Source organism: Streptomyces violens, from assembly GCF_000717745.1.
Classification (GTDB): Bacteria; Actinomycetota; Actinomycetes; order Streptomycetales; family Streptomycetaceae; genus Streptomyces; species Streptomyces violens.
Genome location: NZ_JOBH01000020.1, coordinates 1 through 114487, shown reverse-complemented (window position 1 = coordinate 114487; position 114487 = coordinate 1). Strand labels below are relative to the sequence as shown.

The window sequence follows — 114487 nt, the reverse complement described above, 5'->3', positions numbered from 1 at the left end:
TCGAGACCACGGCCGCCGACCTGGTCGCCGCGCACGGCGGCCGGCTCATCAAGACCCTGGGCGACGAGGTGCTGTACGCCGCGGACGACGCGGGTACCGCCGCCGAGATCGGGCTGCGCCTCATCGAGACCATGGCCAATGACGAGACCATGCCCGAGCTGCGGGTGGGCATCGCCTTCGGCACGGTCACGACCCGCATGGGCGATGTCTTCGGCACCACGGTGAATCTGGCCAGCCGGCTCACCTCCATAGCGCCGAAGGACACCGTCCTGGTCGACGAGGCGTTCGCCGAGGAGCTGAGCCGGACCGGTGAGGCCCCGGTCTCCGAGGCCGAGGCGGCAGCGGCGGAGAAGGAGGGCGACGGCCCGGTCCCCGCGTACCGCTTCGCCCTCCAGCCCATGTGGCAGCGCCCGGTCCGCGGCCTGGGCGTCGTCGAGCCGTGGCTGCTGACACGGCGTCCGCCGAGACCCTGACGCCCGGTGCCGCCGGCCCGCCCGGTTACGATCGCGCGTAAGCGATCGTTAACCGGGAGGGGTGGCCATGGCCGACCAGGACGCACAGCGGTACGGCGAGCACGTAGTAGTCAGGCGACACGGCGACCACGTCGCCGAGCTCGCCATGGACCGCCCCAAAGCGATGAACGCCGTGTCCACGGACATGGCCCGCGCCCTCACCGCCGCCTGCGACGCCCTCGCCGCCGACCGCTCCGTACGGACCGTCGTGCTCACCTCCACCCACGACCGCGCCTTCTGCGTCGGCGCCGACCTCAAGGAGCGCAACTCCTTCACCGACGCCGACCTGATGCGCCAGCGCCCCTACACCCGCGCCGCCTACACCGGCGTGCTGGAGCTGCCGATGCCCACCATCGCGGCCGTGCATGGCTTCGCGCTCGGCGGCGGCTTCGAGCTGGCGCTCTCCTGCGACCTGATCGTTGCCGACCGCACCGCCGTCGTCGGCCTCCCCGAGGTCTCCGTCGGCGTGATCCCCGGCGGCGGCGGTACACAGCTGCTGCCGCGCCGGGTGGGCGCGGCCCGCGCGGCCGAGCTGGTCTTCACCGCGCGCCGCGTCGAGGCCGCCGAGGCCGCCGAGTTGGGCCTGATCGACCAGCTCGTGGACGCGGGCGAGGACCGTACGCAGGCGCTGGAGCTGGCCGCGCGCATCGCCCGCAACTCCCCGGTCGGGCTGCGCGCCGCCAAGCGCGCCATGCGCCTGGGGCACGGCCTGGACCTGCGGACCGGCCTGGACCTGGAGGACGGCGCCTGGCGCAGCGTCGCGTTCTCCGGCGACCGGGCCGAGGGCGTGGCCGCGTTCAACGAGAAGCGGACGCCGGACTGGCCGGGGGAGTGATCCCCGCCGTACTCGCGCCCGTACTCCGATAGCGCTCCGTGACCCCATAAGGGGCGGACCGTGGCAAACCTTCCTACTCTGTAAGGTCAAGGCGCGCCTACGGTGACGGATTGTGAGGGCCGGTGACGGGCGAAGCGGTGGGCGGGGGCGAATACGGGTGCGACGCCCGACTGCGGGCCGTCGTGGCGCTCGCGCAGGCCATGGCCGCCGCCCACCACCCCGAGGAGTCGGCGCGTGCCGCGGCGCAGGGCGCGTGCCGGGCGCTGGGCGGCTCTTTCGCGGCGGTCTCCGTCTGGGAGCGTCAGCTCGGCCGGCTCCGGGTCCTGGTGAACGTCGGCGACCTGGCCGACGGCGAGCAGGAGTACCCGGACGACGAGTCCTATCCGGTGCACGAGTTCCCCGAGATCGTCGGCTTCCTGCACGAGCGGTGGGCGGGCGGCGGCGAGCCCGAAGCCTGGGTGGAGACCGCCGACGGGCCGCACGAGGAGGGCTCGTACTGTCACCAGCGCGTGGCCGCGCTGCGCCGCCGCGGCCGGGGCAGCTGCGTGGTCGCGCCGATCGTGCTGCACGGCCGGGCCTGGGGCGAGCTGTACGTGGCCCGGCCGCGCGGCGCGCCGGTCTTCGGCCGGGACGACGCGGACTTCGCGACGGTCCTGGCCGCGGTGGCGGCGGCCGGCATCGCCCAGACCGAGCGGCTGGCCGAGGCCCGCAGGCTGGCCTTCACCGACGCGCTGACCGGCCTGGCCAATCGGCGCGCGGTCGACATGCGGCTGGACGAGGCGCTGGAGCGGCACCGCGCCGAGGGCACCGTCGTCAGCCTGATGATCTGCGACCTCAACGGGCTGAAGCGGGTGAACGACACCCGGGGGCACGCGGCGGGCGACCGGCTGCTGGAGCGGTTCGGGTCGGTGCTGTCGCTGTGCGGCGCGATACTGCCGGGCACCCTCGCGGCCCGCCTCGGCGGCGACGAGTTCTGTCTGCTCGCGGTCGGGCCGCAGGCCGCGGACGTGGAGCGGGTCGCGGCGGAACTGTGCCGCCGCGCGGGTGCGTTGGACCTCGGTGAGGGCGTGGCGGTGGGCGTCGCCTCCACCGGGGACCCGGTCGGTGAGGTGCGGTCGGCGCGCCGCCTCTTCCGGCTCGCGGACGCCGCGCAGTACCGCGCCAAGGAGGCGCGTTCGCCGGGCCCGGTGGTGGCGGGCCGGGCCGGCGGCGAGGACGACCCGGTGGTCCGGATGGCCGACGCGCCGGACCGCGGCCCGGCGGCACCGCACGGGGAGCGCCGCCGGTTCCGCCGCTGAACCGGTGCGTCCCGCGAGGTAAGGGGTGCAGCCGTACCCCGCTGATGACATCTGCGCTTTCACTCTCTAGGGTGCCTGAATATGGATATGCACACCGTGGTGCTGGGGACGACCGGCACGACCGCTCAGGACGTCATCGACGTGGCCCGTGGCGCCGCCCGGATCGAGGTTTCCGCCGACGCCCGCGAGGCCGTCGCCGCCTCCCGCGCCTTCATCGACGACCTCGCCGCCAAGCCGGACCCGGTCTACGGCGTCTCCACCGGCTTCGGCGCGCTCGCCGTCCGGCACATCAGCCCGGAGCTCCGCGCCCAGCTGCAGCGCAACATCGTCCGCTCGCACGCGGCCGGCATGGGCCCGCGCGTGGAGCGCGAGGTGGTCCGCGCGCTGATGTTCCTGCGCCTGAAGACCCTGGCCTCGGGCCGTACGGGCGTACGCCCCCTGGTCGTCGACACGATGGCGGAGCTGCTGAACGCGGGCATCACCCCCGTCGTCCACGAGTACGGCTCCCTCGGCTGCTCCGGCGACCTCGCGCCGCTCTCGCACTGCGCGCTGACCCTGATGGGCGAGGGGGAGGCCGAGGGCCCCGACGGCGTCGTACGGCCCTCCGCCGAGCTGCTGGCGGCCCATGGCATCGAGCCCGTCGAGCTGCGCGAGAAGGAGGGCCTGGCCCTCCTCAACGGCACCGACGGCATGCTCGGCATGCTGGTCATGGCCTGCGCCGACCTCGCCCGCCTGTTCACCTCGGCCGACATCACCGCCGCGCTCTCCCTGGAGGCGCTGCTCGGTACGGACAAGGTCCTCGCGCCCGAGCTGCACGCCATCCGCCCGCACCCGGGCCAGGCCGCCTCGGCCGCCAACATGCTGAAGGTGCTGACCGGCTCCGAGCTCACCGGCCACCACCAGGACGACGCCCCGCGCGTCCAGGACGCCTACTCCGTGCGCTGCGCCCCGCAGGTCGCGGGCGCGGGCCGGGACACCCTCGCGCACGCCCGCCTCGTCGCCGAGCGCGAGCTGGCCGCCGCCGTGGACAACCCCGTCGTCCTGGAGGACGGCCGGGTGGAGTCCAACGGCAACTTCCACGGCGCCCCGGTCGCCTATGTCCTGGACTTCCTCGCCATCGCCGCCGCCGACCTCGGCTCGGTCGCCGAGCGCCGCACCGACCGGCTGCTGGACAAGAACCGCTCCCACGGCCTGCCCGCCTTCCTGGCCGGCGACCCGGGCGTGGACTCCGGCCTGATGATCGCCCAGTACACGCAGGCCGCGCTGGTCAGCGAGATGAAGCGGCTCGCGGCCCCGGCCTCGGTGGACTCCATCCCGTCCTCCGCCATGCAGGAGGACCATGTCTCGATGGGCTGGTCGGCGGCGCGCAAGCTGCGAACCGCGATCGACAACCTGACCCGGGTGGTCGCCGTCGAGATGTACGCGGCGACCCGCGCGGTGGAGATGCGCGAGGGACTGGCCCCGTCGCCCGCCACCCGCGCGGTGCTGGACGCCGTACGGGCCGAGGGCGTGCAGGGCCCCGGGGAGGATCGTTTCCTCGCGCCCGACCTGGCGGCGGCGTACGAGTTCGTGCGCGGCGGCAAGCTGGTCGCGGCCGTGGAGTCGGTCACGGGCAAGCTGGACTGACGCGTGGAGCGGACGGCCTGGAAGCCCCGCGGGGTCTCGCGGGCTCTCAGGCCGTCTCGCCGCGCGAGCGGCGCACGGCGAGGGTGACCAGAGCGGCCCCGATGCCGAGGAAGGCCGTGCCGCCGACGGCGTACGGGGTGGTGTCGAGGGAGCCGGAGTCGGCGAGCCGGACCTCGCCGGTGCCCTGCGTGCCGTCGGTGCCGGCGGCGACCTGTGTACCGGGGGCGATCCGCCCCTGCTGACCGGCGCCCTCTTCGGCCCCCGCGGCCGCATCCGTACCGGCCCGTACGTCCTGGCCCACGGCCGGGGCTGCGGAGTGCCGCATTCCGTCGTCGTGCTCGGCCGTGGCGTTCGCCGACGGTACAAAACAGAGCGCGATCAGCACCGAACCGGCCGCAGCGGCAGTCACCAGTGGTCGGCGTGCGGTCACGGAACGATCCCCCTTCACGGCTCGGCGGTTGGGCCGTTACCCAGATGTTAGTAACAGCCGCGGGTCGTGGGGAAGCCAGGGGCCCGACGTGCTTACCCTCCGTGGCATGAGCAACGGTGACACATCACGCTTTGTCCGCCTGCGCGTCGACCTGGTCATGGAGATCACGGATCCCGACCTGCTGACCGGCGCGGCCCTCGACGGGATCAGCGACGAGGACCATCTCTCCGATCAGGAGCGCAGCCACGCGCGGCAAGCGGTCCAGGCGGAGCCGGCCGAGGCCGTCGCGCACCTCGTCGACCCCTTCGACCTCGTCAACGACGTACCGGGCGTCGAACTGACCCAGGCGTCCTGGACCAGCGAGGAGACCGAGTACGACCCCGAGGCCGAGGAGTGGGACCTCGGGGACGCGGGGGACGACGAAGAGCTCGTCTGAGCCGCGGCTCCAGGGCCTGAAGGGCCGGTACGGGCGGCCGTCCGCACGCCCGTACCGGCGGGTGTCCTTTCCCACACTTTCCGGGCGAATGGAACGGGAAATGGGGAACAGGTGTTCATCATGGGAGCGACTGGGACGTAGTGCGCCCAGTCCGGCTCGGGGAACCTTCAGGTTCAGTAAGCAATGGAGTAGTGACTGATGACGGACAGCAAGCGCCGCAGGGGCTTCATAGCCACCGCCGCTCTGCTGGGCGGGGCGCTGACGCTCGCGGCCTGCGGCGGCGGTGCCGACAAGGCGAGCGGCGACAGCGGCGGCTCGGGGCCTCCCCAGGAGCACCAGAAACAGGAACAGGTCGACAGGGCGGCCGCCAAGGACGCCTCGGACGCCAAGATCAAGATCGCTCCGAAGAGCGGCACGGACGACGCGGGCATCAACAGCGACACCAAGGTCACCGTCGCGGACGGCAAGCTGACCGACGTCACGATGACCTCCGTGGAGTCCAAGGAGCAGGTGGCCGGCACGCTCTCGCCCGACGGCAAGTCCTGGCAGCCGCAGTCCCCGCTGAAGCGCTCCACGAAGTACCGGATCACCGCGCACGCCGAGGACTCCAAGAGCCGCACGGCGGTCGAGCACTCGACGTTCAGCACCGTCTCGCCCACCAACAGCTTCATCGGCAACTTCACGCCTGAAGACGGCTCGACCGTCGGCGTGGGCATGCCGGTGTCGCTGAACTTCGACAAGCCGGTCAAGAACAAGGCCGCCGTCGAGTCGAAGATCAAGGTCGCGGCGAGCAGCAACCAGAAGGTCGTCGGCCACTGGTTCAGCGACACCCGCCTGGACTTCCGCCCGCAGGAGTACTGGAAGGCCGGCTCCAAGGTCACCATGGACCTCGACCTGGACGGCGTGGAGGCGTCGCCCGGCGTGCAGGGCATCCAGGACAAGACCGTCAGCTTCGACGTGGGCCGCTCCCAGGTGAGCACCGTCGACGCCAAGACCCACCAGATGACCGTGGTGCGGGACGGCAAGACCGTCAAGCAGATCCCGATCTCGGCCGGCGGCCAGGAGAACCCGACCTACAACGGTCAGCTCGTGATCTCCGAGAAGTACCTCCAGACCCGCATGGACGGCTCGACGGTCGGCTTCAAGAAGAAGAACGGCAAGGGCGAGTACGACATCCCCGATGTCCCGCACGCCATGCGGCTGTCGGACTCCGGCACGTTCATCCACGGCAACTACTGGGGCAAGGGCATCTTCGGCAAGGCCAACACCAGCCACGGCTGCATCGGCCTCGAGGACGCGAAGGGTGCCAAGGACGACAAGACCGACGGCGCCTGGTTCTACGACCACTCCCTGCTCGGTGACGTCGTGGTCATGAAGAACTCCCCGGACAAGACCATCCAGCCCGACAACGGCCTGAACGGCTGGAACATGGACTGGTCTCAGTGGACGGCGGGCAGCGCCCTGCAGTGACGCGGGCGACCTGACCCGACCGACAGCTCACCGACCTGACGGCTTCCCCGAGCCGTGCGCGGGCGGCACTCCGGACACCGGTCCGGGTGCCGCCCGCCACTGTTTCCGGCCGCACCGTACGCGTCCGTACAGTGATCCGGTGGGCAACAAGGGCGAGGGGCGCGGCGGGCGCCGGGAAAGCGGGGCCGCGCACGGCGCCGAGGAGACCGTGGCACGCGTACTGGGCGCGGTCCGGTACGCCGCGGACGGCAGGCCCGCCGAGGACGCCGTCGAGGCCGGCGCCTCGGCGCTGAGCGCGGACCCGGCCGGCCCCGAGGCCGTGGGCCGGGCCCTGCTGACCGCCGCTGCGGCGACCGTGCGCGGCTGCTGGGAGGGCGGCTGGCACCCCGCCGACCTGGTACGTCTCGTACGGCGCGCGGGTGCGGCGCCCGAGCTGGCCGCCGACCTCGTCGCCGCCGAGCTCCGCCGCTACCCCGCCGGGGAACTCCCGCCGCGCTGGCCCGCACAGCTCCGAGAGGCGGGCGCCGAGGTCTGGTGGCCCGACGACGGCGGTTATCCGGACACGCTGGCCCGGCGCCGCCGCACCACCCGCTTCGAGGCGCTCTGCGCGGTCCTGGAGGTGCTGCGGGTCCTCGGCCGGCTGCCCCGGGTCACGCCTACGGGGCCGGTGCCGGGGGCGCGGGGCGCGCGGACGGCCGGTACGGCGCACGCCGAGGCGCGCCCGGCCGACGAGCCGCGCGTCCTCGGTCGCATCCGCGGCCTGCTCGCCAAGGCCGAGTCCACCGCCTTCCCCGAGGAGGCCGAGGCGCTCTCCGCGAAGGCCCAGGAACTGATGGCCCGGCACAGCGTCTCCGAGGCGCTGCTCGCGGGCGCCGCCCCCGACGGCGGCCCGGAGACCCTGCGCATCGGCGTCGAGGGCCCCTACGAGAACGCCAAGGCGCTGCTCCTGGACGCCGTGGCCGTCGCCAACCGCTGCCAGGCCGTCTGGTCCCCGGACGCCGCCTTCACCACCCTCGTCGGATTCGCACCGGACCTGGACGCCGCCGAACTGCTCTACACCTCGCTCCTCGTCCAGGCCACCACCGCCATGAACCGCGCCGCCGACTCCCACCACGCCCGCGGCAAGTCCCGCCGCACCAAGGACTTCCGCCAGTCCTTCCTCGCCGGCTACGCCTCCCGCATCCGCGACCGCCTCACCGACGCCGCCGACCACGTCACCGCCGAGGCCGCCGAGGGGACGCCGGACCTGCTGCCGGTACTGGCCGCCCGCGACCTCGCGGTCCAGGAGCGGACCGGCGCGCTCTTCCCCGAGACCACGGCGGTACGGATGCGGGGCGTACGGGACGCGGAGGGCCTCCACCAGGGCGCGGCGGCCGCGGACCGCGCCCGGCTGGACCACGGCGGGTCGTAGGGCTCGTTGGGCTGCCGCCTCGCTGGCCGTGGGGCTGCCGCCCCGCAGGCCCCAACTCCCCCACTGGTAACGTCACTTACCGGTGGCCCGGTACGCCCCGGTACCGGCCCGGAGGGGAACGGACACACCGTATGGCGGACGGCGACGGGCACGCAGAGCACATGTCCCGGATCAACACCGAGGTCGCGCACAACGCCCGGGTCTGGAACCACTGGCTCGGCGGCAAGGACAACTACGCCGTCGACCGCGAGGTCGGCGACCACATCACCGGCCTGTACCCGAGCATCGGCGAGGTCGCACGCGCCGACCGGGCGTTCCTCGGCCGCGCGGTGCGCCATCTCGCGGGCGAGGCCGGCGTCCGCCAGTTCCTCGACATCGGCACCGGCCTGCCCACCGCCGACAACACCCACGAGGTCGCCCAGCGCGTCGCGCCCGACTCCCACGTGGTCTACGTCGACAACGACCCCATCGTCCTCACACACGCCCGCACGCTGCTGACCAGCGCGCCCGGCGGCGCCACCGACTACATCGACGCGGACGCGCACGACCCGGACGCGATCCTGCACGCGGCCGCCCGGACCCTAGACCTCGACCGGCCCGTCGCGATCATGCTCCTCGGCATCCTCAACTTCGTCCTCGACACCGAGCGGGCGCAGCGGACCGTGGACCGGCTGCTCGCCGCCGTACCGTCCGGCAGTCACCTCGTCCTCACCCACCCCACCCTCGAACTGGGCGGCGAGGGCAACGCCGCGGCCATGCGCTTCTGGAACGAGAACGCCACTCCGCCGATCACCGCCCGCACCGGCGCGGAGATCGCCCGCTTCGCCGCGGGCCTGGAGCTGCTCCCGCCCGGCCTGGTCTCCTGCACCCACTGGCGCCCGGACCCCGCCCCGGACGGCACCCCCACCCAGCCCCCGCAGGTAGCCCAGTACGCCCTGGTGGCCCGGAAGCCCTGAGAGCCGGTGTCATCACTCTCCCTTCCTTTGACCCCGGACGTTGACGGTCTGGTGTCACCGGGCGTTGAGCGGGCACACCAAGGAAACGCACCCGACAAGTGATCAAGTGATCAGCCGGCGCGGCCGCCGCAGTTCCGGGCCCGCCGCCGGCGCGGAGAGGAGCAGCGGTGGCCAAGACGCTCGTGATGGTCGGTGCCGGGCCGGGGCGGGGCATGGGGGTGGCCCGCGCGTTCGGGCGCCACGGCTACCGGGTCGGGCTCGTCGCCCGTACGAAGGACCGGCTGGACGCCCAGGTCGCCGAACTGGCCGGGCTGGACATCCCCGCCGCCGCGTTCCCCGCGGACATCCGCGACCGCGACGCGCTGGCCGCCGCGCTCGCGCAGGCGACCGAGACACTGGGCCCCGCCGACGTACTGGACTACGCCCCCGGCCCGTCCGGCCCGGTCACCCACGCCGCGCAGACCACCGCCGCCGCGGCCTCCGCCCAGTTCGACCTCTACGTCCTCGGCGCGATCACCGCCGTGGGCCAGGTCCTCCCGGACATGCTCGCCCGCGGCTCCGGCACGCTCCTGATCACTACCGGCGCCGCGGCCACGGTCCCCACCCCGTCCCTCGCCAACGCCGGCCTGGCCATGGCCGCCCTCCGCAACTACGCCCAGACCCTGCACGCCGAACTCACCCCGCACGGCATCCACACCGCCACCATCACGATGACGTCCCCACCGACGTCCCCCACCGCAGCGGACACAATCGGCGCGGCCTACTACACCCTCCACGAACGCCACACCCCACCCGAAGCGGTGATCGGCCCTACGGGAGTTGTGACCCCCCGGCCTCCTCAGTCCTCCGCCTGAGCCACCCCCACCGGGCAGGAGACGCCCGTGCCGCCGATGCCGCAGTAGCCTGCGGGGTTTTTGTCGAGGTACTGCTGGTGGTAGGGCTCGGCCGGGTAGAAGGGGGCGGCCGGGAGGAGTTCGGTGGTGATGTCGGCGTAGCCGGACGCGGCGAGGACCTTCTGGTAGGCGTCGCGGGAGGCTTCGGCGGTCTGCTGCTGGGCGGGGGAGTGGGTGTAGATCGCGGAGCGGTACTGCGTGCCGACGTCATTGCCCTGGCGGAAGCCCTGGGTGGGGTCGTGGGACTCCCAGAAGACCTTGAGGAGGGCGGCGTAGGAGACCTTCGACGGGTCGAAGACGACGCGGACTGCTTCCGTGTGGCCGGTGTGGCCGCTGCAGACCTCTTCGTACGTGGGGTTCGGCGTGTGGCCGCCCTGGTAGCCGACGAGGGTCGTCCATACGCCGTCGGTCTGCCAGAACTTGCGCTCGGCGCCCCAGAAGCAGCCCAGCCCGAAGTCGGCGACCTCCAGGCCCTCCGGGTACGGGCCGAGCAGGGCGTTGCCGAGGACGGTGTGGCGGTCGGGGACCGTGAACTCCGGCTCGGGGCGGCCCTTCAGCGCCTCGTCGGCGGAGGGGAGGTGGTTCTTGAAGCGGGAGAACAGCATCGTGATCAGGCTCCGGGGAGGAGAGGAAGGGACGGGGGCGGGCGGTGACTCGGTGTCCGGTGAACGTGCCGGGGGCGTCGGGAATTCCGGTCAGAACGGGGGGCGGTCCGGCGGGAGCGTTGCCGGGGTGCCGCCCTGGGACTCCCAGCCGGCGACGGCGAGGGCGCGGTACGTGGCGTATGCGGCGGCCGGCTGCGGGTGGAACGACCAGGGCACCGCGCCGACATGGCCGTCCACCAGGCGCAGCTGCTCCATGGCCTCCGCATACCGCTCCGCCTGGACGAGGAACCAGATGAGGAGGTGGCGGACGTGCGGCGCCACCGGATGGGCGGCGGGCGCCTTGCTCAGCGCGTAATGCGCGCCCTCGATCGCGCGCTCCACGACCGCGCTCTGGAAGAGGCTGCGGACCATGTTGGCCTCGGGCAGGTGGTCGTACACCGAGAAGAGCGGGAGGGCGGGGAGGAGCGAATCGGCGGCCGCGCCGGCGGCCGCGCGCTCGGTGAACGCGTCGGCGTCCTCCTTGGAGCCGTGCCACTTCTCCGACCAGTACGGCAGCGCCGCGAGGTGCGCGCCCATGTGCTGCGGCGCGCGCTGGACGACCTTGGACCACAGCTCTTCGTAGTCGGGGCGGCGGTCGCCGAGGCCGCGGGCCGCGGCCAGCTCGATGATGTACGGGACCGGGCTGCCGGGGGCCAGCAGCCGCGCTTCCTGGCAGACCGTGCGGGCCTCTTCCAGGATCATGCGGAAGTCCTGCGAGCCGGGGTCGCGCATGGCCTGGACCACCAGGAACTGCGCGTGCGTCTGGGCGGCGCCGGAGTCCTTGGGCTTCTCGGAGCGCCAGGTGCGCAGCCAGATGCCGCCCCGGCTGCCGCTCGGCGCCTCACCGGGCGCGCCCGGCGCACCGTCCCCCGCGTGCGCCGACGCGAACGCCGCGGCGCCCGCCAGCGACTGCACGCGCTGCCAGCGCCGCTCGTCGCCCTCGGGGGTACCGGCCAGCAGCCGGGACGCCGGCCGCCAGTCCTGTGTGCGGGCGATCTCCTCCAGCGCCTCCGTCAGCTCCGGGTCGGGTCCGGGCAGCCGCGCGTCCAGCTGCTCGGCGGGGACGAAGCCGTACCCGGCCATGGGGTCGGCGACCGACGCCAGGCCCCGGCCGGCCTGCTGGAGCGCGCGCCGGCGCCGCGCCAGGGGATAGCCGATCAGCCCCGCGATCGCGAGGAGGGCGATAAGGACGAGCAGTGCTTCCATGAGCAGTCAGTCGTTTCCAGGTCGGGTCGGGTCGGTGGGCTCGGTCGGTGGGGGCGGATCGGCCGCGTCGGACGGATGCGGCACGGTGTCTTGTTCTCTTTCCACTCTCCAGCGAAGCAGAAAGTTCCTGACCGCGTGCAAGCCTGTGGACGACTACCCTCGTCAGCCATGAGTGATCAGCGCGGACAGCGCCATCAGCACTTCGAAACCCTCGCCATTCACGCAGGTCAGGAGGCCGACCAGGCGACCGGCGCGGTTTCGGTCCCCATCTACCAGGTTTCCACGTACAAGCAGGACGGCGTGGGCGGGCTGCGCGGCGGTTACGAGTACAGCCGCAGCGCCAACCCGACCCGGACGGCCCTGGAGGAGAACCTCGCCGCCCTGGACGGCGGCCGCCGCGGCCTCGCCTTCGCCTCCGGCCTCGCCGCCGAGGACTGCCTGCTGCGCACCCTGCTCGTCCCCGGTGACCACGTCGTCATTCCCGACGACGCGTACGGCGGCACGTTCCGCCTCTTCGCCAGGGTCGCCGAGCGCTGGGGCGTCGAATGGTCGGTCGCCTCCTCCTCCGACCCGCGGGCCGTACGGGAGGCGGTCCGGCCGCGTACGAAGGCGATCTGGGTCGAGACGCCCAGCAACCCGCTGCTCGGCATCACCGACATCGCGGCCCTCGCCGACGTCGCGCGCACCGCGGGCGCCAAGCTCGTCGTGGACAACACCTTCGCCAGCCCCTACCTCCAGCAGCCGCTCGCGCTCGGCGCCGATGTGGTCGTGTACTCGACGACCAAGTACATGGGCGGCCACTCGGACGTGGTGGGCGGCGCGCTGGTCGTCGACGACGACGCGCTGGGTGAGGAGCTGGCCTTCCACCAGAACGCGATGGGCGCGATCGCCGGGCCGTTCGACGCCTGGCTGGTGATGCGTGGCATCAAGACGCTCGCGGTACGGATGGACCGGCACAGCGCCAACGCGGCGCGGATCGCCGAGCTGCTGGCCGCGCACCCGAAGGTCACCAAGGTGTACTACCCGGGGCTGCCGGACCACCCCGGCCACGAGACCGCCGCCAAGCAGATGCGGTCCTTCGGGGGCATGGTGTCCTTCCAGGTCGCAGGCGGGGAGCAGGCCGCGGTGGACGTCTGCGACCGGGCGCAGCTGTTCACGCTGGGCGAGTCGCTGGGCGGCGTGGAGTCGCTGATCGAGCACCCGGGCCGGATGACGCACGCTTCGGCGGCGGGCTCCGCGCTGGAGGTACCGGCCGACCTCGTACGCCTCTCGGTCGGCATCGAGTCCGTCGACGACCTGCTCGCGGACCTGACGCAGGCGCTGGGCTAGGCGGTACCTGCGGACGTACCGGCAGGGGTACCCGCCGGCGTACCCGCAGAGGTACCGGCAACGGCGCTCCGGTGCGCCGCCCAGCGCGCGGCGGCGTCCCGGAGGCCGAACGTCCAGTCGTTGGGGTACTCGTCGGCCATGGCCTGCCAGTAGCCGGTGTGGGCGAGTGCGAAGCGGTCCAGCGACCGGGCGGGCGCGGCGGACCAGGACGGGACCTTGGCGGCCCACTGCTCGGCCTGCTGCGGGGTGTGCCCGCAGAAGACCATCCAGACGACCCAGCACGCCGGGTCGATCCAGGCGGCCCCTCGGGTGGGCCAGGCCCAGTCGATGAGGCGCGCGCGGTCCGGGCCGGTGACGAACACGTTGGTGTAGAACCAGTCGGTGTGCAGCAGCGCATCGCCCTTGAAGAGCGTGGCATCGGCGGGGTCCGCGGCGTGCTTCGCCCATCGCTCCTCGGCCCGCTCCACCTCCACGCCCTCGGGGCAGGCGATCCCGCCGAGCTCGGTCAGGATGTCGACGACCAGGGGGATGTCCGGGGACCCCGGGCTGTAATCGGCGCTGCGCCCGGTGACGTGCTCGAAGCCGAGCAGGTCCCAGCCGTCCGTGGTGACGCGCCACAGCGTCTTCGGGCTGAGCGGTACGACGTACGGATTGATCGCCGCCTCGCGCCCGTGCGTCCAGGCCAGCTCGCCTTCCTGCCGCACGCCCTTGACGAAGACCCGCCCGCTCGCGGTCTCCAGCGTGGCCGTGAACTGGCTGCTGAAGCTGTCGCTCACGGGCACGACACCGGTGAGGGGACCGGTGTGTTCGAGTACGGCGGTACGGACGGCGTCGGGGAGCTCGTCCCAGGTCTGTCGGGGCATGGCGGGGAAGCATAGGGGGCGCCCGGCCGGGCGCGGCGGATTCGGGTCACCACCCCTCCAGTGGGGGCGTCGTCCGTGTCGGCGGTGGCATCCACGGCTGCTGGGTGATGGCCCAGCACGTGAACGCCACGGCCGCCAGGAAGAGCAGCAGCCAGCCGGCCCGTTCCAGCCGGCGCCGCCGCAGCAGCAGCCGGCGGCCGCGCGCGGCGGCTCGCAGTGCGAGGTCGGGCGGGACGAGGGGGTGCGGCCCGTCGAGCATCCGCCGCACCTCCGCCTCCTTGCGGTCGGGCGGACTCACGACGCCACCGCCCCGGCCGCGGCGCGCGGACTCACGACGCCACCGCCCGCGGCCCGGCGCCGTGCCCGGTGCTGCGCATTTCCGCGATCGCGTGCAGGCACAGCGCGTGCACGCGCTCGGCGGGCAGTCCCAGCAGGGCCGCGGTCTGCTCCTCGGCGACGCCCTCGTACAGCCGCAGGACGAGAACCAGCCGTTCCTGCGGGGTGAGCCGGTCCAGCAGGCCGCCGCGCGGCCTCCGGTGGCGCCACGCCGTACGGGCGAAGTGCCCGGCCAGCTCCTGGCGGGTGCGGTCGTAGGGGTCCTCGCCGCGCAGCCGGTCCCAGGACGCGTACGTACGGGACAGCGCGGCGGTCAGCAGTGCTTCGGCGGCGGGGGCCGGGGCGCCGGACGGTTCTCCGGTCAGCAGCGTGGCCGTGTGCAGCAGCCGGCCCGCCGCGCCCGCCACGAAGGCTTCGAATTCCTGGGCGCGGCGGTGCTCCAGTGCTGCCCGCCGCTCTCGCACAGCGCCTCCCGGCTCGCGGGCCCGGCGGCCCGGCCATGGCTCCATGGCACGGCAGCGCGGGCAGGAGGTCAAGAGCCGTGCGGCAGGCGGTGCGCGCCGAGGAGCCGCGCCCGCACCCGCCTCAGGACGCGGGCGTCCCCGGGGACAGCGACGCCGTCACCGTCGAGAGCGAGGTGTTGAAGCGGGTCAGGAGCGTGGTGAAGGCGTTGCGCTCCTCCTCGCTCCACTCCTCCGTGACCAGCGCCATCAGCTCGCGGCGCGAGGCGCGTACCTCCTCCAGGCGGGAGCGGCCGCGCTCGGAGAGCTGCAGGACGACCGCGCGTCCGTCCTCGGGGTGCGAGGCGCGGGTGACCAGGCCGGCGTCGACCAGCGGCGCGACCTGGCGGGTGACCGTCGAGGAGTCGATGCCCATGCCGGCGGCCAGGGCCTTGACGCCCATCGCGCCCTCCTGGTCGAGCCGGTTGAGCAGCAGGTAGGCGGCGCGGTCCATGGAGTTGCGCGCCTGCCCGACCCCGCCGAGCCGGCTCTGCTCGGCGCGTCGGGCGAAGACGGCCACTTGATGTTGCAGCGCGTCAAGAAGAGCGGGGTCGGTGTGGGTCGTCATGTCCGAAGAGGTGGGCATGGCCGGTTGCTCGCTTCATGGGGGTGCGTACGGATTGGGGGACAGAGTACGCGGCCCGCGCGGGGACCGTACCGGCGCTGACCAAAGATGTACGGCTGCGGGGCGGCTCTCCGGGCCGCGGGGGCCCGCAGCGGCGCGAGCTGTAAGACTGGCGCCATGGCCGATCACACGCCGCAGACGCCCGCTTCCACCGCATCCGGGGCCACCGGTCCCGCGGCGGCCACCGCCGTTCCGCGGGCCGCCGCAGACGCAGGGGTGCTTCCCGCCGTCACGCTTGACGACATCCTCGGAGCGCAGAAGCTGCTGTCCGGGGTGAGCCGGTCCACCGCCATGGAGGGCAGCCGTTACCTGTCCGGGCTGGTGGGCGCGCCGGTGCACTTCAAGTGCGAGAACCTCCAGCGCACCGGCTCGTTCAAGATCCGCGGGGCGTACGTGCGGATCGCGGGGCTCTCTGCGGAGGAACGTTCCTGCGGAGTGGTGGCGGCGAGCGCCGGCAACCACGCGCAGGGTGTGGCGCTGGCCGCCTCCCTGCTGGGCGTCCGCTCGACCGTCTTCATGCCGGAAGGGGCCCCGCTGCCCAAGGTCGCCGCGACCCGCGACTACGGCGCCGAGGTGCGGCTGCACGGTCAGGTCGTCGACGAGACGCTGGCCGCCGCGCAGGAGTACGCCCGTGAGACGGGCGCGGTCTTCATCCACCCCTTCGACCACCGCGACATCATCGCCGGGCAGGGCACCGTCGGTCTGGAGATCCTGGAGCAGTGCCCCGAGGTCCGCACGATCGTGGTCGGCATCGGGGGCGGCGGGCTCGCCGCGGGCGTCGCGGTCGCCGTGAAGGCGGTACGGCCCGACGTACGGATCATCGGTGTACAGGCGGCGGGCGCCGCCGCGTACCCGCCCTCACTCGCCGCCGGGCGCCCCGTCTCGATCGAGTCGCCGGCCACGATGGCGGACGGCATCAAGGTCGGGCGGCCGGGCGACGTACCGTTCGGGATCATCGGCGACCTGGTCGACGAGGTCCGTACGGTCTCCGAGGACGCGCTCTCCAGCGCCCTGCTGCTCTGCCTGGAACGGGCCAAGATGGTCGTGGAGCCGGCCGGCGCGAGCCCGGTCGCCGCGCTCCTGTCGGAGCCGACGGCCTTCCAGGGGCCGGTCGTCGCGGTGCTCTCCGGCGGCAACGTCGACCCGCTGCTCACCCAGCGCATCCTGCGGCACGGCATGGCCGCGGCCGGCCGCTACCTGTCGCTGCGGCTGCGCCTGACGGACCGCCCGGGCGCGCTCGCGACGCTGCTGGGCGTGCTGTCCGAGGCGGACGCCAATGTGCTCGACGTGAGCCACGTACGGACCGATCCGCGGCTCGGCATCACGGAGGCCGAGGTCGAACTGCACCTGGAGACGCAGGGCCCGGAGCACTGCACGGAGGTCGGCACGGCCCTCCAGAAGGCGGGATACACGGTGATCGCCTGACCTGGGCGCGCACGCCAGAACACGACATACATCGCTGCGGCCGATGTCCTCCGGGGCATCGGCCGTTGGCATGCGTACGCATAGCCGCACGGAACCGTATGGCTATCGCGATGTATCGCGTTTCGGGTAACATCCGGGGAACGGTCGCTGAAAGGCGTGCCGGAACGGCCTCCTCCTGTGGCGCAATCGTGGCGTCCTGTGACGCCGGCCGCCCGCTGAGCAGGCGAAGTCCGGCAAACGTAAGATTTCCCTCGAAACCAACCCCGGGAGTGCCTACATGCCAGGCGCTATTCACGCCGAGGGTCTCGTGAAGACCTTCGGCGAAGTCAGGGCTCTGGACGGCGTCGACCTCGACGTCCCCGAAGGAACCGTCCTCGGTCTGCTCGGCCCGAACGGCGCCGGCAAGACCACTACCGTCCGGGTCCTGACGACCCTGCTGCGGCCCGACCGCGGCACGGCGGAGGTGGCCGGGATCGATGTACTGAAACACCCCAACGAAGTGCGGCGCGCGATCGGCCTGTCCGGCCAGTTCGCCGCCGTGGACGAGTACTTGACCGGCCGCGAGAACCTGACCATGGTCGGCCGGCTGTACCAGATGGGCGCGAAGGCGGCGAAGGCGCGGGCCGGCGAACTGCTCGACCGCTTCCACCTCGCCGACGCGGGCGACCGGCCCGCGAAGACCTACTCCGGCGGCATGCGGCGCCGCCTCGACCTGGCCGCGGCGCTGGTCGTCAGCCCGCCCGTGATGTTCATGGACGAGCCGACCACCGGCCTGGACCCGCGCAACCGCCAGCAGCTCTGGGACGTCATCCAGGAGCTGGTCGCGGGCGGTACGACGTTGCTGCTCACCACCCAGTACCTCGAAGAGGCCGACCATCTCGCGCACGACATCTGCGTGGTCGACCACGGCCGGGTCATCGCCCGCGGCACCTCCGACCAGCTCAAGGCGCAGACCGGCGGCGAACGCGTCGAGGTCGTCGTGCACACGCCCGAGCAGCTCGGCACCGCCGACGAGGTGCTGCGCGGCTTCGGCAAGGGCGGGACCAAGGTCGAGCCGCACACCCGCAGAATCACCGTGCCGGTCAGCGGCGGCGCGAAGCTGCTCGCCGAGGTCATCCGCGAGCTGGACACCCGGGGCGTCGAGATCGACGACATCGGGCTGCGCCGGCCGACCCTGGACGACGTCTTCATCTCGCTGACCGGCCACGCGGCCGAGACGCCGACCGAAGAGGAGGAGGACGCATGAGCGTCATCACGGAGGCCTCCCGGCGGGCCGGTGCACCGCAGCCGGGCGGCATCGGACGGTCCGTACGGGACTCGCTCGTGGTCGCCCAGCGCAACCTCATCAGGATGCTGCGCATCCCGGAGGTGGTGATCTTCGGACTGGTGCAGCCGATCATGTTCGTCGTGCTGTTCAGCTACGTCTTCGGCGGCGCGATCCAGCTCCCGGGCCAGCAGGGGCCGATCGACCCCGCGCAGTACCGCGCCTTCCTGATGGCGGGCATCTTCGCGCAGACCGTCACCTTCGCCACGGCGGGCGCGGGCGCGGGCATCGCGGACGACATGCACAAGGGCCTGATCGACCGCTTCCGGTCGCTGCCGATGGCCCGCGGCGCGGTCCTCACCGGGCGCACGCTCGCCGACCTCGTACAGACCGCGCTCACCCTCGTCGTCATCGCGGGCGTCGCGCTGATCATCGGCTGGCGCACGCACGAGAACTTCGGCAAGGTACTGGCCGGATTCGGCCTGCTGCTCCTGCTGGGGTACGCCTTCTCGTGGATCGGCGCGCTGATCGGGCTGTCCGTGCGGACCCCGGAGGCGGCGACCTCCGGCGGCCTGATCTGGCTGTTCCCGCTGACCTTCGTCTCGAACGCGTTCGTGCCCTCGGACTCCATGCCGACGTTCCTGCGGCACCTCGCCGAGTGGAACCCCTTCAGCGCCACGGTGCAGGCCACGCGCGAACTCTTCGGCAATCTGCCGCCCGGCTATCCGGTGCCCGACGCCTGGCCCATGCAGCACCCGGTCCTGGCCTCGGTGCTGTGGTCGGTCGCCATCATCGCGGTCTTCCGCACGCTGGCGGTACGGAAGTACCGGTCGGCGACGGCGTGAGGGGGCGCGGCGCGCGCCGTCTGCGGGTACGTCCGGGCGTGGCGCGCGGCGCGTGCGGGCACGTCGAAGGGCCCGGGTCGCCGACCCGGGCCCTTCGGTGCTGCTGTGCGGCCGCCGCGCGTCACGGGCGCGGCCGTGCGGCCGTGGCCGTGGGGCTCAGCCCGTGTAGGGCTTGGCCTCCAGGATCTTCACGGCTGCCTTCTTGCCGTTGGGCAGCTCGTACTCCGCGGTCTCGCCGATCTTCTTCCCGTTGACCCCGGTGCCCAGCGGGGACTGCGGGGAGTAGGTCTCGATGTCCGAGCTCGCGTACTCCCGCGAGGCCAGCAGGAACGTCAGCGTGTCGTCCGGGTCTCCGTCGAACGCGATGGTGACGACCGTGCCGGGGGCCACGACACCGGCGGCGGCGGGCGCCTCGCCGACCTTCGCGGTTTCCAGCAGCTGCTTGAGCTGGCGCATGCGGAGGTCCTGCTTGCCCTGCTCTTCCTTGGCCGCGTGGTACCCGGCGTTCTCCTTCAGGTCACCTTCCTCGCGGGCCGCCGCGATCTTTTCGGTGATCTCGACGCGTGCGGGACCAGACAGGTACTCCAGCTCGGCCTTGAGCTGGTCGTACGCCTCCTGGGTCAGCCAGGTGACGTTGTCGCTGGTCTGGGTCACAGGTGCTCCTCGTCGGTACTGGGGATAAATCAAACGCCCTACCAGGAAGGCTTGCGCCTTCTCGGGTGGGCGAAACCACGAGCCTAACAATTACGGCACAAAAGGGGGAGCGGTAAACCGCAAAAAACACGTCACCGCTGGTCAGCGCGGCCGGGAGGCGATTCCGGGCGAGTCCCGGAACGGGCGCCGGGCGCCGGCTTTCAGGTACTTGCGCCCGGGGCGTCCGAGGTCGTGCAGCCGACCAGCTCGGCGTTGGTCGCCCGGGCCGTGGTCCGGATCGTGATCACCGTGTCGACCTGGCTCTTCGCCTGATCCACCGGGACGTCCTTGCGGCCGACCTCGGCGCCGTCGGCGGACTGCGAGCGGAGCGTGCACACGCCCTTGGTGCCGGGGTCCTTCACGACCTCCAGGTGCGCCTGCACCGTGGTGTCGGAGACGACCTTGTACGTGACCAGGCGGCCGCTGAGGTCCTGTCCGGTGATGTAGGAGATGCCGAACCAGGCGACCATGGCGACCAGCGCGGCGCCCAGCACCGCGCCGATGACCTTGAGCTTGCGGTCGGCTCGCTCGTCGGCGGTACGGCCGTACCGTCCGTCGGGCAGTCCGTCGCGCACCGCGGCCATGATCTTCCTCCTGGTACGGGGACCTGGAATTAAATGCCCCCTCGCTTCGGTCACTATAGAAGGCGTCGTTCAACGGCGTCCCATGACCCTTGACTGAGGATCGAGTCTTGACTGAGCAGCTGCGAATGATGGCGGTGCACGCCCACCCCGACGATGAGTCGAGCAAGGGCGCGGCCACCATGGCCAAGTACGTGTCCGAGGGGGTGGACGTGCTGGTCGCTACCTGCACCGGGGGAGAGCGCGGCGACATCCTCAATCCCAAGCTCCAGGGCGACCCGTACATCGAGGCGCACATCCACGAGGTGCGCAAGAAGGAGATGGACGAGGCCCGGGAGATCCTGGGCGTCAAGCAGGAGTGGCTGGGCTTCGTGGACTCCGGGCTGCCCGAGGGCGACCCGCTGCCGCCGCTGCCCGAGGGCTGCTTCGCGCTGCAGGACGTCGAGGCCGCGGCCGAGCCGCTGGTGAGACTGATCCGTTCGTTCAAGCCGCAGGTCATCACGACGTACGACGAGAACGGCGGCTACCCGCACCCCGACCACATCATGACCCACAAGATCTCGATGGTGGCCTTCGAAGCGGCCGGTGACGCCTCGAAGTACCCGGACGCGGGCGAGCCCTACCAGCCGCTGAAGCTCTACTACAACCAGGGCTTCAACCGCCCGCGCACGGTCGCGCTCCACGAGGCGCTGCTGGAGCGCGGCATGGAGTCGCCGTACGGCGAGTGGCTGGAGCGCTGGAAGTCCTTCGAGCGGGCCGAGCGCACGCTGACCACGTACATCCCGTGCGCGGACTACTTCGAGATCCGGGACAAGGCGCTGATCGCGCACGCCACGCAGATCGACCCCGACGGCGGGTGGTTCCGCGTCCCGATGGAGATCCAGAAGGAGGTCTGGCCCACCGAGGAGTACGAGCTCGCCAAGTCTCTGGTGGACACCTCCCTCCCCGAGGACGACCTCTTCGCGGGCATCCGCAACAATTGACCTCATGATGAGCGCGACCAGCACCCTCGCCATGACTCATCTCGTCCCCCTTGCCAAGGAGCTGGACGAGAACAAGGTGACCCCCGGAGTCCTTGGCTTCATCGTCTTCGCGGTCATCGGCGGCGCCGTCTGGCTGCTGATGAAGTCGATGAACAAGCACATGCGGAAGGTCGACTTCGAGCAGCAGCCGGACGCGGCGACCGCCAAGAGCGACGCCGGAGACGGCGCGGACGGCGGTGACGGCCAGGAGCCGTCGGCGAAGAGCACCGCGGCGCCGGCCACCCCGGCGAAGGGCGCTCCGAAGACCACCTGAGCGGGGCGGGTGGCGGCCTCCGGCTGCCGCCGTCCCGCACGGCGCCCGTCCGGCCCGGCATTGCCGCCCGGCCGGGCTTCGCGCTGCCCGGGTGCCGTTACGCCGGCGTCGTCCGCGGCCGGTCCCGCCTGCCTATCGCCTCCAGGGGGACGCCCATGATCTCGCGGGCGTGGCGGGTCGGGACCATGCCCAGGCGCCAGGCCTGCCAGCCGGCCTCCGGCTCGACGCCGCGGCCCAGCAGTACGGCGAACGCCTCGGCGCAGTCCTCCAGCTTGGAGTCGCGGGCCGGGTGCGGGGAGCGCCGCAGCTCGGCCAGCTCCTCCTGGGCGACAGCCGTGCCCACCACCGAGCCGCCCGGCGAGGCCAGCGGCAGCAGCGTGCAGCGCAGGAAGCGGGCCCAGTCCTCGCCGCGCCGGTCGCCGTAGCCCGCGAAGATCTCCGCCGCCTCGTCGGCCAGCGCCAGGGCCGGCGCGCTCCTGCCGTTCCCCGCGTCGATGACCGCCAGCTCCAGGCAGGACCACGCCTCGCTGTGCGGCACCCCGATCCGCTGGAAGTCCCGGCGGGCGTCCTGCAGCAGCTGGCGCGCGAAGCCGCTGTTGCGCAGCGAGCCGGTCTGCGCGGCCCGCACGTCACGGGTGATCCGCCCGGAGTGGTGCCGGGCGCACGCCAGGCCGTACGCGTCGTGCATCCGGCTGAACATCGTGCGCGCCCGGTCCAGCTGTCGCACGCCCTCGTCCTTGTCGCCGTTCTCCTCCAGGGCCTGGCCGAGGTAGTACAGCGTCCACGCCTCGCCCCGGGCGTCCTCGTGCCGGCGGTGCAGCGGGAGGGCCTGGCGCAGCTGGTCCACCGCGGGGCCCGGGTCGCCGTCCACCAGCCGGGCCCGGGCGAGCTGGGTCATCGCCCACGCCTCGCCGCGCTCGTCCTGCGTGCGGCCGTACAGCTCCAGCGCCTCTTGGAGCTCGCGCTCGGCCCGCGGCACATCGCCCTGGCGCAGACACGCCTGGCCGAGCTGGAAGTGCGCCCACGCCTGGCCGTGCAGGCTCTCGCTCTCCCGGTGCAGCTCCAGCGCCTCGTCGAGCAGCGCGAAGGCCTCGGCCAGCTGCGCCCGGTCCCGCTCCACCGCCGCCAGCGCGTGCAGCGTCCACGCGCGGTCGCCGCGCATGGCGTCCCCGCTCTGCATGGCCAGGGCCTCCCGCAGCTTCGCCGCCGCCTCGGTGAGATTGCCCTGCTGCTGGAGGGTGATGCCCAGGTCGCGCAGGGCGCGCGCCGCGCCCGCCGGGTGCTCCGCCTCGAAGTACAGATCGACCACCGAGGACAGCGTCGTACGGGCCCTGTCCAGCTCGCCGAGCTGACGGGCCGCGACGCCGGTGCGCCACTGGACCGAGCGGGCCAGCAGGCCCTTGTCGGCGGCCTTCGTCAGCTCGTTCAGCTCGCCGAGGCGGTACAGGTCGCCGCGGAGCAGGCAGTAGTCCGCGAGCGCGCCGAGGAGGTGGGAGAGGGTGGCCTGGTCCACGTCCTGGTCGGCGTGGCGCAGCGCGGCCGTGATGAAGCTGGTCTCGTCGTCCAGCCACTGCAGCGCCGCGTCGAGCGAGGTGAAGCCGTGCGAGCCGAAGCGGTCGGCGCGGGTGGAGGTGTTGCCGTCGACCAGGCGGATGACGGAGTCCGCGAGCTCGGCGTAGCTGCGCATCAGCCGCTCCTGGGCGGTGGACCGCTCGGCCGGGTCCTCCTCGTCCAGCAGCCGGGCGTGCGCGAAGCGGTGCACTTGGGAGTGGAGGCGGTACCGGCTGCCGCGGACGTGCTCGACCAGCCCGGCCTCGGCCAGCCGGCCCAGCCGCCGCTCCGCTTCCTCCTCCTCGACGCCCAGCAGCGCCGCCGCCGCTGCCGCGCCCAGGCTGGCCCGGCCGACCAGCGCCAGCCGGCGCAGCAGCCGCCGCTCGGCGTCGGACTGGTCCGTGTACCGCAGCCACAGGGCCCGCTCCACGGCCGTCACCGGGCCGTACGCCGCGAGGTCCGCCGCCAGCGTGGCGGGGTCGCGCCGGTCCAGCGAGGAGCCCGCCACCCGCAACGGCAGCGGCAGCCCCGCGCACAGCTCACCGATCCGGTCCAGGGCCTGCGGGTCGTACGGCCCGGCCGCGCCCGCCACCCCGGTGCCGCGCAGCAGCTCCTCGACGCCCGCGGTGTCCAGCGGGCCCACCGGCAGCTGGTGCACCCACGCCGGCAGCCCGTCGGGCAGCTCCAGCGGCTCCCGCGCCGTCACCAGCACGAGGGACTCCGAACGGTCCGGCACCAGCGTGCGGACCTGCTCCGGGTCGGTGGCGTCGTCGAGCAGGACCACCACCGGGAGATTCGTCAGATGCTGGTGGTACAGCTCCGTCAGCCGCTTCACGTGCTGCTCCGGCGAGGGCCGCTCGCGGAACAGCAGCTGCTCGCGGGGCGCCCCGAGGCGGTTCAGCAGGTGCAGCAGCGCGTCCCGGGTGGGCAGCGGGGTCTCGCCCGGGGTCTCGCCGCGCAGGTCCACCACGCACGCCCCGCGGAACTGGTCGCGCAGCTGCCGCGCGGCCCGCACCGCGAGCGCCGTCCGCCCCGAGCCCGGCTCGCCGTGCAGCACCACCACCGTCGGCTTGGTCTCCGTACTGGCGCGGGCGGCGTGCACCCACTGGGTGATCTGCGTCAACTGGGACCGGCGGCCGGCGAACGGGCCCTGCGGGTCCGGGAGATGGTGGAAGGACTCGGCCAGCACCGACCGCCGGCGGGCCGCCGCGCTGCGGTCGCCGCCGCGGAGCTGCGGCCCGCGCCCGGCCGTCCCGGCGCTCTTGCCGCTGCCCGCCCCGCTGTTCCGCGTCGCCGCAGACAGCATCCGCTGCTGGTCCAGGAACGGGCGGATGCCGCGCACCTCCAGGGCCGTCAGCCACTGGAGCCGCAGCTGCTCGGGGCCGCCCGGCTGGCCGCGCATCCCCGCCTGCTGGTGCGCGGCCGGCCAGTGCCCCGCCGTCAGCTTCAGGACCGTCGCCGCGGCTCCCGCGACCGCGACCGCGGCGCCCGTGCCCAGCGCGGTCCCCGGGCCCGTGCCGTACGCGAGGTCGGCGGCGACGGCGGTGACCGCCGCGACCAGCGTGACCACCGCGGGCGTGCCCGTCTCCTTGCGCGTCAGCCGCTCCGTCAGCGGCCGGCGCGCCGCCGCCGCCTCGTCCAGCGCGCGCACATACGCGCCGTACTCCTCGGCGGCGCCGGCCGCGAGCTGGTCCAGCGCGTCGCGGGCCCTGCCGAGCAGGACGCCCCCGTCGACGCGCCCGCCCGAGCGGCGCACCTCTTCCTCGACCGCGCGCGCCAACAGCGCGTCCGCGTCCGCGCGATGGGCGTCGCGCAGAACAGCCGGTGAGCCCGTCATCTGGATCCCCCTCCAGCGATGATCGCTTTGTACGCCCAGTGTTCCGTCTCCCCGCCGAATCCGGCAGCCCTGTGGATAACTCCGCCCGGACGTGTCACACGGACCGTGAAACGTCCGCCGTGCCGGGTATTGCGGGCCCCCGGCGGATCCGCCACGCACCTTCCGGGCGCACCCGTGAGAGAGGATGGCCCCATGCCGAACCGCCTGGCTCATGAGACTTCCCCGTATCTGCTCCAGCACGCCGAAAACCCGGTCGAGTGGTGGCCGTGGTCCACCGAGGCGTTCGAGGAGGCGCGGCGGCGCGGCGTCCCGGTGCTGCTCAGCGTCGGATACAGCAGTTGCCACTGGTGCCACGTCATGGCGCACGAATCCTTCGAGGACGAGGCCACCGCCGCGCTGCTGAACGAGAACTTCGTGTCGGTGAAGGTGGACCGCGAGGAGCGCCCGGACGTCGACGCCGTGTACATGGAGGCCGTGCAGGCCGCCACGGGGCACGGCGGCTGGCCGATGACGGTCTTTCTCACGCCGGACGCCGAGCCGTTCTACTTCGGTACCTACTTCCCGCCGGCGCCGCGCCACGGCATGCCCTCGTTCTCCCAGGTCCTGGAGGGCGTGAAGAGCGCCTGGGCGGACCGCAGGGAGGAGGTCGGCGAGGTCGCGGGGAAGATCGTGCGCGATCTCGCCGGCCGCTCGCTGACCGCGGGCGGCGTGCAGCCGCCGGAGCGCGAGGACCTGCTCGCCGCCCTCATGCAGCTGACCCGGGATTTCGACGCGAACCGCGGCGGATTCGGCGGCGCGCCGAAATTCCCGCCGTCGATGGTGCTGGAATTCCTGCTGCGCCACCACGCCAGGACCGATTCCGAAGGCGCGCTGCAAATGGTGACGGCCACCTGCGAGGCGATGGCGCGCGGCGGCATTTACGACCAGCTCGGCGGCGGTTTCGCGCGCTATTCCGTGGATGCGGAATGGGTGGTTCCGCACTTCGAGAAGATGCTGTACGACAATGCGCTGCTGTGCCGGGTGTACGCCCACCTGTGGCGCGCCACGGGCTCCGGCCTCGCCCGCCGTATCGCCCTGGAGACCGCCGACTTCATGGTCCGCGAACTCCGCACCGACCAGCTCGGCTTCGCCTCCGCGCTGGACGCCGACAGCGACGACGGCTCGGGGCGGCACGTCGAGGGCGCGTACTACGTATGGACGCCCGAGCAGCTCACCGAGGTGCTGGGGGAGAAGGACGCGCAGGTGGCCGCCGAGTACTTCGGCGTCACCGAGGAGGGCACCTTCGAGGAGGGCGCCTCCGTGCTCCAGCTTCCGGACACCGACGGGCTGCTGGAAGCCGACCGGATCGCGGGCATCAAGGAGCGGCTGCGCGCCGCGCGCGACGAACGGCCCCGCCCCGGCCGGGACGACAAGGTCGTGGCCGCCTGGAACGGCCTGGCCATCGCCGCGCTCGCGGAGACCGGCGCGTACTTCGACCGCCCGGACCTCGTCCAGGCCGCGACCGACGCCGCCGACCTGCTGGTCCGCGTGCACATGGACGGCCGGGCGCGGCTGCACCGCACCTCGCGCGACGGCACCCCCGGCACCAACTCCGGTGTCCTGGAGGACTACGCGGACGTCTCCGAGGGGTTCCTGGCGCTGTCCCAAGTCACCGGTGAGGGCGTGTGGGCGGACTTCGCGGGTCTGCTCCTGGACACCGTGCTGGTCCACTTCCGGGGCCCGGACGGCTCGCTGTACGACACCGCGGACGACGCCGAGGCGCTGATCCGCCGCCCCCAGGACCCGACCGACAACGCCACGCCCTCGGGGTGGACCGCGGCGGCCGGCGCCCTGCTCTCGTACGCGGCGCTCACGGGCAGCTCGCCGCACCGGGAGGCCGCGGAGAGTGCGCTCGGCATCGTGAAGGCGCTCAGCGGCCGCGCCCCGCGCTTCATCGGCTGGGGGCTCGCGGCCGCCGAGGCGCTGCTGGACGGCCCGCGCGAGGTCGCGGTGGTCGGCTCGTACGACGACGAGGCCACCCGTGAACTGCACCGCGCCGCGCTGCTGGGCACCGCGCCCGGCGCGGTGGTCGCGGTCGGCGAGCCCGGGAGCGAGGAGGTGCCGCTCCTGAAGGACCGTCCCCTGCTGGACGGCCGCCCCGCCGCCTACGTATGCCGCGACTTCACCTGCGAGCGGCCCACCGCCGACCCGGGCGAACTGGCGGAGCGCCTGAAGCAGCACTGACCCCGGGAGCGCGCCCGTCTCCGTCGCCGTAAGAATTCGTACAGATGTGCGGAATCTCAACGTCGTACGGAGACGGGACGCTAGCGTCGACTCCATGACCATCCGCAGTGAAGTGCCCACCACCCACCGCGAAGTCCGGCTGGCCGCCCGTCCCACGGGCGCGGTCACCGACGACCTCTTCGAGATCGCCGAAGTACCCGTACCGGAACCGGCGCCCGGTCAGATCCTCGTCCGCACCACCACCATGGGTGTCGCCGCCGTGATGCGCACCCTCATGGACGAGCAGAGCGCCGTACCGATGCCGTCCTACGAGGTCGGCGCCCCGTTGCACGGCTCCGCCGTGGGCGAGGTGGTGGCCGCGCCCGGTACCGACTTCACCCTCGGTGACCTGGTGGAACACCGCCTCGGGTGGCGGGAGTTCGCCGTCATGGACGCCTCTCAGGCGCGGCGCCTGGAGCCGGACCTGCTGCCCGACCCCGGTGCCTACCTCTCGCAGGGACCCACTGCCCTGATGGGGATCGGGCGGGGCGCGGAAGTGCGTCCCGGGGACACCGTGTTCATCACCGGGGCCGCCGGCGGTGTGGGTTCGCTGGCCGGGCAGCTCGCCAAGCAGCGCGGTGCCGCCCGCGTCATCGGCAGTACGGGCTCCCGCGCCAAGGCCGAGCGGCTCATGGACGGGCTCGGTTACGACGCCGTGGTGATCCGGGGCGAGGGGCCGATCCTGGACCAGCTGCGCAAGGCGGCGCCGGACGGCGTCGACGCGCTCTTCGACAACGTCGGCGGCGAGCAGCTGCAGGCCGCCCTCGCCCTCGCCAACCGCGGCGCCCGGATAGCGATCGTCGGCGCGCTGGCCGCCCAGCTGTCCGCCGCCGAGCCCGCCACGACTGAGATCGACACGCTGTCGCTCCTCTCGCGCGGCATCACGCTGCGCGGCATGGCCCTCTTCGACCACCTGGACCTCGTCCCGGAATGGAACCGGCAGTTCGGCCGGGGGCTGCGTGACGGCACGCTCACCTTCCCGCACACCCGCTTCCAGGGCATCGAACAAGCGCCGCGCGCACTGCGCGAGTTGACCGAGGGCCGCCACCTCGGCGCGGTACTCGTGGACCTGTAAAGCAGCCTGCAAAAAGCAGCCCGGTCGCCTCCCGCAGCCAGCCCAACCACCCCAGCCCCCTCCGGCGGTCTCCCCGTTGTCAGTGGGATGTGTAACGCTCTAAGAGCGCGCAGTCACATTCAGTGAGAGCTGGAGGGGGTGTTGCGGATGCGTACTGCCATGCACGGAGCGGTCGTTGCGGCCGCCGCGGCGTGTGTCGGCGGCTACTTGGTGGGCGGCACGGCGGTCGTCCTCGCGCTGGTACTGGCCGGGGTGACCGCCGTGACCTGGCAGGTGGCCGCGGGGTCAGGCGTGCGAATAGGCAACCAGCGAGATGCCCACGTAGTGCACGACGAAGGCCGCGAGGGTGAAGAGGTGGAAGACCTCATGGAAGCCGAACCACCGAGGTGACGGGTTCGGGCGCTTGATCCCGTAGATCACGCCGCCCGCGCTGTAGAGCAGCCCGCCGACGATCACGAGCACGAGGACGGCGATGCCGCCCTTCTGCAGAAAGTCCGGGAGGAAGAAGACCGCCGCCCAGCCCATCGCGATGTAGCACGGTGTGTAGAGCCATCGCGGCGCGCCGACCCAGAAGACGCGGAAGGCGATGCCCAGGGCGGCGGCCACCCAGATGCCCCACAGCAGGAGGTCCCGGCGGCCGTCCGGGAGCAGCAGGATCGTCAGCGGCGTGTAGGTGCCCGCGATGATCAGAAAAATATTGGCGTGATCCAGCCGGCGCAGGATGCCGAGGACCCGTGGGCCCCAGTTGCCCCGGTGGTATATCGCACTGACGCCGAAGAGCAGGCAGGCGGTGAGCGTGTAGACGCCGCACGCCACCCTGCCCCGGGTGCTGTCCGCCAATGCGGTGAGCATGACACCCGAGAAGAGGACCGCCGGGAACATCCCGGCGTGCAGCCACCCCCGCAGCTTTGGTTTGAAGGGGGCGGCCAGCGCGGAGACCGCGTCGGTCACGGCCTGAGCAGGGCTTTCGGCAGTGCGGCTGTCGGCGGCTTCGGGCGCGGAAGACATGGCCGCCAGCCTACCGACGCCACCGTAAGTTACGGATCAGTCCGCTGAGTGGTGACGGTCACGAGGGGGCCCTCTGGACAGAATCCGGTCGGCGACGGATGATCATATGAGTGCGGTCGGCACCGGATGAGCGGTCACGAAGCATCCGGGTCGCAGCCCCCAAGGGGCCAACATCTCCAAAAGCGGACATTGTGCTGATGTTCGTAAAAACCCCTCATCTAGGAGCGATCGTGGCGCGCGACAACGCGGCTCCCTCCCTCAAGCACCCGACCGACCACCAGGAGCTCATCGCCTGGGTCGATGAGATCGCGTCGATCACCCAGCCGGACCGCATCGTGTGGTGCGACGGCTCGGAGGCGGAGTACGACCGCCTGTGTGAGGAACTGGTCGCCAAGGGAACGTTCAAGAAGCTCGACCCGATCAAGCGACCCAACTCCTACTACGCGGCCTCCGACCCGAGGGACGTCGCCCGTGTGGAGGACCGCACCTTCATCTGTTCCGAGAAGGAGGAGGACGCGGGCCCGACGAACCACTGGAAAGCCCCCGCGGAGATGCGGGAGATCTTCTCCGGTGAGCAGGGCATCTTCCGGGGCGCGATGCGCGGCCGGACGATGTACGTCGTCCCGTTCTGCATGGGTCCGCTGGGCTCGCCGCTCTCCGCGCTCGGCGTGGAGATCACCGACTCGGCGTACGTCGCCGTTTCGATGCGCACCATGACCCGCATGGGCCAGCCGGTCCTGGACGAGCTCGGCTCCGACGGCTTCTTCGTCAAGGCCGTGCACACCCTCGGTGCCCCGCTCGCGGAGGGCGAGCAGGACGTGCCGTGGCCGTGCAACTCCACGAAGTACATCTCGCACTTCCCCGAGGACCGCGAGATCTGGTCCTACGGCTCGGGCTACGGCGGCAACGCCCTGCTCGGCAAGAAGTGCTACGCGCTGCGCATCGCCTCCGTCATGGCGCGTGACGAGGGCTGGCTCGCCGAGCACATGCTGATCCTCAAGCTCACCCCGCCGCAGGGCGAGTCGAAGTACGTCGCCGCCGCGTTCCCGAGCGCCTGCGGCAAGACCAACCTCGCGATGCTGGAGCCCACGATCTCCGGCTGGACGGTCGAGACGATCGGCGACGACATCGCCTGGATGCGCTTCGGCGAGGACGGCCGGCTGTACGCGATCAACCCCGAGGCCGGCTTCTTCGGCGTCGCGCCCGGCACCGGCGAGCACACCAACGCCAACGCCATGAAGACCCTGTGGGGCAACTCCGTCTTCACCAACGTCGCGCTCACCGACGACGGCGACGTCTGGTGGGAGGGCATGACGGAGGAGACCCCCGCCCACCTGACCGACTGGAAGGGCAACGACTGGACCCCGGAGTCGGAGACGCCGGCGGCCCACCCCAATGCCCGGTTCACCACCCCGGCCGGCCAGTGCCCGATCATCGCGCCCGAGTGGGAGGACCCCAAGGGCGTGCCGATCTCGGCGATCCTCTTCGGCGGCCGCCGCGCCAGCGCGGTACCGCTGGTCACCGAGTCCTTCGACTGGCAGCACGGCGTCTTCCTCGGCGCGAACGTCGCCTCCGAGAAGACCGCCGCCGCCGAGGGCAAGGTCGGTGAGCTGCGCCGCGACCCGTTCGCCATGCTGCCGTTCTGCGGTTACAACATGGGCGACTACATGGGTCACTGGGTCAAGGTCGGCAAGACCGCCGACGCGGCCAAGCTGCCCAAGATCTACTACGTCAACTGGTTCCGGAAGAACGAGGCGGGCAAGTTCGTCTGGCCCGGCTTCGGCGAGAACAGCCGCGTCCTGAAGTGGATCGTGGAGCGCCTGGAGGGCAAGGCCGAGGGCGTCGAGACCCCCATCGGCATCCTGCCGACCAAGGAGTCCCTGGACACCGAGGGCCTGGACCTCCCGGAGGCGGACCTCGACTTCCTGCTCAGCGTCGACAAGGACGTCTGGCGCGACGAGGCGTCGCTGGTCCCCGAGCACCTCAACACCTTCGGTGACCACACGCCGAAGGAGATGTGGGACGAGTACCGCGCGCTGGTCAAGCGCCTCGGCTAGCCGTCACGGCTGACTTCACGAAAGGGCCCGTCACCGGCAGGTTACGGGCCCTTTCGTGGTGGAGCTCCAGGGGCGGACGGGATGAGCACCACGGCCGCCCCCGGAGGAATGGGGGCGGGGGTCAGGCCGTGGCCAGCTTCCCCGCGTCGGCGTGGCGCCGCAGCAGCTCGGCGGCGAGCTCCGCGGCCGCCTTGTCGGACCGGGAATTGGCCACGACCAGGGCGTTCCCGGCGAGGGTGTGGACGCGGCGGTGGAGCGAGGGGATGCGCTCCGGGGCGCCGCCGGACGGCCGGGCGCGCAGCGGGAAGTCGCCGCCGCGGAGCCGGGCGACCTGCTCGGCGAGCCGGTCGGCGGCGTCGTCGAGCGAGCCGTCGGGCGTCAGCGCGCGCAGCTCGTCGAGGGTGGTCAGCAGTGCGGTCAGATGCCCGGCGAGCCGGATGTCCAGTTCCTCCTCGCGCGAGCGGTGCGGAAAGTCATCCTGCTCGGCCATGGTGTGGACCGACTTGGTGCGGATCGGCTCGTACATGGAATGGCCTCCTGGCAACGTCAGGAGACCATCCTACATTGGACTGAGTCTAAAGTTGTCCCGCGTACAGAAAAAGGATCCGTTCAGTACTGACCGTAACCGTCCAGGAAGCTGCCGATCCGGGTCACAGCGTCCGTCAGATCGTCCTTGTTCGGCAGCGTGACCAGGCGGAAGTGGTCCGGCTCCGGCCAGTTGAAGCCCGTACCGTGCACGATCATGATCTTCTCGGCGCGCAGCAGGTCCAGCACCATCTGCCGGTCGTCCTTGATCTTGTACACCTTCGGGTCCAGCCGCGGGAACGCGTACAGCGCGCCCTTGGGCTTCACGCAGCTGACGCCCGGGATCTGCGAGAGCAGGTCGAACGCGGCGTCCCGCTGCTCCAGCAGCCGGCCGCCCGGCAGGACCAGGTCGTTGATCGACTGGCGGCCGCCGAGCGCGGTGGCCACCGCGTGCTGGGCCGGCATATTGGCGCACAGCCGCATGTTCGCGAGGATCGTCAGCCCCTCGATGTACGAGGTGGCGTGCGCCTTCGGGCCGCAGACCGCGAGCCAGCCGCTGCGGTAGCCCGCCACCCGGTACGCCTTCGACAGGCCGTTGAACGTCAGCGTCAGCAGGTCGGGAGCGAGGGACGCGAACGGCGTGTGCGTGACGCCGTCGTAGAGGATCTTGTCGTAGATCTCGTCGGCGCAGACGATCAGGTTGTGCCGACGGGCGATCTCCGCGATGCCGCGCAGCAGCTCCTCGTCGTACACCGCGCCCGTGGGGTTGTTCGGGTTGATGACGACGATGGCCTTCGTGCGGTCGGTGACCTTCCGCTCGATGTCGGCCAGGTCCGGCATCCAGTCCGCCTGCTCGTCGCAGCGGTAGTGCACGGCCGTACCGCCGGAGAGCGAGACCGAAGCGGTCCACAGCGGGTAGTCCGGGGCCGGGACCAGCACCTCGTCGCCGTCGTCGAGCAGCGCCTGCATCGACATCTGGATCAGCTCGGAGACGCCGTTGCCGAGGTAGATGTCCTCGACGGACAGCTCGATGCCGCGGGTCTGGTAGTGCTGCATCACCGCGCGCCGGGCGGAGAGCAGGCCCTTGGCGTCGCCGTAGCCGTGCGCCGTGCCGACGCTGCGGAGGATGTCCTCCAGGATCTCCGGCGGGCACTCGAAGCCGAATGCGGCGGGGTTGCCGGTGTTGAGCTTGAGTATGCGATGACCTGCCGCCTCCAGCCGCATCGCCTCCTCAAGAACCGGGCCACGGATCTCGTAGCAGACATTGGCGAGCTTGGTTGACTGGATCACCTGCATGTCCGCCACCTTACGGGCGGGCGCGGACGCCCGCCCGGTGTTATGGGCCACGCCGGGACCTGCTGAGATGCGGGTGGCGGGTGGCTTCCCACCCGCCTCACTGCACATTCCAAGACTCGGATGACGCATGGCCGATTTTTCGCATGTGCTCACCATCGAGCGCTTCGTCATCGAAGCCGGACAACGGAATCCGCAGGACGCCCGATGCGACGCCCGGACGCGGTGTGAGCTTCGACTCAGCCGCGCGTCGCGGGGGTGCGCCGCACCGACCGGCCCGCGAGGACGTCGGTCCGCTTGCCGTCCTCGATCACGAAGCGCCCGTCGATCAGCACGTGCGGGATGCCCGTCGGGAGCGTGCGCGGCACCTCGAAGGTCGACCCCGCGGCCACCGTCTCCGGATCGAACAGCACCAGGTCGGCGCGGTATCCCTCACGTACGAGCCCGCGGTCCGGCAGCCGCAGCCGGGCGGCGGCCCGCCCGGTGAGGTGCGCGACGCACTCCTCCAGCGAGAGGATGCCCAGCTCACGGACGTACTTGCCCAGGTACTGGGGGAACGTGCCGTACGCGCGGGGGTGCGGCTTGGCGCCCTGCAGGATGCCGTCGCTGCCGCCCGTGTGCACACGGTGCCGCATGATCTGCCGGACGTTCTCCTCGTGCCCGACGTGCTGCAGGATCGTCGAGCCGAGGCGGTCCTCGATGAGCAGCCGGCGGGCCGTCACCCACGGCTCCTCGCCGCGCTCGGCCGCGCTCTGCGCGACCGTCTTGCCGACGTACTCCGCGAGCTCCGGGTGCGAGACGCCGGAGATCTCGATCGTGTCCCACTCCATCGGGACGCCGTGGCAGCCGTCCGCGCCCTCGACCTCCACGACCTGCCGGATGCGGGCCGCCTCGGCGTCGTCCCGCAGCCGCGCCAGGATCGCCTCCGGGCCGCCCTCGCTCGCCCAGCTCGGCAGCATCGCGACGAGCGTCGTGCAGCCGGGGGTGTACGGGTAGGTGTCCAGGCTGATGTCCGCGCCGTCGTCCAGGGCCGCGTCCAGCAGCGCCAGCAGCTCGGGGGCCCGGCCCTTGTTCACGCCGAAGTTCATGGTGGCGTGCGCGAGGTGCAGCGCACAGCCCGCCTCGCGCGTGAGGCCCACCATCTCCTCGTACGCCTGGAGCGCGCCCGCGCCGTACGAGCGGTGGTGCGGGCAGTAGTACCCCTCGTACCGGGCGACCACCCGGCACAGCTCGGCGAGCTCGGAGTCCGAGGCGTACATGCCGGGCGTGTAGGTGAGGCCCGAGGAGAGGCCCACGGCGCCCTGCTCCAGACCCTCGGCGACCAGCCGCTTCATGCGGGCCAGCTCGGCGTCGGTCGCCGGGCGGTCGTCCCAGCCCATCGCCAGCATCCGGACCGTGCCCTGCGGGATCAGGTACGCGGCGTTGACCGCGATGCCGTGTCCGTCGAAGCCGTGGTCCAGCCGGTCGAGGTACTCGCCGACCGAGCGCCAGCTGAAGTCGATGTCCGAACCGTCACCGTTCCAGCCCGCGATCTGGGCGCGGACCTCGGCGAGGGTCCGGTCGTCGACGGGCGCGTACGACAGTCCGTCCTGGCCGATCACTTCGAGGGTGACGCCCTGCGCGGCCTTGGCCTCGTGCGACGGGTCGCGCAGGAGGGCGAGGTCGCTGTGGGCGTGCATGTCGATGAAACCGGGGGAGAGGGCGAGACCGTGCGCGTCGACCACGCGCGCGGCGGTCGGGCGGTCGCCCGAGCCCTCCCGCACGATGGCGGCTATGCGGCCGCCGTCCAGGGCCACGTCGGCCCGGTAAGAGGCACCGCCGGTGCCGTCGATGACGCGTACGTCGCGGAGGACGAGATCCATGGCCGGGCTCCTCAGAAGAACGTACGGACGAAGTCCGAGACCGTGCCGTCGGCCTCGACCAGCGGGATGAGCTGCCACTTGTCGAAGGACGTGCACGGGTGGGACAGGCCCATCCCGATCCAGTCGCCGACCTCCAGCCCGGCGCCCGGCTCGGTGCCGATCCAGGCGTGCTGGTCGGAGAGGCCGGTCACGGAGATGCCGTCGGCGGGGCGGACCGAGCCGTCCCGGGCCGACCGGACGACCTGCGCCTCGGGCAGGTCCAGGTCGTACGCCGCGTCCCGCTTGCCCGCGTTGGCGAACGCCTGCGCGCCGTTGGGGCGCGAGACGACCTGCGCCCACAGCCGGAAGGCGGGCTGCAGGGCGCCCTCGTCGGGGTGGCGGTTGAAGGGGGTGAGGTGACGGTAGTGGCCGTCGTCGTGCGAGACGTACGCGCCGGAGCGCAGCAGTTTCAGTACCGGGCTGGAGAGCTCCGGTACCTCGGCGAAGACCTCGGCGACCGTGTCGAACCACGCGCTGCCGCCCGCGCTCAGCACGATCTCGTCCAGGTCGGCGAAGCGGCCCGCCTTGTCGAAGTCGACGAGGAGCGCCACGAGGCGGCGCAGCCAGGCGGCGACCCGCTCGGCGTTCGCGTCCGGCACCTCGCCCTCGTACCCGGCGATGCCGACCAGGCGGAGGGTGTCGGCGGCGGCGATCGCGTTGGCCAGGTCCAGGCAGGTGGCCTCGTCGCGGACGCCGGTACGGGCCGCGTCGCCCGCGCCCAGCTCGATGACGACGTCCACGGGGCGGGCGGCGCCGGCCTCGCGCAGCGCGGCGTCCATCAGCTCGATGCCGCGCAGCGAGTCGACGTAACAGATGAAACGGAAGTCAGGGTCGGCGGCCAGCTCGCCCGCCAGCCAGCGCAGCGCGGCGGCGTCCACCATCTCGTTGGCGAGGAAGATCCGCTGGATGCCGAACGCGCGGTAGACCCGGGCCTGGTGCGGTACGGCCGCGGTGATGCCCCACGCGCCGTGCGCGAGCTGGCGGGCGAAGAGCTGCGGGGACATCGTGGTCTTGCCGTGCGGCGCGAAGGCGAGGCCGTGCCGGGTGGAGTACTCCTCCATGAGCGCGAGGTTGTGCTCGACCGACTCGGCGGACAGGGCCAGGACCGGGGTGGTGAAGCCGCCGGTGAAGAGGTTGCGGCGCTGGGCCGCCAGGGCGCCGACCGTGAGTCCTTCCGCGTCCGGGGGGAGGGCCTTGAAGCGGTGGTCCACCCGTTCGTCCGCGAGCTGTCCGATGGGGTGGTCGGACTGGGGATCGGCGGCCATGGGATGTCTCCTCAAATTTCCTGTTGCATCATCTGCAACGCCCATTGCGCATATCGCTGAATGCTGTCTAGCATCCGATTCATCGTCGGGTCAATGGTGGGAAACAGGGAGCGGAACACGCCCCCAACACACCACCGAGGCCCCGCACCACCCACCGCAAGGAGCAGGGAAACACCGTGACCACAGCGACCACGCCACCGCACGTCACCGCCGACGTCGTCTGCCTGGGCGAGTCCATGGTCACCTTCCTGCCCGCACGCCCCGGCAGACTCGCCGACGTGCCCTCCTTCGACCGCGGCATCGGCGGCGCCGAGTCCAACGTCGCCTGCGCGCTGGCCGCCATCGGGCACTCCGCGCGGTGGATCTCCCGGGTCGGCACCGACGGCTTCGGCGACCACCTCCTGGAGACGATCGCCGCACACGGCGTCGACGTCGCCCATGTGCAGCGCGACCCCAAGCGTCCGACCGGCATCTACTTCCGTACCGCGGGTGAGCGCGCCACCGGCGCCGAGTCGGCGGCGGACGGGCAGGACCTCGCCGAGGTCGTCTACTACCGCGCCGGCTCCGCCGCCTCCGCGATGACCCCCGCCCTCCTCGACGACCGGGCCCTCTGGGACGCCCGCGTCGTCCACGTCACCGGCATCACCGCCGCCCTCTCCGACGGCTGCCTCGACGTCCTGAAGACGATCACGGAGCGCCGCCCCGGCCGCCCGCTCGTCTCCTTCGACCTCAACTACCGTGTCGGCCTCTGGCAGGACCGCGCCGAGCAGGCGCCCGGCATCCTCCTCGGCCTCGCCCGCGGCTGCGACCTGGTCTTCGTCGGCGAGGACGAGGCCGCGGCCGCCTGGGACGTGCACGGCCCCGCCGCCGTGCGCGCGGCGCTCCCCGAGCCCGGCGTCCTCGTCGTCAAGCAGGGCAGCGAGGGCGCGACCGTGTACGAACGGCAGCCCGACGGCACCGACACCGTGACCTTCGCGCCCGCGCTCAAGGTCGAGGTGGCGGCCCCGGTCGGCGCCGGTGACGCCTTCGCCGCCGGCTTCCTCTCCGCCACCCTGCGCGGCCTGCCCGTCTTCGACCGCATCCGGCACGGCCACCTCATGGCCGCCGCCTCCCTCACCGTCCCCGGCGACCTCGGCACCCCGCCGGCCCGCGAGCTCACCGAGCACCTCGTGGCGCTCGACGCGGCCGCCTGGGAGACACTGCGACTCGGTCCCGGCTGGACGGACGACGGGGCCGGGAACGTACGGGTGGAGGTATCCCAGACATGAGCCAGACTGTCGACCGCGCTTTGAGCATCCTTCCTTTGCTCGCGCAGGGACCGGCCAACCTGGAGCAGGTCGCCGACCGGCTCGGTGTGCACAAGTCCACCGCCCTGCGGCTGCTGCGCACGCTCCACGAGCACGGCATGGTGTACCGCCAGCCCGACCAGCGCTACCGCCTGGGCGCCCGGCTCTTCGCCCTCGCCCAGGAAGCCGTCGAGAACCTCGACGTCCGCGACATCGCCCACCCCCACCTCGCCGAGCTCAACGAGAAGGTCGGACACACCGTCCACCTCGCGGTGTACGAGGAGAACGAGGTCCTCTACATCGACAAGGTCGAGAGCCGCTATCCGGTCCGGATGTACTCGCGCATCGGCAAGCCCGTCGCGATCACCGTCGCCGCCGTCGCCAAGCTGCTGCTCGCCGACCTCCCCGAGCCCGAGCGCCGCGCCGTCGCCGAGCGGCTCGACTACCCCCAGTACACGGCCCGTTCGACCCCCGACGCCACGGCCTTCCTGGCCGAGCTGGCCAAGGTGCGCGAACAGGGCTGGGCCACCGACCTCGGTGGCCACGAGGAGTCCATCAACTGCATCGGGGCACCCATCCGCGGTGCGGACGGCCGGCTGGTCGCGGCGATGTCGGTCTCCGCGCCGAACGTCGTCGTCTCCGCCGAGGACCTCCTCAAACTGCTCCCGCTGGTGCGCCGTACCGCGGACACCATCAGCCGGGAGTACTCCGGCAACGCCCCGGTAAGACCCCCGCAGGACCACAAGGAAGCCTGAGAACCACCATGACCGAGAAGACCGCCCTCACCCCGGCCACCCACACCACCCCGCCCGCGAAGTTCTCCCACGGCGTCAAGAAGGGCAACATCCTTCAGGTCGCCGGCCAGGTCGGCTTCCTCCCGGCGGAAGAGGGCAAGGCCCCCACCCCCGCGGGCCCGACCCTGCGCGAGCAGACCCTGCAGACCTTCGCCAACGTCAAGGCGATCCTCGAAGAGGGCGGCGCGACCTGGGACGACGTCATGATGATGCGCGTCTACCTCACCGACGTCGACCACTTCGCCGAGATGAACGAGATCTACAACGCGTACTTCGAGGAGCAGGGCCTCAAGGAGGCACCGGCCGCCCGTACGACGGTGTACGTCGGTTTGCCCAAGGGCCTGCTCATCGAGATCGACGCGCTCGCCGTCCTGAGCTGACGCCGCCCGCCCCCTGAGCTCTCCTCCGCAAGCCGTACTTCGTCACGGCGCGGCGCCTCTCCCGTACGAGGCGCCGCGCCGCGATCCCCCCTGCCCCGAAAGCCCCATGCACTTACGAGGTCAAAGATGTCCCCGTCCCCCTTCGCGGCGCTCTCGGCCGCCCCCGCTCCGGCCGCTCCACCCCACACCGGCGGCCTGCTCGCCCTGATCCCGGGCACGGCCGGCCTGCTCACCGTCGCGGCCCTCGGCATCGCCCTCCTCCTCGTCCTGATCATCAAGGTCAGGCTGCAGCCCTTCGTCGCGCTGCTCTCCGTCTCCATCGTGGTCGGCCTGGCCGCCGGGCTCTCCGTCACCGAACTCTTCGGCACCGTCCAGAAGTCCGACGTCGTCTCGATGATCGAGAGCGGCATGGGCGGCATCCTCGGCCACGTCGCGATCATCATCGGCCTGGGCACGATGCTCGGCGCGATACTCGAAGTCTCCGGCGGCGCCGAGGTACTGAGTGCCCGCCTGCTCCGCCTCTTCGGTGAGAAGCGCGCGCCGCTCGCCATGGGCCTGACCGGCCTGATCTTCGGTATCCCGGTCTTCTTCGACGTGGGCATCTTCGTCCTCGCGCCGATCGTGTACGCCGCGGCCAAGCGCTCCGGCAAGTCGATCGTCCTGTACGCCATGCCGCTGCTGGCCGGCCTGTCGATGACGCACGCCTTCCTGCCGCCGCACCCCGGTCCGGTCGCCGCCGCCGGCCTCTTCAAGGTCGACCTCGGCTGGGTCATCCTGATGGGCCTGATCTGCGGCATCCCGGCCGTGCTGGCCGCCTGGGGCTACGCCGCCTGGATCGGCAAGCGGGTCTTCGTCCCGGTCCCGCACGACATGGTCGAGGCCGCCGAGGAGGCCAAGGCCGCGGTCGCCGCGGAGAAGGCGGCGGCCGGCGCCGACGCCGACGAGAAGCCCGTCCCGCTCGGCACGGTCCTCGCCATCATCGGCACCCCGCTGATCCTCATCCTCCTCGCGACGTTCTCCTCCATCGCGCTGCAGCCGTCCTCCGGCCGCTCGGTCATCGAGTTCTTCGGCCACCCCTTCACGGCGCTGACCATCGCGCTGATCCTGGCGTACTACCTGCTCGGCATCCGCCGCGGCTGGTCCCGCAAGTCCCTGGAGACGGTCTCCACCGCGTCCCTGAAGCCGGTCGGCAACATCCTGCTGGTCGTCGGCGCCGGCGGAATCTTCGGCGCGGTCCTCAAGGGCAGCGGCGTCGCCGACGCCCTCTCCGACACCTTCCAGAACGTCGGCCTCCCGGTCATCGTGCTGGCCTGGCTGCTCTCCGTCGTCCTGCGCGTCGCCCAGGGCTCCGCCACGGTCGCCATCGTCACCACCGCCGGCATCGTGCTCCCCCTGGTCGAGTCCCAGCACCTCTCCCAGCCGCACCTGGCCCTGGTCATCATGGCCATATCGGCGGGCTCGATCTTCGCCTCGCATGTGAACGACGGCGGGTTCTGGATGGTCGCGAAGTACTTCGGTATCTCCGAACGCGACACCCTCAAGACCTGGACGGTCCTGGAGTCCGTGCTCTCCGTCGCGGGCTTCGTGGTCGCGGCGCTGGTGAGCCTCGTGGTCTAGCGGTGCCCCTCGTGGTCTGAAGTGGTTCTGGCCGTGCACGGTGATTGCTGTGCACGGCCATTGCCTTGGGGCCCCGGCACCCCGAATATGTGCATGACAACGCCGGAGAGTGAAATCTCCGGTTCGCATATCGGAGAGGACCCCACATGCACAGACCTCTCGTCGGCGCTCTCGCCAGCGCCGTACTCGGAAGCGCCGCTCTCATAGGCGCGGGCGCCGCGCCCGCCGCGGCCGATGCGCCACGGGTCAAGGCCGTGGACTTCGCCGGGACCGTGGCGCTCAGCAACTGTTCCGGTGCGGTGGTGCGGATGCCGGACTCGGCGGACACCGACAAGGCGCTGGTCATGTCCAACGGGCACTGTGTGGAGTCGGGGATGCCGGGGGCCGGTGAGGTCGTCGTCGACCAGCCGTCCAGCCGCAGCTTCACCGTGCTCAGCTCCTCCGGCGGCAACAAGGGCTCGGTGCGGGCCAGCAAGATCGCGTACGCGACGATGACGGACACCGACGTCTCGCTGTACGAACTGACCTCCACCTACGCCGACATCCAGCGGAAGTACGGCATCAAGGCGTTGCAGCTGGCGACCGAGCACCCTGTGCAGGGGGCCGGTATCAAGATCGTCTCCGGGTACTGGAAGAAGATCTACTCGTGCGGCATCGACGGGTTCGCGCACGAGCTGAAGGAGGGGGAGTGGACCTGGAAGGACTCGGTCCGCTACACCTCCGCGTGCAACACGATCGGCGGCACCTCGGGTTCGCCGGTGATCGACACGGCCACCGGCAAGGTCACGGCGGTCAACAACACCCTGAACGAGGACGGCGCGCGCTGCACGCTGAACAACCCGTGCGAGGTGGACGCGAGCGGCCAGGTGACCGTCCACCCGGGCATCGGTTACGCCCAGCAGACCTACACCATCCCGAAGTGCTTCGGTACGGGCAACAAGCTCGACCTGGGACGGGAAGGGTGCACGCTGCCCAAGCCGGCCGGGGAGTAACGGCCTTCGTGCACTGAGCAGAACTGAGCAGAAACCGAGCAGAAACCGAGCAGAAAGGGGCCCGCCGCCGGGGGGAGCCGGCGGCGGGCCCGTTCGCGGTCCTACGGCAGGTCGTGGACGTGCCCGCCGACCTCGTTCGCGAAGGCGTTGCCGTTCGCCGCGTCCCAGTTGGTCGACCAGGTCATCGCGCCGCGCAGCCCGGGGTAGGTCTTCGACGGCTTGAACGAGCCGCAGCCGGTGCCCTTGGTGAGACAGTCCAGGGCCGCGTTGACCACGTCCGGCGCGACGTATCCACTGCCGGCGGCCTTCGGGGACGCGGGCACGCCGATGCCGACCTGCGATGCGTCCAAGCCGTTCTCCAGTTGGATACAGGCCAGTGCGGTGAGGAAGTCGACCGAGCCCTGGCTGTAGACCTTGCCGTCGCAGCCGTTCATCGAGCCGCTGTTGTAGTACTGCATGTTGACGGCCGTGAGGAAGTCCTTGATGCCGAGCGCGGTCTTGAAGTACTCGTTCTCCGGCGACTGCATGTCGACGGTCTGCGGCGCCATCGTGACCACGAGGTCGCCGTGCGCGGCGTGCAGGGACTTCAGCGCCTGCGTCATATACGTGGAATTGAGGCCGTTCTCCAGGTCGATGTCGACGCCGTCGAAGCCGTATTCGTCCATCAGCCGGCCGACGGAATCGGCGAAGTTCTTCGCGGAGGCCTCGTCGGCGACGGAGACGGCGCCCTTCTCGCCGCCGACCGAGATGATCACGGATTTACCGGCCGCCTTTTTGGCCTTGATGTCCGCTTTGAAGTCGTCCGTCGAGGCATAGCCGAGCGCCGGGTCGAGGGTGAAGCCGACCTGCCCCGGTGTGCCGGTGGCGTCGGCGAACGCGACCGCGATGATGTCGTAGGCGTCGGGGACGTCCCTGAGCTTCTGGACGGTGGCGCCGTTGTCGAAGTTCTGCCAGTAGCCGGTGACCGCATGCGCAGGTGGGGCGGCCTGGGCGGGCTGGACGGCGCCGGCCGCCGTCAGTCCGGCGGTCGTCAGTGCGGCGGCGGCGAGGGCGCCGAGCAGTCTCTTCGTGAGCGTGAACGTGTGTGGGCGTGCGCGGACCACGACAGCCTCCGGTGGGGGGTGTGGGGGTGTTACGGAGTGCGCGTTCAGGGGCCCCTGTTGCTGCCCTACAACGTGGTCCAGACCAATAATTCTGTCAAGGGTCCGGGCGGGAACGGGAATTGGCGCAGATCACGTTTCGGAGCGCCATTTCCGGGACAGGGGGTCGAATTCCGCTGCGGGCGAGCGGTGTTCGGGTGTCTGCTGTGGGGAGCGGAATTCCCCTGGGAGCGAACAGGGCGCGGGGCTGCCCGGATCGGTACGGAATGGCGGTCCGTGGGCGGGTCGTTGTGGCCTGGTTCGGGGCAACCGACCGGCATATGCCCGCACTTGCGGCTGGATCACGCCCCTTGTCCGGATCAGATCACCTGCCGACTTGTAAACTTCAGTATTCAACAGTAATGGCTGTGGATAGATCGCCGTTGATCGGTAAATGATCTCCGGAATGGCTACCGTGAGAGCGTTGTGGTGGCGGTCGCCGGAGGCGTCGGAGTGTTTTCTGTTGCCCGGGACGCGGCTAAAGTCTGCGCAGGACAAGACACCGCAGCGAGGGAAGTTGTGGAGCGAGTGACGTGGTGAAACGGGGACACACACATGCCGACCGCGATAGCCGTCACCAGCCCTGATCTGGTGCTGGCGCCGCCCGACAGGGTGACGCCCCCCGCGCATGTGCTCGGCCCTCCGGAACGCCAGTCGCTGGACGACGCGCTGTCCCAGATGTACTTCCTCCTGGAGCAGCACGGCCATGTCCTGGTGGTCCACTCCCACGCGGCGCCGCAGGAGCACGTGCGCCGCCTGCAGACCCTCCGTGCCGTCCTGGAAAGTGACCGGATCGCGTTGATCAGTAGCGCATTGCCGCCGCTCGGCGTCGGCCTGCTGGTCCGTCAGTTACGCCAGCTCTCGGCGTGCGACGTGGGCCCCGGCGTGCTCGGCGCGGCCGCGAAGCTGCTCACGTACTACATCCACGCGGGCGCGCTGCTGAACAGCGTGACCCGCCTCGACGCCGTGCCCGTCAGCCTCAAGGCGCACGCCAGATCCTGGGTGCCGGGCTCGCAGTTCGCCGTGCTGGCCCACCCGGCCCCGGAGCTGGTCATGCTCGGGCCCGACGGCGCCCGGCTGCCCGGTCCCGACTTCCCCACCCATCTGACGGTGGCACAGGGACAGTTCGTCTCCCAGTGGCCGCGGGACCTGGCCCGCCAGTGGTCCGTCCAGGCCGTGCAGCAGGCCGAACTGCCCGCCGAGTCGGCGCGCTGGTGGGGGACCGGCCGGCTGACCGAGTTCGCCGCGGGCATCGCGGACACCGCCGTACTCGCCCGGCTCGTGGCCTCCGTGCACCGCTTCCCCTGCCCCTGGTGCGGTCTGGAACTGATCGGCGACCGCTGTGCGTTCTGTGCTGCCCCGGTGCTCCCCGCGGAGCACTCCAGCCCCTCCGGCACCGCCGCCGACCGCGGAGCCGGACCGTCCGGCCGGTCGCGGTAGCGGCCATCCGGTGCGGCGGCCACAGTGGGCACATGGACGGATTACTCGGCGACGGGGGCGGCACACGAGCCGGTCACGGCCCCACCGCACCCGCACCACCCCTGCGTCATGCCCCGCCCCGCTCACCGTAATCGCCCTGAACGAGGTAGTCCGCAACCATGAACTCACGCCAGCGCCGCGGCATCGTCCTGCTGCTCCTGTCGGTCCTGTGCGCATTCGGCGCCTTCGCCGGCGTCCTGTCGGTGATCAGCGACGTGCAGTCCAAGGTGGGACCCGAGGTCTCCGCGTACGAGCTGCGGACCGACGTCGACGCGTACAAGGCCCTGAGCGAGGAGCAGTTCAAGAAGGTCCAGGTGCCCGAGCGCTGGCTGCCGAGCACCGCGGTGCGCGACCTGGACCAGGTGGTGGGCAAGATCGCGGTCAATCCGCTGCGGAAGGGCTCGCTGCTGCAGACCGACATGGTCGCCGACCGGCCGGCCCTGAAGCCGGGCCAGCAGGAGATCGCGATCATGATCGACGCGTCGACCGGCGTGGCCGGCAAGATCACCCCCGGTGCCTCGGTCAACATCTACGCCACCTTCGCGGGGGAGGACGGCGAAGCCGACAGCTCCAAGGTGATCGTCAGCAACGCCGAGGTCATCGACGTCGGCCGGCTCACCGCGCTCAAGCCCCGGCCGGGCGAGACGGCCGACGCCGGCGGCGAGGCGGTGCCGATCACGTTCGCGCTCAAGACGCTGGACGCGCAGCGCGTCGCGTACGCGGAGTCCTTCGCCACTCACGTACGCCTGGCGCTGGTCGCGCCGGGCAGCGACGCCACCATCCCGGACGATCAGCGGGACTACACCCTGGCCGGGGACAAGTGAGGTAACGGATGGTCACACGAATCCTCCCGGCCGTCGGCGACGCCGAAGCGGCCCGCGCGGTGACGACGCTGCTGAGCCAGCTGCCGGACACCGAGCCGGCGCCGCCCGTCGGCAATTCGACGCTGCTGCTCGACACCCTCGCGCAGCTCGCCGAGGAATCGCTCGCCGACCTGCCGGAGGTCGTCCTCGTCCACGAGCGCGTCGGCCCGGTGCCGGCGCTGGAGCTGATCCGCGAGGTCGCCCTCCGCTTCCCGGCGGTCGGGGTGATTCTGATAACCGCCGACACCGGTTCCGGGGTGTACGCCGCCGCCATGGACTCCGGCGCCCGCGGCGTGGTCGGCCTGCCCCTGTCGTACGACGAGCTGTCGGCGCGCGTGCACGCCGCCGGGAGCTGGGCGGCCGGGGTGCGCCGCCACCTGAGCGCGGACGCCGGGCTGCCGACCGGGCCCGGCGGCACGGTCATCACGGTCAGCGGCGCCAAGGGCGGCGTCGGGACCACCACGCTCGCGGTGCAGCTGGCGCTGGCGGCCCGGGCGGTGGGCCGGCACGTGGCGCTGGTCGACATGGACCTCCAGAGCGGCGATGTCGCGTCCTACCTGGACGTGCAGTTCCGCCGGTCCATCGCCGACCTGGCCGGCATCAAGGACATCTCGCCGCGCGTCCTTCAGGACGTCGTGCTGCACCACGAGACGGGCGTCGGGCTGCTGCTCGCGCCGCAGGAGGGAGAGCGCGGCGAGGAGGTGGACGAGCGGACCACCCGGCAGGTCATCGGCGCGCTGCGCAGCCGGTACCACGTGGTGATCGTCGACTGCGGGTCCCAGCTCACCGGCGCGAACGCCGCGGCGGTGGAGATGGCCGACGGCGCGCTGCTGGTCGTCACCCCGGACGTGGTCACGGTACGGGCCGCCAAGCGCACCGTACGGATGTGGGACCGGCTCCAGGTGCGCAAGGCCGAGGACACCCTGGCGGTGGTCAACCGGCACACCCGCATCACCGAGATCCAGCCGCCGCTGGTCGAGCGGATCGTCGGCACCCGCGTGGCCCGTACGTCCGTGCCCGCGGGCTTCAAGGAGCTGCAGCCCGCGGTCGACGCGGGCCGGATGCAGGACCTGGACGACCGGGGCCAGGTCAAGCAGGCGATGTGGGCACTGGCCGGCGAACTGGGCCTGGGCCGGGGGCCCGAGGACGGCCCGGTGGGGCACGGCCGGAGCAGGCGCGGCAAGTACCGCAACGACCGGGGTTCGATCGGCTTCCGGCGCCGCCGTGAGGGCCGCGGTGGCGCGGCCGCCGCGGACAGACCGGGCGGGGAGGGCTGAGCGATGACCCCCTGGCGGGTACGTGTCGCGCGGCGCGTGCGGCGGATGCGGGAGGACCGGGGGCAGGTCGCGGTGGAGTTCCTCGGCATGCTGCCGCTCATCGTGACCACCCTGGTGCTGCTGTGGCAGTGCGCGCTGGTCGGTTTCACGTACACGCTGGCCGGAAACGCCGCGGACCGGGCGGCCCGCGCGGGCAGTTCGGGCGGCCCGGGGGCCTGCGAGCGCGGCGGTACGGAGGACCTGGGCGGGAGCTGGCGCGCGGGTGCCGCGGTCTCCTGCACGCCCGCGCCCGGCCTCGTCAAGGCCGAGGTCGCCCTCAAGGTGCCCGTCCTCTTCCCCGGCTCGCTCGCCTTCCCCTTCCGGGTCACCGGCGAGGCCGCCGCCGTGAAGGAGGACTGAGCCATGGTGGTGCCAAGCACACGGAGGCGGACCGACCGGGGGCAGACTGCCGTCGAGTTCGTCGGCATGCTGCCGATTCTGATCCTGGTCGGGCTGGCGCTGGTCCAGTTCGGCATCGCCGCGTACGCGATCCAGCAGACCGGTACGGGAGCGCGCGCCGCGGCCCGTACCGCGGGGCTGGACGAGCCGGAGATCACCCCGGACGCCGCCGGGCGGGCGGCGATGAGCGGCTGGCTCGCCAAGGGGGCCACCTTCTCGCCGGGCACCGGCGGGCCGGGTGCGGTGACGGTGACCGCCACGGTACGCATCCCCTCGATCATCCCGTTCGTCGACGACCTCGGCGCCACCGAGAAGACCGTCACCATGCCGCGTACGGAGGAGTCCGCACCATGAGCCTGAGGGCGCGCATCAACACCCCTGAGGCCCCCAACGGGCAGCAGGAGGAGAACCACCTCGTCGCCGTCTACCGCGGCAAGCTGCTGGAGGAGATCGACCTCGCGGAGATGTCCTCGCTGGCCGCCGCCGAGCGGCGGGCCCGGCTGGAACGCGTACTGGGCCACATCATCAGCCGCGAGGGCCCGGTGCTGTCCACGCACGAGCGCGCCATGCTCATCCGGCGCGTCGTCGACGAGGCGCTGGGCCTGGGCATCCTCGAACCGCTCCTGGAGGACGCCTCGGTCACCGAGATCATGGTGAACGGGCCCGACCAGATCTTCGTCGAGCGGGCCGGCAAGGTCGAGCTGCTGCCGCTGCGGTTCGCCTCCAACGAGCAGCTCATGCAGACCATCGAGCGCATCGTCTCCACGGTCAACCGCCGGGTGGACGAGACCAATCCGATGGTCGACGCCCGGCTGCCCTCCGGCGAGCGGGTCAACGTCATCATCCCGCCGCTGGCGCTGTCCGGCGCCGCGCTCACCATCCGCCGCTTCCCCCGCTCCTACACCCTCCAGGAGATGATCGGCCTCGGCTCGCTGGACGAGCACATGCTGATGCTGCTCTCGGGGCTGGTGCGGGCGAAGTTCAACATCGTCGTCTCCGGCGCGACCGGCTCCGGCAAGACCACGCTGCTCAACGCGCTCTCCGGGCTGATCCCCGAAGGCGAGCGCATCATCACCATCGAGGACTCCGCCGAACTCCAGCTCCAGCAGGCGCACGTCATCACGCTGGAGGCCCGCCCCGCCAACGTCGAGGGCAAGGGCCGGATCACCATCCGCGACCTCGTACGCAACTCCCTCCGCATGCGCCCGGACCGGATCATCGTCGGCGAGGTGCGCGGCGGCGAGACGCTGGACATGCTGCAGGCGATGTCCACGGGCCACGACGGCTCGCTGGCCACCGTGCACGCCAACAGCGCGGAGGACGCGCTGATGCGGCTGCAGACCCTGGCGTCGATGTCCGAGGTCGAGATCCCGTTCGTGGCGATCAAGGACCAGATCAACAGCGCGCTGGACGTCCTCGTCCAGCTCACCCGGCACGCCGACGGCACCCGCAAGATCAGCGAGATCGCGATCGTGGACTCCTACGGTCGCGAGGACTACCGGCTCGTCTCGGTCGCCAAGTTCCTGCCCCGGCCGATGGGCGCGGACGGCCAGGTGCACGGCACCTTCGAGTACTACCCGCTGCCGCGCCGCGTCGCCGACCGCCTCTACATGAAGAACGAACCGCTCCCGGCCGCCTTCGGCGTCGCCTCCGACGCCGGCCAGCTCGTCGTCCGCAAGGGCGAGTACCCCGCCTGACCCTCCGCCCGTCCACCCCGCCCCCTCACGGAGGAAACCACCGCCGCCATGGACAACCTCGCGCTCCTGACGATCGGCAGCACGCTGCTGGGCTGCGTGCTCGCCGTGCTCGGCGTGTACGCCGTCGCCTCGGGCCGCGCGCAGCACGCCGCGCTGGTCGACCGGCTCGACCGGACCGGGCAGTTCCGCGCGCCGGGCCGCCGCCGCGGCTTCGACGGCCTGGACCGCCGGCTGCGCGGGACGCGGTTCGGCAAGCGGCTGGAGATCCGGCTCGCCGCCACCGGCCTGGACCTCACGCCCGGTACGTTCTTCGCCGCCATGGTCGCGGCGGTGCTCGGCCTGTGGCTCCTCGCCAGTGTGCTGCTCGCGCCGTTCTTCGGGCCGATCGCCGGCGCCGCGGGCCTGTGGGGGGCGTTCGCGTACCTCAACTGGCAGCGCCAGAAGCGCACCGAGCGGTTCATCAGCCAGCTCCCCGAGCTCTCCCGGGTCCTCGCCAACGCCACCCAGGCGGGCCTGGCGCTCCGTACCGCGCTGGCCATGGCCGCCGAGGAGTTGGAGGCCCCGGCCGGCGAGGAGCTGGGCAAGGTCGCCGATCAGCTCGCCGTCGGCCACTCCATCGACGACGCGCTCGGCGCGCTCGCCGAACGGCTGCCCTCCCGCGAGCTGGTCGTCCTGGTCACCACGCTGGTACTCGCCAACCGGGCGGGCGGCACGGTCGTCAGCTCACTGCGCAACCTCACCGAGACGCTGGAGGAGCGCAAGGAGACCCGCCGCGAGGTCCGTACGCAGCTCTCGCAGGTCACCGCCACCGGGTACGTCGTCCCGCTGCTGGGCCTGGGCGCGCTGCTCGTCATGAACGGCATCTGGCCCGGCGCGCTGGACAAGATCACCGGCAGCGTACTGGGCCAGGGCACGATCCTCGTCTCGCTCGCCCTGTACGCGCTGGGCTTCTTCCTCGTCCGCCGGCTCGGCAAGATCGACGTCTGAGAGGCGCACCATGGGACTCCTCTACGCCCTCCTCCTCGGCCTCGCCGTCCTCGGCGCGGTGTACGGCTGGCGGCTGTACCGCTCCGAGGCCAAGCTGCCCGGCGACCTCGTCGTGGCGCTGGAGGTCGGCTCCTCCCGCACCAGCGCGGCGGGCTCGGCCATCGACCGGCTCGGCATGCGGTACGCGCCGATGGTGCTGCGCATGATGGGCCCCAAGCGCGTCGACCGGCTGCGCAAGCGCATCGACATGGCGGGCAACCCCGGCGGCCTCACCGTCGACCGCTACGCGGCCCGCCGCTTCGTCTACGGCGTCACCGGCGCGCTCGGCGCCCTCGCGATGGCGGCGAACGGCCAGCCGGTACTGGCCCTCCTGATGGTCGCGTTCGGGCTCTTCTGGGTCGAGGTCGCCCTCTGGTCCGCCGTCCGGCAGCGCAAGGAAGCCATCGAGCGCACCCTCCCCGACTTCCTCGACGTGCTCGCCGTCGTGGTCTCCGCCGGCCTCGGCTTCCGCCAGGCCCTGGACCGTACCGCCGAGAAGTACGAGGGCCCCTGGTCCGACGAACTGCGCATCACCCTGCGCCAGATGGACATGGGCGTCAGCCGCCGCCAGGCGTTCGAGGAGCTGCGCCGGCGCAACGACTCCGAGCAGGTCGCGATGTTCGTCACCGCGCTCCAGCAGGGCGAGGAGCTGGGCGCGCCGATCGTCGACACGCTCATCGCGATCGCCAACGACATGCGGCGCACGGACGCCCAGAACGCCCGCCGCAAGGCGGCCAGGGCCGTCCCGAAGGCCACCACCACGATCACGATGGTCATGGTCCCGGCCACGATCCTGCTGATCGGCGCGGGGATGTTCCTGGGATCGGGGCTGCTGGGGTGAAGCGCGGCGCGGCGGACCGGCGGGACCGGCGGGGCGGTGCGTTCCGGCGGCGCGCCGCCGCGCCCATCACCGCGGGCGGCCCGCTGCCGCCGCACGGCCCCGAGGACCCGGCCGCGCCCACCGCGGAGCCCACCCTCCGCCTCCAGCTCAGCGCCCTCCAGGCGCTGTGCCGGCAGGTCTTCGGCTTCCGGCTGGCGATGATCGCCCTCGCCACCCCGTTCGCCATCTACGGCACCAAGCGCGGCTGGCCCACCATCCTGGTCTGCTCCGCGGTGCTGTTCACCTTCATGGCCTCCTACATGCTCTTCCGGGACTGGGAGCGCTTCGGGCCGCTGCTGCTGCGCCACCACTGGCTGCTCGCCCTGGACGCCGCCTTCGGCGCCCTCCTCCTCTTCACGGCCTCGCCCGCCAGCCCGCTCAGCTACGTCACGATGTGCACGCCGCTGCTGGCGGGGCTGGCCTACGGCTGGCGCGGCGCGGGCGTCTTCGCCTCGCTGACCGTCTGCATCGTCCTGCTGGCGTACGTCGGCGACGCGGACCTCGACATCACGCTCGCCGGCTCCACCCTGCTGCCCGGCGTCTGCGTCCTGGCCGGCGCGGTCGGCGTCACCCTGCGCAATCTGATGCTGCGGTTCGGCGCGGCCAGCCAGGCGCTCACCGAGACCCGCTCCCGGCTCGCCGTCAACGAGGCCGTCGAGTCCGAACGCGCCCGGCTCGCCCGCGAGATGCACGACTCGGTCGCCAAGACGCTGCACGGCCTGGCGCTGGCCGCCGACGGCCTGGCCGGCTCCGCCGACCGCACCGACCCCACGACGGTCAAGCGCCGGGCCGAGCTGGTCTCCCGGGCAGCCCGCCGGGCCGCCGCCGAGTCCCGCGAACTCCTCTCCGACCTGCGGCGCGAGACCGGCCTGGACGGCGGCGTCGACGTGTTCGGTGAACTCCGCGCGCGGGTCGCCGACTTCGCCCGCCGTACCGGCTTCACGGCCTGCTACCGCCCGCTGGGCGACACCCCCGCGCCCCCGGTCCCGCAGGCCATCGCCCGCCAGCTGCTCACCATCGTCACCGAGGCCATGGACAACGCCCGCCGGCACGCGGCACCCAGCCGCCTGGACGTCACGGCGGGCGTGGTCGAGAGCAGCCTGCGCATCAGCGTGTGCGACGACGGCCGCGGCCTGCCGCCCGGCACCACCCTGGACGGCCTGCGCAGGGCCGGCCACTTCGGCCTGGTAGGCATGGTGGAGCGGGCGGCCGGCATCGGCGCCCGCATCCGCATCGGCCGCGGCCGCGCCACGAAGGGGACGGAGGTCCGGGTGGAACTCCCACTGGCGGCCGTCCTGCCGAAGCCGCCGTTCGCACCGCTCCCCGTACCGCCGTCCCGACCCCCCGCCAGGCCGTGAGAGGAGGCCGCACCATGCCGGAGTTCCGTGATCCGGGCGGCGCGCCCGCCACCGACCCGTTCCCCCTCGACGACATGTTCCCCTTCGACGACGAGATGTTCGTCCTCGAGGACGACCCGTTCGACTTCGGGGACGGGCCGTCGGCCTTCGGGGGCGGCCCGTCGCCTGTCGGGGAGGCCCCGGCCGCCTTCCCGGACGCCACGCTCCCCGAGCGGGGCGCGCCCCTCCGGGTCCTCGTCGCGGACGACAACCCCGTCGTCCGTGCGGGGCTCACCGTCCTCCTCTCCGGGCGCCCGGACATCCAGGTCGTCGCGGAGGCCGCCGACGGCCGCCAGGCGTATGAAGCGGCGCGGCAGCACCGCCCCGACGTCGTCCTGCTCGACGTCCGCATGCCCGGCGTCGACGGCATCTCGGCGCTGCCCCATCTCGCCCGCCTCGCGGCCGTCATGATGCTCACGTACAGCCGGGAGAGCGAGCTCGTACGGGAGTCGCTGCGGCTGGGCGCGGGCGGCTATCTCGTGCACGGTGAGTTCACCGCGGACGAACTGGCCGACGCGGTACGCGACATCACGGCGGGCCGTGCCCGTTTCACCGCCACGGCCTGCAACGCCCTGCTCGCCCACGTCCGTTCGGCGCCGCCGGCGCCGTGCGTCCCCCAACAACCCCTCCCGGAGGGCCTCGGCGCGGCGTACGGGGCGGAGCCGGCGGGCGGCGCGCCGTACGGAACCGGCCAAGGAGCCGGGGCTTCACCTTCCGGCCATCGCGGGGGCGCACCGGACGAACTCGCTGCTGCTGCAAATGGCAATTCCAGTCAGAATGACCCGGCTGCCGCTGCGAGTTCGCAGTATTGCGGGGTGCACTCGGTCTCGAATTCATCGCGTCCGCTGCAAACTACTTCGCAACCGCAAGTCGATATGGCACAGTCTGCGACTGGGCCGCACCGAGCGGCCGCTGCCGTCCCCGCACAGCGGGACGGTGCCCGGTGGGCGCAGCAGGGAAACGGCACGGGCCGGTTCGGGCTGAGCCATCGCGAGGCGGAGGTGATGGAACTGATCGCGGCAGGCATGACCAACGCGCAGATCGCCGCCACCTGCTTCATCAGCGAGAAGACCGTCAAGAACCACATCAACCGGATCTTCACCAAGCTGCACGCCACCAGCCGGAGCCAGGCCATCGCGGTCTGGCTCGGTACCGCCCGAAGGGGAACGCAGAGCCATGGCTGAAGGGGGGACGGGCCGCCCGGTCCGAGGGGAGCCCGGCGCGGCCCGCACCGGAATTTGGGCCCGCGGGGAGGTTTGGGCCCGGGATTGGGCCCGGGGACCCATGCCCGGCGTGGGCGCTCCGGCGTACGTTTCCGGTGTCGCCGGCGGTACCGGCCGGGGGGAAGCAGGTGCCACGTACGGCGTGGAAGCCTGCGTGCCGGCCCTCACCCGGCCGGCCGGACCCGGAGGGGAACACCACCATCATGAACCAGCGGATGCTCAAGGCCACGACCGCCACCCAGGTGTACATCGGTACCTGGCGGGACGCCTGCATCGAGCGGATGTACGGGCGGGAGCGCTCCAAGGGGCAGACCGCGGTGGAGTACATCGGCATGATCGTGGTGGTTGTGGCGATCATGGCGGCGATCGCGGGCTTCACGGACATCGGCGACACGATCAAGAACAAGATCAAGGCCGCGATCAACAGCGTGAAGACCGGCTGAACCTTCCCGCGCCGCGGATTTTCCGCGCGCGGCCGCGGACGTGCCGCGATTCAGGGCAGGCCCTCCCCATCTACATCACGGTGGTGGCGGGCCTGCTCTTTCTCGCGTTCGCGTACTTCGCGGTGGGGCAGGCGGCGGCCGCCCGCAACGGCGCCCAGTCCGCGGCCGACGCGGCGGCGCTGGCGGCCGCCCAGGACGCCCGCGACCAACTGCGCGAGGCCCTGCTCGGCTCACTCCGGGAGCCCGCCGACTGGCCCGTGATCATTGAGGGACAGCTCTACGACGCGGCCCGGGCCTGTCTGGCGGCCGGCGGCTTCGCGCAGCGCAACGACGCCGCGATGGCGGGCGACGGCTGCCGGCAACTGGCCGATCAGCGGCAGGGCTTCACCGTCCGGGTGCGGACCACCGGCGGCATGGGCGCCTCGGTCATCCCGGGCACCGAGAACGAGCAGGCGGAGGCGGAGGCCACCGCGGTCATCGAGCCGAAGTGCGCCCTGCGGCCGGACGAGGAGCCGGGCGGGGGCGGTTCCGGCGACGAGAGCCCGGATCCGGAGCCCGGTGCGGACGACCCGGAGCCCGGTGCGGGCGACAAGGACAAGGACCGCGAATCCGGGCACCTGAATCTGATGTGCGACGGCCAGGAGTGGTCCATCGATCCCGAGGAACCGGATCCCGCGCACCCGGACTTCCCGCGCGCGGCCGATCTGTTCTCCGTAAAGCTTGCCGACTGAAGCCCTCTCACGGCTGACGGCGCGAAGACGAGTAGAGGACGAGTTCATGAGTATGTGGCAGATCACCCCGGCGCGACGGACGGTGGCCGCCGCTTCCCTCGCGGCGGCGCTCGCCTTAACGCTGTCCGCGTGCGGTGACGACCCGGCGAAGACGGAGACGCAGATACCGTCGTCCAGCCAGCAGCACACCAGTGACCAGGGCGGCGGCGAGCGGGCGCGGCAGCCCGAGCAGCCGGCCGAGGACACGGTGATCGCCACGCTGCACGGCCCGCAGGGCATCACGCTGGACGTGACGTCGGCGACGCGCGACTCCAGCGGATTCGTCACCGTCAACGGCAACCTGAAGAACTCCTCGGACGAGGACTTCACCGACACCGCCCAGTGGACCGGCCCCGAGCTGGCCATGAAGCGGGCCGCCGGTGACTCCCTCGGCGGCGCCACCCTCGTGGACAAGGCCGAGAAGAAGCGGTACTACACGCTGCGCGACACGGAGAACCGCCCGCTGGCCACCACGGGGCTCGGCATCGTCGCGGCCAACTCCGCGCAGAAGGTCTTCATGCAGTTCCCCGCGCCGCCCAAGAGCACGACCGACGTGGACCTGCAGATCCCGACCTTCCAGGCCGTCTCCCTCACGCTCACGGACGCGTGATCCGATGAGGACCCCTCACCGCTACCGCGTGCGCGGGCCCGTACTGCTGCTGTCCTCGGCGCTGGCGGCGGGCCTGACACTGGCCGGCGGGCCGGCCGCGCTCGCCGACGAGGACGTACCGGCCGCGCCCTCCGTCTTCCGCGGCAAGGTCGACGTGAACGACCCCGACCTCAAACTCCCCGAGGGCAAGACCCTCGCCGCGCCCAAGGTGCTGGACATCAAGACCGTCGTCGGTGACGAGCGCGGCACGGAGCAGCGCGAGGACTCCAACTCCGACGTGAAGTTCCAGCTCCAGGCCGAGGTGCTGTTCGGCAAGGACAGCGCGAAGCTGTCCGACGTGGCGAACGACCGCATCGGGCAGATCGCCGACGAGATCGAGGAGCAGCAGGCCACGAACGTGACCGTGGCCGGCTTCACCGACGACCTCGGCTCGTCCGCGCACGGCCTCAAGCTGTCCAAGCAGCGCGCGGACGCCGTCCAGCGGCAGCTGAACGAGGACCTCGACGGCAGCGGCATCACCTTCGAGATCCGCGGCTACGGCGAGGACGCGCCCGTCGCCAGCAACGACACCGAGGAAGGCCGCAAGAAGAACCGCCGCGTGGAGGTCTCCTTCCCGCGGGCCGAGTGACCGCCCGGCGGCCGTGACGGGCGCCTCGATGTGAAGAGACACCACATATCCCCGTGAAGGTGGTGAAGAAGGCCCAGGCCGGACTCGACGCGGCCCGGGGGCGGATGACAGCGTGCATCCGGACCGGGCGGGCGCCGGCCTGAGGGCTGCCGTACGCGCCGGGCGGCGTACCCGCGGCAACAGCCCGCAGGTGCGGCGACGAAAGGCAATATACGGAACACCTGAGTGGGAGCTGACGTGACACTGGATCTGACGGTCGGCGGTGTCTGGGGCCCGCGGCAGGAGAGCCCGGACCAGCTCGCCGAGCGCTGGCTGCGACTCCTGCGGCGGCTGGCGAGGATCGCGCCGGAGGACTTCGCGGGCTGGCGGGCCGAGGCGGTCGGACAGGCGGAGCAGCTGCCCGAGAACCCCGAGAACGTGGACGCGGCGTGGTTCGCCTCGTACCTCTCGCGCGTCAACCCCCAGGACGACGCCGCCACGATCGGGTACTCCGCCGTGCTGGTCGCGGCCCGGCCCGGCCGGCCGATCATCACCCTGAGCGTCGGGGCCGGCGGGACCCCGGCGTTCGCACCGCAGACCGCCGTCATCACGGTCCGCTCCGCCGACCTGAACGATTCTGCGCCGCTGGTCACCCGGCTCCCCGAGGTCCTCACCGCGATCGCGGAGGAGTGGGACGCGGACTGGGGCGACATCGCCGACGACGACCTCCTCGGCGCGCTGGAGAAGGAGTACGAGCTCGACAACTCCACGCCGCGCTGCGGCCGGGCCGTGTACCTCTCCAGCCGCCGCCGGGCACTGGTCCCGGAGGACGTACCGGGGCGCCGGGCGTACACCGAGCACGGCGGCCTGGTCATCGACCTCGGCCGGCCGGACGGCACAGCGCCGGACGCCGACCATGTGCTCGCGGTCAACGGGCTGCTCCGCAAGGCCGGTGCGCTGGAGGAACTGCCGTGCCCGATGGACCGCGCGAAGTGGTGAACCTCTTTTTGCGGTGACGCGATGACCGGCTAGCAGGTCTCGATCGTCAGGCGGGCGCCCGGCCGGAGGCCCCAGCCGGCCATCGCGCCCGCCTCGGCCTCCAGGACGTGGCGGGCGCGCAGCCGGGGGCGGCCGAGCCGGTTCGGCCGCATGGTGCGGACGGCCCGGACGGTCAGCTGCCGGTCCAGGTACGCGACATCGATCGCGAAGCGCATCCGGAAGGTGTGGATGCTGCTCGCGGGCGTCAGCAGGACGGCCCCCTCGATGCCGTCCCGGCCCAGCAGCCCGCGGGTCCTGGCGCGATAGGACGCCGCGATCTCCACGGGAACGTCCCTGTCCCCGCCCCGTTCCCCGTCCACGATCCGCAGCCGCCCCCGGCCGTCCCGCCACTTGCCCATGGTGTCCCCTCCCGTACGCCGGGCCGGGATGTTACCGCCGCCGCGGCCCGTACGAGGGCCGCGTGGCCGGTGGTTGGGCCCCAGGGCCCATGACCGGTGCGGTGATCGCCCGTACCGTCGAGGGGTGCATCCGCTCCTGATCGCCCTTGCCGCCGTGTACGGGGCCGCTGCCGGGCTGCTCGTGCCGCGCGCCGCCTACCGCCTGGCCGTCGAGCCCGAGGAGGCCCGGCGCACGGCGTGTCCGCAGGGCCACCCGATCACCGGCGTGGCACGCGGCTGGCTGGGCCGCGCGCGCTGCCCGGCCGTGGAGCCCGCCGCACTCGTCATGGTCCCCGCGTCGGCACCCCCCGACTCCGCCGACTCCGAACCCCCCGCGCCCTGCCCGGCCTACGGCCCCGCGCGCACCACCGCGCCCCTCGTCACCGCCGCGGCCTGCGCGCTGCTCGCCGCGGGCGTCGGGGCCCGGCCCGAGCTGGCCGTCTGGCTGCTGCTCGCGCCGGTCGCGGTGCTGCTGGCGACGGTCGACGCGGCCGTGCACCGGCTGCCGGACGTGCTGACCCTGCCGGCGGCCGGCGCCGCCGCCGCGCTCCTGGGGGCCGCCGCGCTGCTGCCCGGCCACGGCGGGTCCTGGACCGGCGCGCTCCTGGGCGGACTCGCGCTGGCCGCCGCGTACTTCGTGCTCTTCCTGATCCGGCCCGACGGGCTGGGCTTCGGCGACGTCAAGCTGGCGCTGACGCTGGGGATCGCGCTGGGCTGGTACGGCTGGACCGTGCTGTTCCTCGGCGCGTTCGCGGGCTTCGTGCTGGGCTCGGTGTACGGGATCGGGCTGATGATCGTGCGGCGCGCGTACCGGAAGTCCGCGATGCCCTTCGGCCCGTTCATGGCCCTCGGCGCGCTGCTCGGCCTGCTCCTCGGGGGATACGCCACCGCCTGACCGGTATGTGCCCTATTGTCGTTTCCGCACCGCCCGCGGCGATCGACTGGAAGCGCATCACCCGGGCCGCCCGTCCCCGCCGCCGGGGACGGCAGGACCCGCGGCGACGAGCCACCAGCCGGTGCGCGGCACGGCGGCGCGCCGCTGCCCGGCAGGGCCGGGACCGAGGGCCGTGAGGATTGGGGGCCGCGGAGGACCGAGACGGAACGATCGCACGACGACCGGTGAAGTCCGATACGAGGACCGGAAAAGTCCGGTCATTGCCTCGCGCTCCGGGTGCGCCGCGCCGCACTCGGGGCGCTTCCCCCTCTTTTCCGTGGGGCTGCCGTGGGTCCGTCAAGCGGACGATCGCAGCCGTGTCGCTCCTGCGGGGTATCCGTGACCGGCGGGACGAGAGCTCCGTCACGCTCATGATGTGACCGAGGGGGACAGGTCCGACACCGTACGGAACAAGATCATTAAGGCCGCTGGCCCGTCATGAAGCGGGTGGCGGTACGCGAATTCAAGATCATTAAGGGAATTCGCGCACCGTTCCGGCGCCCTCGCCGCACCTTGATCCACTCCGTGACACGCGGGCTGACCGCCGCTGATGCGCGCAGCACGCCCCAACCGGGGTTATGGTGGAAACCCCCCCTCGGGCCGGTCCGTATCCCCCCCACGGACCGGCCCGCTTTTTTGTTCCGGTGCGGCGTTCCGGTGCGGCCTACCGCCGCGCCCAGATGTTCACGCCCTCCGTCGAGGTCGCGAATTCATCGATCTCGGCCAGCTCCGCGTCGGTCAGCTTGTCGCCGCCGAGCGCCGCGACATTCGCCTCCAGCTGCGCCACGCTGCTCGCGCCGATCAGCGCCGACGTCATCCGTTCGTCCCGCAGCACCCACGACAGCGCGAGCTGCGCCAGCGACTGGCCGCGGCGCTGCGCGATCTCGTTCAGGCCGCGCAGCCGCCGCACGACGTCCTCGGAGAGCAGGCCCGGGTCGAGCGACTTGCCCTGGGAGGCGCGCGAGCCCTCGGGGATGCCGTGCAGGTACTTGTCGGTGAGCATCCCCTGGGCCAGCGGCGCGAAGGAGATGCAGCCCATGCCCGCCGCCTCCAGGGTGTCCAGCAGCCCGTCGTCCTCGGTCCAGCGGTTGATCATGCTGTACGAGGGCTGGTGGATCAGCGCCGGTACGCCCATTTCCCGCAGAATGCGGGCCGCCTCGCGGGTCTGCGCGGAGTTGTAGGAGGAAACGCCCACATACAGCGCCTTGCCCTGCTGCACCGCGGAAGCCAGTGCGCCCATCGTCTCCTCGAGCGGAGTGTCCGGGTCGAATCGGTGCGAGTAGAAGATGTCGACGTAATCGACACCCATCCGCCGAAGCGACGCGTCCAGCGACGAGAGCAGGTATTTCCGGGAACCCCATTCTCCGTACGGACCGGGGTGCATCAGATATCCGGCCTTCGTGGAAAGGATCATTTCGTCCCGGTAGGACCGGAAGTCCTGCGCGAAGATCTTGCCGAAGTTCAGCTCCGCCGAGCCGGGCGGCGGGCCGTAGTTGTTCGCCAGGTCGAAGTGGGTGACGCCCAGGTCGAAGGCGCGCCGCAGGATCGCGCGCTGCGACTCCAGAGTGCGGTCGTCGCCGAAGTTGTGCCAGAGTCCGAGAGAGATCGCCGGGAGTTTCAGGCCGCTGCGGCCCGTACGGCGGTACTCCATGGAGTCGTAGCGCGAATCTGCCGCGCGGTAGTCAGAGGTGCCAGTCATGACCATCTCCTTATCACGGAGTTGTGACACACCTGATTGGGTCATTGCGACACCCGAGACGTAAAGTTGCGGACTTGAGGCGACGGGGGCGACCGCCAAATAGGCACGGAGGGGCTGGACCACACATGCTGCGATCTTCCGGGATGGGTATCCCGTATCCCCCTGTTGTGCGGGAGTTCGTGTACAAGCTGTACGAGCGCCGGGTGGAGCGCCGGCTGGACCACTCCCAGGTGCCCAAGCACATCGGCGTCATCCTGGACGGCAACCGCCGCTGGGCCCGCGCCGACGGTCTGACCACCGAGCAGGGCCACCAGGCGGGCGCGGCGAAGATCGAAGAGATGCTCGGCTGGTGCGAGGAGACCGACGTCCAGGTCGTCACCCTGTGGATGCTCTCCACGGACAACCTCGACCGGCCGGAGAAGGAGCTGAAGCCGCTCCTCGGCATCATCGAGAACACCGTGCGGCGGCTCGCGGCCGACGGCCGCTGGCGGGTGCACCACGTCGGCAACCGCGATCTCCTCCCCGCCGGCACGCAGCAGGTGCTGAAGGAGGCCGAGGAGGCCACGGACCACATCGGCGGCATCGTCGTCAATGTCGCGGTCGGCTACGGCGGCCGGCAGGAGATCGCGGACGCGGTCCGCTCGCTGCTGCTGGACGAGGCCGGGCGCGGCGCCTCGGTCGAGGACATCGCCGAGACCGTCGACGTCGAGAAGATCTCCGAGCACCTGTACACCCGTGGCCAGCCCGACCCGGACCTGGTGATCCGCACGAGCGGCGAGCAGCGGCTGTCCGGCTTCATGCTGTGGCAGAGCGCCCACTCGGAGTACTACTTCTGCGAGGTCTTCTGGCCCGCGTTCCGCAAGGTGGATTTCCTGCGTGCCCTGCGGGACTACGCCTACCGCCACCGGCGCTACGGGGTCTGATCCCGAGCCACGGGGACGACGACGGCCTGTCAGGGACGGGGCCGGACACGTCACATGGGGCCTGCCGTTCACCGGTAACCACGAATTCACTGGCTGTGCGTCATATGCCGGGGCATGGCAGCAGGTGTTCGCGGGAATATCCCTTCCAGGACGGCACCCGAAAAGCCAGGTCCAGTGGGTGCCGCTCTGCAGCGGGCGGCATGCCGCCGTCCGCCCGGGAGGCCCTTTGCGCATCACGGACGATCGTGCGGACCGCACGGCCGACGCGGAGGGCCGGTGCCCGGCCCGCGCATCGCGGCCCGAGCCCGGCTCCATCCCCCGCGACGCCGTCGCACCCCGACCTCATCCGAGGGGGTTCGTCCACCCGTGGTGAACAGCAAGCAGCGCCGTGAGGCCGACCGGCGCACCTACGTCCTCGACACCAGCGTCCTGCTGGCGGATCCAGGCGCCATGGCCCGCTTCGAGGAGCACGAAGTCGTGCTGCCGGTAGTAGTGGTCACGGAGCTGGAAGCCAAGCGGCACCATCCCGAGCTCGGTTACTTCGCCCGGCAGGCACTGCGCCTGCTGGACGAGTACCGCGTCCGGTTCGGTCGCCTGGACGCCCCCATCCCGATCGGGGAGGTCGGCGGCACACTGAGGGTCGAACTGAACCACTCCGATACGGGGGTCCTCCCCGTCGGCTATCAGATGGGGGACAACGACTCGCGCATCCTCGCCGTCGCGCGCAACCTCCAGGCCGAGGGGTACGACGTCACGGTCGTCTCCAAGGACCTGCCGCTGCGCATCAAGGCGTCCTCGGTCGGCCTGCTGGCGGAGGAGTACCGCGCCGAGCTGGCGATCACGGACTCCGGCTGGACCGGCATGAAGGAGCTGACGGTCTCCGCTGAAGAGGTCGACGACCTCTTCGCCGTGGAGAGCGCGTACGTTCCCGAGGCCGCCGAGCTGCCCGTGCACACGGGGCTCGTGCTCCAGTCCGAGCGCGGCAAGGCGCTCGGCCGGGTCACGGCCGACGGCCGGGTGCGGCTGGTGCGCGGCGACCGGGAGGCGTTCGGCATCCACGGCCGCAGCGCCGAGCAGCGGATCGCGCTGGACCTGCTGCTCGACCAGGAGGTCGGGATCGTCTCGATGGGCGGCCGGGCCGGCACGGGCAAGTCGGCGCTGGCGCTCTGCGCGGGCCTGGAGGCCGTACTGGAGCGCCAACAGCACAGAAAGGTGATGGTCTTCCGGCCGCTGTACGCCGTCGGCGGGCAGGATCTGGGGTATCTCCCGGGCACCGAGGCCGAGAAGATGGGCCCGTGGGCGCAGGCCGTCTTCGACACCCTCACGTCGGTGACATCGTCCGATGTCATCGAGGAGGTGGTGGGGCGCGGGATGCTGGAAGTGCTGCCGCTCACCCACATCCGCGGCCGGTCGCTGCACGACGCGTTCGTGATCGTCGACGAAGCGCAGTCCCTGGAACGGAACGTCCTGTTGACCGTTCTGTCCCGGATTGGCGCCAATTCGCGCGTCGTGCTCACTCATGACGTCGCGCAGCGCGACAACCTGAGGGTCGGGCGGTACGACGGCGTGGTCGCCGTCGTGGAGAAGCTGAAGGGTCATCCGCTCTTCGCGCACATCACGCTCAACCGCTCGGAGCGGTCGCCGATCGCGGCCCTGGTGACCGAAATGCTGGAGGACGGGCGTATCTGATCCTGTATAGGGGCCGCGCCCCGAATGAGGAGGTCAGCGCGGCTCCGACCCGTTGTGTGACCTGCGCCGTCCGGCGAAGCCAGAGAGCCTAGCCGGGCGGCGTCGGCGCGCGCGGAGATATCCGGAAACTCCATGGCGTAAACGAGGTGTGAGCTTTCACACCCGGCTGAGAATTGATTCCACGCGTCCGCTTCGGGCAGAGTCTGGGACCTGTCAGGCCCCGCATACGGCACTTTGGCACCCCCAGCGGTGCAGAACCACAGAACTGAAAAGCGTTCGCCGTATGCCGCCCGAGCACCACGCGGACCCCCGAGGGGGACGCACCGGGCCAGTGCCTCCTGTGACCAGCCGGCCCCACCCGCACTTCGGGGACGGAGCAATACGGAGGACAGCGCCAGGGGCACGATTGCGTCCGCGATGGTCACCTACGCGGACGACGCTGGAAGGAAAACGTGTGAGCCGGATCTCGGTCCGGGGATTCGCCGTGGCCTCCGCCACCGCGGTCACCACAGTCGGCGCCGTCGTCGGCGTCGCGTCGGGCAGTGAGCCGGGCTCGGTCGCCAACACCGAGGCCGCCGCCGCAGACACGACGATCGCCGACATCCCCATGGGCCAGCAGGCCCAGGTGGAGACGGCGTCCCTCGTGCAGCAGGCGGATGACCAGTCCACCCAGGCGGACGCCGCCGCCCTGAAGACCGCCCAGGAGGCGGCCCGCAAGGCGGCAGCAGAGAGCGCACAGGCCAAGAAGGACGCGGCCGAGCGGCAGCTCGCGGCAGAGAAGCAGGCTGCCAAGGAGCGTGCCGAGGCCAAGGAGCAGGCCGCCAGCCGCTCCGCCGAGCGCGGCGCTCTCGGTGACATCGCGACCAAGGCTTCGTACACGGTCGCAGAGACCCAGGCGATGGCCCGGCAGATGATGCCGGCCGACCAGTTCCAGTGCTTCAGCAACATCGTGGACCACGAGTCCGGCTGGAACTACAAGGCCGTCAACGCCTCCTCGGGCGCCTACGGTCTGGTCCAGGCGCTCCCGGGCTCGAAGATGGCCTCCGCGGGTTCCGACTGGCAGACCAACCCGGCCACCCAGATCAAGTGGGGCCTGGGCTACATGAACGACCGCTACGGCAGCCCCTGCGGCGCCTGGTCGTTCTGGCAGGCCAACAGCTGGTACTAAGACCGGCTCGCCGTACAGCGACGCGAAACCCCCGACCGTACAAGGGTCGGGGGTTTCGCGCTTTCGGCACAGGTAACGTCGTCCCGACAGTGAGAGGGACCGAGGGGGGAAGAGGAAGCGACATGTCCAGACTGCCTCAGTGGGTCGGCGGCGCGGGGGCCGGCCTGACGCGGCTCGCCGCGCGCCTGGAGGAACGGCGCCGGCGTACGGAGGCCGCGGCGGCCGATGGCGAAGGCCGGCTGGGGAACGGCGCGGTGCGCGGCCACGCGGTGCCGCCCATGCCGCTGGAGCCGCCTGTCGTGCCCGGCGATACCCCAACGGAGGCCGCGCGGCCCGGTGGTACCCCTTCGGAGGACGGGGGCGCTACGCGCGCCACGGGCGCCTCTGACGCCACAGAAGCCGCTGCAGTCGCCCCAGTACCCTCAAAGCCGTCGACGCCCCCTCAGGAGGCCGACGGGGCCGCTGTACCGGCGTCCGTGCCCGCGCCGCCCGCGTACGCGCCCGCCGTGCCGTCCCGGCCCGAGCCCGTGGACGCGGTGCCGTGGGGGATACGGGTCGCCGCCGAGGCGGGCTGGCGGCTGCTCGTCCTGGCCGCTGCCGTGTACGTCATCGCGCGGGCCATCACCGGCATCCAGCTCGTGGTGCTGGCGTTCGTAGCGGCGCTGCTGATCACCGCGCTGCTGCAGCCGACCGTGGCCTGGCTCAAGCACCGCGGGCTGCCCAGAGGCCCGGCGACGGCCATCACCTTCATCACCGGCTTCATCATCATGGGCCTGGTCGGCTGGTTCGTGGTCTGGCAGGTCATGGACAACATCGACTCGGTCTCCAGCCGGGTCCAGGACGGCATCAGCGAGCTGAAGGACTGGCTGCTGAGGAGCCCGTTCCATGTGACCGAGGGTCAGATCAACGACATCGCGAAGAACCTCCAGGACGCGATCGGCTCGAACACCGAGGAGATCACCAGCGCGGGCCTGGAAGGCGTCACGGTCGTCATCGAGATGCTCACCGGCATCCTGCTGGCGATGTTCACCACGCTCTTCCTGCTCTTCGACGGGCGGCGCATCTGGGAGTGGCTGCTGAAGCTCGTGCCGAGCGCGGCGCGCGAGGGCGTGGCGGGGGCCGGGCCGCGGGCCTGGCGGACGCTGACCGCGTATGTGCGGGGCACGGTGATCGTGGCGCTGATCGACGCGATCTTCATCGGCATCGGGCTGTACTTCCTGAACGTGCCGCTCGCCGTGCCGCTCGCGGTGTTCATCTTCCTCTTCGCCTTCATCCCGCTGGTGGGCGCGGTGGTCTCGGGCGCGCTGGCGTGCGTGGTCGCGCTGGTGACGCAGGGCGTGTTCACGGCCCTGATGGTGCTGGTGGTCGTGCTGGCCGTGCAGCAGATCGAGGGCCACATCCTGCAGCCGTTCATCCTGGGCCGGGCCGTCCGGGTGCACCCGCTGGCCGTGATCCTCTCGGTCGCCGCGGGCGGGCTGATCGCGGACATCGGCGGTGCGGTGGTGGCCGTGCCACTGGTGGCCGTCACGAATACGGTGGTGTCCTACCTCCGGTCGTACGCCCAGGAGCAGGCACTCCGGCGGGCGCCTGTGCCGTCCCGGGAGGCCGACGGGTAGCCGCCGTGGGGGCTGGTCCTGTCGCCCGGCTCTCGCGCCGCGGTGGTTGCTCGCGCAGTTCCCCGCGCCCCTTCAGGGCGCACGCCGAAGGGCCCCGCGGACATGACGTCCGCGGGGCCCTTCGGTATGCGTGGGCGCGAGCCGGTGTTACTCGGCCAGCGTCGCTTCGGCGTCCAGCGTCGCGCCGACCGCCTGCAGGACGGCCGCGATCTTGACGGCCTCCTGGATCGTGTCGCGCTCGACACCGGCCTTGCGCAGGACCTGCTCGTGCGAGTCCAGGCACATGCCGCAGCCGTTGATGGCGGAGACGGCCAGCGACCACAGCTCGAAGTCGACCTTGTCGACACCGGGGTTGCCGATGACGTTCATCCGCAGGCCGGCCCGCATCGTCCCGTACTCGGGGTCCGACAGCAGGTGCCGGGTCCGGTAGAAGACGTTGTTCATCGCCATGATGGCGGCGGCCGACTTGGCGGCGGTGTACGCCTCGGGGGAGAGGTTGGCCTTGGCCTCCGGCTCCAGCTCGCTCAGCACCTTCGGCGAGCGCGACGCGATGGCGCAGGCCAGAACGGTGCCCCACAGCTGCTGCTGCGGCAGGTCGCTGTTGCCGATCACCGAACCGAGGTTCAGCTTCAGGTCCTTGGCGTAGTCCGGAACGGCGGACTTCAGCTCATCGAGTGCCATGTTCGATCACTCGCCCGAGAGGAGCGCGACCGGGTCCAGGGTCTCGTCGCCCTTGGACCAGTTGCAGGGGCAGAGCTCGTCGGTCTGCAGGGCGTCCAGGACCCGCAGGACCTCCTTGGGGTTACGGCCGACGGAGCCGGCGGTCACCATGGTGAACTGGATCTCGTTGTTCTGGTCCACGATGAACACGGCGCGCTGCGCGAAGCCGTCCTCGCCCTCGATGCCCAGGTCACGCATGAGCTCGTGCTTGGAGTCGGCCAGCATCGGGAAGGGCAGGTCGGTCAGGTCCGGGTGGTCCTTGCGCCAGGCGTGGTGCACGAACTCGCTGTCGCCGGAGAAGCCGAGGATCTGGGCGTCACGGTCGGCGAACTCCTCGTTCAGCTTGCCGAAGGCCGCGATCTCCGTGGGGCACACGAAGGTGAAGTCCTTGGGCCACGCGAAGACGATCTTCCACTTGCCCTCGTAGGTCTTGTGGTTGATCTGCTCGAACTCCTTGCCCTTCTCCAGCGAGACACAGGCAGTCAGGTCGAACTCGGGGAACTTGTCACCGACAGTGAGCACACGCACTCCTTGCAAGGTAGGAAATCCCTTTTGGGGCTTTCCTGGGGGTTGGACGTTCACCACAGTGCCACAGGGTGCATTGATCAGGGAAATAGCTAGACTCGGTGGTGTTGATCGGAGGTGGTTATCAGTGGCCCAGCCCACTACCCCGGCCGCCGGACGCCCCCGGCAGCCCTCGCTCTCGCAGCTCCGCGCGTTCGCCGCGGTGGCCGAGCACCTGCATTTCCGCGAGGCGGCCGCCGAGATCGGCATGAGCCAGCCCGCGCTCTCCGGTGCGGTCTCGGCCCTGGAGGACGCGCTCGGCGTCCAGCTACTGGAGCGTACGACCCGCAAAGTACTGCTGTCGCCTGCGGGGGAGCGGGTGGCGGCCCGGGCACGCACAGTGATGGAGGCGGTCGGCGACCTCATGGAGGAGGCCGAGGCGGCCCGCGCGCCCTTCACCGGCGTACTGCGGCTCGGCGTCATCCCGACCGTCGCGCCCTATCTGCTCCCGACCGTGCTGAAGCTCGTGCACGGCACGTACCCGGACCTCGACCTCCAGGTCCACGAGGAGCAGACCGCCTCGCTGCTGGACGGCCTGGCGCACGGGCGGCTGGACCTGCTGCTGCTCGCTGTCCCGCTCGGCGTCGCGGGCGTCACCGAACTGCCGCTCTTCGACGAGGACTTCGTGCTCGTCGCGCCCAAGGAGCACTGGCTGGGCGGCCGCGGCGACATACCGCGCGAGGCGCTGCGGGAGCTGGACCTGCTGCTCCTGGACGAGGGGCACTGCCTGCGCGACCAGGCGCTGGACATCTGCCGGGAGGCGGGGCGCGACGAAGGGGCCGCGGTGACCACCAGCGCGGCCGGGCTCTCCACGCTGGTCCAGCTCGTGGCCGGCGGGATGGGCGTCACGCTGCTGCCGCGCACCGCGCTGCGCGTGGAGACCGGCCGCAACGAGGAGCTGACCACCGGATACTTCGACGATCCGGCGCCCTCCCGGCGGATCGCCCTGGCCATGCGCACGGGCGCGGCCCGGCAGCGCGAGTTCGAGGAGTTCGCCCAGGCGCTGCGGACGGCCCTGCGGCCGCTGCCGGTACGGATCGCGGGGTGAACCGCCGGGCCGCGCGCCGGCTCACTCCGTACGCAGCCCGTCCGGCCGCATCATGCGCCACAGTGGCGGCAGGCTCAGCAGGGTGACCAGCAGGACCACCCCGGCGGCGCTGCCCGCGATGCCCGCGATCACGGCCCCGTCCAGGTGCACTTCGGCGCCGGACAGCGTCAGCAGTACCGTGCCGAGGCCGATGCCGGCGGTCACCGCGAGGGCGAGGCCCAGCGCCACCGGGATCGCGGTCTGCCACAGCAGCGACCAGCCCACCGTGGCGCGGCGGGTGCCGAACGCGTCCAGTACGGACAGCAGCCGCCGGCGCTCGCGCAGCTGCTCGACGGTGGAGACGATCAGCCCGGCGCCGATGAGCAGCAGGACGATCACGGCGCCGAGGAAGAGCGCGGTGCGCACCCCGTCGTACTGCCGGTCGTGCGGGTTGTCGATCGCGGACAGCTCCCGCAGTCCGGGGTTCACGCGGAACGCCACCGTGCGGATGCGCTCCACGGCCTCGGCCTCGCGCGCCTTGTCGTAGCCGACGACCAGCTCCATCGTGGGGTCCTGCAGCCGGGCCGGGGAGAGCGCGCCGGGGGTGGCGAGGACGTCACCGGGCAGGTCCTCGCCGGGGTGGCGGATGCCCTGCACCCGGCGCGCGGAGTCCGGCACGGTCCACGGCCGCGGCGGGCCGGTGACCTCGTACCCCTCCGGCGGATTCAGGTTCAGCCGCACGCCGGGGCGTACGAAGGCGGGGTCGGTGGCGCGGTCGCCCCGGTTCTCCGTCACGAAGACGTCGCCGTCCCGGCAGGAGCCGATCCGGGCCTTGCGCCGCAGCTCGGCGCAGTCGCCGACGGTCACCATGGCGGTCCGGACGGAGCGGTAGCCGTCGGGGTCGCGGGTGCCGCGGTCGCCCGCAGGGGCCGCCGACGCGCGGACCGTGCCGTGCGCCCAGGTCACGCCGGGCGCGCGGCGCAGCGTGGCCAGTGCGTCCCGGGTCCCCTGCCCGTCCGAGGTGCCGCCGCTGAGCTGGATCACCGGGCGGCGCGCCGACTCCTCGTACGCCTGCGCGTAACCGGCCTGGTAGGTGGTGAAGACCATGTGGATCGCGATGGCGCCGGCCACCGCGACGGTGATGCCGCCGACCGCGCGCTGTGCGGCGCCGCTGTTCAACTGGAGCCGTCGTACGGCCAGTTGCCAGGGGACAGGGCCGCCGCGCAGCCGTGCCACGACCGCCTCGACGAGCCAGGGCAGCAGCGCGGTCACACCGAGGAGCAGCAGGGCTGCGCCGAGCGCGAGCCGTACGACATGGAACCAGTCGTCGACGACCGCCTGCGGGTCCCAGGCCAGCGAGAGGAGCAGCGTGAGGCCCGTCAGGGGCAGCGCGAGCCGCCATCCGAGCCGGCGGCGCGCCACCGGGCGGTTGCGGACCACGCCCAGCGGCTCGGCGGTCACCGAACGCTGCGCGAACAGCGTGACCAGGACGGACGCCGCGGGGACGAGGACGGCGACCAGCGCGGCGAGGCCCGGGGACGGCACCACGTCGGCGGGGAAGACATTGACGCCCCACAGGGTGACGGCGCCGACCGCCTGCCGCCCGGTCAGGAAGAACAGCAGCCCCGCCGCCAGGCCGAGCACCGCGCCGACCACCGCCTCGCCGGCCGCGATCCGGCGGGTGGTGGGGATGTCGGCGCCGACCAGCCGCAGCGCGGCCAGCCGGGCCTCGCGGCGGTCACCGCCGAAGCGCACGGCGGTGCCGATGAAGACCACGACCGGCATCAGCAGGACCACGCAGGCCAGGACGGTCAGCAGCACGAGCCGGGCGCTCGGCGGCTGCGGGTCGAAGAGCTTGCCGAAGCGGCTGATGCGGTACGCCTCGCCCGCCGACCGGTCGTCCAGCCCCGCGACGAACGTCAGCTCCCGCGGGCCGAGCAGCCCGTTGTCGCCGATGGTGCCGACGACCTTGTAGTCCAGGCGTGCGCGCAGTTGCGCGCTGCCGGGTTCGGCGAGCAGTTCGCGCAGGGCGGGGGAGACCACCATCTCGCCGGGCCCGGGGAGGCGCTTGATGCCGGGCGGTACGGGCGGATGGGCGCCGTCGGGCCGCACCAGACGGCCGCGTACGGGCTCGCCGTGGAAGGTGGTGTCGGCCTGGGCGTAGCGCACGGTGCGGTCCGAGGCGCGCGGCTCGTGCAGCTGGCCGAGGTTCTCGCGGGCCTTCTCGCGGCCGTGCCAGGCGTCGAGCACCGTCGGCGCGGAGCAGGCGAGCAGCAGGACGGCGACGCCGATGCCCACGCCGATGGCGCTGAGCGCTGTACGGAACCAGCCCTCGCGGCCGCCGGTGACCGCGAACCGGGCGCCCATGGCGAGGTCGCGCAGCCAGGCGGCGGGGCCGCCGGGCGGGCCGTGCGGCGGGCGGCCGGACCGGGAGCCGGTGGGGCGGGTGCCGAGCAGGGTCGTCACAGGCCCGCCAGGGATTCCCTGACCCGTCCGTCGCGGACGGTGATCTCGCGGTCGGAGTAGGCGGCGACGCGGGGTTCGTGGGTGACCAGGACGACGGCGGCGCGGGTGTCGCGCGCGGCGTCGGTCAGCAGGGTCAGGACGCGTTCGCCGTTGAGGGAGTCCAGGGCGCCGGTCGGTTCGTCGGCGAACAGGACGCGCGGGCGGCCGGCGAGGGCGCGGGCGACGGCCACGCGCTGGCCCTGGCCGCCGGAGACCTCGCCGGGACGCTTGCCGTGGATGTCGTCGACCTCCAGGCGGGCGAGCCATTCGCGGGCGGTCGCCTCGGCGGCCTTCCGCTTCGTGCCGTTGAGCCGCAGCGGCAGGGCGACGTTCTCCAGGCAGGTCAACTCGGGGACGAGCTGGCCGAATTGGAAGACGAAGCCGAAGTCCGTACGCCGCAGGGCGCTGCGCTCCGCGTCCGGCAGGGTGGTCAGCTCCCGGCCGTCGTAACGGACGCTGCCGGAGTCGGGGCGGACGATGCCCGCGAGGCAGTGCAGCAGGGTGGACTTGCCGGAGCCGGAGGGGCCCATGACGGCGACGACTTCACCGGGGTGCACCGAGAAGTCCGCGCCGTCCAGTGCGGACGTGTGCCCGTACGTCTTGTACAGCCCCTCGCCGGCGAGTATCGAGCCGTCCGGCGTCATCCGCGTACCGCCCGGGCGAGCTTGTCGAGGCGCGCGGCGGTCAGTTCCAGCCAGCGCAGGTCCGCTTCGAGGTGGAACAGGGCGTGGTCGCAGATCAGCTGGTCGGCGAGGTCGCCCTGGCGCTTGCGCTCGGTCAGCCCGCGCATCAGCCGGAGGTGTTCGGCGCGCTGGGTGTCCAGCAGTTCGGCGGCGTCCCGGCCGGTCATCAGGGCGAGCACCACCTTGGTGTAGAGCGTGGAGTGCAGATACGGCTCGGGCTTCTCCGGGCGCTGCAGCCACTGCGCCACATCGGTCACGCCCGCGTCGGTGATCGCGTACCGCTTGCGCTCGGGCCCGGCGCCGGCCTCGATGCCGTCCACCTCGACCAGGCCGTTCTTCAGGAGCCTGGACATGGTCGAGTAGACCTGGCCGTAGTGCAGCGGGCGGTCCTGCCCGAAGTGCTCGTCGAAGGCCCGCTTGAGGTCGTAGCCGTGGCGGGGTCCGGACTCCAGCAGGCCCAGCAGGGTATGACCGATAGACATGGCGACCAGCTTACGTGGGCTATCCACGCCATGTATACGCCGGGTGAATAGGTGTCACTCGTCTTCCGGGGGCGGCGGCCCGTCGGTCTTGGGCGGGCGCCCCCGGCGCCGCATCGCCCCGGCATCCTTGGGCAGCCGCCCCGCCTCCGCCAGCGCGCGGCGGAGCAGGAACTCGATCTGCGCGTTGGCGCTGCGCAGTTCGTCACCGGCCCAGCGCACCAGCGCGTCGTGCACCGACGGGTCGAGCCGCAGCAGCATCTGCTTGCGCTGCTGCGGCCGCCGGCCCGGCGTCCCGGGCTCCTCGCTCTGGGGGCTCACTGGTAGAGCGAGCCCGTGTTCAGGACGGGCTGCGCGGCGCGGTCACCGCACAGCACCACCATGAGGTTCGAGACCATGGCCGCCTTCCGCTCCTCGTCCAGCTCGACGATGCCCTGCTCGCTGATCCGGTCCAGGGCCGACTCGACCATGCCGACCGCGCCCTCGACGATCTGCTGGCGGGCCGCGACGACCGCGCCGGCCTGCTGGCGCTGGAGCATCGCGGAGGCGATCTCGGGGGCGTACGCCAGGTGGCTGAAGCGCGCCTCGATGATCCGGACGCCGGCCGCCTCGACCCGCGCGGTCAGCTCGGCGGCGAGCTTCTCGGTGATCTCCTCGGCGTTGCCGCGCAGCGAGAGGGCGTTCTCGTCGTGCGCGTCGTAGGGGTACTCGATCGCGATGTGCCGGACGGCTGCCTCGGTCTGGGTGGCGACGAACTCCAGGAAGTCGTCCACCTCGAACAGCGCCTGCGCGGTGTCCTCGACCTTCCAGACCACGATCGAGGCCAGCTCGATGGGGTTGCCGTAGGCGTCGTTGACCTTCAGGACCGCGGTCTCGTGGTTGCGGACCCGGGTGGAGATCTTGGTGGCGCTGGTGAGCGGGTTGATCCAGCGCAGGCCGTCGGTGCGGATCGTGCCGACGTACCGGCCGAAGAGCTGGATGACCCGGGCCTCACCGGGCGCGACCATCTTCACGCCGCCCATGCAGAAGAGGGAGACGAGCAGCAGCAGGATGCCGACGCCGATCATCGTGCCGCCCAGCGCCTTGTTGCCGTCCGAGGCGGACGCGGCGCCGAGGATCGCCAGCGCGATGCCGGCGAAGACGCCGAGCACGGTCAGCAGCAGGCCGAGACCGCCCGGGATGCTGTGCGCGGTCACCTCTCTGACCTGCGGTGCGGGCAGCGTCGGGGTGTCGGGCTCGGTGGTGGCGGGCGGAGTGGGTGCGTGGTCGGTCATGGGGTTCCCCCGTTCCGTACGGCGGTCGGGCCGTACTTTGCGTGCTTACGCTGGTCTAGCAAAGTGATAGCTATTTAAGTCGAACGAAGGAGGCGGCGCAAGGGCGGATGCGGAAATCCTCGAACGGTTGCACAGGAACGAGGTGCTGATTGTCACGTCCGGAAAAGGCTTGATCGATGCCTATGTGATGACACCGGGGGGTTAGCTTCGGAGGCTGGGTTATTTGGGGGCGGAACGACTGGAGTGACACGAGCGATGGGACGAGCCGAAGCGAGACGGGCACAGAAGAGGGGCAGCCGCCGGGCGAAACGCAAAAGAGGCGGCGGCACAGTCCGCCTCTTCACCTTCAAGAAGCTGCTCGGCGCGTTCTTCACCGTCTGCCTGCTGGGCATCCTCGGCTTCATCGGCCTGTACCTCGTCGTCGACGTGCCGGCCTCCGCCAACGGCCAGGCCACCGCGCAGAGCAACGTCTACAAGTACGCCGACGGCTCCGTGCTGGCCCGCACGGGCTTCAACCGCGAGAGCGTGCCGATCAGCGACATCCCCAAGGACGTCCAGCACACCTTCGTCGCCGCCGAGAACAAGACGTTCTACCAGGACTCCGGCGTCGACCTGAAGGGCACCACCCGCGGCATCCTCAACACCCTGCGCGGCCAGGGCAAGCAGGGCGGCTCGACGATCACCCAGCAGTTTGTGAAGAACTACTACCTGACGCAGGAACAGACGGTCAGCCGCAAGCTCAAGGAGATCGTGATCTCCCTGAAGGTCGACCAGAAGCTCGGCAAGAACGAGATCCTGGCCGGCTACATCAACACCAGTTACTACGGCCGCGGCGCGTACGGCATCGAGGCCGCGGCGCAGGCGTACTACGGCGTGCACACCCGGGACCTGACTGTCGAGCAGGGCGCCTACCTCGCTTCGCTGCTCCAGGCGCCCAGCCAGTACGACTGGGCCATCGCCAGCGACGCCGGCAAGAAGCGGGTCCAGGAGCGCTGGAACTACACCCTCGACAACATGGTCGAGATGAAGTGGCTGGACGCGGGGAAGCGGCAGGGCCTGAAGTTCCCGGTGCCGGAGAAGCCCAAGCCCAGCTCCGGCCTGAAGGGCCAGAAGGGCTATCTGGTCAAGCTCGCCGACGCGGAGCTGCAGAAGCAGGGCGTCACCGAGGACGACCTCGCACGCGGCGGCTGGACGATCGAGCTCGGCATCGAGAAGAAGCGGCAGAGCGCGCTGGAGTCGGCCGTCCAGGAGAAGCTGACCAGCAAGCTCGACCCCAAGACCCGTGACGTGGACGCCGACGCCCAGGCCGGTGCGGTCTCCGTCGACCCCGAGACCGGGCACGTCGTGGCGCTGTACGGCGGCAAGAGCTATCTGGAGCACTACCTCAACAACGCCACCCGCGAGGACTACCAGCCCGCCTCCACCTTCAAGCCGCTGATCCTCGCCACCGCCCTGGAGAAGAACTCCACCACCCAGGACGGCACCCCGATCACCCCGGACACCGTCTACGACGGCACCAGCCGCCGCCCCGTGAAGGGCAGCGCCATCGGCTTCGCGCCGCCCAACGAGGACGAGAAGGACTACGGCCCGATCAGCGTCCAGACGGCCATGAACAACTCCGTCAACTCCGTCTTCGCGCAGATGGGCGTGGACGTGGGGCTGGAGGAGGTGCGGCGGACCGCCGGGCAGCTCGGCATGGACGCGGAGAAGATGTCCGCGCGCCCGGCCATGACGCTCGGCTCGATGGGCGCCAGCCCGCTCCAGATGGCCGGCGTCTACGCCACCCTCGACAACCACGGCAAGAAGGTCACCCCCCAGCTCGTGACCTCCGCGCAGCGCGGCGAGGAGGCGCCCGTCGACCTGCCGGAGCCGATCGGCGGGCAGGTCCTCAGCCGTACGACCGCGGACACCGTGACCTCCGTACTGACCGGCGTGGTCCAGGACGGTACGGGCACCGCCGTCCGCAACACCGACTACGACATCGCCGGCAAGACCGGTACCTCGGACGACAACAAGTCCGCCTGGTTCGTGGGTTACACGCCCCGGCTGGTCACCGCCGTCGGCCTGTTCGGCGAGGACGCGGACCCGCCGCACCCGCAGGTCACGCTCAAGGGCGCGGGCGGCGGCGGCCGGGTCAACGGCGGTGGCTACCCCGCGGAGATCTGGGCCGCCTACACCCAGAACGCCCTGGGCGGCGAGCTGTCGGCCCGCTTCGACCTGGACACCGACCTCGGTGCCGGGGTCGCGCCGACCCCCACCCCGACGCCGACCCCGACCGAGGAGTCGGAGTCCCCGTCGCCGAGCCCGTCGGAGAGCTCCGAGTCCGCCTCGCCCTCGCCGTCCCCCTCGCCCAGCGAGTCGGAGACCAGCGAGCCGCCCGAGGAGTCGGCCTCCCCGTCGCCGAGCGAGTCCTCGGAAATCCCGCTGCCGGACGGCGGGGACGAGGAGGAGAAGGAGACCGGGCAGGGCAGGCGCCCGATGCTCGGCGAGTGAGCGCGCACGAGTGAACGACGGCGGGCCCGGGGCGAGAAGCCCCGGGCCCGCCGCGTGTTTCCCTACTGTCTGCTCCTGGCTACTCCCGGCCCGGCAGCCGCCGTGCGACCGGCGGCATCGAGATCTCGAACCACACGACCTTGCCGGTGCTCAGCCGGGTCGCGCCCCAGCGCCGCGCGAGGCGGTTGACCAGGTACAGGCCCCGGCCGCCCTCGTCCGACGGGCGGGCCTGGCGCAGCCGCGGCAGCTGCGGCACGTCGTCGCCGACCTCGCAGCGCAGTACGTCCGTGCGCAGCAGCCGCAGCGTGATCGGCCGCTCCGCGTACCGCACGGCGTTGGTGACGACCTCGCTGACCAGCAGCTCGACCTGGTCCGTCAGCTCTTCCAGGTCCCAGCGCTGCAGCGCCCTGCGGGCGAGGCGGCGGGCCTGTCCGGCGGTCTGCGCCTTCGGGTCGAGGTACCAGTACGCCACGTCGCTCGGCGCGATCCCGTCGAAGCGGGCCGCGAGCAGCGCGATGTCGTCGTCCCGGTCGCCCGGGCCGAGCATGTCCAGCACCTCGTCGCAGAGCGGCTCCAGCGGCGGCGGGTTCGGACCGGTCAGCCGGGCCGTCTCCGTCAGCCGCTCGCGGAGCTGCTCTATGCCGGTCCACACGTCCCGTATCCGGGACTCCACCAGGCCGTCGGTGTACAGGACCAGCGTCGCGCCGGCGGGCGCGTCCAGCTCGACCGCCTCGAAGTCCACGCCGCCGACGCCGATCGGGGCGCCGGGCGGCACGCGCAGGACCTCGGCGCGGCCGCCGCGGTGCAGCATGACCGGCGGCGGATGACCGGCGTTGGCGACGATGATGCGGTGCGCGACCGGGTCGTAGACCGCGTACAGGCAGGTCGCCATCCGGTCCGTGCCGAGCCGCTGCGCCTGCTCGTCGAGGTGGTGCAGGACCTCCTGCGGCGGCAGGTCGAGCCCGGCGAGGGTCTGCGCGGTCGTGCGCAGCTGCCCCATGATCGCCGCCGAGGTCATCGAATGACCCATCACATCGCCGACGACCAGGGCCACTCGGGACCCCGGCAGCGGGATCGCGTCGTACCAGTCGCCGCCGACCCGCGCGGTCTCGGCGGCCGGGAGGTACCGGCTGGCGAGGCGCACGCCCGTGGGCTGCGGGAGGGAGTCGGGCAGCATCGTGCGCTGCAGCGCGTCGGCGATGTACGCCTCGCGCCCGTACAGCACCGCCTTGTCCACGCCGAGCGCCGTGTGGGTCGCCAACTGGGCCGCCACCAGCAGGTCGTCCGGCTCGAACGCCGGGCGGTCCGGGCGGCGCAGGAAGACCGCGGCGCCGATCACCCGGCGGCGGCCGCGCAGCGGCGCCAGGATGACGCGCTGGCCCTGCGGCATCCGCGTGCCGGTGCCGAGCAGTTCGGGCAGTGCCGCCTGCGCGGCCTGTGCCTCGCCGAAGAGCGGACGCACCCCGCGCAGCACCTCGGCCAGCGGCCCGCCGGGCACGACCTCGGCGAGCTCGGCCGCCATCCCGCCCATCGCCGGGCCCAGATCGGGCTGTGCGGGCAGGGTGGGCAGCCGGCCGCCGTTGGTGTCGGCCTCCTCGGGGATCCGGTCGGTGCGCCGCAGCCGCAGCACGACGGGGCCGGCCGGCCGCTCGTCGCCCACGGGCAGCGGGTCGCGCAGGTACACCAGGATCGCGTCGGCGAACGTCGGGACCGTCGCCCGGCACAGACCCAGCACGATCTCGTCCAGGTCGATGCCGCGCGCGATCCGCCGGGTGGCCGCGCCCACGAAGCGCAGCCGGTCGCCGCCGGGCTGCCGGGCCGGCATCGGCTCACCCCCCTCGGCCGGATGTGCCGAACGGGCCGGCGGCGCCTCCGGGCGCGCCGGCTCCGGGGCCTGGCGCCGGCTGTTGCCGCCGCCCTGGCCGCGGCCGCGGCGCGGCGCCGGAGGCGGTACCGCGGGCTCCTGGGGCCGCTGCCGGGCGCGGCCTTCGCCGTCCCGCGGCCGTCCGATGCCGCTCGTGCCGCCGCCCTCGTGCGGGCCGGGCCCGTCGTCCGGCTCCTCGGCACGGGACCGGGCCCGGCCGGCCGCGCCGTGCGCCGTGCCGTTGTCGGAGACGCCGGTGGGGCCGCCGGCGGCGTCGCCGCCCGGGCCGCCGGCCTGGGTGTGGCCGCCGGCGCCCTGCGCGGCATTGCGGTTGGCGGCGTCGGCGATCCGCCGGTCCCGGGGCCGCCGGCGCTTCCTCCCGCTGCGCCCCGGGGGCGCGGGCAGTTCACCGGGACCACCGGAGGGGCGCCCCGGCGGTCCTGATGCCGCGGAGCCGGGCAGGCCGGAACCGGGCAGGGCGGAGCCGGGGAGATCGGCGGGGGCGGGGCCGACGGGCCGTCGCAGGGCGTCGCGCGGATCGGCGGCGCCGTGCGCCGTCGTCTCCGGCAGCCCCCGCGGCGGCATGGCCGGGGGCGCGGCCGGCAAGGGTGCCGGTCGCGGCTCGTGGGAGGTGGGGTGCTCCGTCACGCGTGGGATTCCATCCGTCCGGGGCTGCGCGCCTGGCGCGCTGCGTCTCAAGCGCGTCGCAGGTGCAGGAAGAGCTGGATTTCGGGTGGCACGTCCGTACTGGCCGGGGCATACGCATACGAGTCCTCCCCGGTGACTTCGAAACCCGCGTCGCGCACGACATGGCGCAAGTCGTCCCGCAGGTAACCCGATACCCGGATCGTGTGGCCCAGGAACGGAATCGGGTAGTCGTCCACGTCGGACTCGACCATCGACAGGGCGAGCAGCCCGTCCGGCCGCAGCAGGCAGTGCAGCATCCGCAGCGCGTACGGGATTTCCGCGCGCGGCAGCATCAGCAGGGAGAAGAAGGCGGCGGCACCGTCGAAGGAACCGGGACCGCCGAGCCGGCCGTCCCGCAGGTCCGCGAGGTCGAGGTGGTGGAACTCGGCGGACGGAACGTTCTCCCGCGCCGCCTTGACCATGGTGGCGGAGAGGTCGACGCCCACGACCCGGTGGCCGGCGCCGAACAGCTGAGCGGCGGTGGGCAGGCCCGTACCGCAGCCGACGTCCAGTACACGGGAGCCGTCCGGCAGCGAAGCCGCGAGCCAGGCACCGGCGGCGCGCTGTCCCTCCTTGTGGGGGAACGCGCTGTCGTAGGCCCCGGCGATCGCGTTGAACGCCTCGGCCTGCCCGGCCCGGTCCAGTGCTAACCGGTTCAGGCCCTCGTACCCGTCGTAGCTGTCGCTCACGACCCCGCCCCTCCTGCGACCGCGGTCAAGTTCGGTTTCCAGTTCTGGAGTTGCGTCTGTGCCTTCTTGCGCCCTCTTGCGGAGGACGATCCTACGTTTGAACCAGTGGTGTGCAGCAAGGGGGCTCGCCCCTGAGCATCGTTTCAATGGGAACGCATGTTCCCAGAAGTCGCTGCATTTCGGGCGGTTCTGTCGCCTCCGGGGCCGGACTCACCACTCTTGCGGGTGCGGATTTCGCACAAGCGGCCGCTTTTTGGCGGCCGGTCACACGGGCGGTCACGCGGTGGCGTCATGAGGGGGAGGGGTCCCGCGCCCGGTCCCAGTCGTCCGGCAGCACCGGCAGGCCCCACTGCGGATCGGGCCGCCAGTGCTCCCAGCCGTCCGTGAACGGCGCGTCCCACGCGGTGATCCGCTCGACCGCGGCCCTGCCCGCGGCCCGTACCTCCTCGGCCTGCGCGGCCGGCATCAGCCCGTCGGCCTGCGCCTGCGCGAACTCGTCCTCGTCCCGCCACTCCCAGTGCCGGTCCGGGTAGACCGCGATGTCCAGGAAGTGGTCCTCGGAGTCCACGCCGCCGGACCAGCGGCGGCGCGGCTCCTCCAAGTTCACGTACCAGTTCTTGAACCGCCAGCCGCGCTCCCAGAAGAGCCACACCGACCACGGCTCCCCGGGCCGGGCGAGCTTGAGCACGCCGGTGCCGAACCAGCGGTCCCGCACCACGCGCCGCGGCTTGGTGTACCGGCTGGCCAGCGGCTCGCGGTGGACGAGCGTGCCGTCCGCGAGCACGGGCTTCACGCAGTTGGTGCCCGGCGCCAGCCAGACGGCGAGCAGCTCGTCGGTGTCCTGGACGACGGTGACGGGCCGGCAGATGTGGAAGCGGTCGGTGGCGTTGCCGCGATAGCGCCACAGGATGTGTTCGCCCGGCGCCCAGCGCGCGGTACCGGACGTATGGCCGTCCCTGGTCTCCACCGTATCCGCTGTCATGCGCAGATCTTAGGCGGGGAACCGGCGCACCGCCGTGACATGGGCCGCAGCGAACGTCACGGATGCGTCATGCGCAGCACGTCCAGTGCCTCGTCCAGTTGGGCCTCGGTCAGCGCACCGCGTTCGACGTATCCGGACTCGATCACCACCTCGCGGATGGTCTTCCGCTCGGCCAGCGACTTCTTGGCCACCTTCGCCGCTTCCTCGTACCCGATGTACTTGTTGAGCGGCGTGACCACGGAAGGGGAGGACTCGGCGTATTCCCGGGCCCGTTCGACGTTGGCGGTGATCCCGTCGACCGTACGGTCCGCCAGCAGCCGCGCGACATTGGCCAGAAGTCGCACCGACTCCAGGACGTTCTTGGCGATCACCGGCAGCATCACGTTCAGCTCGAAGTTGCCCGCCGCGCCCGCCGCGGCGACCGTCGCGTCGTTCCCCGTCACCTGTGCGGCCACCATCAGGACCGCCTCGGGAATGACTGGATTGACCTTCCCCGGCATGATCGACGAGCCGGGCTGGAGGTCCGGCAGCGTGATCTCGGCGAGTCCGGTACGCGGCCCGGACGCCATCCAGCGCAGGTCGTTGGCGATCTTCGTGAGGCCGGTCGCGATGGTGCGCAGCTGGCCGCTGGTCTCCACGATGCCGTCCCGCGCGCCCTGCGCCTCGAAGTGATTGCGGGCCTCGGTCAGCGGCAGCCCGGTGGTCCGCGCCACCTCCGCGATCACCGCGGCGGCGAAGCCGGGCGGGGTGTTGATGCCGGTGCCCACCGCCGTGCCGCCCAGGGGCAGTTCGGCGAGCCGGGGCAGCGAGGCGGTCAGCCGCTCCACGCCGTACCGGACCTGAGCCGCGTACCCGCCGAACTCCTGGCCCAGCGTCACGGGCGTGGCGTCCATCAGATGCGTCCGCCCCGACTTCACGACCTCCTTGAACTCCTCGGCCTTGCGCTCCAGCGCGGCCGCCAGATGCTCCAGCGCGGGCATCAGGTCCGCGGTAACGGCCGCGGTGGCCGCGATGTGGATAGAGGAAGGGAAGACGTCGTTGGAGGACTGGCTGGCGTTGACGTGGTCGTTGGGGTGCACGTCCCGGCCCAGCCGCTCGGTCGCGAGGGTGGCCAGTACCTCGTTGGTGTTCATGTTGGAGGACGTGCCGGAGCCGGTCTGGAAGACGTCGACGGGGAAGTGGTCGTCCCAGCGGCCCTCGGCGACCTCCGCCGCGGCCTCCTGGATCGCCCGCGCGACGTCCGCGTCCACCACGCCCAGTTCGGCGTTGACCTTCGCCGCCGCGGCCTTGATCCGGGCCAGCGCCTCGATGTGCGCCCGCTCCAGCCGCTGTCCCGAGATGGGGAAGTTCTCCACCGCGCGCTGGGTTTGCGCGCGCCACTTGGCGTCGGCGGGGACCCGTACCTCGCCCATGGAGTCGTGCTCGATCCGGAAGTCGCCCGACGCGCTCAAGGATGTGCCGTTGTCGCTCATGCCTATGTCAGTACCCGGGGACGGACATCTGTTCCCGGGTACTGATCCGATTCGGCGAATGCGGCGCGCTTCACCTTCCGACGGCGCCGCTCCGTGGCGTCACCACTCGCGGGAGCGGCGGGCCTCGGCGCGCGAGTCGTCCAGCGCCGCCCACCGCAGTGGGTGCGTCGGATGCCCCACGACCTCGTCGATCTCCGTGTGCGCCTTGTCCATCAGCTGTCCGGCGATGTCCATGAGCGCCCGTGCGCCCGCGATCTCCTCACCGACCCGGAGCTGTTCCGGGTCGGTGGGATGGCGGTCGGCGCGGCCGTGGCCTCGGCATTCCGTGCCGTCGCCGAGCCGCAGCAGGGCGGCGGCCTTGGTGCGGTTGCCGTCCTCCGTGAATTCCATTTCGACGTGCCAGCCGACCAGCGTGTGTGTCTGCATGGTGGCTCACCTCCAGCGGTCCCTCTTCTCAGAGTGCGCCGCCGGAGCGCTGATCACCACATCTGGGAGCCGCGGAGTACGGCCGGTCCGCGTTACGCGCCCTGGCGCACCGGGATGCTGGTGAAGGTCGGCGCCGGAGCCGGGTCCTGGAAGAAGTCGTTGCCCTTGTCGTCCACCACGATGAACGCCGGGAAGTCCTCGACCTCGATCCTCCAGACCGCCTCCATGCCGAGCTCCTCGTACTCCAGGACCTCGACCTTCTTGATGCAGTCCTGGGCGAGCCGGGCCGCCGGGCCGCCGATGGAGCCCAGGTAGAAGCCGCCGTGCGCGTGGCAGGCCTCGGTGACCTGCTGCGAGCGGTTGCCCTTGGCCAGCATGATCTTCGAGCCGCCGGCCGCCTGGAACTGCTCGACGTACGCGTCCATCCGGCCCGCCGTCGTCGGGCCGAACGAACCGGAGGCGTAGCCCTCGGGCGTCTTGGCCGGGCCCGCGTAGTACACCGGGTGGTTCTTCAGGTACTCCGGCATCTCCTCGCCGGCGTCGAGGCGCTCCTTGATCTTCGCGTGCGCGATGTCACGGGCGACGACGAGCGTGCCGGTGAGCGAGAGGCGGGTCTTGACCGGGTGCTTGGTCAGCTCGGCCAGCATCTCGTCCATCGGACGGTTCAGGTCGATCTTGACGGCGTCCAGGTCCGGGCCCGCGCCCTCGGTCAGCTCCTCGTCCGTGGTCTCGGGGAGGAAGCGCGCCGGGTCGGTCTCCAGCTGCTCCAGGAAGACGCCCTCGGCGGTGATCTTCGCGACGGCCTGGCGGTCCGCGGAGCAGGACACCGCGATGGCGACCGGGCAGGAAGCGCCGTGCCGGGGGAGACGCACCACGCGCACGTCGTGGCAGAAGTACTTGCCGCCGAACTGCGCGCCGATCCCGATCTTCTGCGTCAGCTCGAAGACCTTCTCCTCCAGCTCGGTGTCACGGAAGCCGTGGCCGGTGGGGGAGCCCTCGGTGGGCAGCTCGTCGAGGTAGTGCGCGGAGGCGTACTTCGCGGTCTTCAGCGCGTACTCGGCGCTCGTACCGCCGACGACGATCGCGAGGTGGTACGGCGGGCACGCGGCCGTGCCGAGCGAGCGGATCTTCTGCTCCAGGAACTTCATCATGGAGCCCTCGTTGAGGACCGCCTTGGTCTCCTGGAAGAGGAAGGACTTGTTGGCCGAGCCGCCGCCCTTGGCCATGAAGAGGAACTTGTACGCGTCACCGTCGTTCGCGTACAGCTCGATCTGCGCCGGCAGGTTGGAGCCGGTGTTCTTCTCGTCCCACATGGTCAGCGGGGCCATCTGCGAGTACCGCAGGTTGAGCTTGGTGTACGCGTCGTAGATGCCGCGCGAGAGGGCTTCCTCGTCGCCGCCCTGGGTCAGCACGTTCTGGCCGCGCTTGCCCATGACGATCGCGGTGCCGGTGTCCTGGCACATCGGGAGCACGCCCGCCGCCGCGATGTTCGCGTTCTTCAGCAGGTCCAGGGCGACGAACTTGTCGTTGCCGGACGCCTCGGGGTCGTCGATGATCTTGCGGAGCTGGCCGAGGTGCTCGGGGCGCAGGTAGTGCTGGATGTCGTGGATCGCCGCTTCCGCCAGCTTGCGCAGCGCCTCCGGCTCGACCTTGAGGAACGTCCGGCCGTCCGCCTCGAAGGTGCTGACACCCTCCTTGGTGATCAGGCGGTACGGGGTCTTGTCCTCGCCCGTGGGCAGAAGGTCGGTATAGGCGAATTCCGGCATTGCGGCCAATCCTCACTCGACGGTGACTTCGCTGTCATCAACGGCAGCCTCAACAGCGTAGAACGCCATGAGCGGGCCGCCGCTGTGAGGTAAGGCTCAGTCGCCGTCTCGGTCCCCGTCTCAGTCGTCGTTCTCACAACTCCCTTAGAAGTCGTGTGCAGGGTGCCGTCGCATGACACGTTTCCTGAAAGCCGCGACCGGTACCCGCAAGCGGCGGGCCGCGCTCGCCGCGCTGGCCGGTACCGCGCTGACCGCGAGCACGTTCACCGCGCTGCAGGCGTACGCCGGGCCCGCGGACTCCGGTGCCGACGGGGGCACGGTCGCGCTGCGCATCAAGGGCGGCGAGGCGCACATCGACCCCCGTACGCTGCGGATCACCGCCCGTACGACGAGCGGTACGGAGTCCGTGCTCTCCGCGGCGGCAGCGGAGTCGCTGGGCACCCCGACCCCGGTCTCCCGCCACGGCGCCACCTCGGCGAGCTGGTCCTACCCCGACCGCGGGCTCACCGTTTCGGCGGCCGCCCGCGACGGGCGGCTCGTCGTCGACCTGCACGCGAAGAAGGACGGCAGCCTGGGCTGGCCGTCGGCGGGCGCGGCCTCCACCACGGACGCGAAGGGCGCCGCGATCGAGCTGCCGCGCGGCGAGGGCCTGCGCATCCCCGTCGCCGACCCGTTCTGGAACTCCGCGCAGGGCGGGCTCACCGGCGAGGAGGGCATCGACCTCAAGGACCTGACGATGCCCTTCTGGGGCACCACGGCGGGCGGCCACGGCGTGAGCACCCTCGTACCCACCGACCTCGGCACCCAGCTGCGGTTCCGCTCCACCGGCGGGCGGCTGCAGACCGCCGCGAGCCACGACTTCAGTCGCGCGGACGGTACGGACGACTACACGGTGGCCTTCTCGCTGACCGACGGCTCGCCGGTCGCGGCGGCCAAGGACTACCGCCGGTACCTCGCCGCCAAGGGGCAGCTCGGCAGCCTGAAGCAGAAGATCCGCAAGAACCCCGAGGTCGCCAAGTTGATCGGCGCCCCGCACGCCTACGTATGGGGCGACGGCCGCAGCGCGAAGACCGTCGAGCGGCTCAAGAAGCTCGGCATCTCCCGCATGTGGCTCGGTTACGACGCCGACGGCGACCCCATGTCGAAGGAGGCCGTCGCCGCCGCCAAGAAGGCGGGCTACCTCGTCGGCCCGTACGACAGCTGGGACAACGCGCAGGACCCGAAGAGCGCCGACACCAGCGTGGCGAAGTGGCCGGACCGGCTGTGGCCCGACGGCTGTGTGCACGACGCGGACGGCAAGCCGGAGGGCGGCTTCGGCGGCCGCGGCTGCTACCTCAGCTCGCAGGCGCTCGCGGACGCCGAGCCGCAGCACCACTATCTGGCCGACCGCGCCAAGGACATGACCGCCAACGGCGTGAACAGCTACTTCCTCGACGTCGACGCCACCGGCGAGCTCTTCCGGGACCACACGCCGGGCCACCCGATGACGCAAGGCCAGGACCGCAAGAACCGCCTGCAGCGGATGCGCGGGGTGTCCGGGGGCGCCCTCACCGGCGGCCGCCCGTACGTCCTCGGCTCGGAGTCGGCCGGCTCCTGGGCGAACCAGGTGATCGACTTCAGCCATGGCTCCAGCACGCCGGTCCACGACGGCCTGTGGAAGGCCGAGCGCGACAAGAAGACCTGGGGCGGCTACTGGCCCAAGGGGCGGCCCGGCATGTTCTTCAAGCCCGCGACGCTGGACAGGTCCGTCGCCCGCGCCATGTTCGACCCCCAGTACCGGGTGCCGCTGTACGAGACGGTGCTGCACGACTCGGTGGTCAGCACCGACCGCTGGGAGCTCTCCCTCTACAAGCTGCCGGAGCAGAAGAAGGAGCGCGCGCTGCTCGCCATGCTCTACAACACCCCGGTCAACCTGGCGCTCGACGGCAAGGTGCTGGACGAGCACGGCAAGGAGATCGCCGCCATGCAGCGCTTCTTCGCGGGCATCCAGAAGGCCGCGGGGACGGAGGCGATGACGGACTTCCGTACGCTCACCGCCGATCACCAGGTCCAGCGGACCACCTTCGGCGGCGGCAGCGGCCTGAAGATCACCGCCAACTTCGGCAGCAAGGCGTACCGCGGCCTGCCGGGCGGCTGCGTCCAGGCCACCGGCCGCGGGCTGGACGGGCCGCAGCGGTTCTGCCCGGAGGACTGAGACCGGCGCCCCCTGAGATCGGGGACGGCGCGCCCTAGTTGCGATCTATCGCGTCTCGCTACGCTACGGATGTGGACGCATCTGACAACGGGGGACAGCGCCCCGCACCCGTGGACCTCACCAAGCCCGTACAGGCCCCGCTCGCCGAGGCCGCGATCCGGGCGTCGGACGCCGACCGGGACCGCATCGCCGCGATCCTGCGCGAGGCCCTGGCGGAGGGCCGGCTGGACGCCGAGGAGCACGCCGAGCGCATCGACGGCGTCTACCGCGCCAAGACGATGGGCGAGCTGGAGCCGCTGATCGGCGACCTGCCCGCCGGCCGGGAGCGGGCGGTTGCGGACCGGACGGCGGCCGCGTACGCCCCGGAGCCGCCCGCCGGCTCCGGGGCCGCCACCCTCGTCGGTCTCTTGAGCTCAGCGGTCCGCAAGGGCCGCTGGCGGGCGCCCGCGCGGATCTCCGCGGTGGCCGTCCTCGGCTCCGTGGAGATCGACCTGACCGAGGCGCTCTTCACGCACCAGCACCTCCACATCAACGCCGTCTCCGTCCTCGGCAGCGTGGAGATCCGGGTACCGGAGAACGTGACGCTGCACGGCGGCGGCTCCGGCGTGCTCGGCTCCTTCGAGGCCGAGACGTACGAGTCGGACGACCCGGCGGCGCCGGTGATCACGGTGAACGGCTTCGCGCTGCTCGGCAGCGTCGAGGCCAGGCCGAAGCGCGGCAAGTGGGTACGTGATCTGCAGGACCGGATGCACGGCCGGCTGCACGGCCGGACGCGGGACCGCGGGGAGCGGCGGCACGGGCACATGTAACCCGGATGCGCGGGCACATGTAATGCACAGCTGTAAGGGGCGCCGCATCCGACGCTGCTTTCAACCCGTACGCCACGGTGTGCATAGAGCCGCGTACAGCGGGTAGGGCTGGTGCATCGTCTCTCGTACGGCTGCGGGGTGTGCGAAACGTCGTGCGCAGCGAGACGGGCAAGTGGTGACTGAAATCGCCGAGCCGTCGTCAGGAGTAGACCGTGCTGCTACCGCATCAGCCCCTGCAGGACGCCGCAGTCGTGCCCGCCCAGCGAGTGCCCGCCAGGGACGAGGCGGGGCCCTGGCACTCCGAGGCGGTGTGCCGACGGGACGAGGCGGGACTCTTTTTCGCGCCGTCGAAGGAGCCGACGGCCGCCCGGCTGGCCAGGGAGGAAGCCGCGAAGCGGGTCTGTGCCCGCTGCCCAGTGATGATCGAGTGCCGCGAGCACGCCCTGCTCCAGCCCGAGCCGTACGGCGTCTGGGGCGGCCTGACCGCCGCCGAGCGCCGCGTCGTCCTGGCCCGCCGCCGGCGCCGCGACGCCGAGCTGCAGCGCTCGGCCCGGATGCCGGCCGCGGGCTGACGTCCGTACGACCCATAGCAACGGCCCGGTGCCCCACCGCGAGAGCGGCGGGGCACCGGGCCGTCGGTCTGCCGGGCGGGCCTCAGCTGGGCCGCTCGAAGTCGATCGAGCTGTAGGCTCGCAGCTTGGAGAGCCGGTGCTCGGAGTCGATCTGCCGGATCGTGCCGGACTTGGAGCGCATCACCAGCGACTGGGTGGTGGCGGTCTCCGCGCGGTAGCGGACGCCGCGCAGCAGCTCGCCGTCGGTGATGCCGGTGGCGACGAAGAACACGTTCTCGCCGCTGACCAGGTCATCGGTGTGCAGTACGCGGTCCAGGTCGTGCCCCGCGTCCAGTGCCCGCTGCCGCTCCTCGTCGTCCTTGGGCCACAGCTTGGCCTGGATCGTGCCGCCCAGGCACTTGATCGCGCACGCCGTGATGATGCCCTCGGGGGTGCCGCCGATGCCCAGCAGCAGGTCCACGCCGGTGCCTTCGCGTACGGCCATGATCGCGCCGGCCACGTCGCCGTCGGCGATGAACCGGATGCGGGCGCCCGCCTCGCGGATCTCCTTGACGATGCCGTCGTGCCGGGGGCGGTCCAGGACGACGACGGTGACGTCCTCGGGGCTGGAGCGCTTGGCCTTGGCGATACGGCGGATGTTCACGCCGACCGGCGCGTTGATGTCGACGTAGTCGGCCGCGTCCGGGCCCGTGACCAGCTTGTCCATGTAGAAGACCGCGGACGGGTCGAACATGGAGCCGCGGTCGGCGACGGCCATGACGGAGACGGCGTTGGCCATGCCCTTGGCCGTCAGCGTCGTACCGTCCACGGGGTCCACGGCCACGTCGCACTCGGGGCCGGTCCCGTCGCCCACGCGCTCGCCGTTGTACAGCATCGGCGCGTGGTCCTTCTCGCCTTCGCCGATGACGACCACGCCGTTCATGGAGACGGTGTGAATCAAGGAACGCATGGCCTTGACCGCGGCGCCGTCCGCGCCGTTCTTGTCGCCACGGCCGACCCAGCGGCCCGAGGCCATGGCACCGGCCTCGGTGACCCGGACCAGTTCGAGTGCGAGGTTGCGATCGGGGGCCTCTGGGCTGACCTCGAGCTGGGACGGCAGATGATGCTCGGTCATCGGAGCGCACCTTTCTGTACGGCGACGGCCGGTTAGGTGAGGGTTCGCTTGACCTTATCGCTATGTCGAGAAAATGAGCAGAGGGGTCCACGGATGAGCGCCGCTTCCCGGCCGGGGTACGGCGGAGGCGCGGTGGGTGGGGGCCTTGTCCGGGCCGTTCCCGGCATGGGGGACCATAGGGGGCGTGGCTGGTATGCGAGGCAAGCAGACGGTGCGGGACATGGTCCTGTCGATGGCGGTGATCGGCGTGGTCGTCGCGGCGATTTACTTCTTCATCCCGCACGACGACAGCAAGGACGCCCAGAACAGCGCGGTGAAGACCGTCGGCTATCGGGTCGAGCTCTCGACCGCCCGGCGCGCGGCGACGTATCCGGTCGCGGCGCCCGAGGGGCTGCCCAAGGGCTGGCGCGCCACCTCCGTCTCGTACGAGGCGAGCGACGACGGCCGCGGTGGCGCCTGGCACCTGGGCTTCCTCAGCCCGAAGGACCAGTACGCGGCGGTCGAGCAGAGCGACGCGCCGGCGCGCGAGTACATCAAGAAGGTCACGCTGAACGCCACCCCGGCCGGCGGCAGCCGGCAGGTCGACGGCGCCCGCTGGGACGAGTACAAGGGCGACACGTACAAGGCCCTCGTGCGCAAGGAGTCCGGCCACACCACGGTCGTCACCGGCACCGCGTCCTACGACGGGCTCGCGGAGCTGGCGGGCGCGCTCAAGACGAAGTAGCGGCGTCACGACGTACGAACAAGAGGCCGCCGCACCCGGAGCGGGTGCGGCGGCCTCTTGTCGTGCGCGAGTCGTGCGCGAGGGGCTCAGACCGTGGTCGCGGCGTCCTCGAAGGACAGGCGCGGCGAGCGCGGGAAGAAGGCGTCCTGGCCCGGCTTGCCGATGTTGATCACCATGAAGGACTTCTGCTTGCCGTCGCCGAAGAACTCCTTGTCGACGGCGGTGAAGTCGAAGCCGGTCATCGGGCCGGCGGCCAGGCCCGCGGCGCGGACGCCGAGGATGAAGTAACCGGCCTGCAGGGTGGCGTTCTGGGTACCGGCGACCTCGCGCGCGGCGGCCTCGGAGAAGAACGTGTCCTTGATGCCGGGGGCGTGCGGGAAGAGCTCCGGCAGCTTCTCGTGGAAGTCCAGGTCCACGGAGAGGATGACGGTCAGCGGGGCCGACAGCGTCTTCGGGCCGTTGGCGCCCATGGCGTGCTCGACGAGGCGCTTGCGGGCGTCCTCGGAGCGGACCAGCGTCAGGCGCAGCGGCGACTGGTTGAAGGCGGTCGGGGCGAACTTCACCAGGTCGTAGATGGCCTGAACCTGCTCGTCGGTGACCGGCTCGTCCGTGAACGTGTTGGCGGTCTGGGCCTCGCGGAAGAGGAGGTCAGCAGCGGCGGCGTCAAGGGCGAGAGTCATGGAGGGCACCTCGGTGATTCGTGGTGGTTCCGGGCCGGGAACGGTCCGGTCGTACACCCTCCACTTTAACGCCGATAGGTTAACCTTCAACTAAAACGCGGGGGTTGTGAGCGGATTCACATGGGCGGTCGCGGTGGGTGGGACGGGTCCTGCCGTACTCGGACGGGCCCGGCCGCGCCCCGGCGGAGGCCCGGTTACTCCTCCGCCTCTTCCTCCTCCGCCAGCGCAGCGTCCAGCCGGGCGCGGGCGCCGTCCAGCCAGCGCCGGCACACCTTCGCCAGCTCCTCGCCGCGCTCCCACAGCGCGAGCGACTCCTCCAGCGTCGTGCCGCCCGCCTCCAGGCTGCGGACGACCTCGATCAGCTCGTCCCGCGCCTGCTCGTACCCGAGCGTGGACGTCACGTCCGGCGCGCCCGCCGCCTCCGTACCGGCTTCGCCGTCCGTGTCCATGCCCGTGTCCGTCTTCGCCTTGGCCATGCGCCCCAGCCTAAGCGGGGGGTGTGACAGCGCCGTCCACGCGCCGGACCGTGAAATCGCCCTCGGCCACCCGGGCGCGCAGCTCCTCGTCCGCGCCGACCTCCTCCGGCGCGCGGACCGCGCTGCCGTCGGAGCGCTGCAGTACCGCGTAGCCGCGCTCCAGCGTCGCCTTGGGGGAGAGCGCCACCACCCGCGCGAGGGTGTGCGACAGCTCGGAGTCGGCCCGGTCCAGCAGATGGCCCAGCGTGCGCCGGCCGCGCTCCAGCAGGGCGGTGACCTGCTCCTCGCGGGCCTCCACCATGCGGTGCGGCTCCCGTATGCACGGCCGGTTCAGCGCGCCCGCGAGGCCGCGCTCCTCGCGGTCCAGGAAGCCGGTGACCGAGCGCAGCGCGCGCTCCCGGAGGTGCTGGATGCGGACCAGCTCCTCGCCCACGTCCGGTACGACCTTCTTCGCCGCGTCCGTCGGCGTCGAGGCGCGCAGGTCGGCGACCAGGTCCAGCAGCGGGCTGTCCGGCTCGTGCCCGATCGCCGACACGACGGGCGTACGCGCCTGGCCCACGGTCCGTACGAGCTGCTCGTCCGAGAACGGCAGCAGGTCCTCCACGCTGCCGCCGCCCCGCGCCACGATGATCACGTCCACGTCCGGCCGGGCGTCCAGCTCCCGCACCGCCTCGATGACCTGCGGTACGGCATGCACCCCCTGCACCGCGACGTTCCGCACCTCGAAGCGGACGGCGGGCCAGCGGTGCCGGGCGTTCTCCAGAACGTCCCGCTCGGCCGCGCTCGCCCGGCCGCAGACCAGCCCGATCAGCTGCGGCAGGAACGGCAGCGGGCGCTTGCGCTCCGCCGCGAACAGCCCCTCGGCGGCCAGCGCCTTCTTCAGCATCTCCAGCCGCGCCAGCAGCTCGCCGACGCCGACCGGCTTGATCTCGGCGGCCCGCAGCGAGAGCTGGCCGCGCGGCGCGTACCACTCCGGCTTCGCGTGCACCACGACCCGGGCGCCCTCGCTGATCACGTCCGCGACCTTGTCGAAGACCTGGCGGTAACACGTCACGCTCACCGAGATGTCGTGCGACGGGTCGCGCAGCGTCATGAAGACGACGCCCGCGCCGGGCCGCCGCGAGAGCTGGGTGATCTGCCCCTCGACCCACACCGCGCCGAGCCGGTCGATCCACCCGCCGATCAGGCGGGATACCTCGCCCACCGGGATGGGGGTCTCTGCGGACGTCTGTAGAGCCATGTGCCGAGGGTATCGGCGGGGTCCGACAGTGGGGGCGTGCCGGGTGCGGCGCCGTCGCACGGGGGCGCTGCCCCCGGACCCCCGGTCCTCAAGCGCCGGACGGGCTGGTTTTTCCGCCGGACTTCCCGCGCCTCGCGTACTGCGCAGCCAGCACCACCAACCCCACCACCAGCCAGGCCCCGCCCACCACCTGGGCCGTCGGGGACGCCTCGACGATCACCGCGACGACCACCGCCAGGCCCAGCAGCGGGATGATCACGTGGGCCAGTACGCCCCGTGCCGCGGCCCGCTTGCGGAGCCAGAAGTAGCCGATCACCGAGGCGTGCAGCAGCCCGAAGGCGGTCAGCGCGCCGACGTTCACGATCGAGGACAGATGGTCCAGGCCGTCGTCCCGGCGCGCCGCCCACACGGCCGCGACGAGCGTGACCACCGCCGCGCCCAGCAGCGCCCGGCGCGGTACCCCGCTCCCCGCGTCCACCTTCGCCATCGCCCCCGGCAGCCGCCGGTCCCGGGCCATCGCGAAGAGCAGCCGGCCGGCCGCCGCCTGCCCGGCCAGCGCCGCGAACGCCGCGCCGATCGCCTTGCTCGCCGCGACCAGCTTCTGCAGCCACTCGCCGGCCGCCGCGTTCGCCGTCGCGTAGAAGGCGTCGCCCTGCTCGGCCGGCTTCGCCGCCAGCTCGGCCGCCGACATCGGCGCGAGCAGCGCGGCCAGGTACGTCTGCAGGGCGAACAGCACGCCCGCCACCACCAGGCAGGTCAGCACCGCCCGCGCCACCCGCTGCCCGCCCCCGGACGCCTCCTCGGCGAACGCGGCGATCGCGTCGAAGCCCAGGTACGACAGCACCGCCACCGACACCGCCGCCAGTACCGCGGTCATCGAGAAGCCGCCCTCACCCGTGAGCGGCACCGTCCAGCCGCGCTGCGCGCCGTCCGTCGCCAGCACCCACACCGCCGCCACGACGAAGACCACCAGCACCGCGATCTCCATCGCCAGCACCAGGAAGCCGACGACGGCCGCGGTCCGTACGCCCCACAGGTTCAGCAGCGTGGTCACGACGACCGCGACCGCCGTCCAGATCCACTGGTGCACCGACGGCACCAGGGAGTGCAGCGCGATCCCGGAGAAGAGGTACGCCACCGCCGGGATCAGCAGGTAGTCCAGCGCCGCCATCCAGCCGGCGACGAACCCCGCGCCCTCGCCCAGACCGACCCGGGCATACGTGTAGACCGAGCCGGCCTGTGGCGCGACCCGCACCATCTGCGCGTACGAGTACGCCGTGAAGGCCATCGCGATCGTCGCGACGACGTACACGAGGGTGATCGCGCCGTGCGACTTGGCCTGCAGCGTCCCGAAGATGCCGACCGGCGCCATCGGGGCGATGAAGAGCAGGCCGTAGACGATCAGGTCCCGGAAGGACAGGGACCGCTTCAGCCGGGCGCCGGCGGCCAGGGTGGCGCCGGCGGCGCCGGCGGTGCCCGGGGAGCCGTCGGGGTCGGGAGCGCCGCCGGACGGGGGCTGCGGCTCGGCCGTTGGGGACATGGCGGACACCTCTGCAGTACGAACGGGCCGCCGGCGATCGACGGCCTCACATGATCGTCGGCCGTACCGCCGCTTCGGGCAAGCCGCCCTGCCGTACCGGTATCCGCCCTGAGTCCGTACCGGCATCCGCCCTGGATGCGCTGTGTTCCGACCCCTGGCCATGCCTTCCGTTCGCCGCCGGCCCGACCCGTACGATGGGGACCATGACCACCCCGACTTCCCGCCGCGTCCTCCTCGCCGCCCCCCGTGGATACTGCGCCGGCGTGGACCGAGCCGTCATCGCCGTCGAGCAGGCCCTGCAGCAGTACGGCGCGCCCGTCTACGTACGTCACGAGATCGTCCACAACAAATACGTGGTCAAGACGCTGGAGAAGAAGGGTGCGATCTTCGTCGAAGAGACGGAGGAAGTGCCCCCGGGCAACATCGTCATCTTCTCCGCGCACGGCGTCGCGCCGGTCGTCCACGACGAGGCCAAGCGCGGCAAGCTCGCCACTATCGACGCCACCTGCCCGCTGGTCACCAAGGTCCACAAGGAAGCCGTCCGCTACGCCAAGGAGGACTACGACATCCTCCTGATCGGCCACGAGGGCCATGAAGAGGTCATCGGCACCAGCGGCGAGGCCCCCGACCACATCACCCTGGTCGACGGCCCGGACGACGTGCAGAACGTCGAGGTCCGCGACCCGGACAAGGTCGTCTGGCTCTCCCAGACCACCCTGTCGGTCGACGAGACCATGGAGACGGTCGACGCCCTCAAGGGCCGCTACCCCAACCTCCTCTCCCCGCCCAGCGACGACATCTGCTACGCCACGCAGAACCGCCAGACGGCCGTGAAACAGATGGGCGCCGACTCCGACCTCGTGATCGTCGTCGGCTCCAAGAACTCCTCCAACTCCGTCCGCCTGGTCGAGGTCGCGCTGGGCGCCGGCGCCAAGGACGCGCACCTGGTCGACGGCGCCGACGAGATCGACGAGGCCTGGCTGGAAGGCGTCGGCACGGTCGGCGTCACCTCCGGCGCCTCCGTCCCGGAGGTCCTGGTCGAGGGCGTACTGGAGTGGCTGGCGCAGCGCGGCTACGAGGACGTGGAGACCGTCACCGCCGCCACCGAGTCCATCCACTTCTCGCTGCCCAAGGAGCTCCGCCGCGACCTGCGCGCGGAGGCCAAGGCGGCGACGGACGGCGAGTCCGCCGGGGAGTGACCCGACAGGCACACCGGCCGGTTCGTCTGCGGACGACCGGCCGGTTCGCCTTTTGAGGGGGCATTCGAGGGGGATGAAGGGGTGCATTTGAGGGGTGAACCGGCCCCTCCCCGCCTAGCCTTTCCCCATGAACGTATTCGGCGTGGACATCGGCGGTTCGGGCATCAAGGGCGCCCCTGTGGACCTGGAACGCGGCGAGCTCGCGGAGGAGCGCTTCAAGGTGCTCACCCCGCACCCGGCCACCCCGGAAGCGGTCGCCGACGGCGTCCGGCAGGTCGTCGAGCACTTCGGCTGGTCGGGGCCGGTGGGGGCGACGTTCCCGGGGGTGGTCATGGGCGGGGTGACCCGTTCGGCGGCCAATGTCCACAAGTCCTGGATCGGCACCGACGCCGTCTCCCTGCTGACCTCCCGGCTCGGCGGCGAGGCCGGCGGCTGCGAGGTCACGGTACTGAACGACGCGGACGCGGCCGGGCTCGCCGAGATGCACTTCGGGGCGGCCCGCGGCCGGATGGGCACGGTCATCATGCTGACCCTGGGCACCGGCATCGGCAGCGCCGTGTTCACCGACGGGCAGCTCGTCGCCAACACCGAGCTCGGCCACCTCGAACTGGACGGTCACGACGCCGAGACCCGCGCCTCGACCCGGGTCAAGGACGAGGAGGACCTGAGCTGGCACGAATGGGCGCCCCGGCTGCAGAAGTACCTCCGGCACGTCGAGATGCTCTTCACGCCCGAGCTGTTCGTGATCGGCGGCGGGGTGAGCCGCAAGGCCCACAAGTTCCTGCCGCTGATCGAGGGCGTCAGGGCCGAGATCGTGCCTGCGCAGCTTCAGAACAACGCGGGGATCGTGGGGGCCGCAATGGCCGCCCGGCGGGCTTCCCACCCGGCTGCTGCCGCTCCCGCCCCTGGTCAGGACGCCGGTCTCGGGGCCGCCGACCCCCGCCCCGGTGGACCTCGTGACGCTGCGCGCGCCGCCGGAGGATGAGCAGGCCCTTCCGTACGCCGACGATCAGCACGCTGAGGGCCGTGCCGAGGTAGAGCCAGCCCGCGTTGACCGCGAGCAGCGTGAAGACGCCCATCAGCAGGCTGCCCGCGCCGTCCCCGCCGCGCGCGACGGGCAGGCTGCCGACGGTGTACGCGATCGGCAGCGTGACGGGCGCGACGACCAGGTCGTACGGGCGTACCCACAGCGCTCCGGCGGCCCCCGCCAGCACGAAGCCGACGCCGTACACGGCCGGCGAGCCGCCCGCCAGCAGCCGGTCCAGGCAGGCCAGGACCAGCAGTGCGAGGGTGGTCAGCAGCGCACAGCCCAGCCCGGTCAGCTTCGGCGCCGGCACCCTGCGGGCCAGCGCGGCGAGCGGGCCCGGCAGCACGCGGCGGGCGCCCGCCCGGTAGACGGTCGAGGTCTCGGCGATGGCGGGACCGGCGGCCGGCGCGGGGGCATGCGCGGCGGACCGGCCGCCGCGGGCCGCGGGCGGCCGCCCGGACCGGGGCGGACTGTGCTGAGGTGCGCGCGCTTCGTGTTGCTCCACTCGCCAACGGTAGGCCGCTAAGTGGGATTAATAGCCCGTAGGACACGCGCTTTCCCCGACGATGACCTCGGATTCCACGACGATGGCGCCGGTCGGGGGTACGGAAGCGGTACGGAGACGGGTACGTACGGGGCACCCGGCAGCCCCCGGACCGGAGCGCACCGGCCGCCCGCCCCTCCCCGTAGACTGGTGGATCGGCCCACCCGGGCCGCTGCCCGCCCACCCCACCTCCCGTCGGAAGTCGAGTCGCCAACGTGTCGCTCACGATCGGAATCGTCGGTCTGCCGAATGTCGGCAAGTCGACCATGTTCAACGCCCTGACCAAGAACGACGTACTGGCGGCCAACTACCCGTTCGCCACCATCGAGCCGAACGTCGGCGTCGTGGGCGTCCCCGACCCCCGCCTGGCCAAGCTCGCCGAGATCTTCTCGTCCGAGAAGATCCTCCCGGCCACCGTCGACTTCGTCGACATCGCCGGCATCGTGCGCGGCGCCTCCGAGGGCGAGGGCCTGGGCAACAAGTTCCTCGCGAACATCCGTGAGTCCGACGCGATCTGCCAGGTCATCCGCGCCTTCAAGGACGAGAACGTCGTACACGTCGACGGCAAGGTCTCGCCCAAGGACGACATCGAGACGATCAACACCGAGCTGATCCTCGCCGACCTCCAGACCATCGAAAAGGTCCTCCCGCGCCTCCAGAAGGAATCGCGCATCAAGAAGGACGTGGCCCCCAAGGTCAAGGCCGTCGAAGAGGCCAAGGCCATCCTGGAGGAGGGCCGCACCCTCTTCTCCGCCGGCATCGTCCAGGGCTCGGGCAACGAGGAGCTCCTCCACGACCTCCACCTCCTCACCACCAAGCCCTTCCTCTACGTCTTCAACGTCGACGAGGACGAGCTGACCGACGAGGACTTCAAGAACGAGCAGCGCGCGCTCGTCGCCCCCGCCGAGGCGATCTTCCTCAACGCCAAGCTGGAGGCCGACCTCGCCGAGCTGGACGAGGACGAGGCCCTGGAGCTCCTCCAGTCCGTCGGCCAGGAGGAGCCGGGCCTGGCGACCCTCGCCCACGTCGGCTTCCGCACCCTCGGCCTGCAGACCTACCTCACGGCCGGCCCCAAGGAATCCCGCGCCTGGACGATCAAGAAGAACGCCACCGCCCCCGAGGCCGCCGGCGTCATCCACACCGACTTCCAAAAGGGCTTTATCAAGGCCGAGGTCATCTCCTTCGAAGACCTGGTCGAGTGCGGCTCCGTCGCCGACGCCCGCTCGGCGGGCAAGGCCCGCATGGAAGGCAAGGACTACGTCATGCAGGACGGCGACGTGGTGGAGTTCCGCTTCAACGTCTGATCCGCCCAGCGAAAGGCCGTCCGACCTGCGGTGGAGCGGGGCGGGCGGCCTTTGTGGTCCGTGTACCGCCCGAGGCCTCCTGTCGCAGCAACGAAGCAGCCTGATGGCCGCCTGGGGCTGGGAGTTTCCCATGGGCCTCATCGAGGCGGACGAGAGCCCGGAACAGGATGCCGCCCGAGAGGTCGAGGAGGAGACCGGCTGGCGGGTCGACTCGATGAAACCCCGGCTCGCTGGTGGGCCTGTTGTACCTGCTGCTGGACGAGGCCACCAAGAGCACCGGCTGAGCGACCTTGAGTAATTCGGGTGGTGGTGGGCGCGGACGCGCCTGTCCTGGTACTTGACTGCCTGCTTCCGAACCTCCGAAGCCTGGTCACAGCGTCGAAGGTGTCGGCCGCCGCGGCGAGATCCAAGGCGACCGGTTGTGGTGTTCCCACAGTCGAGTTCGTTCTTCGCCCGCGCGGGCCGCGGTGACCGGCGTACCGTGAGTGGCCTTGGCAGGCCGGGTTGGGTGGCCACGAGACCGGGCGGGGCAACATGGCACGGGTTTTCGGTCGGTGCGGAGTCGAACTCCCCGCCGAGACGACCGGATTCGTCGGTCGCACCGAGGAACTCGCCGACGTAGGAAGGATGCTGGACGACGCCCGGATGGTCACGCTCACCGGTCCTGGCGGCGTCGGCAAGACGCGGCTGGCGCTGCGCGCTGCGGCCGCCGTCAGGGAGGACTTCCCCGACGGCCTGTGCCTGGCCGAGCTGACCGCCTTGCGCGACCCGGAATTGCTGCCGCACACCCTGTGTACGCTCCTGGGCCTGCCGACCCAGACGGCCGACCCCCCGCTGGACGTCCTCATCGACCACCTCCAGGGCAAGCGGTTGCTGCTGATCCTGGACACCTGCGAGCACCTGGTCGACGCCTGCGCGATGTTCGCGGACGTGGTGCTCGGCGAGGCACCCGGCGTGACCGTGCTCGCCACCAGCCGCCAGCCCCTGGACGTGCCCGGCGAGCACACCTTCCCCGTACCGGCGCTCCCCGTGGATACGGCCGTCGAGCTGTTTGTGCAGCGCGCCATGGCCGTGGTCCCCGGCTTCACCCTCACCGACGGCAACCGTCCCGAGATCGAGGCCCTGTGCCGGCGCCTGGACGGCATCCCGCTCGCGATCGAGCTGGCGACCGTACGGCTGCGGGCGATCAGCCTGGGCCAGCTGATCACCCGGCTGGAGGCCCATTTCCGGGTGCTGACCGGCGGGCGGCGCGCCGCACTGCCACGCCACCAGACGCTGCGCACGACCATCGGCTGGAGCCATGAGCTGTGCACGGACATCGAACGGCTGCTGTGGGCGCGACTGTCGGTCTTCGCCGGCTCCTTCGACCTGCCCGCCGTGGAGCAGGTGTGTGCGGGCGGCACGCTGTCAGCCGACGAAGTGGTCGAGACCCTCATCGGCCTGGTCGACAAGTCCGTGGTGACCCGGATCGACATCCCCGGCCAGCGGGATCCCCGCTACCGTCTGCTCGACACGATCCGCGAATACGGCGCCGACTGGCTCGCCGAGCTGGGCGAGGAGGTCGCTTGCCGGGAGCGGCACCTGAACCACTACCGCGCGCTGGCCCAGCGCCTGGAGGACCGCTGGTGCACCAGCGAACAGGTCGAGCTGTTCCGGTCGGTGGACCGCGAGCGCGCCAACCTACGGGCCGCCCTCGAATACGCCTGCCTGTGCCCGGAAGCCGAGCGGGAGGCGTTGGCCTTCGCGATCGCGTGCGGACATTACTGGGCCTGCGGATCGTATTTCAGCGAGGGACGCCGCTGGCTGACGCGGTGTCTGGAGCGGGTGCCCGAGCCGGTGGCAGAGCGGGCGGAGGCGCTGAACCTGCTGTGCTACGACGCCCTTCGGCAGGCCGATCGGGGCCCGGCGCTGGCCGGCGCCCAGGAGTCCCGTTCCATCGCCGAGCGGCTCGCCGACGAGCGCCTGCTGGCCTACTCCGCCCACTACCTGGGATACCAACGCTTCATCAGCGGCGACGTGCCCGCTGCCATGGCCTACTTCGAAGAGGGCCGCGAACGGTTCCGGCGTGTCGACGACCGCTCCGGCCTGACGCAGGCCCTGGCGGAGCACGGCATGATGCACTCCATCGGTGGGGACCGCCACCGGGGCCTGAAACTCACCGACGAGCTCCTGGACCTCCTCGCCGAGCATCCGGGCGAGTGCTGGCTCCGCGGCTATGCGTTCGTCGCTCAGGGCATCGCGTACTGGCGTGGCGGAGATCTCGCGGCGGCCTCGCCGGTCATGCGGAAGGCGATCCGGCTCAAGTACCGGATGGCCGACAAGGACGGGACGGTCGCCTGCCTGGCCGCCCTGGCCTGGCTGGCCGCCGGTCAGCGACGGTACGACCGCGCGGCCTGGCTGGTGGGGACGGCCGAAGAGCTGGGCGAGGACGTACCTGCCACCTTGCTCAGGATCCCGAGCCTGACCAGCGCCTACGACCGCGCGCGGGCCGAGGCCGCCAAGGAGCTGGGCGAGGCATCCTTTGAGCGGCTGCGCCGTCGCGGCGCCGAGCTGTCCGTACGGGAGGCCGTCGACCTCGCAGAGGCGGACGCCGAGCGCCCGGACGCGGGGGCGTTCTGCGATGCCGACCCGCCCCCGGCCCAGGGGCTGACGCGGCGGGAGCGCGAGGTCGCGGCCCTCGTGAGGGAGGGGCTGTCCAACCGCGAGATCGCCGAGCGGCTCGTCATCTCCAAGCGCACCGTCGACGCCCACCTGGAACACATCCTGGGCAAGCTCGGCTGCAGCTCCCGCTCGGAGATCGCCCCAGCCCTCGGCGACGGCCACAACTAGCTGGCCGAGCACGTGGACCACCCCGCACCAGTCCGCAAGACGTCCGTAATCGGCCGTCGCGCCCCGTCGCACGTCAACCACGAAAGTGCAGGTCAGCAGCGCAGGCGGCCCTCCGCCGCAGGTCGGGATCGGCCACCAAACGTTCCGCTTCAACGTCTGATCCACGTGAGCAAAAGGCCGTCCGACCCGCGGTGGAGCGGGGCAGGCAGCTTTTGGTTCCAGGCCGGAGCAGCGCCGCAGCTTCATCGGTCTTCTAGGTGTGGTCGCTCGCGAGTGTCGGGGCGATTTCTGCTCGGGAGGAGCAGCCGAGTTTGCCGAGGATGTGTTCCAGGTGGGCGTCGGCGGTGCGTTTGGAGATGACTAGGTGCTCGGCGATCTCCCGGTTGGACAGGCCCTTCCCCACGAGGTCCGCGACCTCGCGTTCGCGGCGGGTCAGTCCGTCGGCCGGGCGTGGCTCGGCAGCGCGGAGGGCCCGCGCGTCCAGGCTGTCGGCGTCCGTCTCGGCCAGGTCGACGGCCTCCCGTACGGGCAGCTCGGCGCCGCGGCGGTGCAGCCGCTCGAAGCAGGCCGCGCCCAGCACCTGGTGGGCCTCGGCCCGCGCCTGGTCGTAGGCGCCGGTCAGGTTCGGTGACCGGATCAGGCAGGCCGCCAGATCCTCCCCCATTGCCTCGGCCGCCCCTGTCAGCCAGGCCGCGCGGGCGTGCCGCCCCTGAGCGGCGGCGAGCCAGGTCAGGATGGCCAGGCAGGCGATCACCCCGTCCTTGTCCCCCATCCGGTACTTCTGCCGGACCGCCGCCCGCATGACGGGAGAGGCCGCCGCGATGTCCTCGCCGCGCCAGTACGCGAGGCCCTGAGTGATGAACGCATAGCCGCGGAGCCAGCACTCGCCCGGTTGCCCGGCGAGGAGGTCCAGGGTCTCGTCGGCGAGCGTCAGCGCCCTCTTGGGGTCCCCGCCGATGGCGTGCAGGATGCCGTACTCCGTCAGGGCCTGCGTCAGACCAGGACGGTCGCCGAGGCGCTGGTACCGCTCGCGGGCCTCCTCGTAATGGGCGACGGCGCCGGCCACTTCCCCCGTGATCAGGCCGTGCCATCCCAGGTACCGGGCGGCGCAGGCCAGCCGGCATTCGTCGCCGAGCCGCTCGGCGACGGCACGGGACTCCTGGATTGCGACCAGCGCCGCTTCCGGGTCGGCCTGGCGGAGGGCGTAATAGCACAGCAGGCTCAGCCCGTCCGCCCGTTCCGCCACCGGCTCGGGCACCTGCCCCAGGCACCGGATCAGCAAACGGCGCCCCTCGCTGAAATACGATCCGAAGCACCAGTAGTGTCCGAGCGCGATCGCGAAGGCCAGCGCCTCCCGTTCGGCTCCCGGCCGCAGGCAGGCGAATTCGAGCGCGGCCCGTATGTTGGCATGCTCGCGGTCCACCGTCCGGAACAGCTCGACCTGGTCACTGGTGCACCAGTAGTCCTCCAGGCGCTCGGCCAGTGCGCGGTAGTGGTCCAGGTGCCGCTTGCGGCAGGCGCCCTCCTCGCCCCGCTCCGGGAGCCGGTCGGCGCCGTACTCGCGGAGCGTGTCGAGCAGCCGGTAACGGGGATCCTCCTGGTCGGGCTCGTCGATCCGGACCACCACGGACTTGTCGACCAGGCCGATCAGCGTCTCGACCACACAGTCGGCGGGCAGCGCGCCGCCCGCGCAGACCCGCTCCACGGCGGGCAGGTCGAAGGAGCCCGCGAAGACCGACAGCCGCGCCCACAGGAGCCGTTCGGCATATGTACACAGGTCGTGGCTCCAGTCGATGGCCGTACGGAGCGTCTGGTGGCGCGGCAGGGCGGAGCGCCGGCCACCCGTCAGCACCCGGAAGCGGTCCTCCAGCAGGGCGACCAGCTGGCCCAGGCTGAGCGCGCGCAGCCGTACGGTCGCCAGCTCGATCGCGAGGGGAATGCCGTCCAGGCGCCGGCACAGCGCCTCGATCTCGCAGCGGTTGGCGTCGGTGACGGCGAAGCCGGGCGCCACGACCGCGGCGCGTTGTACGAACAGCTCGACGGCCGCGTCGAGAGGGAGCGCCGGTACGGGGAAAGTGTGCTCGCCGGGCACGTCCAGCGGCTGCCGGCTGGTGGCGAGCACGGTCACGCCGGGCGCCTCGCCGAGCACCACGTCCGCGAACATCGCGCAGGCGTCGACCAGGTGCTCGCACGTGTCCAGAATGATCAGCCTGCGGCGGCTCTGGAGGTGGTCGATGATGAGGTCCAGTGGCGCTTCGGCCGTCTGGCTCGGCAGACCCAGGAGCGTACAGAGGGTGTGCGGGAGCAGTTCCGGGTCGCGCAGGGCGGTCAGCTCGGCCAGGCACAGACCGTCGGGGAAGTCTCCCTCGGCGGCGGCCGCGGCGCGCAACGCGATCCGCGTCTTGCCCACGCCACCGGGGCCCGTGAGCGTCACCAACCGTGCGTCGACCAACATCTCCCGTACGCGGGCGAGTTCATTCTCGCGTCCGACGAAGCCGGTCACCTCAGCAGGGAGTTCACCTCTACGCCGGCTGAAAGCCTGTGCCATATCGCCCCGCAGGGTTTCGCGACCGCCCCTACCAGCCGGCCAGGACTGCCCAAGCTACGCCGCTCGCGGCGGCCCTCGAGGGCGAACGGGGGAAGGCGACCCGGCCGAGAGGACGGCCTCCATGTGACCTGTCGGGAGTGATGCAGGTCACTCGGCATGCCCGTCACAAGCGCGAGCTGAGCCGCATCCCGTGTGTGGACTGATTCCGCAACAGGAGGTGCACATGAGGGTCGTGGTGGTGGGGGCCGGGTACGCGGGGGTGCTTGCGGCCAATCGGGTGGCCGGGAAGGTGAAGGCTGCGGAGATTACGGTGGTCAATCCCCGGCCGGAGTTTGTGGAGCGGGTGCGGCTGCATGAGCAGGTTGCCGGGACCGGGGTCGCGGCGACCCCGTTGGCGTCGATGCTGAGGGAAGGGGTCGACGTGCGGGTGGGCGTCGTCGACAAGATCGGCGACGGGCAGGTCACTCTCGACGACGGGGGGAGTGTCGACTTCGACCATCTGGTGCTTGCGGTGGGCAGTACGGTCGCGCCGCTGCCGGGGACCGTCGCGGTGGGGACCTGGGAGGGGGCGGAGGAGGCTCGGGGCGCGCTGGCCGGGCTGGCCAGGGGGAAGGTGGTCACCGTCATCGGGGGCGGGCTGACGGGGATCGAGACCGCAGCCGAGATCGCCTACGGCCGGCCCGACCTCCGCGTGCGGATCGTGGGGCCGACGATCGCCGCGAGTCTGTCGGCGGGGGCGCGGGAGCGTGTGCGCGCCGGCCTCGATCGCTTGGGCGTGGAGGTCGTTGAGGACTCCGTCGAGCGGATCGATCCCGGGGAGGTGCGTCTGCGGTCGGGGTCGTCGGTTGCCTCCGACCTCACGCTGTGGGCGGTCATCGGGAGCGTGCCCGACCTGGCCGCTCGCAGTGGGCTCGAGGTGGAGGGGGACGGGCGGGCGGTGGTCGATGAGTATTTGCGGAGTGTGAGCGATCCGCGGATCTTCGTTGTCGGTGACTGTGCGGCGGTTCCCGGGGCTCGGGCGGCCTGCGCGACGGCACTGCCGCAGGGTGCACACGCGGCGGATACGCTGGCGCGGGTGATGCAAGGTCGTGAGCCCGAGCCTTACTCCATGGGGTACGTCGGGCAGGCGTTGAGCTTGGGCCGGCGCGATGGGGTACTGCAGGCCAGCCGCAGGGACGACACCGTACGGCGGTTCTACCTCGCCGGGCGTACCGCGAGCGTGGTCAAGGAGCGGATCTGCCGCTACGCGAAGTACGGCGCCCGGACCGCCACGTACGCCTGGCTGCGAGGCCCGAAGTGACCGAACGGATGGATCAAGCGGCCACCGAACAGCCGGACCCTGCGGACGAGTTCACGAAGCACCGGCCCCTGCTGTTCTCCATCGCCTACGAGATCCTCGGGTCCGTGGCCGACGCCGAGGACGTGTTGCAGGACAGCTACCTGCGGTGGCGGTCGGTGGACCGCGCCTCGGTGGAGAACGCGCGGGCCTATCTGGCGCAGATCGTGACCCGGCAGGCGCTCGGCGTGCTGCGGTCGGCCGTACGCCGCCGGGAGCAGTACGTGGGGCCGTGGCTGCCCGAGCCGCTGATGACCGACGCCGTCGGCGACGCACCGGACGGCATCGACCATGTACTCACCGGTGAGGCCGTGACCACCGCGATGCTGCTGGTCCTGGAGGCGCTGACGCCCAGTCAGCGTGCGGTGTTCGTGTTGCGTGAGGTGTTCGGGTTCGAGTACGCGGAGATCGCTGCGGCGGTGGGCAAGTCCGAGGCGGCGGTGCGGCAGTTGAATCAGCGGGCCCGCAGCAGCGTGCGGGCGAGGCGGCACACCGCGGTCGCCTCTCCCGCCGAGGCCCAGCCGATCGCCGAGCGGTTCCTGGCGGCGGCCGCTACCGGGGACGTACAGGGCCTCATGGACCTGCTCGCGCCCGATGTGGTGTTCCTGTCCGACGGCGGCGGGGTCGTGAACGCGGTGCGGCGCCCGGTGGTCGGGCCCGACAAGGTGGCCAGGCTGCTGCTCGGGCTGCTGGCCAAGGGCGCCCGCCTGGGCGAACTCGACGTGCGCGTCGGTGCCTACAACGGGATGCAATCGGTCGTGGTGCTCATCGACGGCAAACTCGATCAGGTGACCTCGATCGAGATCCGCGGTGGTGTCGTGACGGCCATCTACTGTGTCCGCAACCCGGAGAAGCTCGCGGCGATCAAGGTGTGACGCCCTTCAGATGCCGCATCAGCCGTTCGAAGTCCTGCCAGCCCGAGAGGTCGGACGGGTCGCCGGGGAGGGGGTAGTAGAGGGCCGGGCGGGTCTTCGGGCCGAGCTGGACGGGGGGCTCGGAGAGGGGGGTGTTGCGGGCTCGGTCGCCGGGCATTTCGCGGACCTCTTCGGCCCCGAGGACGAAGGCCAGGGGGACGCCGGGGCCCTCGAAGCGGGGCGGGACGGCCAGGTCGCGGCGGGCCTTGCGGAGCTGGACCAGCATGGACTGGAGGTGGTGGCGGGTGGCCAGTACCTCTGCCGCGCGCGGGAGGGCGTCCAGCGGCAGGTCCTCGTCGGGGCCGTAGCCGAAGGCGAGGGTGATGTCCTCCTCGATGCCGGCCGTGGTGCGGTTGATGCGGACCGTGGCCAGGCCGGGGCGGGCCGGGCTGCCGACGACCACGAGCCAGGTCGGGTCGGGGGCGCGGTCGTGGGCCAGGTCGGTGAGGCCGCGCAGCGACCAGGGGAGGTTGGCGGGTTCGGCGGTGCCCCAGCCGGCCGGGGGTTCGCCGGTGAGCTCGCGCCACACCGATTCCAGGGCGCCGCCGAGCACGAGGCGGTCGTCGGCGGGGTGGACGGTACGGAAGGAGACGGCCAGCTGGCGTTCGCCGGTGTCGGTGACCTCCTGGAAGGTGGCGGCGAGGGGAGTACGGGCGTCCGCCGGGGTGGCGCCCGGTCCCTCGATCGGGGCGAACAGGCCGTTCTGGAAGCGGAGTACGGCGCCGGACAGCCCGTCGTAGTAGCCGTCCCGTTCGTCCTGCACGACCCAGCGGGACGGCCAGCCGGGGAGGCTGTTGCGTACGGCGGGGGAGAGAGTGGCGCCCGGGTTGGTGACGATCTGGAGGCCCAGTTCGGCGTTGGCGGCGGCCCGGAACGCGTCCGCGAGCCAGGCCGTCATGGCGACCACCGGGCGGTCCTGGATGATGACGGCGACCTTGTCGGTGAGCACGTCGACGGCGGGCTGGGCGGCCGCGGGCGTGGGCGCGACGCTCACTCCGTCGGTCTCCACGACGGCCAGCGAGCGCGCGGCCTCCGGCGGCCAGGCGGAGCCGCCGGACAGGGAGGCCAGCCGCGCGGAGAAGGTGCCCGCGAGCCGCTCGGCCTCCGCGACGCCGGTGGTGGCGCGGGCCTCCGTCCACCAGAAGGGGACGGGCGGCGGCGTGGCCCCGAGCAGCCGCTCGGCCTCGCCCTCGACCTGTACGAGGACCGGGGCCTCGACGGAGACGAGGGGGCGGCCCTCGGCGTCGCAGAGCTGCACGACGGCGTCCTCGCCCGCCGTCCCGACCAGCTTGTCGGGGCCGCCGGAGAGCAGGCCCGCGAGCACGGTCAGCGGGTCCGGCATCTTCTGGGTGAGGGCGATGACGTCCTTGGTCATGTGGCCGTCCGGTTCCTGGTCGTAGGCGTCGTAGTCGTAGTGGTGGTCGTGGGAAGGGGCGTTACCCCTCCGTGTACACCGTCTGGATCAGCCGGTTCGGCCGGCCCCGCTGCATGAACACCCCACGCCCCGGCGGCTGCAGCGAGGCGTACGTACCGGGGAAGAGCTGGCCCTCGCTGCGGTCGCCCGACATCAGGAGCGCCGAGGCGCCCGACTCGCGCAGGCTCAGCATCAGCGGCTCGTACATGCCGCGCGAGGCACCCGCGACGCGGCGGGTGAGGACGAAGTGGAGTCCGATGTCCGCCGCGGAGGGGATGTACGGGAGGAAGGGTTCGAGGGGGGACTGGCCGGCCGTCGTCAGCACGTCGTAGTCGTCGACGAGGACGACGATCCGCGGGCCGCCGCCCCAGCTCCCGGGCTCCAGGTCCTCGACGTCCGTACCGTCGCCCGGCAGCCGCTTCTCGAGCTGCGAGGCGACGCCGTGGGCGAGGCCCGCGCACATCTTGGGGTTGTATGCGTAGCCGCCGCGGAACTCCTCGGGGATCGCGCCGCGCAGCCCGCGCCGCGGGTCCATGACCGCGAAGACCAGGTCGTCCTCGCCGTAGCGCTCGATGAGGCCCTGGGAGACGGTCTTGAGGAGGTTGGTCTTGCCGCACTCGCTGTCGCCCAGGATCAGCAGGTGCTGGTCGTGCTCGAAGAGATCGAGGAGGACGGGGGCCAGGGCCGTCTGGTCCAGGCCGATCGGTACGCGCTGGGGCTCGGTGGCCGGGCCCGGGAGCAGGTGCGGCTCCAGGACGCGCGGCAGGACGCGTACCGGCTGGGCCACCTCGCCGCTCCACGTGGCGCGGACCGTACGGGTCGTACGCTCCAGGACCGCGCCCAGCTCCGAGGTGTCGGTCATGCCGTCCGTGCGCGGCAGCGCGATCTGCGCGAAGAGCTTGCCGTCGGTCAGGACGCGGCCGGGCTCGTCGGGGGAGAGGGTCTCGGCGAGCTTGCGGTCGATGCTGGACTCGCTGGGGTCGTTCAGCCGCAGCTCGACGCGGGTGCCGAAGTGCGACTGCGTGGCGATGCGGACGTCGTTCCAGCGGGTCATGCCGGCGACGACGTGGATGCCGTAACCGCTGCCCCGCTTGAGGATGTCGACGACGGCCTCGTCCAGCTCCTCGAAGTCGTCGCGCAGCGCGCCGAAGCCGTCGATGACGAGGACGATCTCGGCGGAGGCGAGCTGCGGGAGGCGGCCCGCCGCGTGCAGCGTGCGGAGCTGGTCGACGGAGTCGATGCCGTGCTGGCGGAAGAGTTCTTCGCGCAGGGCCAGCATGTTGCGTACTTCTTCGACCGTGCGGCCCGCGCGTTCGCGGTCGGCGCGGCCCGCGACACCGCCCACGTGCGGCAGGCCCGACAGCGCCTGGAGGCCGCCGCCGACCAGGTCCAGGCCGTAGATGCCGACTTCCTGGGGCGTGTGGGTCAGCGCGACCGAGAGGGCGAGGGTGCGCAGCAGGGTGGTCTTGCCGGAGGCGGGGCCGCCGATGATCGCGGCGTGGCCGCCGGCGACCGTGAGGTCCAGGACGTACTGGCCCTGCCACTGCTTGGTCGGGTCGTCGAGGAGGCCGAGCGGGATCTGCAATGGGCCGCGGCGGGCGGCCAGTTGCATGCCGCGCGCGCCCACCTCCACCGGGCCCGCGGCCTTGTCCAGGGCGATGGCGGCGGGCAGCGGCGGCAGCCAGATGCGGCGTACCGGGTCGGCGGCGCCCTCCAGCTGGCCGACCATGACGCCCATCTCGGTCGGGCCGGTCTCGCGGCGGCGCATCTGCGGCTGCTGCTCGGCGGAGGTGTCCGGCTCGGCGAGGGTGTTGTACGCCTCGTACTCCAGGGCCAGCGGACCGGTGTCCTCGTCCTCGGCGCGCTGCACGGGGCCGCGGTAGGCGCCGGAGACGTAGCTCGCCTTGAAGCGCTCGTAGTGGCTGGTGTCGACCTTCAGGTAACCGAAGCCGGGCAGCGGCGGGAGATGGAAGGCGTCCGTGGTGTCCAGGACCGTACGGGACTCGTCGGCGGAGAAGGTGCGCAGGCCGAGCCGGTACGAAAGGTAGGTGTCCAGGCCCTTGAGCTTGCCGCCCTCGATGCGCTGGCTGGAGAGCAGCAGGTGTACGCCGATGGAGCGGCCGATGCGGCCGATGGACAGGAACAGGTCGATGAAGTCCGGCTTGGCGGTGAGCAGTTCGCCGAACTCGTCGATGACGACGAAGAGGTGCGGCAGCGGGTCCAGGTCGGGGCGCTTCTCGGCGCGCAGCGTGGCGTAGTCACCGATGTCGGCGACGTTGCCCGCGTCCTTGAGCACCTGCTGGCGGCGCTTGACCTCGCCGGCCAGCGAGGCGTGCACGCGCTCGACCAGGCCCGCCTGGTTCTCCAGGTTGGTGATGACACCGGCGACGTGCGGCAGGTCCGCGAACGGCGCGAAGGTCGCACCGCCCTTGTAGTCGACCAGTACCAGCGCCAGATCCTCCGGCGGATGCGTGGCGACCAGCGCCAGTACGAGCGTACGCAGCAGCTCCGACTTGCCGGAACCGGTCGCGCCGACGCACAGGCCGTGCGGGCCCATGCCCAGCTCGGAGGATTCCTTGAGGTCCAGCAGCACCGGCTCGCGGGAGTCGCTGATGCCGATCGGCACACGGAGGAAGGCACGCTCGCCGCGCGGCGCCCACAGCCGCGACAGATCCAGCTGCGCCACGTCGTCTATGCCGAGCAGCTCGGCGAAGTCGACGGGACCGGACAGCGGGGCGTCCACGAGCGACTCGGCGGACAGCCGCATCGGCGCGAGCATCCGCGCCAGGCCCTCGGCGAACGGGACGCTGACCTCGTCCACCGTGCCGTGCGCGCTGATCGGCTCCTGCTCGCGCAGGTCCTCGATGACGACCTGGTCACCGTTCACGGTGATCCGCACGCTGACCTGCCCCGGCTCCTGGACCCGCTGCTCCAGCAGGTGCAGGACGGTGACGCCCATGTCGCGCAGGCCCACCGCGTCGTCCGGGCGCGGCAGATCCACGGCGTCCTCGCCGTGCCCGTCGGACACCACGAGCAGCCGGGAGGTCATGGCGAGCGCGTCCCGGTTGGACAGGCCGCGGCGCACCTCGGCCGCGTACGAGGCGCGGCGGCGCAGCTCGGGGCCGATCTGCCGGGCGAGCTGGGGCGCCGAGGGGGCGATCCGGCGGGCCGCCACCGGGCCGTCGAACTGCTCGGTGTCGAGCAGGTGCGGCATCCACTTGGCCCACTCCCACTCGGGGAGCCGGTCGCCCGGTACCGCCAGCGCCATCGCCACATCGTCGGGCGCGTGGGTGGCCGCGGTCTGTACGAGCAGGGCGCGGGCGACGCGCAGGCAGTCCTCGCGCGGGCCGACGACGCTGATGTTGCCGACCCGGTCGAGCGGGACGGTGAGCGGGAGTTCGGTACCGGTGCGGAAGCGGTCCATCAGCGCCGACGCCTCGTTGAGCATGAAGCGGTCGGGCGGCGTGAGGACGGACGAGCCCTGCTGGGCGACCGTCAGATCGCGTACCGGCATCTCACCCGTGCCGACGCGCACCCGCAGGAAGTCCCCGTCCAGCCGGCGGCGCTCCCACAGCCGCGCCGGGTCGCGCACGATGTCGTACAGCGCGTCCGGCGGCGGGTTCAGCACATCGGCCTGCTCGCGCCGCTCGCGCTCCTCGCGGGACAGCTCCTCGCGCAGATCCTCCAGGTAGGCGAGGTACGCCTCGCGCTGGGTGCGGCGGGTGCGCTGGGCCTTGCCGCGCTGCGAGAAGGCGAGGCCGAGGGTGCCGATGAGGGTGACGACGACGATGATCGCGCCGAGCCCGGCGAACTGGCTGTTGCGCACGACCGTCATCATCACGACGGACGACAGGACGCCCGCGACGGGCAGCAGCGACATCGCGACGTTGCCCGACTTGCCCTCGGGGAGGTTGGGCGGGGCCTCGATGACGCGTGCCTCGGGTGCGGCCTGGGGCCGCGCGGTCCTGGCCGGGCGGTGGATCAGTCGGGTACTCATCGGCGTCCGTCACTCACGGTCGGGCTCGGCATGGGGATCAGTGGCGCTATGGGGTTCAGTGGCGCTGCTGGGAGAGCCGGAACGCGTCCGCGGCGATGCGGGTGGCGGCTTCCCTGGTGGAGTGCGCGAGGAGTTCGGTACGGATCGCGCCGCCGGCCGCCAGGTGCCGGTCGTACGGCAGGGTCCGGACGGTGGCTCCGGTGGACTGCAGCTTCTTGACCGCCTCTTCGAGATCCAGGCCGCCGTGCGGCACGAGCTCGGTGAGGACGACGACCGTGCCGGCGATCACGTGCGGCGGCAGCCCCTGCATCCACTGGAGCACCGAGTACGTGCTCGTGATGCCCTCCAGGGTGGCGGGCGCGGTCAGGACGCGGGCCTGGGCGGCGGAGAGCGCCACGCGGGCGACCTCGGCGGGCAGCGTCTCGCAGTCCACGACCGTGACGCCGAAGTACCGGCGCAGCGAGACCATCACCCGCTCGTACGCCCTGGTCTCCAGCATCGCGCCGATCTGCCCCTGGCTGCCGGGCAGCAGCCAGGCGTTGTTGGGGAGCTGGACGAGGTACCCGGTGACGTCCAGCAGCGACATCTGCGGCTCGACGATGCCCGCGAGGTCGCCGGTGGTCCAGCGCAGCGTCTCGGCGCCGAGCCGCAGCGGCAGCGAGCCGAGCGACGGGTCGGCCTCGACGAACAGCACCGGATCCTGCCGGTAGTGCGCGTACGCCGTGCCGAGCAGCGCCGCGACCGTCGACTTGCCCGAGCCGCCCCGGATGGAGGTCACGGCGATCTGCCGGCCGGTGGTCACGGGCTGCTGGAGCACCTCGGCGGTGGCGGTCGTCTCGGCGACCTCGCGCGCGGCGGAGGAGGAGACGGTACGGCGCAGATTGCGGGTGGCGCGGGCAGCGAAGGACTCGCCGTGCCGCGGCTTGCGCTCGGTCCGGGCGAGGCCCTTGTCCACTACGGGGCGGGAGTCGGGGGTGCGGTGGGGGTGAGCGCCGGGCGCGTAGCCGGCCTGGGCCGGGACCTGCTGCTGGTACTGAGGCGCCTGCTGGTACTGGGGTACCTGTTGGTACTGCTGGGTCTGTTCGTACTGAGGTGCCTGCTGGGGCTGGGGTGTCTGCTGGTACGGCTGCGGGCCGGCGGGCGGCTGCGGCTGCGGCTGCGCGCCCGGCTGGGGTGCGCTCTGCTGTTGCGCGGCCTGCTGCGGCGCGTTCTGCTGGGGCGTGGCTCCGCCCTGCGGGGCGGACCCGCCCCGCAGGTCACGCAGCACATCGCCCTGCCAGTTGTCTCCGTTCGGCATGTCAGCCCTTCTTTTCCGCCCTGCTGCCCCGCCCGGAGCGCCTGCGCGTCGAACTCAGAACTTATTGAGCGTGTTGAGCGTGTGGAGCATCAGAACTTGTTGAGCAGCTGTCCGTACACGCCGAACGCCCCCACCGCGAGCGGGAAGAGCCCGATCACGCCGATGGATTCGACCAGGTCGGCCACGCGCCGCAGCCGGACCTGTACGTGCTCGGGCGGCTGCACCGCCAGTACGAGCAGCGGCAGCACCGCGGCCGCGCACAGTACGACGAACGGTCCGGCGCTCCCGGCGTGGTCCAGCCACACCACGACCAGCCGCACGACGAGGACCGCCGCCGCGGCGAACAGCGCCACGACCTCGGCCACCAGCGGGAAGGCGCGCGCCCTGGAGAGCAGTACGAGGGCCACGAGCGCGGGCAGCGTCACGGTCCACACGGTCGGCGTCGCGGCCGTGGTGAGCAGCCAGCCGCCCGCCACGGCGGAGGCCGCGGTGACGATCGTCGCGAGGGCGAGGCCGCGGTGGGTGGCCGCGAGCGCGTTGCCCACCTGGTGGCGGCTGACGGACGAGCCGCCGGAGCGGCGGTCGTCGAGCGCGGTGAGCCCGGAGGCCATCAGGGCGAGCCGCGGCAGCAGCCCGAGCAGGATCACGGAGCAGACGGCCATTACGGCACCGAGCCGCACCGGGTCGTCCTGGAGGGCCGCGACCGCCTCCCACGCGACGGCGATCCCGGCGGTGGCCGCGGCGCCGATGAGCCCGCCGCGGCCGAGCGGCGAGAAGTACCCGAGGAGCGCCAGCGTCACGACGAGCGCGCCGCCGACCGCGGCCAGCCGCGTGGTCCCCGACCAGTCGTAGGCGTCGGCGGCGGTCCAGGCGGTGAGGATGCCGAGGCCGCCGGAGGCGAGCAGCAGCGCCGTGGCGAGCCCGCGGTTGCCCTGCCCGATCTTCGCGACGAGCGCGCCGGCCGCGAGGAGCACGAGCGTGACGGCGACCAGTACGCCCACGAGCGCGTCGAGCGCGAACTCACGGCGCGCGAGCAGCGCGGCGACCAGCGCGAAGGCGACCGTCGCCACGCCGGCGCTGACCCGGCGCGCGGCGGGCCGCCAGCGCCATGCCTGCAGGTCCAGGTCGTCGGCGACCAGGTCGGTGACGTCGTGCACGACGGGGGCCGGCGGCGCGGAGTGGGCCCGGACGAGCCGGAGCACGGCGCCGTCCGCGATCTCCGCCGACGACAGCGTGCTGTCGTGCGGCAGCGCGGACCCGTCCGACGTGATCAGCTGCCGGGTCATCGGCCGCGACGCGGCCCGGTCGTCCAGCAGCTGCAGGATGTCCGGCAGCAGCTGCCCTATCGGGGTGTCGGAGGGCAGGACGATGTCGGCCCGGCGTCGCTCGCCGACCAAGGTCACCCGGCTGAGTTGCGCCCGGGATGTCGTTGCTGTGCTCACCACTTACGGGAACCTATCGTCGCGACGTTGAGGACTCGGGCCTGTACGGCGTTCCCATGTTACTGGTGCCCTGCCCATTCCCTTATGCGTGGAATTCCGCCGCCCATGCGCCGAATTCCCCCTTTATCCCCCCGAGTTATCGGTGCGAAATCCCCGACAACCTCCCCACTCATCCCGCTTTCCCCGGATCCCCCGATTCGTTCTACTGCTTCCTACTACTTCCTACTGCTTCGCCGGCTGTTCGTACTGCTGTACCTGCCGCTGCTGTTTCTCCTGCTCGGCCTTCTGCTGCGCCAGCGTGTGCTGGAGGAAGGACCATCCGACGCAGCCCGCGCAGAGCACGGCGGCGATGGCGATGCCGGCGAACATCTTGCCGATCCGCTCGTCCGCCGTTCGCCGCGCCCGCTGCGTGCCGAACAGCAGCGCATCCCGCATCCTGCGCCGGCGCACCGCCACCGACTCCAGAAGCTGGCTGTCGTAATCCCGTGCCATACGTCTCGTCGTCCGTTGTGTCGGTCCTGTGGGTCGCGCTGGTCCCTGGAACATATGGCATGCGCGAGTAAGCAGTACACCCCAGGGTCAAGGCGTCAGGACCGGGCGAGCCCCCGAAAGATCATGAAACAGCTCCATGGCCCGGGAATTCCCGCACCTCGGCCCGTCGTACTTCCGAAACCGCATCAGCGCAAGAAGCCCTTTGATGCGACTGACCGGTTCGTCGGTGGCGGACCGGTACAGGGCCGCGGTCGGTTACTTGCCCGCAAGGTCCTTTACGTCCTGCAGGCCCGGCGCCTGCTGGGGCGTTCCGGAGGCGATGTGGCTGGGGCCGGCGGGGTCCGACTCGCGGATCAGCTCGGCCAGCACCGCCGTCGGGGCGGCGCCGCGGGCCTTGGCGTCGCGGAGCTTGGACACGTACAGGGCGCCCATGTTGAACGCCTCGTCACCGCCGGCCCGGCGCACCTGCCAGCCGGCCGCGTCGTCCTCGTCGTTCGCCCAGACGTAGCCCAGGACGGTGCCCTGGGCATCCGCGACGGTCACGTACTGGACGGGCTTGTCCGTCGTCCTCGCGTACCGCGCCGGACCGTCGACCTTCTCGAAGGGAAGTGCTTCGGTCGTCCGCGGGGGAACGTGCCGCTCCCGGCTCATCGCTCTGCCTTCTCTCTGCTGCTACCTGGGCAGGACTTCGCCGTAGACCTGCACCTGACCATTTTCGCTGAACACGCGGGTCACCCGGTACTGCACACCCCGCCCGAGCAGCAGCTCCCGCTCGCCCTGCCCGAACTTGCCGACGTTCTCGACCCAGAGGGCGGGCGTCCCCTTGGGGACCCGGAGATGCAGGATGGCCTCTTCTCCCGCGAAGGCACCCACCGGGTGGTTGCCGAGGGAGGTGGACATGTAGCCCTTGTCCCCGTACGTGTTGCCCAGCATTTCGAGCGGGTCGTCGAGGTCGAGGTGGCCGAGGCCGGTACCGCGGACCACCATGACGTCCTCCGGCACTGTGCGGCCGGCGAGGGCCGCGTCGACCTCGTCGATGTTGTGCTGCACGTACGAGGTCCACTTCGAGGCGTCGCCGCTGCGCAGGAACCCGTTCATCTCCTTGTACGTGGCCCAGCCCTCGGGGTGCGGAGCGGGCTGGTTGTAGTTCGGCTCGTCCGTGTAGTCCCAGACCGCCTGCCGCCGCTCCGGCGACATGTTGTCCGCGTAGTCGTTCCAGTAGTCCTGCCCGTACTTGACGGCGTCGGTGTCGTTGACGAAGGGCACCGTGCCGTCGGCGACCTCCGCGAGCGCGATCCGGTGCTTCTCGGCGGTCGAGAGGCGGGCCCACTCCTCCGGCGTCACGTGCGGCTGGTACGTGAAGCCGTCCGCCGTACCTCCGGTGCCCGGCACATCCGTACCGCCGTGGTGGCCGGTCGCCGTCGCGTCGTCCACACCGTGCAGAGCATCGTCGCCCAGGCCGTGCGGGTCCACCTGCCCGCCGTGGTCACCGGCGTGCGCCGCGTCGTCACCATGCCCGGTCGCGTCGTCACCGTGTCCAGCCGCGTCATCGCCGTGCCCACCGGGTGATCCGTCGTGCCCGTGCGAGCCGTCGTGCCCGTGCGAGCCGTCGTGCCCGTGCGCGCCGGGGCCGTCGTGGCCCGGGCCGTGCGGGGCGTCGGGCGTGTGCGGGTTGCCGGTGGGCGGCGCGTCGTGGCCGGGAGTGGGCGGCAGGTCGTGACCGGGCGCGTGCGGGCCGGTGGGTGTGTGCGGGCCGGGCTGGGCCGGGACGTGGGTGCTCGCCTCGCCCGGTACGTGGCCGGCCGGGGCGCCCGGGAAGTGGCTTGCTGGGGTGCCGGGGGCGTGGCTCGCTGGGCCGGTGGGGGTGATCGGTGTCTCGCTGTGGCTGCCCATCGGTGCCGTGTCGCTCGCGTGTGCGCCCGACATTGCCGGCTGGTCGATGGTCCAGGATTTGGGGAGGCCGGACGTGCCGGGGATCGTCTCGTGGGCGCCCGCGCCCTTGGCGACATACGTCATCGGGTCGATGACCTTGCCCGCCTTACCGGCCACGGACAGCGCCTTGGCGACCGCGCCGGCCTTGCCCGCGCCGGCCGCCGCACCGCCCGCGCCGCCGGTGAAGACGGTGGTGACGACGTTGAACGTCACCGCACCCGCGGCCCGCGCCGGGTTCTTGCCCCACTCGTCCCAGGCCACCAGCGCCTTGCCGGTCTCCTTCATCGCGGTGCGCGAATCGCGCAGCCAGGAGGGCAGCTTGTCCTCCGGCAGCGTCCAAAAGGCCGCCCCCACGCCGGGGATGGAGGAGATCGCCAGGCCGGTGGCCAGCTGCGCCAGGCCCTTCCAGGCCTGGCCCATCGCGTCCCAGCCGCCGAAGCCCACCAGCGTCCCCAGGCCCTTGATGGTGCCCCAGACGCCATCGACGATCAGGCCGTCCCACACGAAGGACTTCACCCAGTGGCCGACCTCGTACCAGTGGTGCTGCTCCTCCACCGGGTCGCCCCAGGGGAGCTTGGCGTTCTTCATGTCCTCGGCGTTG

Annotated in this window: 100 protein-coding genes and 1 pseudogene (1 of these 101 cut by a window edge); 56 read left to right on the top strand and 45 right to left on the bottom strand. The window is 71.8% G+C overall.

All coding sequences use genetic code 11. The features are described 5' to 3' along the window. From IF04_RS0131255 to hutH, 4 genes are all read left to right on the top strand, one after another. Positions 1-473, top strand: the final stretch of a protein-coding gene (locus tag IF04_RS0131255; RefSeq protein ID WP_037961350.1) for an adenylate/guanylate cyclase domain-containing protein. 667 nt of this gene lie to the left of the window's left edge; only the last 473 of its 1140 coding nucleotides appear in the window; its start codon lies off the left edge, out of view; it ends in the stop codon at positions 471-473. 67 nt (positions 474-540) lie between these two features. Beyond that, on the top strand, positions 541-1347 hold the full coding sequence (locus IF04_RS0131250; RefSeq protein WP_030265530.1) for an enoyl-CoA hydratase/isomerase family protein: 807 nt from the start codon (positions 541-543) through the stop codon (positions 1345-1347). 200 nt (positions 1348-1547) lie between these two features. Beyond that, positions 1548-2645 (top strand): GGDEF domain-containing protein, encoded by a 1098-nt coding sequence (locus IF04_RS0131245; RefSeq protein ID WP_051831728.1) that lies wholly within the window; start codon positions 1548-1550, stop codon positions 2643-2645. An 81-nt stretch (positions 2646-2726) separates the two neighbouring features. After that, on the top strand, positions 2727-4271 hold the full coding sequence (gene hutH, locus IF04_RS0131240; RefSeq protein WP_078601029.1) for a histidine ammonia-lyase: 1545 nt from the start codon (positions 2727-2729) through the stop codon (positions 4269-4271). Between the two features lie 46 nt (positions 4272-4317). Here hutH and IF04_RS0131235 read toward each other — a convergent pair whose 3' ends face one another. Further along, positions 4318-4701: a hypothetical protein gene (locus IF04_RS0131235; protein WP_030265524.1), complete on the bottom strand. Its 384-nt coding sequence runs from the start codon at positions 4699-4701 to the stop codon at positions 4318-4320. Positions 4702-4807: 106 nt separating this feature from the next. On the opposite strand from IF04_RS0131235, the gene IF04_RS0131230 reads away from it, so the two are divergent. The 5 genes from IF04_RS0131230 (at position 4808) to IF04_RS0131210 (ending at position 9828) form a co-directional block, all read left to right on the top strand. Then, on the top strand, positions 4808-5137 hold the full coding sequence (locus tag IF04_RS0131230) for a hypothetical protein (RefSeq protein WP_030265521.1): 330 nt from the start codon (positions 4808-4810) through the stop codon (positions 5135-5137). A gap of 198 nt (positions 5138-5335) precedes the next feature. Continuing rightward, on the top strand, positions 5336-6607 hold the full coding sequence (locus tag IF04_RS0131225; RefSeq protein ID WP_030265518.1) for a L,D-transpeptidase: 1272 nt from the start codon (positions 5336-5338) through the stop codon (positions 6605-6607). 139 nt (positions 6608-6746) lie between these two features. Then, positions 6747-8018, top strand: a complete 1272-nt coding sequence (locus IF04_RS0131220; protein ID WP_342668232.1) for a DUF2786 domain-containing protein — start codon at positions 6747-6749, stop codon at positions 8016-8018. Positions 8019-8149: 131 nt separating this feature from the next. Further along, positions 8150-8974, top strand: coding sequence for an SAM-dependent methyltransferase (locus IF04_RS0131215; RefSeq protein ID WP_030265512.1), 825 nt, complete (start codon positions 8150-8152; stop codon positions 8972-8974). A 167-nt stretch (positions 8975-9141) separates the two neighbouring features. Beyond that, entirely contained in the window at positions 9142-9828 is a 687-nt protein-coding gene (locus IF04_RS0131210) for an SDR family NAD(P)-dependent oxidoreductase (protein ID WP_051831721.1), read from the top strand. On the opposite strand, the gene msrA is transcribed toward IF04_RS0131210, so the two are convergent. Both msrA and IF04_RS0131200 read right to left on the bottom strand, forming a co-directional pair. Continuing rightward, a complete protein-coding gene (msrA, locus tag IF04_RS0131205; RefSeq protein WP_030265507.1) occupies positions 9813-10472 on the bottom strand; it encodes a peptide-methionine (S)-S-oxide reductase MsrA in 660 nt (219 codons plus the stop codon). The genes IF04_RS0131210 and msrA overlap by 16 nt on opposite strands. 90 nt (positions 10473-10562) lie before the next feature. After that, positions 10563-11717, bottom strand: a complete 1155-nt coding sequence (locus IF04_RS0131200) for a hypothetical protein (RefSeq protein WP_030265503.1) — start codon at positions 11715-11717, stop codon at positions 10563-10565. Positions 11718-11885: 168 nt separating this feature from the next. Between IF04_RS0131200 and IF04_RS0131195 the strand changes: the two genes are divergently transcribed. Beyond that, positions 11886-13046: a cystathionine gamma-synthase gene (locus IF04_RS0131195; RefSeq protein ID WP_030265500.1), complete on the top strand. Its 1161-nt coding sequence runs from the start codon at positions 11886-11888 to the stop codon at positions 13044-13046. On the opposite strand, the gene IF04_RS0131190 is transcribed toward IF04_RS0131195, so the two are convergent. From IF04_RS0131190 to IF04_RS0131175, 4 genes are all read right to left on the bottom strand, one after another. After that, complete coding sequence (locus IF04_RS0131190; protein ID WP_051831720.1) at positions 13043-13909, bottom strand: hypothetical protein; 867 nt, start codon at positions 13907-13909, stop codon at positions 13043-13045. The two genes, IF04_RS0131195 and IF04_RS0131190, sit on opposite strands and share 4 nt — an antisense overlap. 46 nt (positions 13910-13955) lie before the next feature. Then, complete coding sequence (locus IF04_RS39380) at positions 13956-14207, bottom strand: hypothetical protein (protein WP_030265492.1); 252 nt, start codon at positions 14205-14207, stop codon at positions 13956-13958. 31 nt (positions 14208-14238) lie between these two features. Next, entirely contained in the window at positions 14239-14709 is a 471-nt protein-coding gene (locus IF04_RS39375; RefSeq protein ID WP_037961347.1) for a sigma factor-like helix-turn-helix DNA-binding protein, read from the bottom strand. A gap of 121 nt (positions 14710-14830) precedes the next feature. After that, positions 14831-15331 carry a MarR family winged helix-turn-helix transcriptional regulator gene (locus tag IF04_RS0131175; RefSeq protein WP_030265487.1) on the bottom strand — a complete coding sequence of 167 codons (501 nt, stop codon included), beginning with the start codon at positions 15329-15331 and terminating at the stop codon, positions 14831-14833. 156 nt (positions 15332-15487) lie between these two features. On the opposite strand from IF04_RS0131175, the gene ilvA reads away from it, so the two are divergent. From ilvA to IF04_RS0131160, 3 genes are all read left to right on the top strand, one after another. Continuing rightward, positions 15488-16795 carry a threonine ammonia-lyase gene (gene ilvA / locus IF04_RS0131170; RefSeq protein ID WP_078601028.1) on the top strand — a complete coding sequence of 436 codons (1308 nt, stop codon included), beginning with the start codon at positions 15488-15490 and terminating at the stop codon, positions 16793-16795. Between the two features lie 277 nt (positions 16796-17072). Further along, positions 17073-18041, top strand: coding sequence for a daunorubicin resistance protein DrrA family ABC transporter ATP-binding protein (locus tag IF04_RS0131165; RefSeq protein WP_030265481.1), 969 nt, complete (start codon positions 17073-17075; stop codon positions 18039-18041). Beyond that, a complete protein-coding gene (locus IF04_RS0131160) occupies positions 18038-18904 on the top strand; it encodes an ABC transporter permease (protein WP_030265479.1) in 867 nt (288 codons plus the stop codon). Before IF04_RS0131165 ends, IF04_RS0131160 begins: the two co-directional genes overlap by 4 nt. 156 nt (positions 18905-19060) lie before the next feature. On the opposite strand, the gene greA is transcribed toward IF04_RS0131160, so the two are convergent. Both greA and IF04_RS0131150 read right to left on the bottom strand, forming a co-directional pair. Next, the gene (gene greA / locus IF04_RS0131155; RefSeq protein WP_030265476.1) at positions 19061-19558 is read right to left on the bottom strand and encodes a transcription elongation factor GreA; all 498 of its coding nucleotides are present in this window, start codon (positions 19556-19558) and stop codon (positions 19061-19063) included. A 200-nt stretch (positions 19559-19758) separates the two neighbouring features. Continuing rightward, positions 19759-20181: a DUF4307 domain-containing protein gene (locus tag IF04_RS0131150; protein WP_030265473.1), complete on the bottom strand. Its 423-nt coding sequence runs from the start codon at positions 20179-20181 to the stop codon at positions 19759-19761. Between the two features lie 107 nt (positions 20182-20288). Between IF04_RS0131150 and mca the strand changes: the two genes are divergently transcribed. Together mca and IF04_RS0131140 are read left to right on the top strand one after the other, a co-directional pair. After that, positions 20289-21161 carry a mycothiol conjugate amidase Mca gene (gene mca, locus IF04_RS0131145; protein WP_030265470.1) on the top strand — a complete coding sequence of 291 codons (873 nt, stop codon included), beginning with the start codon at positions 20289-20291 and terminating at the stop codon, positions 21159-21161. 7 nt (positions 21162-21168) lie between these two features. Continuing rightward, positions 21169-21474, top strand: a complete 306-nt coding sequence (locus IF04_RS0131140; RefSeq protein ID WP_078601037.1) for an RAMP4 family protein — start codon at positions 21169-21171, stop codon at positions 21472-21474. 97 nt (positions 21475-21571) lie between these two features. Here the strand turns inward: IF04_RS0131140 and IF04_RS0131135 are convergent, their stop codons facing one another. Then, a complete protein-coding gene (locus IF04_RS0131135; protein ID WP_051831719.1) occupies positions 21572-24862 on the bottom strand; it encodes a tetratricopeptide repeat protein in 3291 nt (1096 codons plus the stop codon). A 192-nt stretch (positions 24863-25054) separates the two neighbouring features. Here IF04_RS0131135 and IF04_RS0131130 point away from each other — a divergent pair, with 192 nt between their 5' ends. Continuing rightward, positions 25055-27085 (top strand): thioredoxin domain-containing protein, encoded by a 2031-nt coding sequence (locus tag IF04_RS0131130; protein ID WP_030265464.1) that lies wholly within the window; start codon positions 25055-25057, stop codon positions 27083-27085. 94 nt (positions 27086-27179) lie between these two features. Next, complete coding sequence (locus tag IF04_RS0131125; protein ID WP_030265463.1) at positions 27180-28199, top strand: MDR family NADP-dependent oxidoreductase; 1020 nt, start codon at positions 27180-27182, stop codon at positions 28197-28199. 285 nt (positions 28200-28484) lie between these two features. Here the strand turns inward: IF04_RS0131125 and trhA are convergent, their stop codons facing one another. Continuing rightward, the gene (gene trhA / locus IF04_RS0131120) at positions 28485-29207 is read right to left on the bottom strand and encodes a PAQR family membrane homeostasis protein TrhA (RefSeq protein ID WP_030265461.1); all 723 of its coding nucleotides are present in this window, start codon (positions 29205-29207) and stop codon (positions 28485-28487) included. A gap of 230 nt (positions 29208-29437) precedes the next feature. Here trhA and IF04_RS0131115 point away from each other — a divergent pair, with 230 nt between their 5' ends. Then, positions 29438-31264 carry a phosphoenolpyruvate carboxykinase (GTP) gene (locus IF04_RS0131115; protein ID WP_030265459.1) on the top strand — a complete coding sequence of 609 codons (1827 nt, stop codon included), beginning with the start codon at positions 29438-29440 and terminating at the stop codon, positions 31262-31264. A 121-nt stretch (positions 31265-31385) separates the two neighbouring features. Here IF04_RS0131115 and IF04_RS0131110 read toward each other — a convergent pair whose 3' ends face one another. From IF04_RS0131110 to IF04_RS0131095, 4 genes are all read right to left on the bottom strand, one after another. Beyond that, positions 31386-31790, bottom strand: a complete 405-nt coding sequence (locus IF04_RS0131110) for an SCO4983 family protein (RefSeq protein ID WP_030265457.1) — start codon at positions 31788-31790, stop codon at positions 31386-31388. Positions 31791-31873: 83 nt separating this feature from the next. Beyond that, positions 31874-33085 (bottom strand): pyridoxal phosphate-dependent aminotransferase, encoded by a 1212-nt coding sequence (locus IF04_RS0131105; protein ID WP_030265453.1) that lies wholly within the window; start codon positions 33083-33085, stop codon positions 31874-31876. 236 nt (positions 33086-33321) lie between these two features. Further along, positions 33322-34944: an N-acyl-D-amino-acid deacylase family protein gene (locus IF04_RS0131100; protein ID WP_030265450.1), complete on the bottom strand. Its 1623-nt coding sequence runs from the start codon at positions 34942-34944 to the stop codon at positions 33322-33324. Between the two features lie 11 nt (positions 34945-34955). Continuing rightward, positions 34956-36248: an amino acid deaminase gene (locus IF04_RS0131095; RefSeq protein WP_030265449.1), complete on the bottom strand. Its 1293-nt coding sequence runs from the start codon at positions 36246-36248 to the stop codon at positions 34956-34958. Positions 36249-36484: 236 nt separating this feature from the next. Between IF04_RS0131095 and IF04_RS0131090 the strand changes: the two genes are divergently transcribed. From IF04_RS0131090 to IF04_RS0131070, 5 genes are all read left to right on the top strand, one after another. Beyond that, positions 36485-37516, top strand: a complete 1032-nt coding sequence (locus tag IF04_RS0131090) for a sugar kinase (RefSeq protein WP_106975708.1) — start codon at positions 36485-36487, stop codon at positions 37514-37516. Beyond that, positions 37513-38289: an IclR family transcriptional regulator gene (locus tag IF04_RS0131085; protein ID WP_030265445.1), complete on the top strand. Its 777-nt coding sequence runs from the start codon at positions 37513-37515 to the stop codon at positions 38287-38289. The genes IF04_RS0131090 and IF04_RS0131085 overlap by 4 nt, the downstream gene beginning before the upstream one ends. Before the next feature lie 8 nt (positions 38290-38297). Further along, the gene (locus tag IF04_RS0131080) at positions 38298-38708 is read left to right on the top strand and encodes a RidA family protein (RefSeq protein WP_030265443.1); all 411 of its coding nucleotides are present in this window, start codon (positions 38298-38300) and stop codon (positions 38706-38708) included. Positions 38709-38834: 126 nt separating this feature from the next. Then, positions 38835-40325 (top strand): GntP family permease, encoded by a 1491-nt coding sequence (locus IF04_RS0131075; RefSeq protein ID WP_030265440.1) that lies wholly within the window; start codon positions 38835-38837, stop codon positions 40323-40325. Positions 40326-40471: 146 nt separating this feature from the next. Further along, positions 40472-41317, top strand: coding sequence for a trypsin-like peptidase domain-containing protein (locus IF04_RS0131070; RefSeq protein ID WP_030265437.1), 846 nt, complete (start codon positions 40472-40474; stop codon positions 41315-41317). A gap of 101 nt (positions 41318-41418) precedes the next feature. On the opposite strand, the gene IF04_RS0131065 is transcribed toward IF04_RS0131070, so the two are convergent. After that, positions 41419-42420: a chitinase gene (locus IF04_RS0131065; RefSeq protein ID WP_030265433.1), complete on the bottom strand. Its 1002-nt coding sequence runs from the start codon at positions 42418-42420 to the stop codon at positions 41419-41421. A gap of 591 nt (positions 42421-43011) precedes the next feature. Between IF04_RS0131065 and IF04_RS0131060 the strand changes: the two genes are divergently transcribed. The 15 genes from IF04_RS0131060 (at position 43012) to IF04_RS0130990 (ending at position 56165) form a co-directional block, all read left to right on the top strand. Beyond that, positions 43012-43896 (top strand): hypothetical protein, encoded by an 885-nt coding sequence (locus tag IF04_RS0131060; RefSeq protein ID WP_051831718.1) that lies wholly within the window; start codon positions 43012-43014, stop codon positions 43894-43896. Between the two features lie 158 nt (positions 43897-44054). Next, the gene (gene cpaB / locus IF04_RS0131055; protein WP_030265426.1) at positions 44055-44759 is read left to right on the top strand and encodes a Flp pilus assembly protein CpaB; all 705 of its coding nucleotides are present in this window, start codon (positions 44055-44057) and stop codon (positions 44757-44759) included. A gap of 8 nt (positions 44760-44767) precedes the next feature. After that, entirely contained in the window at positions 44768-46075 is a 1308-nt protein-coding gene (locus tag IF04_RS0131050; protein WP_051831717.1) for a CpaE/TadZ family protein, read from the top strand. 3 nt (positions 46076-46078) lie between these two features. Next, entirely contained in the window at positions 46079-46474 is a 396-nt protein-coding gene (locus tag IF04_RS0131045) for a TadE family protein (protein ID WP_051831716.1), read from the top strand. 3 nt (positions 46475-46477) lie between these two features. Further along, positions 46478-46867: a TadE family protein gene (locus IF04_RS0131040; RefSeq protein WP_030265415.1), complete on the top strand. Its 390-nt coding sequence runs from the start codon at positions 46478-46480 to the stop codon at positions 46865-46867. After that, positions 46864-48210, top strand: a complete 1347-nt coding sequence (locus tag IF04_RS0131035) for a TadA family conjugal transfer-associated ATPase (protein ID WP_030265412.1) — start codon at positions 46864-46866, stop codon at positions 48208-48210. Before IF04_RS0131040 ends, IF04_RS0131035 begins: the two co-directional genes overlap by 4 nt. Positions 48211-48258: 48 nt before the next feature. Continuing rightward, a complete protein-coding gene (locus IF04_RS0131030; protein ID WP_030265409.1) occupies positions 48259-49197 on the top strand; it encodes a type II secretion system F family protein in 939 nt (312 codons plus the stop codon). Between the two features lie 10 nt (positions 49198-49207). Then, on the top strand, positions 49208-50077 hold the full coding sequence (locus IF04_RS0131025; RefSeq protein WP_030265407.1) for a DUF5936 domain-containing protein: 870 nt from the start codon (positions 49208-49210) through the stop codon (positions 50075-50077). After that, positions 50074-51474: a sensor histidine kinase gene (locus IF04_RS0131020; RefSeq protein WP_425428476.1), complete on the top strand. Its 1401-nt coding sequence runs from the start codon at positions 50074-50076 to the stop codon at positions 51472-51474. Before IF04_RS0131025 ends, IF04_RS0131020 begins: the two co-directional genes overlap by 4 nt. A 14-nt stretch (positions 51475-51488) precedes the next feature. Continuing rightward, positions 51489-52697 carry a response regulator transcription factor gene (locus tag IF04_RS0131015; RefSeq protein ID WP_078601024.1) on the top strand — a complete coding sequence of 403 codons (1209 nt, stop codon included), beginning with the start codon at positions 51489-51491 and terminating at the stop codon, positions 52695-52697. A gap of 242 nt (positions 52698-52939) precedes the next feature. Further along, positions 52940-53179 (top strand): Flp family type IVb pilin, encoded by a 240-nt coding sequence (locus tag IF04_RS0131010; protein ID WP_030265400.1) that lies wholly within the window; start codon positions 52940-52942, stop codon positions 53177-53179. Then, positions 53176-53910, top strand: coding sequence for a pilus assembly protein TadG-related protein (locus IF04_RS0131005; RefSeq protein ID WP_342668233.1), 735 nt, complete (start codon positions 53176-53178; stop codon positions 53908-53910). Before IF04_RS0131010 ends, IF04_RS0131005 begins: the two co-directional genes overlap by 4 nt. A gap of 46 nt (positions 53911-53956) precedes the next feature. After that, on the top strand, positions 53957-54559 hold the full coding sequence (locus tag IF04_RS0131000) for a hypothetical protein (RefSeq protein WP_030265397.1): 603 nt from the start codon (positions 53957-53959) through the stop codon (positions 54557-54559). Positions 54560-54563: 4 nt separating this feature from the next. Continuing rightward, positions 54564-55187 carry an OmpA family protein gene (locus tag IF04_RS0130995; protein WP_051831714.1) on the top strand — a complete coding sequence of 208 codons (624 nt, stop codon included), beginning with the start codon at positions 54564-54566 and terminating at the stop codon, positions 55185-55187. A gap of 237 nt (positions 55188-55424) precedes the next feature. After that, entirely contained in the window at positions 55425-56165 is a 741-nt protein-coding gene (locus IF04_RS0130990) for an Imm52 family immunity protein (RefSeq protein WP_051831713.1), read from the top strand. A gap of 29 nt (positions 56166-56194) precedes the next feature. Here the strand turns inward: IF04_RS0130990 and IF04_RS0130985 are convergent, their stop codons facing one another. After that, a complete protein-coding gene (locus IF04_RS0130985; protein WP_030265390.1) occupies positions 56195-56563 on the bottom strand; it encodes a DUF192 domain-containing protein in 369 nt (122 codons plus the stop codon). A 124-nt stretch (positions 56564-56687) separates the two neighbouring features. Between IF04_RS0130985 and IF04_RS0130980 the strand changes: the two genes are divergently transcribed. After that, the gene (locus IF04_RS0130980; RefSeq protein ID WP_030265389.1) at positions 56688-57497 is read left to right on the top strand and encodes a prepilin peptidase; all 810 of its coding nucleotides are present in this window, start codon (positions 56688-56690) and stop codon (positions 57495-57497) included. A gap of 703 nt (positions 57498-58200) precedes the next feature. Here the strand turns inward: IF04_RS0130980 and mgrA are convergent. Beyond that, entirely contained in the window at positions 58201-59235 is a 1035-nt protein-coding gene (gene mgrA / locus IF04_RS0130975) for an L-glyceraldehyde 3-phosphate reductase (RefSeq protein ID WP_030265387.1), read from the bottom strand. 143 nt (positions 59236-59378) lie between these two features. Between mgrA and IF04_RS0130970 the strand changes: the two genes are divergently transcribed. The 4 genes from IF04_RS0130970 (at position 59379) to IF04_RS36200 (ending at position 64631) form a co-directional block, all read left to right on the top strand. Beyond that, on the top strand, positions 59379-60158 hold the full coding sequence (locus IF04_RS0130970; protein WP_030265385.1) for an isoprenyl transferase: 780 nt from the start codon (positions 59379-59381) through the stop codon (positions 60156-60158). A gap of 366 nt (positions 60159-60524) precedes the next feature. Beyond that, positions 60525-61847, top strand: coding sequence for an RNA 5'-3' helicase PhoH2 (phoH2, locus tag IF04_RS0130965; protein WP_030265383.1), 1323 nt, complete (start codon positions 60525-60527; stop codon positions 61845-61847). Between the two features lie 454 nt (positions 61848-62301). Next, positions 62302-63015, top strand: a complete 714-nt coding sequence (locus tag IF04_RS0130960; RefSeq protein ID WP_030265380.1) for an aggregation-promoting factor C-terminal-like domain-containing protein — start codon at positions 62302-62304, stop codon at positions 63013-63015. Positions 63016-63137: 122 nt separating this feature from the next. Then, the gene (locus IF04_RS36200; protein WP_106975704.1) at positions 63138-64631 is read left to right on the top strand and encodes an AI-2E family transporter; all 1494 of its coding nucleotides are present in this window, start codon (positions 63138-63140) and stop codon (positions 64629-64631) included. 147 nt (positions 64632-64778) lie between these two features. On the opposite strand, the gene IF04_RS0130950 is transcribed toward IF04_RS36200, so the two are convergent. After that, on the bottom strand, positions 64779-65312 hold the full coding sequence (locus IF04_RS0130950; protein ID WP_030265375.1) for an alkyl hydroperoxide reductase: 534 nt from the start codon (positions 65310-65312) through the stop codon (positions 64779-64781). Positions 65313-65318: 6 nt separating this feature from the next. Next, positions 65319-65873: a peroxiredoxin gene (locus IF04_RS0130945; protein WP_030265371.1), complete on the bottom strand. Its 555-nt coding sequence runs from the start codon at positions 65871-65873 to the stop codon at positions 65319-65321. Positions 65874-66003: 130 nt separating this feature from the next. Here IF04_RS0130945 and IF04_RS0130940 point away from each other — a divergent pair, with 130 nt between their 5' ends. Beyond that, positions 66004-66963, top strand: a complete 960-nt coding sequence (locus tag IF04_RS0130940) for a hydrogen peroxide-inducible genes activator (RefSeq protein ID WP_078601021.1) — start codon at positions 66004-66006, stop codon at positions 66961-66963. A gap of 21 nt (positions 66964-66984) precedes the next feature. Here the strand turns inward: IF04_RS0130940 and IF04_RS0130935 are convergent, their stop codons facing one another. The 5 genes from IF04_RS0130935 to IF04_RS0130915 all read right to left on the bottom strand — a co-directional run bounded on the left by IF04_RS0130935 (position 66985) and on the right by IF04_RS0130915 (position 71883). Then, positions 66985-69309, bottom strand: coding sequence for an ABC transporter permease (locus tag IF04_RS0130935; RefSeq protein WP_051831724.1), 2325 nt, complete (start codon positions 69307-69309; stop codon positions 66985-66987). Positions 69310-69404: 95 nt separating this feature from the next. Continuing rightward, on the bottom strand, positions 69405-70091 hold the full coding sequence (locus IF04_RS0130930; protein WP_030265360.1) for an ABC transporter ATP-binding protein: 687 nt from the start codon (positions 70089-70091) through the stop codon (positions 69405-69407). Then, positions 70088-70612, bottom strand: coding sequence for a PadR family transcriptional regulator (locus IF04_RS0130925; RefSeq protein ID WP_030265358.1), 525 nt, complete (start codon positions 70610-70612; stop codon positions 70088-70090). Before IF04_RS0130925 ends, IF04_RS0130930 begins: the two co-directional genes overlap by 4 nt. A gap of 54 nt (positions 70613-70666) precedes the next feature. Further along, positions 70667-70930 carry a type II toxin-antitoxin system antitoxin gene (locus tag IF04_RS0130920; RefSeq protein WP_030265355.1) on the bottom strand — a complete coding sequence of 88 codons (264 nt, stop codon included), beginning with the start codon at positions 70928-70930 and terminating at the stop codon, positions 70667-70669. Next, on the bottom strand, positions 70927-71883 hold the full coding sequence (locus tag IF04_RS0130915; protein ID WP_030265352.1) for an SPFH domain-containing protein: 957 nt from the start codon (positions 71881-71883) through the stop codon (positions 70927-70929). The genes IF04_RS0130920 and IF04_RS0130915 overlap by 4 nt, the downstream gene beginning before the upstream one ends. 255 nt (positions 71884-72138) lie before the next feature. Here IF04_RS0130915 and IF04_RS0130910 point away from each other — a divergent pair, with 255 nt between their 5' ends. Continuing rightward, positions 72139-74376 (top strand): transglycosylase domain-containing protein, encoded by a 2238-nt coding sequence (locus IF04_RS0130910; protein WP_051831712.1) that lies wholly within the window; start codon positions 72139-72141, stop codon positions 74374-74376. Positions 74377-74455: 79 nt separating this feature from the next. Here IF04_RS0130910 and IF04_RS0130905 read toward each other — a convergent pair whose 3' ends face one another. The 6 genes from IF04_RS0130905 to IF04_RS0130880 form a co-directional block, all read right to left on the bottom strand. Continuing rightward, positions 74456-76888 carry a SpoIIE family protein phosphatase gene (locus IF04_RS0130905; RefSeq protein WP_030265344.1) on the bottom strand — a complete coding sequence of 811 codons (2433 nt, stop codon included), beginning with the start codon at positions 76886-76888 and terminating at the stop codon, positions 74456-74458. Positions 76889-76935: 47 nt separating this feature from the next. Further along, on the bottom strand, positions 76936-77616 hold the full coding sequence (locus tag IF04_RS0130900; protein ID WP_030265341.1) for a class I SAM-dependent DNA methyltransferase: 681 nt from the start codon (positions 77614-77616) through the stop codon (positions 76936-76938). 289 nt (positions 77617-77905) lie between these two features. Beyond that, complete coding sequence (gene fomD / locus IF04_RS0130895; protein ID WP_030265338.1) at positions 77906-78598, bottom strand: cytidylyl-2-hydroxypropylphosphonate hydrolase; 693 nt, start codon at positions 78596-78598, stop codon at positions 77906-77908. A gap of 56 nt (positions 78599-78654) precedes the next feature. After that, positions 78655-80070, bottom strand: a complete 1416-nt coding sequence (locus tag IF04_RS0130890) for a class II fumarate hydratase (RefSeq protein WP_051831711.1) — start codon at positions 80068-80070, stop codon at positions 78655-78657. Between the two features lie 99 nt (positions 80071-80169). Continuing rightward, entirely contained in the window at positions 80170-80496 is a 327-nt protein-coding gene (locus IF04_RS0130885) for a DUF1876 domain-containing protein (RefSeq protein ID WP_051831710.1), read from the bottom strand. A gap of 92 nt (positions 80497-80588) precedes the next feature. Continuing rightward, a complete protein-coding gene (locus IF04_RS0130880) occupies positions 80589-82262 on the bottom strand; it encodes a fumarate hydratase (RefSeq protein ID WP_030265329.1) in 1674 nt (557 codons plus the stop codon). Between the two features lie 172 nt (positions 82263-82434). Between IF04_RS0130880 and IF04_RS0130875 the strand changes: the two genes are divergently transcribed. The 3 genes from IF04_RS0130875 to IF04_RS0130865 all read left to right on the top strand — a co-directional run bounded on the left by IF04_RS0130875 (position 82435) and on the right by IF04_RS0130865 (position 85837). Continuing rightward, positions 82435-84456 carry a glycoside hydrolase gene (locus tag IF04_RS0130875; protein ID WP_051831709.1) on the top strand — a complete coding sequence of 674 codons (2022 nt, stop codon included), beginning with the start codon at positions 82435-82437 and terminating at the stop codon, positions 84454-84456. Positions 84457-84566: 110 nt separating this feature from the next. After that, positions 84567-85265 carry a DUF1707 SHOCT-like domain-containing protein gene (locus tag IF04_RS0130870; protein ID WP_051831708.1) on the top strand — a complete coding sequence of 233 codons (699 nt, stop codon included), beginning with the start codon at positions 84567-84569 and terminating at the stop codon, positions 85263-85265. Between the two features lie 212 nt (positions 85266-85477). Next, a complete protein-coding gene (locus IF04_RS0130865) occupies positions 85478-85837 on the top strand; it encodes a WhiB family transcriptional regulator (RefSeq protein WP_030265320.1) in 360 nt (119 codons plus the stop codon). 82 nt (positions 85838-85919) lie between these two features. Here the strand turns inward: IF04_RS0130865 and glpX are convergent, their stop codons facing one another. Beyond that, the gene (gene glpX, locus IF04_RS0130860) at positions 85920-86951 is read right to left on the bottom strand and encodes a class II fructose-bisphosphatase (protein ID WP_030265316.1); all 1032 of its coding nucleotides are present in this window, start codon (positions 86949-86951) and stop codon (positions 85920-85922) included. A 193-nt stretch (positions 86952-87144) separates the two neighbouring features. On the opposite strand from glpX, the gene IF04_RS0130855 reads away from it, so the two are divergent. Then, complete coding sequence (locus IF04_RS0130855) at positions 87145-87675, top strand: DUF4245 domain-containing protein (protein WP_030265312.1); 531 nt, start codon at positions 87145-87147, stop codon at positions 87673-87675. 86 nt (positions 87676-87761) lie between these two features. On the opposite strand, the gene IF04_RS0130850 is transcribed toward IF04_RS0130855, so the two are convergent. The 4 genes from IF04_RS0130850 to IF04_RS0130835 form a co-directional block, all read right to left on the bottom strand. Then, a complete protein-coding gene (locus tag IF04_RS0130850) occupies positions 87762-88355 on the bottom strand; it encodes a malonic semialdehyde reductase (protein WP_030265309.1) in 594 nt (197 codons plus the stop codon). Positions 88356-88549: 194 nt separating this feature from the next. Next, a complete protein-coding gene (locus IF04_RS0130845) occupies positions 88550-88831 on the bottom strand; it encodes an exodeoxyribonuclease VII small subunit (RefSeq protein ID WP_030265306.1) in 282 nt (93 codons plus the stop codon). 10 nt (positions 88832-88841) lie between these two features. After that, a complete protein-coding gene (xseA, locus tag IF04_RS0130840) occupies positions 88842-90071 on the bottom strand; it encodes an exodeoxyribonuclease VII large subunit (RefSeq protein ID WP_063829553.1) in 1230 nt (409 codons plus the stop codon). An 88-nt stretch (positions 90072-90159) separates the two neighbouring features. Further along, complete coding sequence (locus IF04_RS0130835) at positions 90160-91611, bottom strand: APC family permease (protein ID WP_078601019.1); 1452 nt, start codon at positions 91609-91611, stop codon at positions 90160-90162. 194 nt (positions 91612-91805) lie between these two features. Between IF04_RS0130835 and IF04_RS0130830 the strand changes: the two genes are divergently transcribed. Both IF04_RS0130830 and ppgK read left to right on the top strand, forming a co-directional pair. Next, positions 91806-92810, top strand: coding sequence for a 4-hydroxy-3-methylbut-2-enyl diphosphate reductase (locus IF04_RS0130830; RefSeq protein ID WP_078601033.1), 1005 nt, complete (start codon positions 91806-91808; stop codon positions 92808-92810). Positions 92811-92937: 127 nt separating this feature from the next. Next, complete coding sequence (ppgK, locus tag IF04_RS0130825) at positions 92938-93795, top strand: polyphosphate--glucose phosphotransferase (RefSeq protein ID WP_051831707.1); 858 nt, start codon at positions 92938-92940, stop codon at positions 93793-93795. A 67-nt stretch (positions 93796-93862) separates the two neighbouring features. On the opposite strand, the pseudogene IF04_RS40295 reads toward ppgK, so the two are convergent. After that, positions 93863-94147, bottom strand: a pseudogene (locus IF04_RS40295) (DUF6542 domain-containing protein); the annotation flags it as partial. Between the two features lie 449 nt (positions 94148-94596). Between IF04_RS40295 and ychF the strand changes: the two are divergent. From ychF to IF04_RS0130805, 3 genes are all read left to right on the top strand, one after another. Next, entirely contained in the window at positions 94597-95685 is a 1089-nt protein-coding gene (gene ychF, locus IF04_RS0130815) for a redox-regulated ATPase YchF (RefSeq protein WP_030265290.1), read from the top strand. A 103-nt stretch (positions 95686-95788) separates the two neighbouring features. Continuing rightward, positions 95789-95983, top strand: a complete 195-nt coding sequence (locus IF04_RS40440) for an NUDIX domain-containing protein (protein ID WP_030265287.1) — start codon at positions 95789-95791, stop codon at positions 95981-95983. A gap of 329 nt (positions 95984-96312) precedes the next feature. Further along, entirely contained in the window at positions 96313-98514 is a 2202-nt protein-coding gene (locus tag IF04_RS0130805; protein ID WP_245654572.1) for an ATP-binding protein, read from the top strand. Between the two features lie 253 nt (positions 98515-98767). Here IF04_RS0130805 and IF04_RS0130800 read toward each other — a convergent pair whose 3' ends face one another. After that, on the bottom strand, positions 98768-101017 hold the full coding sequence (locus tag IF04_RS0130800) for an ATP-binding protein (RefSeq protein WP_342668230.1): 2250 nt from the start codon (positions 101015-101017) through the stop codon (positions 98768-98770). A 268-nt stretch (positions 101018-101285) separates the two neighbouring features. On the opposite strand from IF04_RS0130800, the gene IF04_RS0130795 reads away from it, so the two are divergent. Together IF04_RS0130795 and IF04_RS0130790 are read left to right on the top strand one after the other, a co-directional pair. Beyond that, positions 101286-102362, top strand: a complete 1077-nt coding sequence (locus tag IF04_RS0130795; RefSeq protein ID WP_030265283.1) for an NAD(P)/FAD-dependent oxidoreductase — start codon at positions 101286-101288, stop codon at positions 102360-102362. Between the two features lie 8 nt (positions 102363-102370). Beyond that, positions 102371-103273: an RNA polymerase sigma-70 factor gene (locus IF04_RS0130790; protein ID WP_030265281.1), complete on the top strand. Its 903-nt coding sequence runs from the start codon at positions 102371-102373 to the stop codon at positions 103271-103273. Here the strand turns inward: IF04_RS0130790 and IF04_RS0130785 are convergent. The 7 genes from IF04_RS0130785 to IF04_RS36195 form a co-directional block, all read right to left on the bottom strand. After that, positions 103263-104687: a DUF6177 family protein gene (locus IF04_RS0130785; protein WP_030265280.1), complete on the bottom strand. Its 1425-nt coding sequence runs from the start codon at positions 104685-104687 to the stop codon at positions 103263-103265. The two genes, IF04_RS0130790 and IF04_RS0130785, sit on opposite strands and share 11 nt — an antisense overlap. 61 nt (positions 104688-104748) lie before the next feature. Continuing rightward, positions 104749-108723, bottom strand: a complete 3975-nt coding sequence (locus IF04_RS0130780; RefSeq protein WP_030265278.1) for a type VII secretion protein EccC — start codon at positions 108721-108723, stop codon at positions 104749-104751. Between the two features lie 55 nt (positions 108724-108778). Beyond that, complete coding sequence (locus tag IF04_RS0130775; protein ID WP_030265275.1) at positions 108779-110020, bottom strand: nucleotide-binding protein; 1242 nt, start codon at positions 110018-110020, stop codon at positions 108779-108781. A gap of 89 nt (positions 110021-110109) precedes the next feature. Continuing rightward, positions 110110-111465, bottom strand: coding sequence for a type VII secretion integral membrane protein EccD (gene eccD, locus IF04_RS0130770; protein ID WP_030265274.1), 1356 nt, complete (start codon positions 111463-111465; stop codon positions 110110-110112). A gap of 219 nt (positions 111466-111684) precedes the next feature. Beyond that, positions 111685-111954, bottom strand: a complete 270-nt coding sequence (locus IF04_RS0130765; RefSeq protein ID WP_030265273.1) for a hypothetical protein — start codon at positions 111952-111954, stop codon at positions 111685-111687. A 255-nt stretch (positions 111955-112209) separates the two neighbouring features. Beyond that, a complete protein-coding gene (locus tag IF04_RS0130760; protein WP_030265272.1) occupies positions 112210-112605 on the bottom strand; it encodes a hypothetical protein in 396 nt (131 codons plus the stop codon). Positions 112606-112626: 21 nt separating this feature from the next. Further along, positions 112627-114487, bottom strand: a 1861-nt coding sequence (locus tag IF04_RS36195) for an ADP-ribosyltransferase (protein WP_037961333.1), incomplete at its 5' end; no start/stop codon positions are given.

What these genes read in the sequence shown, in the direction of transcription:
- IF04_RS0131250 (WP_030265530.1), top strand. Translation starts at nt 541, where the DNA reads ATGGCCGACCAGGACGCACAGCGGTACGGCGAGCACGTAGTAGTCAGG.
- IF04_RS0131245 (WP_051831728.1), top strand. Translation starts at nt 1,548, where the DNA reads ATGGCCGCCGCCCACCACCCCGAGGAGTCGGCGCGTGCCGCGGCGCAG.
- hutH (WP_078601029.1), top strand. Translation starts at nt 2,727, where the DNA reads ATGGATATGCACACCGTGGTGCTGGGGACGACCGGCACGACCGCTCAG.
- IF04_RS0131230 (WP_030265521.1), top strand. Translation starts at nt 4,808, where the DNA reads ATGAGCAACGGTGACACATCACGCTTTGTCCGCCTGCGCGTCGACCTG.
- IF04_RS0131225 (WP_030265518.1), top strand. Translation starts at nt 5,336, where the DNA reads ATGACGGACAGCAAGCGCCGCAGGGGCTTCATAGCCACCGCCGCTCTG.
- IF04_RS0131215 (WP_030265512.1), top strand. Translation starts at nt 8,150, where the DNA reads ATGGCGGACGGCGACGGGCACGCAGAGCACATGTCCCGGATCAACACC.
- msrA (WP_030265507.1), bottom strand. Translation starts at nt 10,472, where the DNA reads ATGCTGTTCTCCCGCTTCAAGAACCACCTCCCCTCCGCCGACGAGGCG.
- IF04_RS0131200 (WP_030265503.1), bottom strand. Translation starts at nt 11,717, where the DNA reads ATGGAAGCACTGCTCGTCCTTATCGCCCTCCTCGCGATCGCGGGGCTG.
- IF04_RS0131195 (WP_030265500.1), top strand. Translation starts at nt 11,886, where the DNA reads ATGAGTGATCAGCGCGGACAGCGCCATCAGCACTTCGAAACCCTCGCC.
- IF04_RS0131190 (WP_051831720.1), bottom strand. Translation starts at nt 13,909, where the DNA reads ATGCCCCGACAGACCTGGGACGAGCTCCCCGACGCCGTCCGTACCGCC.
- IF04_RS0131175 (WP_030265487.1), bottom strand. Translation starts at nt 15,331, where the DNA reads ATGCCCACCTCTTCGGACATGACGACCCACACCGACCCCGCTCTTCTT.
- ilvA (WP_078601028.1), top strand. Translation starts at nt 15,488, where the DNA reads ATGGCCGATCACACGCCGCAGACGCCCGCTTCCACCGCATCCGGGGCC.
- IF04_RS0131165 (WP_030265481.1), top strand. Translation starts at nt 17,073, where the DNA reads ATGCCAGGCGCTATTCACGCCGAGGGTCTCGTGAAGACCTTCGGCGAA.
- IF04_RS0131160 (WP_030265479.1), top strand. Translation starts at nt 18,038, where the DNA reads ATGAGCGTCATCACGGAGGCCTCCCGGCGGGCCGGTGCACCGCAGCCG.
- IF04_RS0131150 (WP_030265473.1), bottom strand. Translation starts at nt 20,181, where the DNA reads ATGGCCGCGGTGCGCGACGGACTGCCCGACGGACGGTACGGCCGTACC.
- IF04_RS0131140 (WP_078601037.1), top strand. Translation starts at nt 21,169, where the DNA reads ATGAGCGCGACCAGCACCCTCGCCATGACTCATCTCGTCCCCCTTGCC.
- IF04_RS0131135 (WP_051831719.1), bottom strand. Translation starts at nt 24,862, where the DNA reads ATGACGGGCTCACCGGCTGTTCTGCGCGACGCCCATCGCGCGGACGCG.
- IF04_RS0131130 (WP_030265464.1), top strand. Translation starts at nt 25,055, where the DNA reads ATGCCGAACCGCCTGGCTCATGAGACTTCCCCGTATCTGCTCCAGCAC.
- IF04_RS0131125 (WP_030265463.1), top strand. Translation starts at nt 27,180, where the DNA reads ATGACCATCCGCAGTGAAGTGCCCACCACCCACCGCGAAGTCCGGCTG.
- trhA (WP_030265461.1), bottom strand. Translation starts at nt 29,207, where the DNA reads ATGTCTTCCGCGCCCGAAGCCGCCGACAGCCGCACTGCCGAAAGCCCT.
- IF04_RS0131110 (WP_030265457.1), bottom strand. Translation starts at nt 31,790, where the DNA reads ATGTACGAGCCGATCCGCACCAAGTCGGTCCACACCATGGCCGAGCAG.
- IF04_RS0131105 (WP_030265453.1), bottom strand. Translation starts at nt 33,085, where the DNA reads ATGCAGGTGATCCAGTCAACCAAGCTCGCCAATGTCTGCTACGAGATC.
- IF04_RS0131100 (WP_030265450.1), bottom strand. Translation starts at nt 34,944, where the DNA reads ATGGATCTCGTCCTCCGCGACGTACGCGTCATCGACGGCACCGGCGGT.
- IF04_RS0131095 (WP_030265449.1), bottom strand. Translation starts at nt 36,248, where the DNA reads ATGGCCGCCGATCCCCAGTCCGACCACCCCATCGGACAGCTCGCGGAC.
- IF04_RS0131090 (WP_106975708.1), top strand. Translation starts at nt 36,485, where the DNA reads ATGGTCACCTTCCTGCCCGCACGCCCCGGCAGACTCGCCGACGTGCCC.
- IF04_RS0131085 (WP_030265445.1), top strand. Translation starts at nt 37,513, where the DNA reads ATGAGCCAGACTGTCGACCGCGCTTTGAGCATCCTTCCTTTGCTCGCG.
- IF04_RS0131080 (WP_030265443.1), top strand. Translation starts at nt 38,298, where the DNA reads ATGACCGAGAAGACCGCCCTCACCCCGGCCACCCACACCACCCCGCCC.
- IF04_RS0131075 (WP_030265440.1), top strand. Translation starts at nt 38,835, where the DNA reads ATGTCCCCGTCCCCCTTCGCGGCGCTCTCGGCCGCCCCCGCTCCGGCC.
- IF04_RS0131070 (WP_030265437.1), top strand. Translation starts at nt 40,472, where the DNA reads ATGCACAGACCTCTCGTCGGCGCTCTCGCCAGCGCCGTACTCGGAAGC.
- IF04_RS0131060 (WP_051831718.1), top strand. Translation starts at nt 43,012, where the DNA reads ATGCCGACCGCGATAGCCGTCACCAGCCCTGATCTGGTGCTGGCGCCG.
- cpaB (WP_030265426.1), top strand. Translation starts at nt 44,055, where the DNA reads ATGAACTCACGCCAGCGCCGCGGCATCGTCCTGCTGCTCCTGTCGGTC.
- IF04_RS0131050 (WP_051831717.1), top strand. Translation starts at nt 44,768, where the DNA reads ATGGTCACACGAATCCTCCCGGCCGTCGGCGACGCCGAAGCGGCCCGC.
- IF04_RS0131045 (WP_051831716.1), top strand. Translation starts at nt 46,079, where the DNA reads ATGACCCCCTGGCGGGTACGTGTCGCGCGGCGCGTGCGGCGGATGCGG.
- IF04_RS0131040 (WP_030265415.1), top strand. Translation starts at nt 46,478, where the DNA reads ATGGTGGTGCCAAGCACACGGAGGCGGACCGACCGGGGGCAGACTGCC.
- IF04_RS0131035 (WP_030265412.1), top strand. Translation starts at nt 46,864, where the DNA reads ATGAGCCTGAGGGCGCGCATCAACACCCCTGAGGCCCCCAACGGGCAG.
- IF04_RS0131030 (WP_030265409.1), top strand. Translation starts at nt 48,259, where the DNA reads ATGGACAACCTCGCGCTCCTGACGATCGGCAGCACGCTGCTGGGCTGC.
- IF04_RS0131025 (WP_030265407.1), top strand. Translation starts at nt 49,208, where the DNA reads ATGGGACTCCTCTACGCCCTCCTCCTCGGCCTCGCCGTCCTCGGCGCG.
- IF04_RS0131015 (WP_078601024.1), top strand. Translation starts at nt 51,489, where the DNA reads ATGCCGGAGTTCCGTGATCCGGGCGGCGCGCCCGCCACCGACCCGTTC.
- IF04_RS0131010 (WP_030265400.1), top strand. Translation starts at nt 52,940, where the DNA reads ATGAACCAGCGGATGCTCAAGGCCACGACCGCCACCCAGGTGTACATC.
- IF04_RS0131000 (WP_030265397.1), top strand. Translation starts at nt 53,957, where the DNA reads ATGAGTATGTGGCAGATCACCCCGGCGCGACGGACGGTGGCCGCCGCT.
- IF04_RS0130995 (WP_051831714.1), top strand. Translation starts at nt 54,564, where the DNA reads ATGAGGACCCCTCACCGCTACCGCGTGCGCGGGCCCGTACTGCTGCTG.
- IF04_RS0130985 (WP_030265390.1), bottom strand. Translation starts at nt 56,563, where the DNA reads ATGGGCAAGTGGCGGGACGGCCGGGGGCGGCTGCGGATCGTGGACGGG.
- mgrA (WP_030265387.1), bottom strand. Translation starts at nt 59,235, where the DNA reads ATGACTGGCACCTCTGACTACCGCGCGGCAGATTCGCGCTACGACTCC.
- IF04_RS0130970 (WP_030265385.1), top strand. Translation starts at nt 59,379, where the DNA reads ATGGGTATCCCGTATCCCCCTGTTGTGCGGGAGTTCGTGTACAAGCTG.
- IF04_RS36200 (WP_106975704.1), top strand. Translation starts at nt 63,138, where the DNA reads ATGTCCAGACTGCCTCAGTGGGTCGGCGGCGCGGGGGCCGGCCTGACG.
- IF04_RS0130950 (WP_030265375.1), bottom strand. Translation starts at nt 65,312, where the DNA reads ATGGCACTCGATGAGCTGAAGTCCGCCGTTCCGGACTACGCCAAGGAC.
- IF04_RS0130935 (WP_051831724.1), bottom strand. Translation starts at nt 69,309, where the DNA reads ATGGGCGCCCGGTTCGCGGTCACCGGCGGCCGCGAGGGCTGGTTCCGT.
- IF04_RS0130930 (WP_030265360.1), bottom strand. Translation starts at nt 70,091, where the DNA reads ATGACGCCGGACGGCTCGATACTCGCCGGCGAGGGGCTGTACAAGACG.
- IF04_RS0130925 (WP_030265358.1), bottom strand. Translation starts at nt 70,612, where the DNA reads ATGTCTATCGGTCATACCCTGCTGGGCCTGCTGGAGTCCGGACCCCGC.
- IF04_RS0130915 (WP_030265352.1), bottom strand. Translation starts at nt 71,883, where the DNA reads ATGACCGACCACGCACCCACTCCGCCCGCCACCACCGAGCCCGACACC.
- IF04_RS0130910 (WP_051831712.1), top strand. Translation starts at nt 72,139, where the DNA reads ATGGGACGAGCCGAAGCGAGACGGGCACAGAAGAGGGGCAGCCGCCGG.
- fomD (WP_030265338.1), bottom strand. Translation starts at nt 78,598, where the DNA reads ATGACAGCGGATACGGTGGAGACCAGGGACGGCCATACGTCCGGTACC.
- IF04_RS0130890 (WP_051831711.1), bottom strand. Translation starts at nt 80,070, where the DNA reads ATGAGCGACAACGGCACATCCTTGAGCGCGTCGGGCGACTTCCGGATC.
- IF04_RS0130885 (WP_051831710.1), bottom strand. Translation starts at nt 80,496, where the DNA reads ATGCAGACACACACGCTGGTCGGCTGGCACGTCGAAATGGAATTCACG.
- IF04_RS0130880 (WP_030265329.1), bottom strand. Translation starts at nt 82,262, where the DNA reads ATGCCGGAATTCGCCTATACCGACCTTCTGCCCACGGGCGAGGACAAG.
- IF04_RS0130875 (WP_051831709.1), top strand. Translation starts at nt 82,435, where the DNA reads ATGACACGTTTCCTGAAAGCCGCGACCGGTACCCGCAAGCGGCGGGCC.
- glpX (WP_030265316.1), bottom strand. Translation starts at nt 86,951, where the DNA reads ATGACCGAGCATCATCTGCCGTCCCAGCTCGAGGTCAGCCCAGAGGCC.
- IF04_RS0130855 (WP_030265312.1), top strand. Translation starts at nt 87,145, where the DNA reads ATGCGAGGCAAGCAGACGGTGCGGGACATGGTCCTGTCGATGGCGGTG.
- IF04_RS0130850 (WP_030265309.1), bottom strand. Translation starts at nt 88,355, where the DNA reads ATGACTCTCGCCCTTGACGCCGCCGCTGCTGACCTCCTCTTCCGCGAG.
- IF04_RS0130845 (WP_030265306.1), bottom strand. Translation starts at nt 88,831, where the DNA reads ATGGCCAAGGCGAAGACGGACACGGGCATGGACACGGACGGCGAAGCC.
- xseA (WP_063829553.1), bottom strand. Translation starts at nt 90,071, where the DNA reads ATGGCTCTACAGACGTCCGCAGAGACCCCCATCCCGGTGGGCGAGGTA.
- IF04_RS0130835 (WP_078601019.1), bottom strand. Translation starts at nt 91,611, where the DNA reads ATGTCCCCAACGGCCGAGCCGCAGCCCCCGTCCGGCGGCGCTCCCGAC.
- IF04_RS0130830 (WP_078601033.1), top strand. Translation starts at nt 91,806, where the DNA reads ATGGGGACCATGACCACCCCGACTTCCCGCCGCGTCCTCCTCGCCGCC.
- ppgK (WP_051831707.1), top strand. Translation starts at nt 92,938, where the DNA reads ATGAACGTATTCGGCGTGGACATCGGCGGTTCGGGCATCAAGGGCGCC.
- IF04_RS40440 (WP_030265287.1), top strand. Translation starts at nt 95,789, where the DNA reads ATGGCCGCCTGGGGCTGGGAGTTTCCCATGGGCCTCATCGAGGCGGAC.
- IF04_RS0130805 (WP_245654572.1), top strand. Translation starts at nt 96,313, where the DNA reads ATGCTGGACGACGCCCGGATGGTCACGCTCACCGGTCCTGGCGGCGTC.
- IF04_RS0130795 (WP_030265283.1), top strand. Translation starts at nt 101,286, where the DNA reads ATGAGGGTCGTGGTGGTGGGGGCCGGGTACGCGGGGGTGCTTGCGGCC.
- IF04_RS0130790 (WP_030265281.1), top strand. Translation starts at nt 102,371, where the DNA reads ATGGATCAAGCGGCCACCGAACAGCCGGACCCTGCGGACGAGTTCACG.
- IF04_RS0130785 (WP_030265280.1), bottom strand. Translation starts at nt 104,687, where the DNA reads ATGACCAAGGACGTCATCGCCCTCACCCAGAAGATGCCGGACCCGCTG.
- IF04_RS0130780 (WP_030265278.1), bottom strand. Translation starts at nt 108,723, where the DNA reads ATGAGTACCCGACTGATCCACCGCCCGGCCAGGACCGCGCGGCCCCAG.
- IF04_RS0130775 (WP_030265275.1), bottom strand. Translation starts at nt 110,020, where the DNA reads ATGCCGAACGGAGACAACTGGCAGGGCGATGTGCTGCGTGACCTGCGG.
- IF04_RS0130765 (WP_030265273.1), bottom strand. Translation starts at nt 111,954, where the DNA reads ATGGCACGGGATTACGACAGCCAGCTTCTGGAGTCGGTGGCGGTGCGC.
- IF04_RS0130760 (WP_030265272.1), bottom strand. Translation starts at nt 112,605, where the DNA reads ATGAGCCGGGAGCGGCACGTTCCCCCGCGGACGACCGAAGCACTTCCC.